We start from the raw sequence: 108,590 nt of genomic DNA, 5'->3' as shown, positions 1-108,590 counted from the left end.
TGAACTTCGGGTCGTACGGCCTGAAGGCGATGGAGCCCGAGCGGATCACCGCCCGCCAGATCGAAGCGGCTCGCCGCGCGATCACGCGTCACATCAAGCGCCAGGGCCGTCTCTGGATCCGCGTGTTTCCGGACGTTCCGGTGTCGAGCAAGCCTGCCGAAGTCCGCATGGGCTCGGGCAAGGGCTCGCCGGAATATTGGGCAGCCCGCGTCAAGCCCGGCCGCATCCTGTTCGAGCTGGACGGCGTTCCCGGCCCGCTCGCAGCGGAGGCGTTCAGCCGCGCGGCGATGAAGCTGCCGATCAAGGTCAAGGTCGTGGCGCGCCTCGGCGACACCTCGCACCTGGAGGGTTGATAGAATGACCAAGGCTACCGATCTTCGTGCGAAGACCGACGACCAGCTCGGCGAAGAGCTGGGCAACCTCAAGCGCGAGGCGTTCAACCTCCGCTTCCAGGCCGCGACCAGCCAGCTCGAGAAGTCGAGCCGGGTCAAGGAAGTCCGTCGCGACATCGCCCGCATCAAGACGCTGCAGTCCGAGCGTACCCGCTCGGCTGCGAAGTAAGGAAACGAGACCATGCCGAAGCGCGTGCTGACCGGGAACATTGTCTCGGACAAGGGCGACAAGACGGTCGTCGTGCTCGTGGAGCGTAAGGTCAAGCACCCGCTCTACGGCAAGATCATCCGTCGTTCGAAGAAGTACCACGCCCATGACGAGGGCAACGAATATCACGCGGGTGAGACCGTGCGCATCGAAGAGACCGCGCCGATCTCGAAGCTGAAGACCTGGAAGGTGATCGAGCGGGTCAACACCCACGCGACCCCCGCCAAGGCCGACGCCGCTTAAGGCCTTCGGGCTCGATTTTAACTGGAACCACCGGGCCAAGGATTAGCTGGGTCCCGGCAGGCCAAACGAGAAGGAACCGGATCGATGATCCAGATGCAGTCCAATCTCGACGTCGCTGACAACAGCGGCGCGAAGCGGGTGCAGTGCATCAAGGTGCTGGGCGGGTCGAAGCGTCGCTTCGCCGGCGTGGGCGACGTCATCGTCGTCAGCATCAAGGAAGCTGCGCCTCGCGGCAAGGTGAAGAAGGGTGACGTGCATCGCGCGGTCATCGTTCGCACCGCAAAGGATGTCCGTCGTGCCGACGGCTCGGTGATCCGCTTCGACGGCAATGCCGCGGTGCTGGTCAACAAGAACGAGGAGCCGATCGGCACTCGTATCTTCGGGCCGGTGGTCCGCGAGCTGCGCTCGAAGGGCTTCATGAAGATCATTTCGCTCGCGCCCGAGGTGCTGTGATGGCTGCTGCCAAGATCAAGAAGGGCGACCAGGTCATCGTCCTGTCCGGCAAGGACAAGGGACGGACCGGCGAAGTCGTCAAGTCGCTGCCCAAGGACGGCAAGGTCGTCGTCTCGGGCATCAATGTCGCCGTGCGCCACGTCAAGCCGAGCCAGGGCGATCCCCAGGGCGGCCTGAAGCGTTCGGAAGCACCGCTCGCCATCTCGAAGGTCGCGCACGTGACCGCCGACGGCAAGCCGACCCGCGTCCGCTTCGAGGACCGCGACGGCAAGAAGGTGCGTGTCGCCGTCAAGACCGGGGAGGTCATCAATGGCTGATTCCTACACGCCGCGGATGCGGAAGCTGTACGACGAGACCATCGCCAAGGCGATGACCGAGAAGTTCGGCTACAAGAACGTCATGGAAGTTCCGCGGATCGAGAAGATCGTGCTGAACATGGGCGTCGGCGAAGCCACCCAGGACAAGAAGAAGGTCGAGCAGGCTGCTTCGGAGATGGAGCTCATCGCCGGCCAGAAGCCCGTCATCGCCAAGGCGAAGAAGTCGATCGCACAGTTCAAGCTGCGCGAAGGCATGCCGATCGGCTGCAAGGTTACCTTGCGCCGCGAGCGGATGTACGAGTTCCTCGACCGCTTCATCACGATCGCGCTGCCGCGCGTTCGCGACTTCCGTGGCCTCAACCCGAAGTCGTTCGACGGCCGTGGCAACTATGCCTGCGGCCTCAAGGAGCAGCTGATCTTCCCGGAGATCAGCTATGACAAGGTCGACAAGATCCGCGGCATGGACGTGATCGTCACCACCACCGCCAAGACCGACGACGAGGCTCGCGAGCTTCTTCGTCTCTTCGGCTTCCCGTTCCCGCAGGAAACTGCGGACGGCGAAGCGAAGCAGGCAGCGTAAGGGAAAGAGAACTTAAGTCATGGCGAAACTGAGTTCCATCAACAAGAACGAGCGTCGCAAGCAGCTGGTGAAGAAGTACGCCGGCAAGTATGCGAAGCTCAAGGCGACGGCGAACGACGAGAGCTTGGACGATACCGAGCGCCTCATCGCGCGGCTGAAGATGGCCGAGATTCCCCGCAACGGGAATCCGACCCGCATCCGCAATCGGTGCGAGCTGACCGGCCGCCCGCGCGCCTATTACCGCAAGTTCCGTCTCGCACGCGTCATGCTGCGCGATCTGGCCAACAAGGGCCTGATCCCCGGCCTCACGAAGTCGAGCTGGTAAGGACTACGAGATGGCTTTGACCGATCCCCTGGGTGATATGCTCACCCGCATCCGCAACGGCCAGCGCGCGCGCAAGGACTCCGTCCTTACGCCTGCGTCGAAGCTGCGGGCACGCGTTCTCGATGTTCTCCAGCGCGAAGGCTACATCCGTGGCTATAGCGAGGAGCAGATGGGCCCTGCCGCCGGCATCCGCATCGAGCTGAAATATTTCGAGGGCCAGCCGGCGATCAAGCACGTCGCGCGCGTCTCGAAGCCCGGCCGCCGCGTCTATTCGGGTTCGCAGGAACTGCCCCGGATCCGCAACGGCCTGGGCATCACGATCGTCTCGACGCCTCGCGGCGTTCTCTCGGACGCCGAAGCGCGCGAGCAGAATGTCGGCGGCGAAGTGCTCGCGGAGGTCTTCTGATATGAGCCGCATCGGCAAGAAGCCGGTCACCGTACCGGCAGGCGTCACTGCCTCGATCGACGATCGCGTGCTGAACGTGAAGGGCCCGAAGGGCACCCTGTCGCTCAACCTGCGCGACGAGATCAGCTACACGCTCGAGGACGGCGGCATTTCGGTGCAGCCGGCCAACGAGACCAAGGCGGCGCGTGCCTTCTGGGGCATGCAGCGCACGCTCGTGCAGAACCTGATCACCGGCGTGACCGAGGGCTTCACCAAGAAGCTGCTCATCACCGGCGTCGGCTATCGCGCTGCATCGCAGGGCAAGGTGCTCAAGCTCCAGCTCGGCTATTCGCATGACGTGAACATCGACGTGCCGGAAGGCATCGAGATCAAGACCCCCGATCAGACCACGGTCGAGATCTCGGGGATCGACAAGCAGAAGGTCGGCCAGATCGCGGCCGAGATTCGCCGCTGGCGTAAGCCTGAGCCTTACAAGGGCAAGGGCATCAAGTACGACGGCGAGTTCATCTTCCGTAAGGAAGGGAAGAAGAAGTAATGACCAAGGGTCTCTCGCTCTTCGCGAAGCGGCGTCGCCGCAATCGCACCGCCCTCAAGGCGCGTGGCGCTGGCCGTCCGCGGCTCTCGATCCATCGCTCGGGCAAGCACATCTATGCCCAGGTGATCGACGATACCCAGGGCAAGACCGTCGCTTCAGCTTCGACGCTCGAGAAGGACGTGCGCGGCACGACCGGCGCGACCGTCGCGGCAGCGCAGGAAGTCGGCAAGCGCGTCGCCGAGGCAGCCAAGGCTGCCGGCGTGACGCAGGTCGTCTTCGATCGCGGCGGCTTCCTCTATCATGGCCGCGTCAAGGCGCTGGCGGATGCCGCTCGTGAGAGCGGACTGGAGTTCTAAACATGGCTGACGAGAACAACACGCCGGAAACCGGCGCTCCCGTCGAGGCCGGCGCTCCCGCGCAGGAGAGCACGGGCTATCAGGGCGGTGGCGGCGGTGGTCGCGGTCGCGGTGGTCCCGGCGGCGGCGGTGGCCGTGGTCGTGGCGGCCCGGGTGGCGGCGGCGGTGGTCGTGGCGGTCGTGACGGTGGTCGCGGCGGTCGTGACAATCGCGGCGGTCCGCGCGGCGCGCAGGACGATGGCGGCGAAGAGCTGATCGAGAAGCTGGTTCACATCAACCGCGTCTCGAAGACGGTGAAGGGCGGCAAGCGCTTCGGCTTCGCGGCACTCGTCGTCGTCGGCGACGGCAAGGGCCGGGTCGGCTTCGGTCATGGCAAGGCACGCGAAGTGCCGGAAGCCATCTCGAAGGCGACGGCAGCCGCCAAGAAGACGATGGTCCGCATTCCGCTCAAGGAAGGCCGCACGCTCCATCACGACGGCAACGGCCACTTCGGTGCCGGTCGCGTGACGGTCCGCACGGCGCCTGCCGGTACCGGCATCATCGCGGGTGGCCCGATGCGCGCCATCTTCGAGTCGCTGGGCGTTGCCGATGTGGTGACCAAGTCGGTCGGCACCTCGAACCCCTACAACATGATCCGCGCCACCTTCGAGGCGCTGAACGAGCAGACTTCGCCGAAGTCGGTCGCTCAGCGGCGCGGCAAGAAGATCGCCGACCTGCTCGGCCGCGGTGGTTCGCAGACCGCCGAGGCAGACGCAGCAGCGATCGCGGAGTAAACGATCATGGCGAAGATCAAGATCAAGCAGATCGGTTCGCCGATCCGCCGCACCAAGGATCAGCGCGCGACGCTGATCGGGCTCGGCCTCAACAAGATGCACAAGGTCTCGGAGCTGGAAGACAGCCCCGAGGTCCGCGGCATGATCCGCAAGCTGCCGCACATGGTGGAAGTGATCGAGGGCTAAGCCTTCGCATCGCGCGAAATAGGGAAGGGGCGGTAGGCGACTACCGCCCCTTTTCGTGTGCGTGCGTCATCGGCGTTTCACGGGCGTGCCGCGCGTCTGACGCATAACCCTGCCATCGGGACCGGACACGCAACGACCCGAGGCGCGCGCGATGATCCGCAAGACCCTGCGATCGAGTTTGACCGGGTTCGTCCTGATGATGTCGAGCCTGCTGGTCGCCGCCGCCCCGGACCGATTGGACCGTCCGATCGAGCACGCGCAACTCCTGGGCGCGCTCGATCTCGAAGGCGAGCTGTATCACGTCCAGGGGCTCGAGCTCGATCGCCGGCGGATCTGGGTCACTTCGGTCGATCACGGCAGTCGCAAGGCCTATATCCACGAGTTCGATCGGGGCACCGGCAAGCTTCTCCGGCGACGCGAGCTCACCGACGGGGCACGCTATCATCCTGGTGGCATATCAATTTCCGACGGTTCGATCTGGGTTCCGGTCGCCGAGATGAAGCCAAACAGCTCGGCAGTGCTGGTCGAGATCGACGCCGACAGCCTCGCGGTGCGCCGGAAGATTCACGTGCCGGATCATCTGGGCTGCGTGGCGGCGTCGGGTAGCACGCTCGTCGCGGGCAATTGGGACAGCAAGCTGCTCTACATCTTCGACCTGAACGACGCTGCGCGAGCGCGGACGGTGCCGAACCCCTCCGCGACACAATATCAGGACATCAAGTTCGTTGGCGACGAACTCGTTGCTGGTGGAACGCGGACGCCGTGGAGCGGCACCGTCGACTGGATCGACTGGCCATCGATGAAGGTCGTACGAACCCTGCAGGCCGGCGCGATCGGCCCGATCCGGCCTTTGGGCCGCGGCGGCCCCTATACCGGTGAAGGCATGGCGATCGAGGGCCGCGACCTCTACGTCGTCCCGGAGGACGGGCCCAGCCGCGTGTTCCACTTCCGGCTAGACGAACCCGCGAACGGCTGACCGAAAGGCGAGGGGAGCAAGGGGCACATTGGGGCGATCGGCCGAGGCCGGCAGACGCCCGCGCTTGCAATGTAGGATTTGCTTTGCTTGGCTCGGATGGCTCTTTGAACCGTCGATACAGCACAGCATCTGCTTGAACGCGTGCGGCGGGTTGTTGCGACGTCGCCTTCGCCTGTGTGGCGGGTATGCGCCGCATCTGTGCCGTGGCCAGTTACTGCCGTGAAGGTGCCGCGTCGCGGGCGGTTTCGCGGAAACCCGCGATATGAGTCAACTTCGTCAACTTCCCGAGTCAACCGCGCCAACATAACGAGTCGACAAAACCCCATCCCGCCGCTATGCGCGCCGCTTCCTTTCCATCAGCGCGACAAAAGCGAAAGCGAGTGCACGACATGAAACTGAACGATCTCCGCGACAACGCAGGTGCCCGTCCCTCCAAGATCCGCGTCGGACGCGGCATCGGTTCGGGCAAGGGCAAGACCGCCGGCCGCGGCCAGAAGGGCCAGAAGAGCCGCGAAGGCGTCTCGATCAACGGCTTCGAGGGCGGCCAGATGCCGCTCCACATGCGGATCCCGAAGCGCGGCTTCAACAACATCTTCGCCAAGGACTATGCCGAGGTGAACCTGGGCGCGATCCAGAAGGCAGTCGATTCGGGCAAGCTGACCGCGACCGACGTCGACCAGGCAGCCCTCGACGCCGCCGGCCTGACCCGCGGCGGCAAGGACGGCGTCCGCCTCCTCGCCAAGGGCGAGCTGACCGCCAAGCTCAACTTCACCGTTGCCGGTGCGTCGAAGAGCGCGAAGGAAGCCGTCGAGAAGGCCGGTGGCTCGGTGACGATCCCCGAGATCGTTCCTGCTGCCGACAAGCACAAGGCCAAGCACCGCTCGGTGCAGAAGGTCATTGCCGCCAAGAAGGCCGGCAAGCAGGGCTGAACGTCTCGGGAGGGTGGGGTCCCAGGATCCTGCCCTCCGTTCGTGCTGAGCTTGTCGAAGCACCGTCTTTTCTTCGGTAGAAAGAACGGCCCTTCGACAAGCTCAGGGCGAACGGGTTTGGGGGCATGCGCCGCATTGCCCTCGGGACCGGAGGACTTATATGAGCGGCGGGGGCGGTCGAACGCTTTCCCGCCGCTTTGGTTTCCAGGATAATCGTGCACATGGCATCCGCAGCCGATCAACTCGCTTCCAGCATCAATCTGTCGAAGTTCAGCAAGGCGACCGAACTCAAGAAGCGCCTGTGGTTCACGCTCGGTGCGCTGATCGTGTTCCGGCTGCTCAGCTATGTGCCGCTGCCTGGCGTCGATCCGACCCAGCTCAACCTGCTCGCGCAGCAGACCACCGGCGGCGTGCTCGATTTCTTCAACAGCTTCACCGGCGGCGCACTGCACCGCATGAGTGTCGTCGCATTGGGCGTGATGCCCTACATCACGGCGTCGATCGTCGTGCAGCTCGCCACCTCGCTGTCGCCGCAGCTCGCCGCGATCAAGAAGGAAGGCGAGAGCGGCCGCAAGCGCCTCAACCAGTATACGCGCTATGGAACCGTCGGCCTGACGGCGGTGCAGGGCTGGTTCATCGCCACCGGGCTCGAAAGCTTCGGCGCGAGCCAGGGCCTCGCGGCCGTGATCGAGCCGGGCCTGCTGTTCCGCGTCGGTGCGGTGATCTCGCTGATCGGCGGCACGCTGTTCCTGATGTGGCTGGGTGAGCAGATCACCAGCCGCGGCGTCGGCAACGGCATCTCGCTGATCATCATGGCGGGCATCGTCGCCGGGCTTCCCGGCACGCTCGTCCAGCTGTTCGAATCGGGCCGCACCGGCTCGATCGATCCGCTGCGCCTGGTACTGATCCTCGCCGCGGTGGCCGGGCTCGTCCTGTTGATCTGCTTCATGGAGCGCGCCCAGCGCCGCATCCTGATCCAGTATCCCAAGCGCCAGACGGCGCGCGGCGTCCAGGCCGAGCGCAGCCACTTGCCGCTCAAGCTCAACACCGCCGGCGTGATCCCGCCGATCTTCGCCTCGTCCCTGCTGCTGCTGCCGCTGACGATCACGCAGTTCGCGGGCACCGCGACCGCGGGCGAGAGCGCGTGGGGCGATTTCGTCATCAACCTCAACACCTGGCTGCGCCACGGCTCGCCGCTGTACATGGCGCTCTATGGGGCCGGCATCATCTTCTTCTCGTTCTTCTACACCGCCGTGGTGTTCAATCCCGAGGAGACGGCCGACAATCTCAAGCGCTATGGCGGGTTCATCCCCGGCATCCGCCCGGGCAAGAACACCGAAGCCTATTTCGATTATGTGCTGACGCGCATCACCGTCATCGGCGCAGCGTATCTGACTTTCATCTGCCTCGTGCCCGAATTCGCGATGACCGCGCTCGGCGCGACGTTCCTGATGGGCGGCACTAGCCTTCTGATCGTGGTCAACGTAACGATGGACACGGTTACGCAGATCCAGTCGCACTTGCTGGCGCACCAGTATGGCGATTTGATCAAGAAGGCGAAGCTGAAGGGCCGCATGCGCTGAACGCGCAGCTTGGGACGGGGATAACCGAGTGAACATCATCCTGTTGGGCCCTCCGGGTGCGGGCAAGGGCACCCAGGCGAGCCGCCTCGAGGCGGAGCGCGGCATGGTCCAGCTCTCCACGGGCGACATGCTCCGCGCCGCGGTCAAGGCCGGCACCCCCACCGGGGTCAAGGCCAAGGCCGTGATGGATTCGGGGCAGCTTGTCTCGGACGAGATCGTCTCCGGGATCATCGGCGAGCGGCTGGACATGGCCGATACCGAGGTGGGCGCGATCTTCGACGGCTATCCGCGCACCGCTGCGCAAGCCGAGTCGCTCGACACGCTGCTCTCGGATCGCGGCCGGAAGCTCGATTACGTCATCGAGATCCAGGTCGACGAGGAGGCGCTGGTCGAGCGGATCACCGGGCGTTTCACCTGTGCCAATTGCGGCGCGGGCTATCACGACAGCTTCAAGCAGCCCAAGGTCGCTGATACCTGTGACGTCTGCGGCCATCACGAGTTCAAGCGCCGTCCCGACGACAATGCCGAGACGGTGCGCACCCGCATGGCCGAGTATCGCGCCAAGACCGCGCCGATCCTGCCCTTCTACGAAGCGCGTGGATTGGTCCGCCGCGTGGACGGAATGGCGGACATGGCCGAGGTCGGGGCCCAGATCGCCGCGATCCTCGACGACAAGGCCTGAGCGCACTAGCCTCCCGGCAGACGGGAGGCCGCAATCGCCCGTCTCCGCGCGTGCCGGCGCTGCTGCTGGCGTTCACCGGCCGTGGCGCGGAAGGCTCGCGAACGATGAGGTACGCATGACCGGCAACAAGCTCGTCCCCAAGGAGCCTTCGGTGCCCTCCGCGCTGTCGCGGCCTCAGCGCGCCGCGGCACGTATCCAGTTCGGCGAGCGCTTCTCGGCGGTCAGCGAAGCCGAGGTGACCCCGGCGGGCTTGCTCGCGGTCGGCGGGATGGTCGGCATGATCCTCCTCGGCAGCGCCGCGGTCGTACTCGCCGCGGGGCGGAGATCCCGGCGCGGATGACAAAATCTTCATGCCCGCGTCACCGCGGCGTGAATCCACTCCGGTTAGGAAGAGGGCAGGGCCGGCAGCACGCCGGTTCCTTCTGCACCGGAGGATTTCGATGAAACTTTCCCGCACCCTGCTTCCCCTCGCCGCAGCCGCGATGGTGGTTGCCCCGACGATCGCAAGCGCCGCTCCCTTCTCGTTCGGCAAGCATCACAAGGCGGCGAAGGCCGACAAGCCCGTAAAGGCCACCAAGACCGTGAAGACCGTCAAGAAGACCAAGTAACTCCGGCCAGGTCCGGTGCTGTGCCCTGCGCCGGCGTGGCGGCCGGCGGAAAGACCCCCTCTTTCCGCCGGCCGATCCACCTTCTAGACCGTGAGGGCAGCCCATGACTCGCAAGATCCTCCTCGTCGAAGACGATGCCGCCGCGGCGGGCTATGTGGCCAAGGGGCTGCAGGAGGCCGGATTCGCCGTCGAGACATGCTGCGATGGCCGCGATGGCCTGTTCCTCGCCTCCGAAGGCATCTTCGATCTGGTGATCGTCGATCGCATGCTGCCCGGTCTCGACGGGCTGTCGATGCTGGGAGCGCTGCGCGCCGCCAAAATCCGCACCCCCGTCCTGGTCCTCTCCGCGCTCGGCACCGTCGACGACCGCGTGAAGGGCCTCCAAGCAGGCGCCGACGATTATCTAACCAAGCCGTTTTCGTTTGCCGAATTGCTCGCCCGCGTGGAGGCGCTGCTCCGCCGCGGAGATGGATCGGGCGCCGAGCCGCAGGTCACGCGGCTTACGGTCGGCGATCTCGAAATCGACTTGCTCGCCCGCAGCGTCGCCCGGCAGGGGCGCGCGCTCTCGATCGGCGGGCGCGAATTCAACCTGCTCGAATTTCTTGCACGCCACGCCGGGCAGGTCGTCACCCGCACGATGATGCTGGAGAAGATCTGGAACTATCATTTCGATCCGGGCTCGAACGTCGTCGACGTCCATATCGGCCGTCTCCGCCGCAAGCTTGAGGACGGGTTCGACGCGCCGATCCTGCATACGGTCCGCGGCGCGGGCTATCGCCTGTCGCTCGACACTTGATGCGGATATCGATCACCGCCCGGCTGACGCTGCTCGCGGTACTGCTGTCGCTGGTGACGAGCCTCGCGCTCGCTGGCCTGATCTGGCAGCAGACACATGACGACGCGATCGAGGCGCTGCGCCGCGACACTGCGCAGCAGACCGATGCCTTCGCCGCGGTGTACCGCTCGGGCGGCGTAGCCGCGCTGGAACAAGCTATTGCCGACGCGCAGGCCGACGATGACGCGCTCGTCGCGGTCCTGGTCGATCGCAACGGCGGCCGCCGGCTCGGCGTGGGCCCCGATCGCCTCGCCTTCGTACCGGCAGCGGAGGCGTTTCGGATCGAGAGGCTCGGCAGGGCGGGCGAATGGGCAGGGCAGGAAGCGGGGATCGCGATCCGCCGGCTCGGGCGCGACTGGCTCGTCAGTGGCCGGCTGCTCGACGATTGGGAGCGCGCCCAGCGCACGATCGAGCGCGCCTTGCTGCTGGCGGTACTGCTTTCGCTGGTGCTCGGGGTCGGCGCTGGCCTGGTCCTCACGCGCTACGTCACTCGTCGGTTGAACCGCATTGCCGGCGCGGTCGATGCCGTGGCGGCCGGCGACCTCACGCGCCGGATCGGGACGGAAGGTGGCGGCGGTGACGCATTCGACCGATTGTCCCGTCGCATCGACGGCATGCTCGATCAGATCGACCGATTGATGGCCGAGCTACGGCTGGTGACCGATTCGATCGCGCATGATTTACGCTCGCCGCTCGCGCGGCTGCGGTCTCGCGCCGAGGTCGCAGCCACCGCCAGCCAGCCCCAGCAGCGTGAAGCCGCGCTTGCAGGATTGTTGGCCGAAACCGATCTGGTGATGCGCATGCTCGCCGTGCTGCTCGAGATCAGCCGGTCCGAGGCCGTCCCTCGTGACACCTTGGTGCCGCTCGATCCCGGCGCGCTGATCGAGGAAGTCGCCGATCTCTATGCGCCGGTCGTCGAGGAGGCGGGGCTCCGCTTCGTGGTGGCGGTGCCTCCGGTGCCCGTGCCGCAAGTCAAATTGCATCGCGAACTGCTGTCGCAGGCGCTGGCCAATCTGATCGAAAATGCCCTCCGCCACGCCGCTGCGGGGGGCGAGATAACCTTCGCGCTCGCGCTCGAACGGGCGGAAATCCGTTTCTCGGTAGCCGATCGGGGGCCCGGCATTCCTGCCGCGGATCGCGCGCAGGCGCTGCGCCGTTTCGGCCGGCTCGATAGCGCGCGTAGCTTGCCCGGTGCCGGACTGGGGCTTGCGCTGGCCGAGTCGGTCGCGCGGCTGCACGGCGGCCGGCTCGATCTGCTGGACAATGCTCCGGGATTGGACGCGACGATCATCATCCCTGCTTAGGCTCGCCGCTTGGCGCCCGCGCAACGTTCGTGTATGCATCCGGTTCCGGCGAAACCAGCCCGCAGCGCTTGACAGCGCCTATGCGGCTGCATATGTCGCCCATCTTCCGAAACACCGGTTGCACGGCTGCGCTCCTTTGCGCACGCTGCGCCACTGCATTTTCGGATCAACGCGACGAGATGGGGTGCAGGCTGCCATGCGGCACTCCGTGGAGCTGGGAGAATAAATCCATGGCACGTATTGCGGGTGTGAATATCCCGACCAACAAGCGCGTCGTTATCGCGCTGCAGTATATCCACGGCATCGGCCAGGCCAAGGCCAAGGAGCTCACCGCGCAGCTCGGCATCGCGCCCGAGCGCCGCGTGCAGGACCTCTCCGACCAGGAAGTGCTGCAGATCCGCGAGGCGATCGACGCCGGCTACACCGTGGAAGGCGACCTTCGCCGCCAAACCGCGATGAACATCAAGCGCCTGATGGACCTGGCCTGCTATCGCGGCCTGCGCCATCGCAAGGGCCTCCCGGTCCGTGGCCAGCGCACGCACACCAATGCGCGCACCCGCAAGGGCAAGGCCAAGCCGATCGCCGGCAAGAAGAAGTAAGGGAGCGCTGACCAATGGCACGTGAACCGCAGCGCATTCGCCGTCGCGAGCGCAAGAACATCACCTCGGGCGTCGCGCATGTGAACGCCAGCTTCAACAACACCATGATCACGATCACCGATGCCCAGGGCAACGCGATCTCGTGGTCGTCGGCCGGCATGATGGGCTTCAAGGGCTCGCGCAAGTCGACGCCGTACGCGGCCCAGGTCGCCGCCGAGGATGCCGGCCGCAAGGCCGCCGAGCACGGCGTGCGCACCCTCGAGGTCGAGGTCAAGGGCCCCGGCTCGGGCCGCGAGAGCGCCCTGCGCGCCCTCCAGGCAGTCGGCTTCCAGATCACGTCGATCCGCGACGTGACCTCGATCCCGCACAACGGCGTCCGCCCGTCCAAGCGCCGCCGCGTCTGATTTGCACTTCCTGTCCGGTTTACGGGCCCCGAGGGCGGGGTCCGGACCGGGCAGCAGATACCCGGCAGGATGGCCCCGTCCTGCCCAACATGAGGAAAGCCCGTGTCGGTGAACCCTAAGAACTGGCAGGAACTCAAGAAGCCCAACGGCCTGGAAAAGAAGGCCGGTGGCGATTCCAAGCGCAAGTCGACCTTCGTCGCCGAGCCGCTCGAGCGGGGCTTCGGCCTGACGCTCGGCAACGCGCTGCGCCGCGTGCTGCTCTCGTCGCTCCAGGGCGCCGCGGTCACCTCGATCAAGATCGAGAACGTCCTCCACGAATTCAGCTCGCTTGCCGGCGTGCGCGAGGACGTGACCGACATCGTGCTCAACGTGAAGCAGATCGCGATCCGCATGCAGGGCGAAGGCCCCAAGCGGCTCCAGCTCAGCGCGACGGGCCCGGCGGAAGTCAAGGCCGGCGACATCGCCGTCTCGGGCGACATCGAAGTGATGAACCCCGAGCTGGTGATCTGCCACCTCGACGACGGCGCGACGCTCAACATGGAGCTGACCGCCGACACGGGTAAGGGCTATGTCCCCGCCCAGTCGAACCGCCCGGCCGACGCGCCGATCGGGCTGATCCCGGTCGATGCGCTGTACTCGCCGGTGCGCCAGGTGAGCTACAAGGTCGAGAACACCCGCGTCGGCCAGGAGCTCGACTACGACAAGCTTACCTTGACCGTCGAGACCGACGGCACGATCACCCCGGAAGACGGCCTCGCTTACGCGGCGCGCATCCTCCAGGACCAGCTCGCGCTGTTCGTCCACTTCGACGATTCGGCGGTCACCCGCTCGGCGCCGATCGGCATGGCGGCTCCGGCCGCTGCCGAGGGTGGCGTCGCCTCGGGCGATACCGCGCAGATCAACCGTTACCTGCTCAAGAAGGTCGACGAGCTCGAACTGTCGGTCCGCTCGGCCAACTGCCTCAAGAACGACAACATCATCTATATCGGCGACCTGGTCCAGAAGACCGAAGCCGAGATGCTGCGCACGCCGAATTTCGGCCGCAAGTCGTTGAACGAGATCAAGGAAGTGCTGTCGTCGATGGGGCTGCGGCTGGGGATGGAAATCCCGGGCTGGCCGCCGGAGAACATCGAAGAGATGGCCAAGAAGCTCGAGCAGGAGATCATGGGCTGAGCTGCACCGGGTTAGCCCCGCTAACCCGGAGACAGCGAAGCCCGGCCGGCGGGCCGCAGGCCCGACCGACGACGCGGCTTTGCCGCGGCGGACTCCGGAAGAAACAAGGGCCGTCCCGCGAGGGGCGGCCCTTTTCTTTTCAGAACGCTGGCATGTGGCGACGGGGTTTGGCAGGAGGGCGACCGGAGGGGCAATGCCGACACTGCACTGGCTGACACGCGACGACGACATCAAGGCCGCGAACCGCGTGCCCTATCGGCTGCTGGAAGCCGACCCGACGCTTTCCGCCGGCGATCCGGCGAGCGGCAACATGCTGATCCACGGCGACAATCTGGAAGCGCTCAAAAGCCTGCTGCCCTACTATGCCGGGCAGGTGAAGTGCATCTATATCGATCCGCCGTACAATACGCGCAGCGCGTTCGAACATTATGACGACAATCTGGAGCACAGCCAGTGGCTGGCGATGATCTGGCCGCGACTGGAGCTGCTGCGCGAATTGCTGGCCGAGGATGGCAGCATCTGGATCTCGATCGACGATAATGAGGGACATTACCTCAAAATTATTATGGACGAGGTGTTCGGACGGCGGAATTTTGTGACAACGGTAATTTGGCACAAGATGTTCTCTGTGAAGAACTCAGCTCAACATTTTTCCGAGGATCACGACTACGTCTCTGTCTACGCGCGCAACAAGGAAATATGGCGGCCACGCGAGCTTCCACGCTCGGAGAAGCAGGACTCGATGTACAAGAATCCTGACAACGATCCGAGGGGGCCTTGGACCTCAGGCGATTTCTCGGCGCGGAACTACTATGGCGCCGGCACCTATCCCATTACAAATCCGAGTGGTCGCGTAATTCCGGGGCCACCGCCAGGAATGTATTGGCGATTCTCAAAGGAGAAGCTCGCTGATCTTGATGAGGATAATCGAATTTGGTGGGGGAAAGACGGCAATGGCGTTCCGCGCCTAAAGCGTTTTCTTTCGGAGGTTAAGGGCGGACGCGTCCCGCAAACGATTTGGCAACACGCTGATGTAGGGCACACTCAAGAAGCGAAGAAGGAAGTTGTCGCATTGAATGCCGACGATGTCTTTACGACGCCCAAACCCGAACGCCTTATCCAGCGCATTCTCCACATCGCCACCAACCCCGGCGACCTCGTCCTCGACTCCTTCCTCGGCTCTGGCACGACAGCAGCCGTCGCGCACAAGATGGGTCGCCGCTATATCGGGATCGAGATGGGCGACCATGCCGTCACCCACTGCGCGCCGCGGCTGAGCAAGGTGATCGTAGGCGAGCAGGGCGGTATTTCGCAGGCGGTCGGCTGGCAGGGCGGGGGCGGGTTCAGCTTCTATCGGCTAGGCGAGGCGGTGTTCGACGAGGACGGCCGCATCCGCGCCGGGATCGGCTTTGCCAGCCTAGCCGCGCATGTGTGGTTTTCGGAGACGGGGACTCCCCTGATCCTCCTCGGCACGGGGAGGGGGACCGCCGAAGGCGGTGGTGGAGGGGGGGCGCCGCGAGGGAAATCCTCCGAGGAGAGCCCCCTCCACCAGCCTGCGGCTGGTCCCCCTCCCCGTGCCGGGGAGGATCTGAAGAGTCCGTTTCTCGGCGTGCACGATGGGCGCGGCTATGCGCTGCTCTATAACGGCGTGCTCGGCGACAAGCGGCCGCAGGGGGGCAATGTGCTGACCAGCGCGACGCTGGCGCTGATCCGGGAGAGCGGCGGGGGCTTTGGCGGGCCGATCACCGTCTATGGCGAGGCAAGCCGGCTGAGCGAGGCGCGGCTGCGCGCCGAGGGCGTGACGTTCAAGCAGACGCCCTATGACGTGAGGGCGCGCTGATGGAACTCAAGGACTATCAGCTGCGCGCGCTCGACCAGCTGCGTTTCTTCCTCGACAAGTGCCGCAGCAGCGACTTCGCGGCGGCGTATCGCGCGACGCTGGCGCGGACCGAGGCGGGGCAGCGCGCCGAAGGCGATAAGGCGGCGGACTATGCACGCGGCGGCTATACGCCGGTGGAGGGGCTGGAGGCCGAAACGCCCTATTGCTGCATCCGCCTGCCCACCGGCGGCGGCAAGACGCTGCTCGCCGCGCATGCGGTGAAGGTCGCGGCAACCGAATGGATGGACCGGGCGCGGGTGCCGGTGCTGTGGCTGGTGCCTTCGGGGGCGATCCTCAACCAGACGGTGGATGCGCTCAAGCAGCCGCGGCATCCGTATCGCCGCGCGCTGGAAGACGCGTTCGGCGCGGTGGCGGTGTTCGATGTGGACGAGCGGCGCCAGATCCGGCCGCGCGACCTGATCGACAAGACGGTGGTGATCGTCGCGACGATGCAGACGTTCCGCGTGCAGAATACCGGCGACCGCAACGTCTATCGTACCGACGAGAATCTGGAGGACCATTTCCGCGAGGCCAGCCCGGCCGAGGGGCTGGAAGTGGAGGAGGAAGGCCCGCGCCGCGGGCAGATCAAGCTGAGCTTCGCCAACCTGCTGTATCGCCAGCGCCCGCTGGTGATCCTGGACGAGGCGCACAACTTCATGACCGGGCTTGCCGGCGCGGTGAAGCAGCGGCTGCGGCCTTCGGCGATCATCGAGCTCACCGCGACGCCGGCGAACCGATCCAACGTCATTTCGGCAGCGACTGCCGCCGAGCTGAAGGCGGCCGAGATGATCAAGATGCCGATCCATCTGAGCCAGCATGGCAGCTGGCAGCAGGCCGTGAACGCCGCGGTGATGAATCGCGCGTGGCTGGAGGAGATCGGCGCGCGCGATCCCGGGCGCATCCGCCCGATCGCGCTGTATCAGGCGCAAGCGGCGACTGAAGGCGCCGAGGCGACGGTCGACAAGCTCAAGCAGCATCTAATCGACGTGGAGCGCGTGCCCGAAACGGCGATCGCGGTGGCGACGGGCGACCAGCGCGAGCTGGACGGGGTGAACCTGTTCGATCCCGATTGCGCCATCGAGCATGTCATCACGGTGCAGGCGCTGAAGGAGGGCTGGGACTGTTCGTTCGCCTATGTTTTCTGCTCGGTGGCGGGGATGCGATCGGCCGGGGCAGTGGAGCAGTTGCTGGGGCGGGTGCTCCGCATGCCGTTCGCCAAGCGGCGGGCCTCGGAAGAGCTGAACCGGGCCTATGCGCATGTTTCCGAGAAGAGCTTCAACGACGCCGCGAACGGGCTGACCGATACGCTGACGCATATGGGATTCGACGAGAGCGAGGCGCGAAAGGCGATCATCCAGACGCAGCAGGACGAACTGGCGCTGGAAGGCGGCGATGCGGGGCCGCTATATGCCCTGCCGCCACAGGCGCCGGTGATGCGACTGAACGAGCGGCCGAGCATCGGCGACTGGTCGCTGGAAGCGCAGGGTGCGGTGCGGATGGCCGAGGACGGCGCTGGCGGGGTGGTGCTGACCGTGAAGGCCGATGCACCCGAAGCGGTGCAGCGCGAAGTGGCGGCGGCGATCGAGCCGATCTCGCCGGGTGCGGTGGAGGCCGTCGAGCGTTTCATCTTGCAAGCGCAGGCAGCGAGATCGCCCGCCGAGCGCGGGGTGCGCTTCGAGGTGCCGCGGCTGCACCTGATGATCCAGGGCGAGCTCGACCTGGCCGAGCCCGAGAGCTTCATCGAGCTGGCGGGCTGGGATCCGAACGACGATCCGGCCAAGGCCGAGCTGCCGGCCTTTACGTTCGAGGAAGTGGCCGAGGGCTATGCTTTCGACATCGATGGGGACCGGATCGTCTATCGCCAGCTGGTCGGGGCGATCGAGCTGGCGCTCGACGAGGATACGCATTGGGACGCGGCGGCGCTGGCGCGCTTCCTCGACCAGACGACGCGCAAGGCGCATACCGCGCAGCCGGTGCATGCCGAATATTGCCGGCGGGTGGTCGATCGGCTGATCGACGGGCGGGGCATGGCGCTCGCGGCGCTGGTGCGCGGCAAATATGCACTGCGGCGCGCGGTGATCGCGCGGGTGCAGCAATTGCGCGATCAGGCGGCGGCGCAAGGCGTGCAGCTGTTCTTGAACGGGTTGGGCGAGCCGCAGGCGCCCGATCTGCATGCGTTTCGCTTCCAGCCCTATCGGTATAGCCCGGACGGACGATATGAAGGGCGGTTCCGGCCGGCGAAGCATTTCTATGCCGCGATGGGGAAGCTCAACGGCTTCGAGGAGGAATGCGCGCGGGCGATCGATGCGCTGGACGCAGTCGAGACCTGGGTGCGCAACGGCGTGACCGCGCCGGATAATTATTCGATCCCCGTGGGCGGCGGGAATTTCTTCCCGGACATGGTCGCCAAGCTGCGGGACGGGCGGCTGCTCGTGCTCGAGCCCAAAGGCCGTGTCGACGAAGGCGATCTCGAGAAGGAGCGGGTGGGGCGCCGGTTCGCCGAGGCGAGCGGGGGGCGGCTATTGTTCGCGATGATCCGGCAGAATGATTCGCAAGGGCGCGATGCCGCGGCACAGATTCGGGCGGCGCTGTCGTAAGCGCGCCTTGCCGTGGCACTCGGCTGCGGTGCTGACGCGTCGCGCAGCGGGTGCGTCGCGAGGTTAACGTCGGAGCCTGTCTCTTCGGCGTGGTGACCCGCTTTTCTGCGCGACGCCGCCCAGCGAAGGCTGCCGTGAAGTTGATGCGAACGTCACATCCCTGCGGCCCGGCCCTAATAGTTCCCGAGAAAGGCAACGCAGTAGGTTGCGGCTAGCAGAATCGTCAGGCGCCTGAGCATACTTGCCTAAGGCGAAGCGATGCGGGGTCAAAAATCCATTGCTTTCCGGCAGATATCGCGGGTTTATGCAAAATCGCGGAGCGATCTTGATCCATTCAAGTGTAGTCCCTGCTTTCGCCTAAGAATATTTGGGCGTACTACTGGTAAATGGAACGCCTCGAGCAACTGGAGTCGGCGGATCTGCAGACCCGTAGAGTTCTTCTGCGAAGGATTTGCATTTTCGCGGCTGCGGCATCGAGTTTGATTTCCACTGCGATATTTTGCGGGTGGCTCAGCTTTTCGATGCCGCTGGCGCGCGCGGTGCCTTTGGCGTTTGAAATGCGGCCCAACGCGGCGTTGGGCTTCGCGGCGTTGGGCCTGGCGCTGCTCGCATTGCAACGCGATCGGATGCGTCTTGGGTTCGCCTGCGCCTTGTTCGCCACGTTCGTTGGCGGCGCGACGATCCTCGAATATTTCGGGGCGCCGTTCTCGATCGACTCGCTTGCCGTCCGCGACTGGTCTGGAACCCACAGCCCCTATCCCGGCCGTGTCGCACCCAACACTGCGACGGTACTGACCCTGCTGGGCGTCGCCCTGGCTATTCTGACGCGTTCGAAGGACCGCCATACACACGTTCTCGTCGCCCAGTTCGTGCCCCTGGCGGCGCTCGCGCTGGTGTTCGAAGCGGTGGCCGGCCACCTCGGCCAATCGTCCTTCGCTGCCAGCTGGTGGGCGCCGCAGGCGATGTCGTTCCCGTCGATCGTGTGCGCGCTCTGCGTCGGCACCGGACTCATCGCCTATAGCTGGCAGTTCGAGACGGCCAAGATATCCCGCGTGCCGCTCTGGGTGCCTCCGATCTATTGCTTCCTCGTCGCATTGGTGGACGTGTACACGCCCCTGGAGGTCAATGCGGGCATCCTGTATATCCCGCTGGTGCTGTTTGCGTGGTGGTTCGAGCGCGCGCAGACGGCGATCCTGCTTGCGGGTTTTGCGAGCATCCTGATTTTGCTGGGGCTCTTCTCGTCGCCCCGCGGGCACATTCCGCTGGAGATCGTCCTGGTCAATCGAGGATTGGCGATAGGCAGCGTCTGGGTCGTCGCCGCGCTGGTCTACGCGCAGCATCGCGTCCGCAAGCGCCTGCGGCAGAGCGAGCATCATTTCGCGGTGGCACAGCAGATCGCGGACGTCGGCAGCTTCGAGCTGCATTTCGCGGACAGAAGGTTGCGAACCAGCGATGCATTCGCTGCGATGCATGGGCTCGCGCCGCAAACGCCCGCCAACTGGGACGATTTTCTCCGTACTGCAGTGCCCCCCGATGAGCGTCCCGCGATCGAGGAGATGCTTGCAACTGCGCAGCAAGGGACGCGGTCGCGCGACCTGGACTATAGCTTCGTGCGGCCCGACGGCACCGTCAGGAACGCATTGATGCATTGCGACCTGCTATATGATGCAGCCGGGCAGCCGGCGGGCATCATCGGCGTGGTGCACGATGTGACGGAGGTCAAAAGGGCGCGCGTTCGCGCCGCCGACCTGGAGGGGCAGCTGCGTCACGCCCAGAAGCTCGAGGCCCTGGGCACGCTGGCCGGCAGCATCGCGCACGATATGAACAACACGCTGGTCCCAATCACTACCCTTGCACCCTTGCTGATGGAGACTGCCGAGCCCTCCGACCGGCATGTGCTGGAGATCATGCTGAAGGCAGCACGGCGCGCGAAGGAGCTCGTGCGCGAGATGCTCGTGTTCAGCCGCAAGGACGAGAGCGAGCCGGAGCGCTTTTGCCTCGATCAACTGGTCGCGGAGGCACTGGTCATCCTTCGCGCGGGCGTGCCGACGAACATCGCGATCGTGGAAGATATGGTTCCGGTTCCGGAGATCCTGGGCAGGAAAGGGCAAATCTACCAGGCGATCCTCAACCTGGTGACCAACGCGGCGCAGGCGATTGGGGACCGTGTGGGCACCATCACCATCGGTGTCGCTGCCGAATTCACGGCTGGTGCCCATCCGAGCGAGGTCCGGCTGTTTGTGGCGGACGATGGACCGGGCATGCCGCCGGAGGTGTCGCAGCGTATTTTCGAGCCCTATTTCAGTACCAAGACGGCCTCCACCGGCACCGGCTTGGGCCTGGCGATCGTCAATGGGATCGTGACTGGTCACGAGGGCGAGATCCTCGTTCGAAGCGTGGTCGGCGAAGGTACCCGGTTCGACCTACTATTCCCGCCACACATACCAGCTGCTGCGTCCCAAGGAGATTGAGCGTGTCCCTGCGCATCCTGGTTATCGACGACGACGAGGCAATCCGGCTGTCCGTTGAAGTTCTGCTGCGAGCAAAGGGGTATGAGGTATTTCTCGGGGCGGACGGGGCGGACGGGTTTGCCAAGTTCGTCGAGAGCCAGCCGCATGTGGTGATCAGCGACATGATCATGCCTGGGCATGCGAGCATCGAGACGATCGGCAAGATTCGCGCGATGAAACCGGACGTCGCGATCATAGCAATGTCCGGGAGCATCAAGGGTGGCCCCGACAGCTATCTCGAGCGCGCGATCGCTGCTGGCGCCGATCACTATCTCGACAAGCCTTTCGAGGCTGCGCAGCTCATGTCGCTGCTGCACGACATCGAAAAAAGCGGCCGGGGCCCATAGAGAAGCAGGCGGGTTTCCGCTGGCGTGGGCGTGAATCCCGCGAAGTCGAAGCTCGGCTGGCGCCGAGCTCGGCCAGCCCGGTGCGTCTATCGCCCAACGCTGCCAACCAAATGCGCACTGAAGGCTTGACATCGTCACGCTGATCTGGTACAAAACAGGAACAATGCCGTCCTGCGCTTCCATTGCGCCGGGCGGTTTTTTCGTTCTCGGGCAGCGGGAGTGGTGGGCGATGGCGAGGAAGGCGAAGCAGGCAGGTGGGGCGGGCGGCACGGCGGCGGCGGGCGAGGGGCGCGCGGTACGCTGGGCGAAGAACCGCAACACCAAGATCATCCGGACGAGCGACGCGCGCTGGTCGGTTAAGGCGGAGGGGGTGTTTCTCGACGAGCTGGCGGCGACCGCCAATGTCAGCGCGGCGGCGGCCGCGGCGGGGTTCTCGACGACCGCCATCTACCGGCGGCGCAAGATGTGGCCCGAATTCGCCGAGAAGTGGCAGGCGTGCCTCGACCAGGGCTATGCGCGGATCGAGACGGCGCTGGTCGAGCTGGCCAGCGACAGTTTGCTCGGAGCCCAGGTGGCGGATGCTGGCGAGGGCGGGGCCGGCGGCGAGGGCGGTGCGGCGGATGCGCCAGCGGCCGGCGCGTCGATCGCGCGGCGGGCGATGACTATTGCCGAGGCGATGAACCTGCTGCGGCTCCACCGCGCCTCGGTCAAGGGCGGTGCGCCGCAGCACTATGATGCGCGCGCCAAGCCGCCCGACATCGAGGCGGTGCGCGCGAGCATTTTGCGGAAAATCGAGGCGATCGAGCGGGGGCGGGCGCAGCGGGCGTTTCGGGAGGCGGCGGAGTAGGGCTTTTCCTGCGCGCGAGCGGGTCGGGTGAACCGAGATTCGCACGGGGCGAGTCCTTTCTCCTCCCGTTGCTGGGGGAGAGGCTTGGCGCTTCCGCGCCTGGCGTAGCTTGGGGGGATAGAGCGGCGCTTTGCGCCGCGCGGCTGCTGCGCAGAGTGAACAGGTAGCGGCTGCTCCGCAGCCGCTAGATCATGCCGGGGGCATGATCGACCTGTCCACTCCCCTCACCCAGCTCCGACCAAGGCTCTTCGAGCCTAAGTCTGCGCAACCCTCTCCCCCTGCGGGGCGAGGGAAGATGAAGCTGAGTGTCGATAGGGCCAAGCCCCTCCCTTGCAGGGAGGAGGGATGGGAGAGCGGGCATGGGCATCGTGTTGCCGCGGCTGGGCGGGCTGGACGGGGCGGAGCGGGCGACGCTGCTGGCGGCGCTGAGCGCAGAGGAGTTGGGGGCGCTCGAGGGCGACTGGGGTGAATGGGCACATGACGGGCAGCGCGCGCCCGACGGGGACTGGCGGACCTGGGTGCTGATGGCCGGGCGCGGCTTCGGCAAGACGCGGGCGGGGTCGCAATGGGTGGACGCTTTGGTGCGCGCGCACGGGGCGGTGCGCGTGGCGCTGGTCGCCGCGACGATCGACGAGGCGCGGCGGGTGATGGTCGAAGGGCCCTCGGGGCTGCTCGCCGTGGCGGCGCACCCGAGCGAGCGGCCGGTGTTCGAGCCGAGCCGGCACCGGCTGGTCTATCCGAACGGGGCCGAGGCAGTGCTGTTCTCGGGCGCCAACCCCGATGCGCTGCGCGGGCCCGAGCATCATTATGCCTGGTGCGACGAACTCGCCAAGTGGCGGCATCCCCAGGAGAGCTGGGACATGCTCCAGCTCGGGCTGCGCGCGGGGACGGCGCCGCGCCTGCTGGTGACGACGACGCCGCGCGGCGGGCTCGCGGCGCTGGCTGCGATCGTGGGCGCCGCGGATACGGTGGTGACCGGCGGTGCTTCGGGGGCGAACCCGCACCTGTCGGCGGCGTGGCTCGACGCGATGGTGGCCGCGTATGGCGGCACGCGGCGTGGGCGCGAGGAGATCGAGGGCGTGCTCGAGGCCGATGCCGAGGGCGCGCTGTGGCCGGGGGCGCTGATCGAGGCGTGCCGCGGGGCGCCGCCGGCGCGCGCGGCGCTGGTGCGCGTGGTAGTCGGCGTCGATCCGCCGGCGAGCGTGAGCGGCACATGCGGGATCGTCGTGTGCGGCGTGGACGATGCGGGCATGGGGTATGTGCTGGCCGACTGGTCGCAAGGCGGGCTGTCGCCCGAGGGCTGGGCGCGGCGGGTGGCGGCGGCGGCCGAGGCGCATGATGCGGACCGAGTGGTGGTCGAGACCAACCAGGGCGGCGAGATGGTGCGCACCGTGCTGCGCGGGGCGAGCGTGGCGCTGCCGCTGCGCACGGTGACGGCGACGCGGGGCAAGGCGGCGCGCGCCGAGCCGGTGGCGGCGCTGTTCGAGAGCGGACGGGTGCGGCTCGCGGGGCGGTTCGACGCGCTCGAGGCGGAATTGCGCGGGCTGTGCGTGGCGGGGGGCTATCAGGGGCCGGGACGCTCGCCCGACCGCGCCGACGCGATGGTGTGGGCGCTGTGGGCGCTGATGCTGCCCCGCCAGGCCGAGCCGCGGGTGTGGGCGACTTGACTTTATGGGCAGAATCGGGTTTGGGGCCGCCTTCGCGCGGAACTGCGCGGGGTTTGGGCAGCGCCCTTTGGCTGCCTGGTCTGGGGTTCCTGATACGGCCCCTTAACGAACGAAGGAATGACCCATGCGCCATCGCGTAGGCGGCCGTAAGCTGCAGCGGACCTCGGCCCACCGCATCGCCCTGTTCCGCAACATGAGCGCCGCGCTGATCAAGCACGAGCAGATCACCACGACGCTCGCCAAGGCGAAGGAGCTTCGCCCGTACATCGAGAAGCTGATCACGCTCGCCAAGAAGGGCGGTCTTTCGAACCGCCGCCTGGCGCATGCGCGCCTTCTCGACGACGCGCAGCTGGTCAAGCTGTTCGACGTGCTCGCGGCGCGCTATGCCGACCGCAACGGGGGCTATACCCGCGTGATCAAGGCCGGCATCCGCGCCTCGGACGCGTCGCCGATGGCGATCATCGAGTTCGTCGATCGCGACGTTTCGGCCAAGGGCCAGGATTCGGGCCCGGTCTATAGCGACGAGGACTTCGAAGACGCCGCCTGATCGGCAGCGACATTCGACGCTTGAGAACGAGGCCGGCCCTTTCTAGGGTCCGGCCTCTTTTCGTTTCGGAGCCCTTGATGCGCCGCGCACTCCTTGTCCTGCCGCTTCTCTTCGCCAGCCCCGCTCTCGCCCAGACCCGTTCGGAGACCCCTGTGACCAAGCCCGCTTATCCCGAGACCCGCCGCGTCGATGTCGTCGAGGAGCAGTTCGGCGTGAAGGTGGCGGATCCGTATCGCTGGCTCGAGAACGACGTCCGCAACGACAAGGAAGTCGCGGGCTGGGTCGCCGCGCAGAACCAGGTGACCGACGCCTATCTGGCGACGCTGCCCGGCCGTGCCTTGTTCGCCGAGCGGATCAAGGCGCTGTTCAACTACGAGCGCTTCGGCGCGCCGCAGAAGAAGGGCGGGCGCTATTTCTACGCGCATAACGAAGGGCTGCAGAACCAGGCGGTGCTGTGGGTGCGCGATACGCTCGAGGGCAAGGGCCGCGTGCTGATCGATCCCAATGGCTGGTCGAAGGACGGCGCGACCGCGCTGGCCGAATGGCTGCCCTCGGAGGACGGCACCAAGCTGGCGTATTCGATCCAGGACGGCGGGACCGACTGGCGGACGATCAAGGTGATCGACACCGCGACCGGCAAGGAGACCGGCGACGAAGTCAGCTGGGCCAAGTACACGATGGGGCTGAGCTGGGCCAAGGACGGCAGCGGTTTCTTCTATTCGCGCTATCCCGAGCCGCCCGCCGAGTCCAAGTTCCAGGCGCTGAGCGACAATCACAAGGTGTTCTTCCACAAGCTCGGCACCCCGCAGACCCAGGACCGCCTGGTCTATGCGACGCCCGACAACCCCAAGCTCAGCCATTATGCCGGGATCACCGACGACGGCCGCTATCTCGTCATCGGCACCAGCGAGGGGACCGACAACAAGAACCTCGTCCACATCGTCGACCTGACCGACCCCAAATGGGAGTCGAAGACGATCATCGGCAAGCTCGAGAACGACTGGTCGGCGATCGGCAACAAGGGCAGCGTGTTCTACTTCTCGACCAATGCCGGCGCGCCGCGCGACCGGATCGTCTCGATCGATATCGCCGACCCCAGGCTGACGCCGAAGGAGATCGTCGGCGAGCAGCAGGAGACGCTGGCGGGCGCCTCGATCGTCGGCGAGCGGCTGATCCTCAACTATATGGTCGACGCCAAGACCGAGGTGCGCCGCTACACGCTGGACGGCAAGGCCGACGGCAAGGTGGCGCTGCCCGGGATCGGCACCGCGAGCGGCTTCGGCGGCGAGATCGACGATCCCGAGACCTTCTTCGCCTTCACCAGCTTCAACTATCCGACGACGATCTTCCGATATGACGTGGCGACCGGCAAGGCGACGCCCTGGGCGCAGCCCAAGGTCGCCTTCGATCCCAGCCAGTACAAGGTCGAGCAGCGCTTCTACGCCTCTAAGGACGGTACCAAGGTGCCGATGTTCGTGGTGCGCAAGGCGACCACCACTGGCCCGGCGCCGACCCTGCTGTGGGGCTATGGCGGGTTCAACGTGCCCTATACGCCGGCCTTCTCGGCGGCGCGGGTGGCGTGGATGGAGCAGGGCGGGGTGTTCGTCCTCGCCAACATCCGCGGCGGCGGCGAATATGGCAAGGCGTGGCACGATGGCGGGCGGCTGGCGAACAAGCAGAACGTGTTCGACGACTTCATCGGCGCGGGCGAGTATCTGATCAGGGAAGGCATCACCGGCAAGGACCAGCTCGCGATCCAGGGCGGATCGAATGGCGGGCTGCTGGTCGGCGCGGTGGTCAACCAGCGTCCCGACCTGTTCGCCGCGGCGCTGCCCGCGGTGGGCGTGATGGACATGCTGCGCTTCGACCGCTGGACCGCGGGGCGCTATTGGGTCGACGATTACGGCTATCCCTCGAAGGAAGCCGACTTCAAGCGGCTCTACGCCTATTCGCCGTATCACAATGTGAAGGGCGGCAAGCCGTATCCGGCGATCCTAGTGACTACCGCCGACACCGACGACCGCGTCGTGCCCGGTCACAGCTTCAAATATACCGCGGCGCTTCAGGCGGCCGACATCGGCGACAAGCCGCACCTCGCCCGGATCGAGACGCGCGCCGGGCACGGATCGGGCAAGCCGACCGACAAGATCATCGAGGAAGCCGCGGACCTCTATGCGTTCGCGGCGAAGTGGACCGGGCTGGAAGTGAAGGCGCGGTAAGACCGGACACGCCGCGGCGATTATCTTGGCGTCGGAAGCGCAGGTCGAATCCGAGCCGGACGCTGGGCGGCCGTAGCAGGGGGGGTCTGGTCGCGGATCAGGAACGGTGGGATCGTCAACTTCCGATTCTTGCCGCCGGCGACCTTCCAAGGTGGCGGTTTATCTTCGCACCCGGCGTGCCGTTTCCTCCAAAATGGAACATTTTCTTCACGATACTGCCAGAACCATGTTGCGATCGTTGTTCGCCGCTAGCTAGTCTTGCGCCATCGGAGCCGCGGGGGCGTCTCCGGAATGGGGGTATTTGGGATGGGGATTGTCCGAAGGACCGCCTTGGCGGTCGGCGTCGTGCTGTTCGCCGCGGCGCCGGCGGCGGCGCAGGAGCGCTCCGCGACTCGCAGCGGGTTCGAGCTGCCGGCCCATAGCGGCAAGCGCATTCTCGTGTTCCGGCCCTCGGTCAGCGTGGGCGCGCAATCGACCGGGGGGATGTTCGAGCCCAATGGCGACTGGACCGAGAAGGCGAAGCGCAACATCCAGCTCTCGCTCGAGCGGTTGCAGGGGCGGCTGGGCAACAGCGTAGTCGTCGCGCCCGAGGCCTATGGCGAGGATGCGCAGCGCGTGCAGGAGCATATGGCGCTGTTCGCCGCGGTCTCGCAGGCGGTGATCGAATACCAGTTCTTCAAGGGCAACCGGCTGCCCACCAAGAAGCGTGACAACAAGAACCAGGTGTTCGACTGGTCGCTCGGCGCGGGGGTGGCGACGCTGCCGGGCGCGCAGGACGCCGATTACGGGCTCTTCGTCTACAATCGCGATGCCTATGGCTCGACCGGGCGGAAGATCCTCCAGGTGCTTGCGCTGCTGGGGCCGGGGATCGCGGTCAAGTCGGGCGAGCATGCGGGCTATGCCGGGCTGGTAGACCTGCGGACCGGCGACCTGCTGTGGCTCAACGCCGACGGGGCGATGGGCGGTGACGTGCGCGACGAGGAGGGCTCCGAAAAGCGCGTCCGCCAGCTCCTCGAGGATTTCCCCGGCGGCGACATCAAGCAGGACTCCTGACCGTGCGGCAGGCCGCGAGGCTGCTCGCGGGGGCGCTGCTGGCGCCGAGCGCGGCGCTGGCGGCTGCGCAGAAGGCCGCCGTGCCGCCGCCTTATGCCGGAGTCTATCAGCCGCAGGGCGTCGACGAGATCGGGTGGTGGCGCGAGGACGACGAAAGCGAGCGGGTGCTCGCCGCGTCGTCGCTGGTGATCCGCGACGAGGCGCTGACGGGCTATATCCGCGGGGTGCTGTGCGCGACCGTGGGAGCCGATCGTTGCCACTCGGTCCGCGTCTATGTGCTGCGCGAGCCGACCTTCAACGCCACCATGTCGCCCAACGGGACGATGCGGGTGTTCAGCGGGCTGCTGCTGCGCGTGCGCAACGAGGCCGAACTGGGCGCGGTGCTGGGGCACGAGTTCGGGCATTTCGAGCGGCGGCACTCGCTCAACCTGTTCCGGACCCGCCGCACCGGCACCGACGTGCTCGCCTGGACCGGGCTGCTCGTCAGCATGGCGCCGAGCTATCGCGCGGCGCGGGCGTATCGCGATCTGCAATGGTCGATCTATGGGCACCTGTTCCGCTATGGGCGCGACCAGGAGCGCGAGGCGGATTCGCTGGGGGTCGGCTATCTCAACCAGAGCAGCCTGCCGCCCCAGGCGGCCGCGGCGATGTGGCAGAACCTGATGGACGAGGCCGCGGCGTCGGCAAGGGCGCGGGGGCTCCGGAAACCCAATTTCAAGGCGATCGCGTTCACGGCATCCCATCCGCCGCTCGCCGAGCGGGCGGACACGCTGGCGGGGCTGGCGCGGATCGATGGGGAAGGGCGCGACAACGGCTCGGCGCGGTACCACGCGGCGCTGGCGCCGTGGCTGCCGCTGCTGCTCGACGACCAGATCAAGCTCAACGATTTCGGGGCGAGCGACTATCTGATCCAGAACCTGGCGCGCGACGGGTGGAGCGCGGACCTGTGGCTGGCGCGGGGCGAACTGTATCGCGCGCGGGGCAATCCGCGCGACGTCGAACATGCCGCGGCCTTCTACGCCAATGCGATCGCGCTGAACGACGCGCTCGCGCCCGCGCATCGCGGGCTGGGACTGGCGCTGCTCAAGAGCGGCAAGCCCGGCGACGGGCACGCCGCGCTGCGACGCTATCTGCAACTGAGTCCCGATGCGCCGGACGCGAAATTGATCGGGATGCTGGTTCCTGGGGGGAATGCACCATGACGAGGATTTGGGCGGCGCTGCTGGCGCTGGTGGCGATGCTGGCGCTCCCGGTGGCGCCGGCGAGCGGGCACAAGCTGCGCGCGAAGGGCGAGGCGGTGACGGTGGCCGATTCGGGGCTCACCGTGACGCCGGGGCGCGACTGGAACCGGGTGAGCGGCAAGCCCGGCAAGAATGCCGAGACCTGGACGCTCGACGGCGGGCAATTGAACGACCTGACCTTCTTCGGCGGGATCGAACCGGGCAAGCCGCTGGTCAAGGAGCGGCACAAGAAGAAGGACCCGCTGCCCAAGTTCGGCAAGGCGACGTTGCTGGTCGAGCTGCCCGAGCTGCTGGAGGGCACCTATCGCGCGTACAAGAAGATCGGCGCGTTCCAGACGCTGTCGACCGCGCCTACCAAGTTCCTCGGCCAGGACGGCGTGGCCTTCACCTATGAATATACCGACGAGGACCAGATCACCCGGAAGGGCGAGGCCGTGGCGGCGATCGTCGGCGGCAAGCTCTACATGGTCAGCTTCGATGCGCCGCGGCTGCACTATTTCGACCGGGCGATCGGCGACGTCCGCGCGCTGGTGGCGACGGCGCGGCTGTAGGCGCCGCGCGCGCAATAACCGCCGCCACGCCCTTCCCATGCCGGCCGCATCTGCTATGCGCGCTGGGCATGGAACATCATGCCGATTCAATCCTGATCGTCGATTTCGGGAGCCAGGTGACCCAGCTGATTGCGCGCCGCGTGCGCGAGGCCGGGGTCTATAGCGAGATCGCCCCCTTCAACGCCGCCGCCGAGGCGTTCGCGCGGATGCAGCCCAAGGGGATCATCCTCTCCGGCTCGCCTGCATCGGTGCTCGACGAAGGCGCGCCGCAGGTGCCGCAGGTGATCTGGGATTCGGGCCTGCCGGTGATGGGCATCTGCTATGGCCAGCAGACGATGATGCAGCAGCTCGGCGGCAATGTCGCATTGGGCGACAGCGGCGAGTTCGGGCTGGCGTTCATCGACATCGCCGAGGAATGCGAGCTGTTCGACGGGCTGTGGAAGCCCGGCGAGAAGCACCAGGTGTGGATGAGCCACGGCGACAAGGTCACCGACCTGGCCGACGGCTTCCGCGTAGTGGCGTCGAGCCCCGGCGCGCCGTTCGCGGTGATCGCCAACGATGCGAAGCGCTATTACGCGATGCAGTTCCACCCCGAAGTGGTCCACACACCCGACGGCGCGCGGCTGCTTGCCAATTTCGTCCGCCACGTCTGCGGGTTGCAGGGCGACTGGACGATGGCCGAGTTCCGCGCGACCAAGATCGCGGAGATCCGCAAGCAGGTTGGCGACGGCCGCGTGATCTGCGGACTTTCGGGTGGAGTCGACAGCGCCGTGGCGGCGGTGCTGATCCACGAGGCGATCGGCAGCCAGCTGACCTGCGTGTTCGTCGATCACGGGCTGATGCGCAGCGGCGAGGCCGACCAGGTCGTGTCGCTGTTCCGCGGGCATTATAACATCCCGCTCGTCCATGTGAACGCCGAGACGCTGTTCATGAGCGGCCTGGCCGGCGTCACCGACCCCGAGGCCAAGCGGAAGTTCATCGGCAAGACCTTCATCGAAGTGTTCGAGGAAGAGGCGAAGAAGATCGGCGGGGCCGATTTCCTGGCGCAGGGCACGCTCTACCCGGACGTGATCGAGAGCGTCAGCTTCACCGGCGGCCCGAGCGTTACGATCAAGAGCCACCACAATGTCGGCGGGCTTCCCGAGCGGATGAACATGAAGCTCGTCGAGCCGCTGCGCGAGCTGTTCAAGGACGAGGTCCGCGCGCTCGGCCGCGAGCTCGGGCTGCCCGACATCTTCGTCGGCCGCCACCCGTTCCCCGGGCCTGGCCTGGCGATCCGCATCCCGGGAGAAGTGACCAAGGAGCGGTGCGACATCCTGCGGAAAGCCGATGCGATCTATCTCGAGGAGATCCGCAACGCCGGGCTCTACGACGCGATCTGGCAGGCGTTCGCCGTGCTGCTGCCGGTGCGCACCGTCGGGGTGATGGGCGATCATCGGACCTACGATTCGGTGCTGGCGCTGCGTGCGGTCACCTCGACCGACGGGATGACCGCAGTGGCGTTCCAGTTCCCCGGCGACTTCCTGCCGCGGGTGGCGACGCGGATCGTCAACGAAGTCCGCGGGATCAACCGGGTGACCTACGACTATACGTCGAAGCCGCCGGGGACGATCGAATGGGAATGATGCGGAAGCAGCGAGGCTGCGGGGCAGCCTCGCCCGCATCGTTCGGCGGCGCGAGGCGTCGCGGCGCGCGTGCCCTGCTTGCCGGCGCAGTCGCGTTGCTTGCCGGCTGCGGCGATTCGGGGGGCGAGCCCGATGCGGCGCCGTCGGTGGTGATGCTGGGCAACGAGAACGAGCTGATCGTTCCGAGGCCCGCGGTCGCGAACGTCGCCGAAGTGGCGGTGTCGGCGCTCAACTTGGCGCCCGACGGGCTGGCGCTGCGGGAGGACGTTGCCACCCGCCCGCTGCGCTTCGGCATGGCGCGCGATGCGGTGACCCAGGCGGTGGCCGGGGCGATCGGCGCTCCGATCGAGCAGGGCGACAGCCAGGAATGCGGCGCGGGTCCGCTCGCCTTTGCGAGCTTCCGCGACGGGCTCGGCCTCTATTTCCAGGACGGCAAGTTCGCGGGCTGGGACCTGGACGGACGCGACGGGGGCGGCCTGGTCACTGCCGAGGGGATCGGCATCGGATCGACGCGCAAACAGCTCGAGGCCGCGCGGAAGGCGACCGTCGAGGATTCGACTTTGGGGATCGAGTTCGCGGCGGGCGGCATCTCCGGGCTGCTCAGCATGCGCGATCCTTCGGGCGAGATCACCAATCTCTGGGCCGGGGCGACGTGCATCGCGCGCTGATCGAGCCGGCGGACGCCGGCGATGCGGCGGCAGTGGTGGCGCTGTGGCGCGCGTGCGGGCTGACGCGGCCGTGGAACGATCCCGAGGCGGATTTCGCGCTGGCGGTGGCGGGCCCGGCCTCGGTCGTGCTGGTGGCGCGCGGGGAGGGGATTTCCGGCAGCGTGATGGTCGGCTTCGATGGGCATCGCGGCTGGGTCTATTATCTCGCGGTCGCCCCCGAGCGCCGCGGCGCGGGGCTTGGGCGGGCGCTGATGGCGGCGGCGGAAGCGTGGCTCCTTGGGAAAGGGGCGCCCAAGCTCCAGCTTATGGTGCGCGACGACAATGAAGCCGCGCTAGGGTTTTACGAGGCGCTGGGGCTGGAGCGGCAGAAAGTCGTGGTTCTGGGGCGGTTTCTGGGGGAGGGTGAGGCCTCTCCCCTTTAGGAATATCGGGTCGGGGGTGGGGCCTGTCCTCGGGCGCTGGGCTCGTGAGACCGACACGCCCCACCCCAACCCCTCCCCTGAAGGGGAGGGGCTTTTTGCGGGAACTCGGTGGAGACCGGCCGGTTGGTTGCGCATGCTTCACCATGTCTCGCTCGGCACTGCGGATCTGGATCGAGCGCGTGCCTTTTATGATCCGGTGATGCGCGAGCTCGGGCTGCGCCGCACGCTCGATGTGGACGAGGCAGTGGGGTACGGCGCGGGGATCACGGTTTTCAGCCTCAACCTGCCGGCGGACGGCGCGCCTGCTTCGCCGGGAAACGGCGTGCACGTGGCGTTCGAAGTCGAGAAGCGCGCGGCGGTCGATGCGTTCTTCCGTGCGGCGCTCGCCAATGGCGGGACCAGCGATGGCGCGCCGGGGCTGCGGCCCGAATATGACGCGAACTATTATGCGGCGTTCGTGCGCGATCCCGACGGCAACAAGATCGAGGCGCTGACCTTCGTCGCGGTGTGATCGGCAAGCGGGTGCGGACGGCCGGTGGTGGTCTGCGGGCGGGCAGGCTATGGTCGGTGCACCTCGTGGGAACCCGCTATGTCGCGCGCGCAGCGCCTCCTCGATCTGATCCAGGTTCTCCGCCGACATCGACGGGCGGTTGCGGGTGCCGTTCTTGCCGAGGAACTCGGCGTGTCGCTGCGCACGCTGTATCGCGATATCGAGACCCTCAAGGCGCAGGGCGCGCACATCGAGGGCGAGGCGGGAGTCGGCTATGTGCTGCGGCCTGGCTTCATGCTGCCGCCGCTGATGTTTTCCGAGGAGGAGATCGAGGCGCTGGTGCTCGGATCGCGATGGGTTTCCGAGCGTGCCGACGGGGCATTGGGCAAGGCCGCGCGCAACGTGCTGGCGAAAATCGGCGCAGTGCTTCCCGACGACCTCAAGCGGGATATCGACACCTCGGGCTTGCTGATCGGTCCCGGCGAGCCGATCGCGGCAGGCGATGCGGAAATCGCTGCGATCCGCCAGGCGATCCGATCCGAGCGCAAGATCCGGATCGACTATGCGGACGGGCAGGGGAGTGTGAGCGCGCGCGTCGTCTGGCCGATCGCGATGGCATTTTACGATCGCGTGCGCGTGATCGTCGCCTGGTGCGAGTTGCGCGGCGACTATCGCCATTTCCGGATCGACCGGATCGCCGCGCTCGACGCGTCCGAAGAACGGTATCCCCGCCGTCGCGCCGTGATGCTCAAGCAATGGCACGCGATCCGCGGCGTCCCCGAGCAGTGACTACTGCCATAAACTGACAGTAGGGCGGCGTATCGCGCTCCTTGCCGGCACGCGATCCTGCGTGCGGCGCCCGAGGAGACTTCCATGCCCGACTTCACCTATCTGCTGCTGCACGTTGCGGACCATGCCGCCAGCGCCGCCTTGTACCACGAGCTTCTCGGCATCCCTATCGTGGCGCAGAAACCCGACATCGCCATCCTGCCGCTGCGCGACGGCGTCATGCTGGGGCTGTGGAAAAGCGACATGGCCGAGCCGCAGGGCACCGGGCAGTCGGGCGCGAGCGAAGTCGCGTTCGCGGTTGCCGATGCAGCAGCGGTCGAGGCGGCGCATCTTGCCTGGCAGCAGCGCGGCCTGCCGATCCTCCAGGCGCCCACCCAGATGAGCTTCGGCACCACCTTCCTCGCGGTGGATCCCGATGGCCACCGTCTGCGCGTGTTCGCGCCGATGCCGGCTTGAACCGCGCGTCCGGGGTGGCCTTGGTGTCGGGCCACCCCGATCGCGACGGCGACCGGCTGCTTTTCGCGTGCGGGATGGCTAAAGCGGGGCGCAACCAACATTGGGGATTCGCATGACCGTCACGATGTACGGCATCAAGAATTGCGACACGATCAAGAAGGCGCGGAGCTGGCTCGACGAGCACGGCATCGCGTATGATTTCCACGACTACAAGGCGGTGGGGATCGACGCCGCGCGGCTGGCGCGGTGGATCGCGGCGGAGGGGTGGGAGACCGTCCTCAACCGCGCCGGGACCACGTTCCGGAAGCTTCCCGATGCCGACAAGGCCGGGCTCGACGCCGACAAGGCGGCCGCGCTGATGCTGGCGCAACCCTCGATGATCAAGCGCCCGGTGCTCGACCATCCCGGCGGGATCCTGATCGGGTTCAAGCCCGATCTCTACGCCCGCGCCTTGCTCTGAAGGCCATAGCCGGGTCGTTCGATTTGCGGTACGTTCCTTCCAACCAATGCAGGCATGGGAGGGATGCGTGGCAACCTATCTTCGGCAGCGGCCGCCGGGCTGGTTCATCGCAGTCGCGGTCGTGCTGGTGCTGTGGGGGTTGCTGGGGTGCGCCGCCTTCTACATGCACGTGACGCTGGGGGCAGCGATGGACCCCGCGGCGACCGACTGGGACCGCGCCTATTACGCCGCGCTGCCGGGCTGGTTCGATCCGGTCTATGCCGCGGCGGTGGGCGGCGGGCTGCTCGGGTCGATCGCTTTGCTGCTCCGCTCGAAATTCGCCTCGCTGCTCTACATCGTCTCGCTCGTCGCGGTGATCGTCCAGTTCGGCTATGTCTTCCTCGGCACCGACATGATCGCGCACAAGGGGGCGGCGATCACGCTGCCGTTCCCGCTGTTCATCGCCGCAGTGGCAGTGTTCCAGCTCTGGCTGACCCAGTTCGCCGGGCGGCGCGGCTGGATCCACTGAGCGCGGCGTCGCTGGCGTAGCGCTTCGCGAGCGACTAGAGACGCGCAATGTCCACCTACACGCTCGACACCGGCACCAGCCGGGCCAATCCCACGCCCGCGCCGATGAAGCGGCTGACCGTCCCCGCGATCCGCAACCGCAAGGGCAAGGATCCGGTGGTGATGCTCACCGCCTACACCACGCGGATGGCGCAGCTGCTCGATCCGCATTGCGACGTGCTGCTGGTCGGCGACAGCCTGGGCCAGGTGATCTACGGGCTGCCCTCGACGCTGCCGGTGACACTCGACATGATGATCGCGCACGGGGCGGCAGTGGTGCGCGGGAGCTGGCATTCGGTGGTGATCGTCGACCTGCCGTTCGGCAGCTATGAGGCGAGCCCCGAGCGCGCGTTCGAATCGGCGGCGCGGGTGATGGCCGAAACCGGCGCGGCGGGGGTGAAGCTCGAGGGCGGCACCGCGATGGCGCCGGTGGTCGAGTTCCTCACCCGGCGCGGCATCCCGGTGATGGGGCATATCGGGCTGACCCCACAGGCAGTGAACGCGCTCGGCGGCTATGGCGCGCGCGGGCGCAGCAATGCCGAACATGCCAGCATCCTCGACGATGCGCGCGCGATCGCCGATGCCGGGGCGTTCGGGATCGTCGCCGAGGGCGTGGTCGAGCAGCTCGCCAACGAAATCACCGCGGCGGTGAGCGTGCCGGTGATCGGCATCGGTGCGTCGGCGCAGTGCGACGGGCAAGTGCTGGTGACCGAGGACATGCTCGGGCTGTTCGAGCGCACCCCGCGCTTCGTCAAGCGCTACGACGATCTGGCTGGCCGCATTTCCGCCGCGGTTGAGACCTATGCCGCGCAAGTCCGGTCGCGGGACTTTCCCAGCGCCGATCAGGTCTATCCCGCGCGCGACTGAGGCAGTAGCAGCAATCTTTCCTTAAGCAGGGCGCGCGGCTAAGGTCCGGCGCCCGCACCCATCCCACGGAGTCACCCTTGGCGCTTCCTCCCGGTACTACTGACGAAGCCTTTCTGCGCGAAGTCGATGAGGAATATCGCCGCGAGCAGGCGACGCAGATCTTCCGCCGCTATGGCCGGTGGATCATCGGCGCGGTCGTCCTCGGCCTCGCCGCGCTCGGCGGCTGGCTCTATTGGCAGCATCACCAGGCGAGCAAGGCCGGCGCGCAGGGTGAGACCTATGACGCCGCGATGCGCGCCGCCGAGCAGGGCCAGGCCGACAAGGCGATCCCCGAGCTCGACAAGGTCGCCAAGGACGGCGGCGAGGGCTATGCCGCGATGGCGCGGATCGCGCAGGGCAATCTGCTGCTCCAGAAGAACGATGCCAAGGGCGCCGCGGCCAAGTTCGCCGAAGTCGCGAACAACGCCAGGTTCGAGCAGCCCTATCGCGACCTCGCGCTCGTCCGCCAGACGGTCGCCGAATATGACGGCCTCAAGCCCCAGGTCGTGATCGATCGGCTGAAGGGCCTGACCAATCCCAATTCGCCCTGGCTGGGCACCGCCGGCGAGCTCGTCGCCGCGGCGTATCTCAAGGCCGGCAACCGCGCCGAGGCCGGAAGGCTCTATGGGCAGATCGCACAGGGTGGCGAGAAGGTGCCCGAATCGATCCGTCAACGCGCGGTTCAGCTGGCGGGCGTACTCGGTGTCGACGCCATCGATCAGTCGAAGGATATCAAGGCCCAATGAACAACAAGCTGAGGGTGACTGCCGCTCTCGCGGCGCTCGCGATGGTGAGCGGCTGCGGAGTCTTCAAAGGCGGCGGCAAGAAGACCCCCGTGCTCGGCGAGCGCGTGCCGATCCTGGTCTCGGAAAGCGACGTCACGGCGGACAAGTCGCTCGCGGCGGTCGACGTGCTGCTGCCCGAGGCGGCGGCGAACGACGGCTGGCGCCAGCCCGGCGGCAACGCGGCCAAGTCGATGGGGCATCTCGCCTTGGGCGCGAGCCTGTCGCGCGCCTGGACCAAGGACATCGCCAAGCCTTCGAAGAAGGAGCGGCTGGCCGCTTCGCCGGTGGTCTCGGAGAACAAGCTGTTCGTGATCGACACCGGCGGCGTGGTCCATGCGCTCTCCGCCGATACCGGCGCCGAGCTGTGGCGTGCCAGCACCGCCGAGGGGACCGACAATAAGGGCGTGCGCTTCGGCGGCGGCGTCAGCGTCGAGGGCGAGCGCGCCTTCGCGACCAATGGCCTGGGCGACGTCGTCGCGCTCAACGTCGCCGACGGCAGCGTGGTGTGGCGCAAGCGTCCCGGCGGGCCGCTGCGCGGTTCGCCGAGCCTTGCCAACGGCAATGTCTATGTCGTGACGCAGGACAACCAGCTCTTCGCGCTCACCCAGGAGACCGGCGAGATCGGCTGGACCGTCTCGGCGAGCCTCGAGACGCAGGGCGTGTTCGGCGTCGCGGCGCCGGCCTCGGCGCAGGGCACCGTGGTCGCGGGCTTCTCGTCGGGCGAGCTCAACGCCTATCGCTACGAGAACGGCCGCTCGCTGTGGGACGTGGTGCTTTCGCGCACGTCGATGTCGACCTCGGTGTCGTCGCTGTCGGACATCGATGCCGAGCCGGTGATCGACCAGGGCCGCGTCTATGCGATCGGGCAGGGCGGCCGGATGGTCGCGATGGACATCGCCAGCGGCAATCCGCTGTGGGAGCAGACCATCGCCGGCATCTCGACGCCGTGGGCGGCGGGCGAGTGGCTGTTCGTCGTCACCGACGATGCGCGCCTGCTCGCGATCGCGCGCGGCACCGGCAAGATCCGCTGGATGTCGCAGCTGCGCCGATTCAAGAACGAGAAGAAGTCTAAGGGCCCGATCGCCTGGGTCGGCCCGGTGCTGGCCGGCGGCAAGCTGGTGCTCGGCAACAGCGAGGGCGAGATCGTCTTCGCCTCGCCGACCGACGGCAGCGTGACTTCGACGATGGACGTCAAGGAGCCGATCACGCTCCCGCTGACGGTGGCCAACAACACGCTCTACGTGCTCGACGACAAGGGCAAGCTGAGCGCGTATCGCTGAGCCGTCATCCCGGCGAACGCCGGGATCTCAGGCGAAGGCGCGATACGGCAGGAGATCCCGGTGTTCGCCGGGATGACGGATACGATCGAAGCGGGCGGGGCTCGATGCCCCGTCCGCTACTTTGTTTCCGGCCGCCATTGAGTCTATGAGGCGCGCAGACGCGCGCACCCACCCCCAGCCCCTCCCTTTCAGGGAGGGGAGTGAGTTTTCCTTATGCCTCTTCCCACCGTCGCGATCATCGGACGTCCGAATGTCGGCAAGTCGACGCTGTTCAACCGGCTGGTGGGCAAGCGGCTCGCGCTGGTCGACGACCAGCCCGGCGTGACGCGCGACCGCCGCGAGGGCGAGGCGAACCTGCTCGGGCTCGAATTCCGGGTGATGGATACCGCCGGATATGAGGACGAGGACGCCGCGACGCTCCCCGGCCGGATGCGCGCGCAGACCGAGGCCGCGGTGCGCGAGGCCGACGTCTCGCTGTTCCTGATCGATTCGCGCGCCGGCGTCACGCCGCTCGACGAGGAGATCGCCCGCTGGCTGCGCAGCACCAACCGCCCGGTGGTGCTGATGGCGAACAAGGCCGAGGGCAAGGCCGGCGAGGCGGGCATCCTCGAGGCGATGGCATTGGGGCTGGGCGATCCGATCCCCTTCTCGGCCGAGCATGGCGAAGGCGTGGTCGATTTGTTCGAGGCGCTGCTCCCGCATGTCGAGCGCGACGAGGAGGACGAAGCCGAGGATGAGGACGAGGACGCGCCCGATGCGCCGCTCAAGCTGGCGATCGTCGGGCGTCCGAACGCAGGCAAGTCCACCCTGGTCAACCGGCTGCTCGGCGAAGACCGGATGATCACCGGCCCCGAGGCCGGTATCACGCGCGATTCGATCTCGGTCGATTGGGAGTGGGAGGATTTCGAGGGCGTGAGCCGGAAAGTCCGGCTGATCGACACCGCTGGGCTGCGGAAGAAGGCGCGCGTCGAGGAGAAGCTCGAAAAGCTCTCGGTGATGGACACGCTGCGCGCGATCGACTTCGCCGAAGTCGTGGTGCTGCTGCTCGATGCGACGCGCGGGCTGGAGGTTCAGGACCTCAAGATCGCCGATCGCTCGCTTCAGGAAGGCCGCGCGCTGATCATCGTGATGAACAAGTGGGACGTCGCCGAAGACGCCTCCAGCCTGTTCAACGGGGTCAAGAAGGCGCTCGACGAGGGGCTCGCGCAGGTCAAGGGCGTGCCGCTGCTCACCGTCTCGGCGGTGACCGGCAAGGGGCTCGACACGATGATGAAGGTCGCGTTCGAGACGCGCGAGGCGTGGTCGCGCCGCGTCTCGACCGGGCAGCTTAACCGCTGGTTCGAGCGTGCGATCGAGGCGAACCCGCCGCCTGCGCCCGGCGGCAAGCGGATCAAGCCGCGCTACATCACCCAGAACAAGTCGCGTCCGCCCAGCTTCGTGCTGTTCGGCACGCGCGTCGACCTGCTGCCGATGAGCTACCAGCGCTATCTGATCAACGGGCTTCGGAAGGAGTTCGATTTCGGCGCGGTACCGGTGCGGTTGAGCCTGCGCGCGCCCAAGAACCCGTTCGACCGCGACAAGAACGGATAGTCGCTACGGCCCTATTCGACTTGCTTGCGTCTAGAATTGCTTCCGGAAACGCCACAGACGCATCTATCAACGCCCTGTTTACGTTCGACGCCTATCATCGCCGGAGTACCTGTGGGGGGTACTTAGTGGGGTGTGCACGTGACGATTGCCAATGATCCGCTGGTCAACTGGGACAGCTTCCAGCAGGCGCGCTCGGAGCTGGGTGCCAATTTCGTCCGCATTCTGGGCTATTTCCGCGAGGACGGGATCAAGTCGGTCGATCGCATTGAGGATGCGATGCGCAGCCAGAATGCGACCGCGATGGTGATCCCCGCACACACGCTCAAGGGCGAGGCGCGCCAGTTCGGCGCCGATCCGCTGTCCGACGTGGCCGAGACGATCGAGATGATCGCGCGCGGCTGCATCGAGCGCCGCGAGACGCCGACCGAGGCGCTCGAGCATGTCGTAAAGCTGCGCCCGCTGTTCGAGACCACGCTCGACATGCTGGAGCGCGAAGCCAACCCGCTGGTGGCGCGCAAGCCCGTCGCTGCGTTCGGGCGGCGGCCGGTCCTTTAAGCGTCATCCGGCGAAAGCCGGAGGGGCTGCACCTCAACCCATTCGTTTCGAGCGAAGTCGAGAAACAGCCGCGAGCGTTGGGCAGCGTTTCTCGACTTCGCTCGAAACGAACGGGGTTTGGTAGCCCCCGTCCTTGCCGTCAGCTCGCTTCTTCGGCCTTGCTGTTGAGCTGGATGTAATTCTCGAGCCCCATCCGCGCGATCATGTCGAACTGGCGCTCGAGCGTGTCGATATGCTCTTCCTCGCTTTCGAGGATCCAGCGGAACAGGTCGCGGCTGACATAGTCGCGCACGGTCTCGCAATGCGCGATCGCGTCGCGCAGCACGGCGACTGCCTCGACTTCGACCGCGAGGTCGGCGCGCAGGATCTCTTCGACGGTCTCGCCGATGCGCAGCCGTCCGAGCAGCTGGAAGTTGGGCAGGCCTTCGAGGAACAGGATGCGCTCCGCCACCTTGTCGGCGTGCTTCATCTCGTCGATCGATTCGTGGCGCTCGTGTTCGGCGAGCTTCTTGACGCCCCAATTGTCGAGCAGGCGATAGTGCAACCAATATTGGTTGATCGCCGTGAGCTCGTTCTTGAGCACCTCGTTCAGATATTCGAGGACTTTTGCGTCGCCCTTCATGACCGTCATTCCCTAATCATTGTCAGGGAGGCCCATAGCGCACAAAACAAGCGCGGAAAACCGCAGAAATCCGCGGTTTTTCAGTTGATAACGTTACGCAGCCGCACGTTCGTTATTGATAATCTCACGCGCGAACGGAACGCACTGGCCGCACTTCGGGCTGCGGCCGAGCGCGCGATAGGCCTGGCAGGCGCTGGTGGCGCCGTCGCGCGCCGCGGCGCGGACATCCTGTTCCCGGATAGCATTGCAAACGCAGACGACCATCGCACCCTCTCGCTTCCAGAGGAGACTTACGGATACTGCGAGCGATTCGCAAGGGTATTGCGAGGCATTCGCACTTATACGGAGGCGGGGCCGCGCAGTGGCTGGAGCCGTCCGCGCGCCAGGCTGCGCCAGAGCCATTCGAACGGGCCGAATCGGAAGCGCGCGAGCCACGGCTTCGACCAGAGCAGCATCGCTGTCCAGAGCGCGGCGACGACGAGGTAGAGCTGCCAGCGGGAAAGGTGCCCGTACCAGCCCAGGCCATAGCCGTAGAATAGCGTCGTACAGACCAGGCTGGTCAGCAGATAGTTGGTGAACGCCATCCGTCCCGCCGCGGAGAGCCGATCGGTCAGCGCGCCGCCGGGCCGGGCGAGCAGCAGGATCACGCAGATCCATCCGGCGATCATCAGCGGACGGACGGGCACCGTGAGCGTCCAGGCGCCCAGCGCGACCGGGAACAGCTCGAACCGGGTGAATATGAGCCACATCGCGATCGCGGCCTCTACGGGCAGCGCGATACCCCAACAGGCGCGGAGCCAGCGGCGGTAGCGCTCGCGCGGCCATTCGCCCCGCAGCATGCCGCTGCGCAGCGCCGCCATGCCGAACAGCATGTAGGCGAGCGTCTCGGGGCCGTAGAGCCACAGCATGGTCAGCGGCATGGTGGCATATTCGGCGAAGCGGGCGCGGAACAGCGCGGCATAGCCGCCGCGATGGAGTGCCAGTTCGCGCGCGATCTCCGCGGCGGAGGGCACGCCGAAGGTTCGGTTGAGTGCCTCGATCGCCTGTCCGTGGAAGACGGCGGCAGGAATCGTGGCCGACAGCACCGTTGTCGCGGCGATCAGCAACCCGCCTAGCACCAGCATTCGCCCGACCGGCAAATCGCGCAGGCCGAATGCCAGCATCCCCACCAGCGCATAATGCGCGAGGATGTCGCCCTTCCATATCAGCCAGAGGTGCGCGAGCCCGAACGCCAGCAGCCATCCCATCCGGCGATAATGGATCGAGGCGGCGTCCTCGCCTTTCGCCTCGGCGCGGTCGATCACCAGCAGCATCGACGCGCCGAACAGGAACGAGAACAGCCCGCGCATCTTGCCGTCGAACAGCACGAAATTGACTGCCCACACCGCAAGATCGGCGCCGCGCCAGCCGCCATAGGCGCGCGGATTGACATAGGCCGCCTCGGGCATGGCGAAGCTGACGATGTTGAGCAGCAGGATGCCGAGCACCGCGACGCCGCGCACCACGTCGAGCGCGGCAAGGCGGGCGTGCGGGGGCGGGGCGGTGTCCATGCGGCTGGCTACAGCCAGCTAGCGGTCTGCTCCAGCGTCTTCTTGTCGAGCGCAGTGGCCGGGATCGTTGCATCGGCGCTCGGATGCCCGGCGACGATCACCATCAGCGGCTTCTCATGCTCGGGGCGACGGCACACCCGGTTGAGGAAACGCATCGGACTGGGGGTGTGGACCAGAGTCGCGACGCCCGCCTGGTGCAGCGTCGCGAGCAGCAGTCCGCAGGCGATGCCGACGCTCTCGGTGACGTAATAATTCTGCTTGAGGTTATCAGGGTCGGGACCGCCGCGGCGCTGGGCGAATACCACGATCAGCCAGGGCGCGACCTCGAGATAGGGCTTGTCGGCGCCGGTGCCGAGCGGCCAGAGCGCGTCGAGCCATTCGCTCCCGGCGCGACCGTTGTAGAAAGCGCGCTCCTCTTCCTCGGCGGCGACGCGGATCGCGCACTTGGCTTCGTCCGACGAAACCACCGCGAAGTGCCACGGCTGGCGATTGGCGCCGCTGGGGGCCGATCCGGCCGCGGCGAGCGCCGCCTCGATCACGTCTCGCGGCACCCGGGCCTCGCTGAACATTCGGCAGCTGCGACGCGAGGACATGGCATCGCTGAACGCGCGCGCGCGCACGACGCGCTCGCCATCGGTCAGGGGCGGATAGGGCCGCCAGGGAAGCGCATCGCGATGCGGCATATTCGATACTATGCACACATCCTGATTAAGGAACAGTCAACTATTTTGCGGAACTGTCCGATTTTCCTTTCGGATCATCAGCTTGAGCGCGGACCATGTCATATCGACCGCGCAAACTTTAATATCGACCAGCCCGCGCGGCAGCGCGACCTCGCGGATGACGTCCTCGGTGATGTCGGTATCGAGCTTGGCCGCCTTTTTGGGCCAGGACACCCAGAGAAAGCCGTTGGGCGCCATCAGCGGCTGCAGTGCGGCGAGCTCGCGCTTGAGCCGGGCACGCTCGGTGACGAAGAGGTGGACGCATTGCAGCCCGTCCGACGCGGTCGGCTGCTCCTCGATCCCCGCGCCCTCGGGATCGATCTGCGCGCGCACGCTCTCGGGCATGTTGTGGAACCAGCAGCGCATGCCGCGCTTGAGCCCCAGCTTGGCGGCGAGCGGCGTGTCGGAATAGCCTGCGGTCATCGAGCACCTCCGGCCGGGCAGCTTAGCTGCTATTGGCGGAGGGGGAAGGGGTTTGCGAAGCGCGGGCTCCCTCCCCCCTTTGGGGAGAGGGCCGGGGAGAGGGGCGGTGTGTCCTGATTCGGAAGCAGAGCGCCGTGACGCTGGCGTCCTGCCCCTCTCCCAACCCTCTCCCCAAGGGGGAGAGGGCTTTTATCTGGCTACGCCAGCGCGGCGTCCGCGCCCATCAGCGTGGGGAAGAAGCCTTCGTGCGCGGTGCGCAGGTCGGCGAGCGACACCGTCCAGTCGCCTTCGTCGAGCTCGAAGATGATGCGGTCCTTGATCGTGCGGCCGAGCGGGTCGGCGGGGACGTCGGCCTTGTGCGCGGCGACCATGAAGTCGGCGAGGCACGAATCGCAGACGGTGACGAGGTAGAGCCCCTGGTCCTCGCCGAACAGCGAGCCGGCGATGCCGAAGGGCTGGGGCTCGTTGACCAGCACGCCGATGTCCGACGCCAACGCCATCTCGGCGAGCGCCACTGCCATGCCGCCGTCGGAGACATCGTGGCATGCGGTGATCGCGCCCGCGGCGATCTGGGCGCGGATGAAGTCGCCGGTGCGGCGCTCGGCGGCGAGGTCGACGGGCGGGGGCGGGCCGTCCTCGCGGCCGTGGAGCTCGCGCAGCCAGATCGACTGGCCGAGATCGCCGCCGCGCTCGCCGATCGCGAGCACGGTGTCGCCGACGCCCTTGAACGCGATCGTGCAACTCTTCGACCAGTCGGCGAGCAGGCCGAGCCCGCCGATCGCGGGGGTGGGAAGGATCGCCGAGCCGCCGCCGGTCGCCTTGGACTCGTTGTAGAGCGAGACGTTGCCCGAGACGATCGGGAAGTCGAGCGCGACGCACGCTTCCGACATGCCTTCGAGGCAGCCGACGATCTGGCCCATGATCTCCGGGCGCTGCGGGTTCGCGAAGTTGAGGCAGTTGGTCACTGCGAGCGGATTGGCGCCGACCGCGGTGAGGTTGCGCCATGCCTCAGCGACGGCCTGGCGGCCGCCTTCGACCGGATCGGCGAAGCAATAGCGCGGGGTGCAATCGGTGGTGATCGCGAGGCCCTTGGCGGTGCCGTGGACGCGGACCACCGCGGCGTCGCCGCCCGGTCGCTGGACGGTGTCGGCGCCGACTTGGGTGTCGTATTGCTCCCAGATCCAGCGGCGGCTGGCGATGTCGGGCGAGCCCATCAGCTTGACGAGGTCGGCGGCGGGATCCTGGCTCTCGGGCACGTCGGTGAGCGGCGCGCGCTTGGGCGTCGGCACATGCGGACGATCGTAGAGCGGCGCTTCGTCGGCGAGCGGGGCGAGCGGAATGTCGGCGACGGTTTCGCCCTTCCACTTGAGCACCATTCGGCCGGTATCGGTGACATGGCCGATCACGGCGAAATCGAGTTCCCACTTCTGGAAGATCGCCTTGGCGAAATCCTCGCGGCCGGGCTTCAAGACCATGAGCATGCGCTCCTGGCTCTCGCTCAGCATCATCTCGTACGGCGTCATCCCGGCTTCGCGCTGGGGGACATCGTCCATGACCAGCTCGATGCCGACGCCGCCCTTCGACGCCATCTCGACCGAGGAGGAAGTGAGGCCCGCGGCGCCCATGTCCTGGATCGCGACGATCGCGTCGCTGGCCATCAGTTCGAGGCACGCTTCGATCAGCAGCTTCTCGGTGAAGGGGTCGCCTACCTGGACGGTAGGGCGCTTCTCTTCCGAATCCTCGCCGAAATCGGCCGAGGCCATCGTCGCACCGTGGATGCCGTCACGGCCGGTCTTCGAGCCGACATAGACGATCGGATTGCCGACGCCCGACGCGGCCGAATAGAAGATCTTGTCGGTCTGCGCGACGCCGACGGTCATCGCGTTGACGAGGATGTTGCCGTCATAGGCCGGGTGGAAATTGACTTCGCCGCCGACCGTGGGGACGCCGACGCAATTGCCGTAGCCGCCGATGCCGTGGACCACGCCGGCGATGAGGTGGCGCATCTTGGGATGGTCGGGGCGGCCGAAGCGCAGCGCGTTGAGGTTGGCGACCGGGCGCGCGCCCATCGTGAACACGTCGCGCAGGATCCCGCCGACGCCGGTCGCGGCACCCTGATACGGCTCGATGTACGACGGATGGTTATGGCTCTCCATCTTGAAGATAGCCGCCTGGCCGTCGCCGATATCGACGACCCCGGCGTTCTCGCCCGGACCGCAGATCACCTGGGGGCCGGTGGTGGGGAGCTTCTTCAAATGGACGCGGCTGGATTTGTAGCTGCAATGCTCGGACCACATCACCGAAAAGATCCCAAGCTCGGTGAGGTTGGGCTCGCGCCCCATCGCGTGGAGGACGCGCTCATATTCCTCGGGGGACAGGCCGTGCTCGGCGACGATCTCGGGCGTGATCTGAGTCATGGGCGCAGCCCTTAGCGGGGGCGCATCGGTTCGTCACCCCGGTGCGTCAGCCCAAATTGCCCCATCAATAACCCGCACCCCTGAAGGAGAGGAGCTTAGAAGGGCTTGCGGATCTTCCTGAACAGCCCGCCGCCGGCCATCGGCTCGAACAGGTCCTCCGGATTTTCGGGATCGAGCACTTCGTTATCGGCGAGCCATTTGGTGACGTCGCCGAGATCGGGAGTCTCGTAGGGGCGTAGCGTGCGGCCCTGGCGGTGGCGGAGCAGCTCGATCGCGGCGATCAGCGAGCCCTTGTCGGCGATCGTCCGGGCGATCTCCTCGGCGTCGCAGCCGAGATGCTCGGCGAGCAGATCGTCGCGGATCGCGGCGATCTGGGTGCACAGTGCGTCGCCGGGCTCGGCGCATTCGATCGTCACGTCGCATTCGGTGTCGAGGCGGAGCGAGCGATTGTTGAAGTTCGACGAGCCGACGCGCAGCACGGTGTCGTCGACCACGAACACCTTGGCGTGGACGTAGATGGCCGCGCCGCCGGCGGTGAATGGGTGGTAGATGCGCAGCCGGCCGTGCGTGTCGCGCTTGCGCAGCGCCTCGACCAGGCGGGCGCGGGCGGTATCCATCGCGACCTGCTCGAGCCAGCCATCGGCCTCTTGCGGATTGACGATGACGATCTCGGGGCCGTCGGGCTCGTCGAGCCGGCGCGCGATCGCCTCGGCGATACGGCGCGAGGCGAAATACTGGCTCTCGGCGTAGATCGTCCGCTTCGCGCGCGCGATCAGATCGAGATAGAGCTGCTCGATCTCGTGGATCGCCGCTTCGCCCTGCATCTCGGGCTGGGTGCGCGAGATTGCGGCGGGGACGTCGGTGAAATGGGGCGTGAGGCAATCCGGCCAGCATGCCTCGACATGGGGCGGCGGTGCGATCGGCTTGCCGCCTGCCAGTGCCCAGCGCTCGCGGCAGAGTTCGCCGAGCGCGCGGGCGATCGGTCCCTGGAGCGCAGTGGTGGCGTCGTGCCACGGCATGTAGCGCGACCCGTCGGGATCGACGCGGCGCGGCTCATCGTCGTGGTGGGCGCGGGTGTCCCAACGGCCGCGGGTCATGTCGATGCCGCCGCAAAAGGCCAGGCAATCGTCGATCACCACGATCTTCTGGTGATGCGACGCGCCGTGGGGGTGATGGCTGTCGAGCTTGGGATGGATGCGCGGGTGGAGCGTCCAGCGCGCGATCGTCGCCAGGGTGCGCGCGTGGAGGATCGACTTGAGCCCGCCAATGTCCCAGCGCAGCAGATGCACGTTGAGCGCCGGATTGCGCCGTGCAAGCCAGGTGATGAATTCGCCGACCTCCTCGGGCGCGTCGGGCGCTTGCTCGGGCGGATCGGCGAGGCGGATGCGCGCATCGAAATCCCAGCCGATCAAAAGGATCTGGTGCTTCGCGGTGAGCATCGCATCACGCGCCGCGCGGAAATAATCTTCCGCATCGACGATGACCGACATGCGTACGGCTTGCTCGACACGCCAGGCGTTGGTGCCCGGCCGGATCAGCCTAGTCACAAGATCTCGCGGACCTTTTCGGGCGGGCGGCCGAGGCGGACGCCCTTTTCGGTCTCGACCAGCGGGCGCTCGATCAGCAGCGGATCGGCGACCATCGCGTCGAGGATCGTATCGTCGTCGGCGGACTTGAGCGGCTTGGCGGCGGCTTCGGCCATCCGGAGCCCCTGGCGGGGCGCCATGCCGGCGCGCGCGTAGAGCTCGGCGAGCTTCGCGCGCGAGGGCGGGGTCTTGAGATATTCGACGATCTCGACCTCGGCGCCGGCATCCTGGAGGATCGCGAGCGCCTCGCGCGACTTCGAGCAGCGGGGATTGTGGTAGATGACGGCCTTCACGCTGTACGCTCCGATCACTTCAAATATTTGTCGAACCACGCCACCGTCCGGGTGAGCGAATCGAGCTGGTTCTCGCGCTTCTGGAAGCCGTGGCCCTCGGCGGGGTAATAGATCGTCTCGACGATATTGCCCTTGGCCTTGAGGATGTCGTGGACTTCCTGCGCCTGGCCCTTGGGGACGCGGATGTCGTTCTCACCCTGGATCGTCAGCAGCGGCGCCTTGGCGTTGCGGATATAGGTGAGCGGCGAGGCGGCGTCATAGACCTTGGGATCGCTCTCGGGCGTGCCGAGCAGCCCGCGCTGATAGGCCTTCAGCAGTTCGTCCTGGTCGCGGTACATCGTCCGCCAATTGATGATGCCATACCATTGCACCGCCGCGGCGAACTCGTCGGGCGCGCGGCCGATCGCCATCAAGGTCATGAACCCGCCATAGCTGCCGCCGAAGATCCCGACGCGCTTGGCATCGACATAGCCGGTGTCGACGAGGAACTTCTTGGCGGCGATCGTGTCCTTGAGGTCGCCGCCGCCCAGATCCTTGAAGTTCGCCTCCTGGAACGCCTTGCCGTAGCCGGTCGAGCCGCGGAAATTGGGCTGGATCACTACGTAGCCGCGGCTGGCGAAGGCCGTGGCGTAGCGGCTGTAGCCGTCCTGGGTCTGGCCGGTGGGGCCGCCGTGCGGGAGGACGATCGCCGGGCTGCTAGCGTCGCGCTTGCGGTTGGCGGGCATCGTGACGACCGCGCTGACCAGCGTGCCGTCGAAGCTCTTGTAGGTGACGACCTGCGACTTGGGCAGTGCCTCGGGCAGCAGGCTGGCGATCGCGAGCTGGGTGGCCGCGCGCGACGTGCCGCTCGTCAGATCGTAGAGGTAGAGGTTGGTCGGCGAGTCGGCGCCCGAATGGCTGACCAGCAGCGTGCGGCCGTCGGGCGAGCGGGGATCGTTGCCGGCGAGGTAGTTGAGCCCGGCGGGGATGGTCAGCGCCGTCTCGGCGCCGCTCGCCAGATCGTAGCGATAAAGCGTGGTGCGCGCGTCGGCGTTGATCGCGAAGATCAGCGCCTTGCCATCGCGGGTGAACGCGCTGACGGTCTGCTCCCAGGGCGTCGGCTTGAGCCATTTCCACGCGTTGCTCGCAGTGTCGTAGAGGCCGGCATGATATTGCCCGGTGCCCTCGTTGGTGCTGACCGCGAGCCATTTGCCGTCCGGGCTGGCGTCGGCCGCGCCATAGACGGTGTCCGCCTTGCCGATCAGCTTGGTCGCGGCACCGGTGGCGACATCGACGCGCCAGACTTCGCCGACCTTCGAATCGATCCGGTCGCGATTGGCGATAAGTGCCTTGCCGCCGTCGATCCAGGCGACCGGGGACCAGCCATATTGGGGGTCGGCTTCCTTGGTGAGCGCGCGCACCTTGCCCGTGGCGTCCATCACCGCGAGGTTGGTCTGGCCCTCGGCGCGCGCCTTGGTCGCCAGCGCTACCAGCCCGCCGCTCGGGCCGACGAGGAGCGATTGCTCGCGCACGTCAGGCGAGTTGGTGAGGTTCTCGACCGCGCCGCCGTTCACCGGCACGCGATAGACGTCATGATACTCGTTGCCGCCGACATCCTGGCGGAAATAGAGATACTTGCCGTCGGCGGAGGGCGCGAGGCCGGTCTGGCTGTCGTCGGACTGAGTGAGCTGGACCGGCCAGCTGCCTGCGGCATCGGTGCGCCAGATGTTGGTGCGGCCAGAGAGGTTGGTCGCGACGAAGATGTGCTTGCCGTCGGTGCTCCAGGCAGTGCTGCCGAGGCTGCGCGACGCGCCGATATCGGTGAGCGGGACGCTGCGCGCCTGTGGGTTGGCGGGAGATTCGACGGTCTTGGGGTCGGTGACCGGGCGGTCGGGGGTCTTGACCTGAGCCGCTGCAGGCAGGGCGAAGACGAGTGCGGTGGTGGCGAGCAGGCGCTTCATGGTGATTCCCCCGGTTGTGGCGCGATCCTGCCAGAGTGGTGGAGGAGGGGGAAGGGCGAGCATAAGCCCCTCCCCTTCAGGGGAGGGGTTGGGGGTGGGGCGTGTAAGTCTCACCGAGTCCGGCGCTTGCGGACAGGCCCCACCCCAACCCCTCCTCTGAAGGGGAGGGGCTAAGAGAGGTCACCCCTCTTGCTTGGCCAGCCACTCCTCGAGCCACTTGATCGTGTAGCTGCCGGCCTGGAATTCGGGATCGTCGAGCAGCGCCTGGTGGAGCGGGATCGTCGTCTTGACACCTTCGACCACGAACTCCTCGAGCGCGCGGCGCAGGCGGCGGATGCAGCCCTCGCGGGTGCGGCCATAGACGATCAGCTTGGCGATCATCGAATCATAATAAGGCGGGATGCGATAGCCGGCGTAGATGCCGCTATCGACGCGGACGTGCATGCCGCCGGGGGCATGGAAGTAGCTGACCGTGCCCGGCGAGGGAGCGAAGGTCTTGGGATCCTCCGCGTTGATCCGGCATTCGATCGCATGGCCCCGGAATTCGATCTCGTCCTGGCGGACCGAGAGCGGATGTCCCTCCGCGACGCGGATCTGCTCGCGGACGAGGTCGAGCCCGGTGATCATCTCGGTCACCGGATGCTCGACCTGGAGCCGGGTGTTCATCTCGATGAAGTAGAACTCGCCGTCTTCCCACAGAAACTCGATCGTCCCCGCGCCGCGATAGCCCATATCGGCCATCGCCTTGGCGACGATGCCGCCCATGCGCGCGCGTTCCTCGGGCGTGATCACGGGCGACAGCGCTTCCTCGAGCACCTTCTGGTGGCGGCGCTGGAGCGAGCAGTCGCGCTCGCCCAGGTGGATCGCATTGCCCTCGCCGTCGCCGAACACCTGGAATTCGATGTGGCGCGGATTGCCGAGATACTTTTCGAGATAGACGGTGGCGTCGCCGAACGCGGCCTTGGCCTCGCTGCCGGCCTGGAGCATCTGCGCTTCGAGCTCGGAAGCGGAGTGGACGACCTTCATGCCGCGCCCGCCGCCGCCCGACGCGGCCTTGATGATCACCGGATAGCCGGCCTTCTCGGCGATGGCCTTTGCCTCGGCGACGTCGCTGATCGCCCCGTCCGAGCCAGGGACGAGCGGCAGCCCCAGCGCGCCCGCGGTGCGCTTGGCCTCGATCTTGTCGCCCATCGTGCGGATGTGCTCGGGCTTGGGCCCGACGAAGAGCAGCCCGTGCGCCTCGACGATCTCGGCGAACTGGGCGTTCTCCGAGAGGAAGCCATAGCCCGGATGGATCGCATCGGCGCCCGATATCTCGGCAGCGGCGATGATGTTGGGGATGTTGAGATAGCTCTCGGCCGCGGCGGGCGGCCCGATGCAGATCGCCTCGTCCGCCAGGCGGACGTGCATTGCGTCGGCGTCGGCGGTCGAATGCACCGCGACGGTCTTGATCCCCATCTCGTGGCAGGCACGATGGATGCGGAGCGCGATCTCGCCGCGATTGGCGATCAGGAGCTTCTTGATCTCGGCCAAGGCGATTTACTCGACGACGACGAGCGGCTGATCGAACTCGACCGGCTGGCCGTTCTCGACGAGGATGGCTTTGACCGTACCGGCGGCGGGTGCCTGGATCGGGTTCATTACCTTCATCGCCTCGATGATCAGCAGCGTGTCGCCCGCGGCGACCTTGTCGCCCACGCCGACGAAGCTTTTCGCCTCGGGATTGGGCTTGAGATATGCGGTGCCGACCATCGGCGACTTGACTGCGTTCGCCGCGGGGGCGGGCGCGGGTGCGCCGACTTCGGCGGGCGCGGCGGCGGCGATCGGTGCCGCTGCGGCCGGGGCGGGAGCATAGTGCACTGCCGGGGCGGCGGTCACGGTGCGCGCGACGCGCACGCGGCGTTCGCCGTCCTCGACTTCGATTTCGGTAAGCTGCGTCTCGTCGAGCACGGCGGCGAGCTGGCGGACCAGCTGAATATCGACGTGCATCGCACCCTGTCTGTTGTCTTCGGTCACAAGCGACCCTTCATTCGATGAAAGCGCGCGCTCATGTCAGAGACGCGCCGCGGCTTCAAGCGCAAGCGTATAGGACAGCGCACCGAAACCGGCGATGGTTCCCTTCGCCGCCATGCCGACATAGCTGTGGTGACGATATTCCTCGCGCGCATGCGGGTTGGAGAGATGGACTTCGATCACCGGCGTCTTGATCGCGCGGATCGCGTCGTAGAGCGCCAGGCTGGTGTGGGTGAACGCACCGGCATTGAGCAGCACCGCCTTGGCGCCGCGGGCCTGCGCCTCGTGCAGCCAGTCGATGAGGTGGCCTTCGTGGTTCGACTGGCGCAGGTCGATCTCGAGGTCGAGGTCGCGCGCACGGTCTTCCAGGTCGCCGGCAATGTCGTCGAGCGTCGCCGAGCCGTAGATCTCCGGCTCGCGCAGCCCCAGCAGATTGAGGTTGGGGCCGTTGAGGACGTAGATCGTATCGGCCAAGCCGGTGCCTTTCGGTTGCGGGTCCGTGCATCGCCTCTATATGAGCCAGCGTCAGCGATCAAATCGGGCCGCTGGCCCTTTCCCGTTCGCCCTGAGCTTGTCGAAGGGCGGCTCAGCCCGAACGGAGGTTACAGCGCGTGCACACCGACGGTACCGTCAGCATTGTCGTCAACGGCGAGCACAAGCGCGTCTCCGCGGGCCTCACCCTCCTGCAACTTGCCGAGCAGCTCGGCATGGTGCCCGAGAAGATCGCGGTCGAGCGCAACCTCGAAGTGGTGCCGCGCTCGACGCTGGGCGAGGTGATCGTCGGCGACGGCGACGAGCTCGAGATCGTTCATTTCGTTGGGGGGGGCGACCATGCCCGGCCGATCGACGAAGACACGTGGAGCGTCGCGGGCAAGACCTTCCGCTCGCGACTGATCGTCGGCACCGGCAAGTACAAGGATTTCGAGCAGAACGCCGCGGCGGTGGCGGCGAGCGGGGCGGAGATCGTCACCGTCGCGGTGCGCCGGGTCAACGTCAGCGACCCCAACGCGCCGATGCTCACCGATTATATCGATCCCAAGAAGATCACCTACCTGCCCAACACCGCGGGCTGCTTCGATGCCGAGAGCGCGATCCGCACGCTGCGGCTGGCGCGCGAGGCGGGGGGCTGGGAGCTGGTCAAGCTCGAAGTGCTCGGCGAGGCGCGGACGCTCTATCCCGACATGGTCGAGACGCTGCGCGCGACCGAGATCCTGGCCAAGGAAGGCTTCAAGCCGATGGTCTATTGCGTAGACGATCCGATCGCGGCGAAGCGGCTCGAGGATGTCGGCGCCGTGGCGATCATGCCGCTCGGCGCGCCGATCGGATCAGGGCTCGGTGTCCAGAACCAGGTGACGATCCGGCTGATCGTCGAGGGCGCCAAGGTGCCGGTGCTGGTCGATGCCGGCGTCGGCGCGGCGAGCGACGCGGCGGTGGCGATGGAACTGGGCTGCGACGGCGTGCTGATGAACACCGCGATCGCCGAGGCCAAGGACCCGGTGCTGATGGCGGCGGCGATGAAGGCGGCGGTGGAGGCGGGAAGGCTGTCGTACCGCGCGGGCCGCATGCCCAAGCGGCGCTATGCCGATCCGAGCAGCCCGCTGGCGGGGCTGATCTAGAACTGCGGCGTCCAGCCGATCGCGCGCCACAACGGATTGGCAGGGTCGGAGAGCAGTTTGATCGTCAACGCGAACGACATTACCACCAGCAGCGGGCGAACGCCCTTGCCGCCAAATCGGATCGCTAGGCGCGCGCCGAGCTGATTGCCCGCCACGTTTGCCCCGGCCATGCCCAGTCCGAGCAGCCACAGCACCTTGCCGCCCGCGACCATCGCGAGCAGTCCCGCAAAGTTGGTGGCGAGATTGAGGAACTTGGTATTCGCGATCGCGCGTACAAGCCCAAGCCCGGCCAGCGCGACCAGCGCAGTCGTAAGGAACGAGCCGGTGCCAGGGCCGAAAAAGCCGTCATAGAAACCGATTGCCGTGACGATCAGCGTCAGCGCCCCGCGGCCGATCCGCGCGTGACGCTCGACATCGCTCATCGGCGGCGCGAGCAGGAAGTACATCCCCATCGCGACCAGCAGGATCGGCACGAACGCCGCCAGGAAGGCGGGATCGATGAACTGGACTGCCGTGGCGCCCGCGATCGAACCCGCGAACGCACCGATTGCGGGCAGGGCGAATTGCCGCAGGTCGACGTGACCGGCGCGCAGGAAGGTCAAGAACGCCGAGGAGGTCCCGATCGTACTCTGCAGCTTGTTGGTGGCGATCGCGGACACGGGCGGGATGCCGGCCGCCATCAGCGCGGGAATCGTCAGTAGGCCGCCGCCGCCGGCAAGCGCGTCCACGGCGCCCGCCAGGAACGCGATGGCAAGCAAGAATGTCAGGACTTCGAAGGACAGCTGCATGCCGCCCGCTAGCCGCGATCTCCCGTCGGCACAAAGGATTCACTGCTGCCTGCGCACCAGCCAGATCGTTCTGCCGCCGGTGGCGTGATCGTCGGGAGCGAAGGCGACTTCGATCATCCCATGCTCGGCGAACAATGCGCGATACTCGGCGGGCGCCAGGCTGGCATGGTAGAGTTCGTCGCCGAACTGGCAGCCGATCGTCACGTCCCGCGCCGAGCCGGTGTTGAACAGCAGGGCGCCGCCGGGCTCCAGCCATTCCGCCGCTTTTGCGATCATTTCCGCCTGCTCCTCCGGGCGGAGATGGAAGAGGCTGTCCCAGGCGATTACGCCGTGGAACGGCCCTTCGACTTCGACCGCGCGTATGTCGCCGCAGATCCAGCGGTGCCGACCGAACCGGGTGCGGGCGAGGGTGATCATCCGCTCGGAGACGTCGACGCCGGTGAGGTGGCGGTCGCGATCGATCAGGTAACGGGCGATCGGTTCGCCGGCGCCGCAGCCAAGATCGAGGATATGTCCGCTTTTGGGTACGGCGAGCAGAAAGCGGTCGAGCCAGGCTTGTTCGACGAGGTCCCTGCTGCGGGCTGCGTCGAACGCGTGGGCGTGGCGCTCATAATGTTCGGCAATCCGATCGGGCATCGCAGGAACCCCGCAGGCCGTGAACCGTTGTTGAGGAGCACGCACATACTGGGCGCAGTCACGCGCCGATTCTGGCTAGGAGTTTGAAATCATGGGCGAACTCGTCGACAAGATCAAGGGCAACGTCAATGAGGCGATTGGCAAGGTCAAGCAGGAGAGCAACAATCCCGAGACCCGCGACGAAGGCGCCGCGCAGGAGCTGAAGGGCAAGGGCCAGCAGTTCGCCGGCAAGGTCAAGGGTGCGCTCGGCGACGACATCTGACGCTGGACGTCTCGCAGGAAGGGGCGGCTCCGCAAGGGGCCGCCCTTTTCGCGTCAGTCGGGGACGTAGAACGACCAGAGCCCGCTCGCCAGCTTGCTCGCGGCGAAGCGGACCGGGCGGCGCACGTTGCCGATCTCGCAGACCATGTACGACTGGGTCTGGCCGGGCTCGAGCGGATTGGGCAGCATCACGGTCTTGCTGCCGAGCCAGCGCCATTGCTCGTGCCATACCTTGACGCCCGAAAGCGCGAACGGGTCGCCTTCCTTGCCGATATGCGCGCTCTTCCAACCCATGCCGATCTCCCTCGCCTCCATTATAGAGGCCGCGTGCCGCTCAGCTCCCGCGAATCGCGCTGATCGTGGTGGCCGGGCTGATGAATTCGACGTCGGTCTTGAGGTGTAGCAGCCGAACCCCGGTCTCGGCCAGCGCGCGGGCGAGCGCGGGGGCGAAATCCTCGGTCCGCTCGACCGTTTCGGACCAGGCGCCATAGGCGCGGCCGAGCGCGGTGAAATCGGGATTGTGCAGCTTGGTCCCCGAGAGGCGCGACGGATATTCACGCTCCTGGTGCATGCGGATCGTGCCGTAGGCGCCGTTGTCGATGACGAGGACGAGGATGTCGGCATGGTGCTGGACCGCAGTGGCGAGCTCCTGGCCGTTCATCAGGAAGTCGCCGTCGCCGGCCAGCGCGACCACGTGTCGTTCGGGCGCGCGCAGCTTGCCGGCGACCGCTGCAGGGACGCCATAGCCCATCGCGCCGGCAGTGGGAGCGAGCTGCGAGGGCTGGGGGCCGTAGCGCCAGTACCGATGCCACCACGCCGAGAAATTGCCCGCGCCATTGCAGATGATGGTGTCGGCCGGCATCGCCTCGCGCATCGCCAGCACGCACTGGCCAAGATCGAGCGTCACGCCTTCGCGCGGGCGGGGCGTCGACCAGTCGAGCCATTCGGCATGCGCCTCGCGCGCCGCGCCGCCGCGCACCGCGCCGATATTCTCGTGGCTCGCCGCTGCCGTGAAGCTCGCCATGTCGGCGCAGATCGCGACATCGGCGCGATAGACGCGGCCGATCTCGTTGGGGTCGGGGTGGACGTGGATCAGCGTCTGTCCCGGATGATCGGGGGTGATCAGCGCATAGCCGTCGGTCGTCGCCTCGCCCAGCCGCGTGCCGACCGCCAGGATCAGGTCGGCACCCCGGATCCGCGAGACGAGCTTGGGATTGGGACCATAGCCGAGATTGCCGGCATAGGCGGTCGACCCCGCAGGGAGCGCGTCCTGGCGGCGGAAGGCGCTGGCGACGGGCAGGCCGATCCGCTCGGCAAAGGTGGCGAAGGCGGCGCCCGCGGCGGGGGTCCAGCCCGCGCCGCCGACGATCGCGATCGGGCGCTCGGCCTGCTGCATCAGCCCCGCCATCGCCTGCATCGCGTGCCGGTCCGGCGCCTGGTTGACTCGCGGCAGCGGCGGACGGTCGAGCGCCTCGACTTCGTCCCGCAGCATGTCCTCGGGGAGTGCGATCACCACCGGGCCGGGGCGTCCTGCCTGGGCGACCTGCCATGCGCGCGCGATATATTCGGGGATCCGCGCGGCGTCCTCGATTCGGGTCGCCCATTTGGCGAGCGGCGCAAACATCGCGGGAAAATCGACTTCCTGGAAACCTTCGCGGTCGCGCATCCCGCGGTCGACGTCGCCGATGAACAGGATCATCGGCTGCGAATCCTGCATCGCGACATGCACGCCGATCGAGGCGTTGGTCGCGCCCGGTCCGCGCGTGACGAAGGCGACCCCCGGGCGTCCGGTCATCGCCCCGTCGGCGCAGGCCATGAAGCCCACCCCGCCCTCCTGCCGGCATGTCACCACGTCGATCTCGGGCGTGTCGTGGAGCGCGTCGAGCACCGCGAGGAAGCTCTCGCCGGGCACATGGAAGATTCGATCGCAGCCTTGTGCGAGCAGGTTGTCGACAAGGATGCGGCCGCCGGTGCGAAGCTTGGTCATGCGCCCTTCCTAACCGGGCGCGCGCCGAACGCAAAAGGGCCGCGCAGGCAATGCCCGCGCGGCCCTTTCCTCAAGGCGTTCGCTTAGAAGCGGATGCCGATGCCGGCGAGCACCTGGTCGCGGTTGAGGTCGAGTTCCTCGTAGCGCGAGTAGCGATACTCGACCTTGCCGTAGAAGCCGCCGAAATCATGCTCGACGCCGCCGCCGAAGCGATAGCCGTCGGTATTGACCCCGCCGAACGTGTCGATGTTGACGCGCGCGTTGGTCAGGCCACCCTTGGCGTAGACCAGGGTGTTCGGCATGGCGACGAAGCCGATGCGGCCGCCGACATAGAGGTCGCGGCCGGCGCTGACGCCGTCACGGTCGGTAGTTGCGCCGGTGACTTCGACTTCGGCGCCGAGCACCGCGCTGCCGAGCTGCGCATCATAGCCGAGCGCGCCACCATAGGTGAAGCCCGAGGCGCCTTCGCCATTGCCGCCGACATGATCCCAGCCGGCGACGACTTCCGCGCGCGGGCCAGTGAAGGTCGATGCTTCCTGAGCGAAAGCGGGGGTGGCAAGAGTCGCGAGGGCGAGCGCCGACACTGCGAACAAACGCATTTTTTATTCCTTCGTATTGGTCTTCGCCGGTCCCAGAACAGGGCCGGGGCGCGCTAGGTAGGGTTTGCTTCCAAGGGGTCAATCACGGCGATGCTGCGTTGCGGCAAACCGTCACAATTATGCAACATTTGCATTTTCCTGAAGGATTCGGGGCTTGTAACCTGCCGCTTCGATCCTATCCCCCAACCGCGAGTTGAGCGTAAGTTCAGGTTCGCTTGACCCGCCGGCAACGCGCGGATTATCGCCCGCGCAAGCCAGGAGAGAATCGTCCATGAAGAAGCTCTACCCCAACGCCGAAGCAGCGCTGGAAGGGCTGCTGTTCGACGGCATGACGCTGTGTGCCGGCGGGTTCGGCCTATGCGGCATCCCGGAGCGGCTGATCGACGCGATCCAGGCTGCAGGGGTCAAGGACCTCACCATCGCCTCGAACAATGCCGGGATCGACAATGAGGGGCTCGGCAAGCTGCTGCGCAGCCGCCAGGTCCGGAAGATGATTTCTTCCTATGTCGGCGAGAACAAGGAGTTCGAGCGGCAATATCTGAGCGGCGAGCTCGAGGTCGAGTTCTGCCCGCAGGGAACGCTCGCCGAGCGCTGCCGGGCGGGCGGGGCGGGCATCCCCGGCTTCTACACCAAGACCGGCGTCGGCACCCAGGTGGCCGAGGGCAAGGAAGTGAAGGTTTTCGACGGCGAGGAATATGTGCTCGAGCGCGGCATCCGCGCCGACCTTTCGATCATCAAGGGCTGGAAGGCCGACGAGGCGGGGAACCTGATCTTTCGGAAGACCGCGCGCAACTTCAACCAGCCGATGGCCACCGCGGGCAAGATCTGCGTCGCCGAGGTCGAGGAAGTCGTGCCCGTCGGCAGCCTCGATCCCGATGCGATCCACTTGCCCGGCATCTATGTGAAGCGGCTGATCGTCGGCGCGCCGTACGACAAGAAGATCGAATTCCGCACCGTGCGCCCGCGCGAGGCGGCGTGATCCCGGCGCGGCTCCCGGCCGGGCTCGCGATCGCGGCCATCGTGGCGACGTCGCTTTCGGGCTGCGCCGCCGCGGTGATCGCGGCGCCGCTCGCTGCGGGAGCCGGTGTCTATAAATCCGCGCAGGACCGCCCGTCGAAGCGCGAGCGCAAGCGCGCGCAACAGGCGGCGCCCAAGCCGGGCCAGGTCTACACGGCGCCCGACGGCAGCAAGGTCCAGGTCACCACGCTGACCACGCTCCCCCCACCCAGCGGCGTATCCGGCGCTCCGGCGGCGCGCGGCAGCACCGCGCCAGCGGGGATCCAGTACCTCTACGGCTCGGGCGAGGCGGCGGCGCTGAGCATCCAGGCCTATCAGGCGCTGTGGAACTACCTCAAGGTCGAGATCGGCTATCGCCGCGACAAGGGCCAGGTCCGCTCGGTCGTCCTCGCGCCCGGCTCGACGCTCGACAATCCGCGGTTCGAGCCCTGCGGCAAGCGCCCGATGGCGGTGGTGCTTGACGTCGACGAGACCGCGTTGCTCAACCTGGGCTATGAGTATGACGAGGCGGTTCGCGGAAGGGCCTATGACCCGGCGCGCTGGGCACGCTGGGAGCAGACTGGCGCCGACAAGATCGCCGCGGTCCCCGGCGCGGCCGAGGCGCTGGCCGCGGCACGGCGCGAAGGCTTCACCATCATCTTCAATTCGAACCGGTCGGTCGCCAGCGCCGCGCAGACCGCCGCCGCGCTCGAGCAGGCCGGTCTCGGGCCGGCGGACCTGTTCGACACGCTCTGGCTGCGCGGCGAAGGCGAGCCGAGCGGCAAGGATGCCCGCCGCGCGAAGATCGCCCAGCGCTACTGCATCGTCGCGATGGCCGGCGACCAGCTCGGCGACTTCAGCGACTTGTTCAACGCCCCCGACGCCCCGGTGCTCGCGCGCCGTAACAGCGTCGAAGGCACGTTGCTCGCGCCGCTTTGGGGCGCGGGCTGGTTCATGCTGCCCAACCCGGTCTACGGCACCGGATTGAAGGGCGGCGTTGACGACATCTTTCCGCCGGACGCGCGCTGGACGGACCCCGAGGAGAAGAAATAATGCCCTGGACCCGTGACGAAATGGCCGCGCGCGCCGCCAAGGAATTGAAGGACGGATTCTACGTCAACCTCGGCATCGGCATCCCGACGCTGGTCGCCAACCATATCCCCGAAGGCGTCGAAGTCACGCTCCAGTCCGAGAACGGCATGCTCGGCATCGGGCCGTTCCCCTATGAGGGCGAGGAGGATCCCGACCTGATCAACGCGGGCAAGCAGACGATCAGCGAGCTCCCCAGCTCGGTCTATTTCTCGTCGTCGGACAGCTTCGCGATGATCCGCGGCGGCCATATCGACCTGACCGTGCTCGGCGCGATGGAAGTCAGCGAAGGCGGCGACATCGCCAACTGGATGATCCCGGGCAAGATGATCAAGGGCATGGGCGGCGCGATGGACCTCGTCGCGGGGGTCAAGAAGATCATCGTGGTGATGGAGCACAACTCCAAAGCCGGCGACCCGAAGTTCATCCCGAGCTGCACGTTGCCGCTCACTGGCAAGAACGTGGTCGATATGGTCATCACCGATCTGGCGGTGTTCGCGCGGCCGGATCACGACAGCCCGTTCGAGCTGATCGAGCTGGCGCCGGAGGTGACTGCCGAGGAAGTGGCGGAGAAGACTACCGCGAACTACCAGGCCTGATGCGGCGCAAGGCCGGGCTGGCGGCGCTGGCATTGGTGGCCGGGCTCGGCATCGCCGCGGCCTTCACGTCGCCCCCGGCGCTGCTTTCGCTGGCCGATGGCGCGCTGGGCGGCGGCAGCGGCGCGAGCCGGCCAGGCAGCGCGATCCCGTTCGGCAATCAGGGCCAGACGCTCGACGTCTGGCGTCCCGCCGGGGATTCCGCGGCGAAGCGGCCGGTGCTGATCTTCTGGTATGGCGGCGGCTGGGTGAAGGGCGATCGCCGCGCTTATGCCTTTGCCGCACGCGCCTTCGCAAAGGCCGGCTTCGTCGTGGTCGTGCCGGATTACCGAAAGGTGCCGGATGTCCGCTTCCCAGCCTTTCTCCAGGATGGCGCGCAGGCGGTCAAATGGACCCGCGACCATGTCGCGGAATTCGGCGGCGACCCCGGGCGGATCGCGCTCGCGGGGCATTCGGCGGGCGCCTATACCGTCGCGATGCTAGCGCTCGACCGGCGCTGGCTCGAGGCCGAGGGTGTCGATCCGGGCATCGTCCGGGCAGGAGTAGGGCTTTCCGGCCCGTACGACTTCTATCCCTTCACGGCGAAGCGGGCGATCGATGCGATGCGCGGCGTCGCCGATCCGGCGATGACCCAGCCGCTCCATTTCGCCCGCGCCGATGCGCCGCCGCTGCTGCTGGTGACCTCGGGTGGCGATACCGTCGTGCGCCCGCACAACGCGATCAATCTCGCCACGCGGCTGCGGGCGCTCGGCGCGCCGGTGACGCTGCGCAATTATCCCGAGCGCACGCACGAGGAAGTGGTGATGGCGTTGTCAGTGCCATTCCGCGGCAAGGCGCCGACGCTCGCCGACAGCATCGCCTTTCTGAACACCGCGCTGGCGCCGCGTTGACGCTATGGCGGGCGAGGCGTAGCCTCGGCGCATGGGCTGGTTCCGCCGCCGCTATCTCGACCTGCTGGGCTCGATCTACATCTATAACGAGCATCGCGGGTACACGAGCATCGATCGGGTATTGGAGGCGGTGCGCGCGCGCGCGCCGGACGATGCCGCGCTGATCGCCGCGATCGAGAAGCACCGCGCCGACGAGCGCAAGCACTATCTCATGTTCAAGCGCTGGTTCGAGCTGCAGGGCAGGATGCCGCTCCGGGTCGGGCGGACCTGCGGGCATATCGATCGCTTCGTCGAGATCGTCTTCCGCCGCACGATCGAGGATCTCGACACGCAGGCGATCATCGCCAGCGACGACGAATTCGAAAAGCTGTGCCGCGTGATATCGCTGACCGAGCAGCGCGGCCATCGCCAGGTCGAGATCCTGCTGCGCCACCCGCTGGTCACGGACGACAAGGTGCTGATGAAGATCTTCCGCATCATCGAGAAGGACGAGCCGAGCCATTGGGCGCCGTATGACGGCTGGCTCAAGGCGAACGGTAAGCGGGATCCGAAATGGTGGGAGCGCGGCATCGACAGCTTCATCCATTCGGAGCTGTTGTTCGTGAAGCTGCCGGTATTGTTCCTCAATCCGTGGCTGGGCCGCCGCACCGACTGGGCCGATGCGCATGATCCAGCTGAGGTGAAGGCGTCGGCGGTGCCGGCGTTGGGCTGACTTCGGTCCTTTCCCTGAATGGGAGGGGCTTTAGCGTTGCCTGCGGCTCGGCTATCCACTGCGCATGCGTATCCTGCTGACAGGCTCGTCCGGCTGGCTCGGCCGCTTCCTCGCGCCGATGCTGCGCGCCCGCGGGGACGAAGTGGTCGGGCTCGACGTCGCGCCCGGCGGGGACACGCAATTGATTGGCAGCGTCGCCGATCGCGTGCTGGTCGATCGCGTGTTTGCCGAGCACGGGATCGAGGCGGTGATCCATGCCGGCGCGCTGCACAAGCCGGACATCGTGCGGTATCCGGCGCAGGCGTTCGTCGACGTCAACGTCACCGGCACGCTCAACCTGCTCGAAGCGGCGACGCAGGCGGGCCACGACCGCTTCGTGTTCACCTCGACCACCTCGCTGATGATCAGCCAGGCGATCCGCAACGAACTTGCAGACCACGCCGTCTGGCTCGACGAGAGGAGCGGCCCGCTCGAGCCGCGCAACATCTACGGCGTCACCAAGCTCGCCGCCGAGCAGCTCTGCCGGCTCGCGCATCTCGAGAACGGCCTCAATTGCGTCGTGCTGCGCACCAGCCGCTTCTTCCCCGAGGACGACGATACGCATCGCGCGCTTTCGGGCGAGAACATGAAGGCGAACGAACTGCTCCACCGTCGGCTGACCGTCGAGGATGCCGCCCGTGCGCACATCGCCGCGCTGGATCGCGCGCCGGCCATCGGCTTCGGTAGCTTCATCGTCTCGGCGCCGACGCCGTTCGCGCGCGATGAATGCGAGCGGCTCAAACACGACGCCGCGGCGACCATCGCGCATCGTTACCCCGACGCGCCGGCGCTGTACGCCGCGAGAGGCTGGGAACTGCCTCGCTCGATCGGCCGCGTCTACGATGCCGCCCTGGCCGAGCGCGTCCTCGGCTTTCGCTGCGAGACCGATTTCCAGGCGGTGCTCGATGCGCTCAAGGGCGGCCGCGCGCTGCCGTTCGTGCACGATTCCGACTATGTTTCGCCCAAGGAAGCCGTTGTCCGATAGCCCAGCTTGCCGACGCAAAATTGCGTAACGGCTTGCTCTCGCGCAAGATTGGCCTAGATCGCCCGCATGGCCAGTCAACCGCGCACGCTGTACGAGAAGATCTGGGCGGACCATGTCGTCGAGCGCCGCGACGACGGGACGTACCTGATCTATATCGATCGGCACCTCGTCCACGAAGTCACCAGCCCCCAGGCATTTGCCGGGCTCCGCGCCGCCGGGCGCCCGGTGCGCCGGCCCGACCTTACCCTCGCGGTGCCTGACCATAATTTGCCGACCACCGCGCGCGTCGATGCCGCGGGCCATGCCCTGCCGATCGCGGACCCCGCGAGCGCGGGCCAGCTCGCCGCGCTGCGCGCCAATGTCGCAGAATTCGGCGTGCCCTATATCGACGCGCTCGATGCGCGGCAGGGGATCGTCCACGTCGTCGGCCCCGAGCAGGGGTTCACGCTGCCCGGCACCACCCTAGTGTGCGGCGACAGCCATACCTCGGCGCATGGGGCGTTGGGCGCATTGGCGTTCGGCATCGGCACCTCCGAGGTCGAGCATGTCCTCGCGACGCAGACGCTGCTGCTCCAGCAGGCCAAGACGCTCGAGATCCGCGTCGACGGATCGCTCGGGTTCGGGGTCAGCCCCAAGGACGTCGTCCTCGCGATCATCGGCAAGATCGGTGCCGCGGGGGGCACGGGCTATGTCATTGAATTCACCGGCGAGGTGATCCGGGCGATGTCGGTCGAGGGACGGCTGACCGTTTCGAACATGTCGATCGAGGGCGGCGCGCGCTCGGGGCTGATCGCCCCCGACGAGACGACGTTCGACTATATCAAGGGCCGCCCGCTCGCGCCGAAGGACGAAGATTGGGACAAGGCAGTCGCATACTGGCGCGCGCTGCCCAGCGATCCCGGCGCGGTCTACGACAAGACCGTCGTGCTCCACGCGACCGATATCGCGCCGTCGCTGACCTGGGGCACCAGCCCCGAGGACGTCGTCCAGATCACCGGCGCGATCCCCGATCCCGAGAGCTTCGCCGATCCGTCGAAGCGCGTCGCCGCGCAGAAGTCGCTCGACTATATGGGCCTCGCCGCGGGCACCGCGATGCAGGACATCGGCATCGAGCATGTCTTCATTGGATCGTGCACCAACAGCCGGATCGAGGATCTCCGCGCCGCCGCCGCGGTGGTGAAGGGCCGCCACGTCGCCGACCGCATCCGCCAGGCGCTGATCGTGCCGGGCTCGGGGCTGGTCAAGCTGCAGGCCGAGAAGGAGGGCCTCGACCGCATCTTCACCGAGGCGGGCTTCGAATGGCGCGAGCCCGGCTGCTCGATGTGCCTCGCGATGAATCCGGACAAGGTTCCCCCCGGCGAACGTTGTGCTTCCACCTCGAATCGAAATTTCGTAGGCAGGCAGGGTCCGGGCGCGCGAACCCATCTGCTTTCCCCCGCAATGGCTGCGGCGGCGGCAGTCACGGGGCGCCTCACCGATGTCAGGGAGCTGATGTCGGCGGATGCGTGAGGGGAGTGAGTATGAAGCGGGCCCTGGTCCTTCTGGTGGTTGGAACCGTGCTGAGCGGCGTGGCGGCAGCCTATGCCTCGGCCTACAGCAAGCCTTCGCCGACGGTGTTGCCGCCCGATCCAAGCTGATTCGTTTCCCCTCCCTGAAAGGGAGGGGATCAAGGGGTGGGTTCAGCGCAGTGCAGGGCTCGATGCCCTGCTCGGCGCTTCGATGCTCGGCGATAGAGTCTTTTGGGCGCGCAGACGCGCGCGCCCACCCCCAGCCCCTCCCTTTCAGGGAGGGGAGTTCTATCTCAGGAGCCCGCTGATGGAACCCGTTCGTCAGGTCGAGGGGCGCGCCTATCCATGGGGCGCCAAGAATATCGACACCGACATCATCATCCCTGCGCACTGGCTCAAGACCACGACGCGCGAGGGCCTCGGCAAGGGCGCGTTCGAAACGGTGCGCGCGCAGCCGGGCAATATCTTCGATGACCCGCGCTATGCAGGGAGCCCGGTGCTGATCGCAGGCGACAATTTCGGCTGCGGATCGAGCCGCGAGCACGCCGCCTGGGCGCTTGCCGACATGGGCATCAAGGCCGTGATCGCGCCGAGCTTCTCGGACATCTTCTCGGGCAACGCATTCAAGAACGGCATCGTCGCGGTGGTGTTGCCGCAGGAGGCGATCGACCGGCTGGTCGAAGTCGCCAAGGACGGCGACGTCACCGTCGACCTCGAGACGATGACCGTCACCACGCGCTATCAGGATCGCTTCCCCTTCGAGCTCGACGCCTTCCGCCGCGAATGCCTGATGCAGGGGCTGGACGAGATCGGCCTGACCCTGTCAAAAGATACCGAGATTTCGAATTACGAATCCGGTGTCGCGACCGCGCGCCCCTGGATCGCAGCGGGAGCGGGCAATGAAAGCACTTTTGTCGCAGGCGCCGGGCGGACCTGAAACTCTAAGCATCGCCGAGCTGCCCGATCCCGTGGCGGGCAAGGGTCAGGTGGTCGTCGCGGTCAAGGCGTGCGCGATCAATTATCCCGACGTGCTGATCATCGAGGACCGATACCAGTTCAAGCCGCCGCGTCCGTTCGCGCCTGGCGGCGAGATCGCCGGGGTGATCGAGGAAGTGGGCGAGGGCGTTTCCGGCTGGGCGGTCGGCGACCGCGTGGTTGCGGTCCCCGGGCATGGCGGGCTGGTCGAGAAGCTGGCGATCGATGCCGCGCGGCTGTTCCGCCTGCCCGAAGGCCGCAGCTTCGAGGAAGGCGCGGCGCTGCTGCTCACCTATGCCACCACGATCCACGCCCTGCTGGACCGCGGGCATCTGAAGGCCGGGCAGACCTTGCTGATCCTCGGCGCCGCGGGCGGCGTCGGCCTCGCCGCGATCGAGCTCGGCAAGGCGTTCGGCGCACGTGTGGTCGCCGCAGTATCGTCGGCGGAGAAGGCGGAGGCGGCCACGGCCGCGGGTGCCGACGAAACCCTCGTCTATCCGCGTGCGCCGTTCGACAAGGAGCAGTCCAAGGCGCTGAGCGAGGCGTTCAAGGCGGCGGTCGGCCCAAAGGGCGCCGATGTGATCTACGATCCCGTAGGCGGCGACTATGCCGAGCCCGCGCTGCGCGCGATCGGCTGGGAAGGACGCTATCTGGTGGTCGGCTTCCCGGCGGGCATTCCGAAGCTGCCGCTCAACCTGACGCTGCTCAAGAGCTGCGACGTCTGCGGCGTCTTCTGGGGCGCCTTCGCTGCGCGCGACCCGCAAGCGAACCAGGCGCATGTCGAGCAGCTGTTCAAGCTGTGGGAAGAGGGGAAGATTTCGCCGCGCGTTACGGAGACCTTTGCGCTGGCGGACGGCGGCCGGGCCATTGCCAAGATGGCGGCGCGGCAAGCGATCGGCAAATTGGTGGTGACCATCTAAATCCTCCCCCGGAGGGGGGGGACCGCGAAGCGGTGGAGGGGTAGTCTCCGCGGGCGATATCGCTTGTGGAGACTACCCCTCCGTCAGCCTTCGGCTGCCACCTCCCCCTCCGGGGGGAGGATCTTGCAGAAGAGTTGCCAGCGCTGCGCTCCCCTCCTATCTCGGCGCAAACGGACACCAGAGGGCAGCAGCACCATGACCACTTTCGACGATCGCGAGCGCGCATTCGAGGCGAAGTACGCCCGCGACGAGGACATGGCGTTCCGCGTCACCGCGCGGCGCAACCGGCTGGTCGGCCAGTGGGCGGCGGCCAAGATGAACCTAACCCCCGAAGAGACCGACGCCTATGCCAAGGCGGTCGTCCAGGCCGATTTCGAGGAAGCCGGCGACGAGGATGTCATCCGCAAGCTGCTCGGCGACCTGCTCGCCGCGGGCGTCGAGGTCGATGACGCGACCGTGCGCCGCGCGCTCCAGGAGCAGAGCGCCGAGGCGCGCCGCCAGCTGATGGAATCCGAGTAACATGGCGATGGCCGCCTCCGAGATCGAGGATCTGATCCGCGCGGGCATCCCCGATGCGCGCGTCGAGATCACCGACCTTGCCGGCGACGGCGACCACTATGCAGCGCGCGTCGTCGCCCCCATGTTCAAGGGGATGCCGCGCGTGCGCCAGCACCAGGCGGTTTATGCAGCGCTCGGCGGGCGCATGGGCGGCGTGCTTCACGCGCTCCAGCTGACCACCGAAGCGCCAGCCGAGGAGTAGAGAAGTGACCGACGATGTGCAGAACCGAATCCAGGGCCTGGTGGATGCCAACCCCGTGCTCCTCTTCATGAAGGGGAGCCCGCTCTTTCCGCAATGCGGCTTTTCCAGCCGCGCGATCGCGATCCTCAACCATCTCGGCGTCGAGTTCGAGAGCGTCGACGTGCTCCAGGACCAGGGCGTCCGCCAGGGCATCAAGGCGTTCTCGGACTGGCCGACGATCCCCCAGCTTTATGTGAAGGGCGAATTCGTCGGCGGATCGGACATCATGATGGAGATGTACGAGAGCGGCGAGCTGGCGCAGCTGCTCGCCGACAAGGGCGTCGCCGCGCAGGGCTGAACGCTTCTTCCCCTTCCTGAAAGGGAGGGGTTTAGGGGTGGGTGTAGGAAAGGTCGGGCTCGATCCCCGGCCTTTTCTTTTTTTACCCACGCATCTCGTTGGGCTCGCTTCGCTCGCACCCACCCCCAGCCCCTTCCTTGCAGGGAGGGGAGTCCAAGCGGATCGCTCCGAGACGCGCATCGATAGGGGGAGCCCGGGTCGGGTGGGTCGACGCGAGACCGGTAAGTTAAGCGGTCGACCCACCCTGGAATGAAGCGTTCAAACGCTCGGGTGCCTGATACTCTGCATCCCGCGTGCCAATTCGTGCCAGTCGCGGTTTTCCGTGCTTTCGATGGTTAACGCGATTGGCGGCCGCCTCTCGCCTGTAAGCGAATCCGACACCTGTGCAGCGCGAGGAACTCTACTCGGAAAGTGGCAACAGGATCAGGGTGATCCGATCATGGCCGACCGCGATGTCGAGCGTTTCACCCGCCGCCACGTCGATCGGCTCGGGAAAGCTGTGCAACACCTGGAGCCAGCCGCCGTCGGTGTAGCGATCGGGATGATTGTCGAACGACACGTCTTGCCACAGATCGATGTGCATCCACTGCACGATGCCGATGGCGCGCCCGTCGGCGGTGACCGGGATGCGCAGCCGTGCGAGCACGGCGTCGTGCTTCTTCTGCGTGAGGTCGAGGCGGACCAGCTCGAGATCGTCCGACAAACGCTCCCACGCGGTCATCGTGCCGTGGATCGGCAGGCGTTGCGGGGCGAAAGCCGTGAAGGCCGAAAGATCGAACCCCGAAACCTCGCCGACAAAGGAATAGTCGGCGAGGTTCTTGCTCGCGACAAGGCACCCCATCGCGCTCGCAGCGCGCGGGATCACGATCGCGTCGGGGGCGAGCAGGCGGCGATGTGCGTCCTCGAACGTGTCGAGCACTTTCTCGGTCAGCAGGTCGCTCGAGAGGATTTCCGAGACCAGGATATCGGCCGGCGCGTCGAGTTCGGTGCCGATGGCGAGTTCGGTCGAAGGCTTGGCGTGGACCGTGATTCGATCGGCATAGCCGTTCTGGGCGACGATCTGCTGGGCCATCTCGGCGATCATCGGCTCCATCTCGCACGCAACCACCTTTTGCGCCCCCGCACGCGCGGCCATCAACGACAACAGGCCGCTGCCCGCGCCGATGTCGAGCACCCTCGCTTGCGCGCCGGCGGTGCTGATCGCGGCCTTGATGGCGGCCTCGAATGCGTCGTTGCGCGGCGCGTCGTTCATCATCGGGATGTGCCAGAAGGGCACCGATCCCGAGCCGTGCCGGCGTACTTGATGGCGCAGGTGCAGATTGTCCGGCTGCAGCGCGAGCGCACGGCGGAAATGCTGGAGCGCTTCGAGATTTCGCCCGGTATCGGCCAGGACGACCGCCAGGTTGCCGATCGCGGTCGGATTGTCGGGATCGAGCATGCAGGCGCGCTCGATCGCCGCGATCGCCTCCGCGGTGCGACCGAGCCAATGCAGCGTCAGTCCCTTTTCGTGCAGCGCCACGGCATGATCGGGCTCGATCGCGAGAAGCTGGTCCCAGGCGGCGAGGGCATCTTCTGCACGCGTGAGGCGCCCGAGCAGACCTGCAAGCAACGGCAGCACCTCGGTAGCGCGATACCCCTGCGCCAGCACGCTACGATAGCCCGTCTCGGCGCCTTCCAGATCGCCTTGTTCGTGCAGCGCCATCGCGTCGGCCAGCGCCGCGCGCGCTTCGCTCAGGCGGTCCGGGGAACCCAGGTCGGTCACGTGATTGTCCTTTAGCGGTGTCGAGGCGCGTCCTGCCGATAGGCCAATCGTCGCCGCAAGGGATAGCCTCCGTTTGAACCTGCCCGCCGACCCGCCGTTCAATATCCGTCGGAATCCATTCATCTGGCATTCAGTCCCTTGACTACAGACGTAATCGCGACGATTACACAAGTAGTCGAAAGAGGGACTCATGACCGAACGGATCAGCGACGCAGAACATGCCGTGATGGAGGTGCTGTGGGAGGAATCGCCGCTCACCGCGCAGGAAGTCGCCGAGCGCGTTCCCGCCGAGCGCGACTGGAGCGCCAACACCGTAAAGACGCTGCTTGGTCGGCTGCTCGCCAAGAGCGTCATCGCGCATGAGGAAGACGGGCGGCGCTATCGCTATCGCCCGCTGGTCGATCGCGCGGACTATGTCGGCGGCGAATCTCGCCGCTTCATGGACCGGCTGTTCGGCGGCAAGCTGACGCCGCTGGTCGCGCACCTTGCCGAGCGCGACGCGATCACGGACCAGGACATCGCCGAGATCGAGGCGCTCTTGAAGGAGCTCAAGTCATGATCGCCCCTGCTTTCATCGGCTTCGCGCTCGAAACCTTCATCGCCACCACGCTGCTGATGCTGCTCGTGCTGGTTGCCCGCGGACCGGTGCGGCAGAGCTTCGGGCCGACCATGGCCTATGCACTGTGGCTGCTGCCCGTCGCGCGGCTGTTGCTGCCGCCGCTGCCCGGCGACTGGCAGCTCAGCCGGCTCTTCGCGCCCGTGACTCGCCAGGTGGCCGAGGCGCCTGGAATGATCGTCGGGCTGATGCCGCCCGCCAGCCTGCCGCCCGAAGCCGCCCAGACCGCGATCGATGCCAGCTTCGACATCGGCAGCCACCATACCAGCCTGGCACTGGTGCCGCCGACCAGCGCGGCGGGGGCGCCAAGCCTGATCGCGCTGCTTGCCGGCCTCTGGCTGATCGGCGCGCTGCTGTTCCTTGGCTATCACCTGATCGCGCACCGCCGCTACACCGCGAACCTGCTGCGCCGCGCGCGCATCGACCGCACGGTCGCGCAGGGCAAGGTGCGCGTGATCGAGACCGACGCCGCGCACGGCCCCTTGGCCTTCGGCGTGTTCCGCAAATATGTCGCGTTCCCGCGCGACTTCTCGGAGCGATACGACGAGCAGGAGCGCGACCTCGCGCTCGCCCACGAGCTCGGCCACCATGTTCGCGGCGACTTGATCGCGAACTGGGTCGCGCTGATCGTCCTCGCGCTCCACTGGTTCAATCCGATCGCGTGGCGGGCCTTCCGTGCCTTCCGCGCCGATCAGGAAATGGCTTGCGACGCCCTCGTGCTCGCCGGCCGCGCCCAGGCACTGCGCCATGCTTATGGCCGTGCGATCGTCAAGTCCGCGCATGGGGGTGCGGTCTCGGCGGCCTGTCACTTGCACACGATCAACGAAGTCAAAGGGAGGTTACGCATGCTTTCGAAGACCCGCCCATTTTCCCCCACCCGCGTCGCCACGGGACTGGTCGGGATCGGCGCCCTTTCGGTTGCCGCGCTCGGGCTCACTGCCTCGGGCACGTCCGCCGCGGAGACCATCAAGAACAAGGTCGAGACCGTCACCGGCGTGACGCTGCGCCAGGAAGTGCCGGCTCCGCCAGCGCCGGCGGAGGCGCCCGAGGCAGCCGAAGCGCCCGAGGCTCCGGAAGCGCCCTCGGCAAACGGCCCGCAGCGCGTTCGGAGCCAGGTCTATCGCTTCTCGAGCGACGACAAGCATGACGGCAAGCGCGTCAAGGAGATGGTCCTCGTCCGCGCCGACGGCAGCAGGGATACGGTGGCAATGCCCGATATGGAGGCGATCCGCCTGTCGATCCCCGAGGTCCGCGAGGGCAAATGCGGCAAGGGGGACGATGCCGCGGTCGAGCATCGCGGGGATGGCGGTCGCAAGATCATGATCATCTGCGCCGATCGCATCGCGGCGATCAGCGAGAACGCCACCCGCATTGCAGTCACCAGCAAGGCCCAGGGGCTGAGCACTGCCCGGATGGGCCTGCGCATGGCACGCCGCTCGGTCGAGAACGAGCCCAATATCAGCGCCGAGGAGCGCGCCAAGGCGCTCAAGGGCATCGACGAGGCCATGGCCGAAGTCGAGAAGGAGTTCCGCGACAACGATTGACGAGAGGGGAGGGGCGTCCGCAATGTCCCGCGGACACCCTTCACGAACGGGGCTGGCTGAACTCCTTCGCAGCCAGCCCCGTTTTTGCTGTGCATCCGTTCGTTTCGAGCGAAGTCGAGAAACGTGATCCGGTCGCTCGCGGCAGTTTCTCGGCTTCGCTCGAAACGAACGGGTTAGTAAGCGCACCATGAGGGGCTGCTTGGCCGTATGAGGAAGCCGGCCTTGTTTAAGTCCGCCCCAACTGCCACATCGCCTGCATGATCGAGGCTCCCACTGGCGTCGCGCTCGCGGTCGATCCGCTGGTCACGCGCGTCCTCGCACCCAATCCGTCGCCCTTCACTTATACCGGCACGCAATCCTATCTCGTCGGCACGAGCGATCTCGCGGTGATCGATCCCGGTCCCGACGATCCTGCACATCTCCAGGCCTTGCTGGACGCGATCGCCGGCCGCCCGGTGACCGCGATCCTCTGCACCCACACCCATCGCGACCACAGCCCCGCCGCCGCGCCGCTCAAGGCGGCGACGGGCGCGCCGGTCATCGGTTGCGCGCCGCTCACCCTAAACGATGCCGGCCTCCGCGCCGATGCCGCGTTCGACACTGCCTATGCGCCCGACCGCGTCCTCGCCGATGGCGAGAGCATCGCCGGCACCGGCTGGACGCTCACTGCGCTCGCCACCCCCGGCCACACTTCGAACCATCTCGCCTTCGCGCTGACCGAGGCGAGAGCCCTGTTCACCGGCGACCATGTCATGGGCTGGTCGACCACCGTGGTCGCACCGCCCGACGGCGACATGGCCGCATACATGGCCAGCCTCGACAAGCTGATGGCGCGCGACGACCGCATCTATTACCCCGCCCATGGCGATCCGATCGAGAACCCGCGCCGCTTCGCCCGCGGGCTGCTCGGGCACCGCAAGCAGCGCGAGGGCCAGATCCTCCGCCTGCTCCGCGAGGAGATCGGCGCAATCCCCGCGATGGTCGCGCGCATGTATGTCGGGCTCGATCCGCGGCTCACCGGCGCTGCCGGCCGCTCGGTGCTCGCGCATTTGCTCGACCTGCGCGCGCGTGGCCTCGTCCAGGCCGAGGGCGACGCATGGAAGCTCGCGGCATGAGGCGCTGGGGCATGCTCCGCTTCGCCACGCTGGTCGCCGCGCTGGTCCTCGCGATCGGCGCGGGCTTCTGGTTCCTCGGCAATGCGGTCAAGAGCGAGTTCCGCGGTCCCGATCCGGTCACCGTCGCCCAGGCGAGCCTCCAGGGGCTGCGCGAGCAGAACCGCCTGTCGACCTTCGCGGCGCGCTATGTCGCGGTGGTCACCTCGAAGCAGAACCGCCTTGGCATGACCGCCGAGAAGACGCTGATCATGCCGGGCATGGTGCGGTATGAAGTCGACCTCGCCAAGCTCCAGCAGAAGAGTTTGTCGTGGGACGCGGCCAACAAGCGCCTCACGATCGTGCTGCCGCCGCTCGAAGTGGTCGGCCCGGACGTCGATCTCGACGGCATCCGCGAATTCAACCCGGGCGGGCTGCTGATGCGTTTCACCGATGTCGAGAAGCAACTCGACGCCGCCAATCGCAAGTCCGGCCAGCAGGAGCTGATCCGCCAGGCGCGCGCGCCGATGCCGGTCAAGCTCGCCAAGGATGCCACCCGCCGCGCGATCGAGCGCAGCTTCGCGATGCCGCTCAAGGCCGCCGGGCTCGACGCCAAGGTCGCGGTATTCTTTCCCGACGAACAGCCGACCGAGGACTGGGACCGCACGCGGGCGCCCGAGGACGTTCTCGCCAACAAATGGTAGCCCGGCGCGCCGAGCTGGGTTAGCTTCCTCCTTCGTGAATGTGAAGGGGATGGCACATGGCGACACTGGCGGGACCGCGCCCGGGATATGGCCGCGACGATCGTTTCTTTCTAACGATGGCGATCGCGATGGCGCTGACCATCGTCGCCGGTTTCTCGGTCCAGCTGGCGATGGGGCGGTCAAGTTTCGCTTCGCCGCCGCGCGTCCATCTCCATGCACTCGTATTCTTCGGCTGGGTGACGCTCTACGTCGTCCAGAATGTGCTGGTCACCCGCGGCTCGATCGCACTCCATCGCCGCCTCGGCTGGATCGGCGCAGGCTGGGCAAGCGCGATGATCGTCATCGGCATCTACACCACGGTGACGATGGTCCAGAACGGCGCCACGCCCTTCTTCTTCCTGCCCGCCTATTTCCTCGTAATGAATTCGCTCAGCATCCTCTGCTTCGGCGGGCTGGTCGCCGCAGCGATCCTCCAGCGCAAGCGCACCGAATGGCATCGCCGGCTGCTGTTTTGCGCGATGGCGGTGCTCACCGGGCCGGCATTCGGGCGGCTACTGCCGATGCCGCTGATGATTCCCTGGGCCGAATGGGGTGTGTTCGCCGCAGTGATGATCTGGCCGACGATCGCGATCCTCGCCGACCGCCGCCGCCGCCGCGGCCATGTCCACCCGGCGCTGTGGTACGGTGCCGCGACGATCGTTGCGGTCCAGGCAGCGATGACGCTGGTCGCGCACAGCGCGCTCGGCCTCGCGCTCTATGCCGGGGTGACCGCGGGCCATCCCGGCGCCGACATCCCGCCGCTCGACTTTCCCCCGCCGCCCGCTGCTCCCTTGATCACGGGGCGTTAGCCCGCCATTTGGGGCCCGTATCGCTTACGAGAAGGCCCAGACACAGATGGACGCACGCAACGGCATCGGCGGAAGCCTGACGGGCCTCGACCTTCGTGCCGAGATCGATCGGCTCCGGAAAGAGCGCAACGCCGTCATCCTCGCGCATTATTATCAGAAGCCCGAGCTTCAGGACCTCGCCGATTTCGTCGGTGACAGCCTCGATCTCAGCAGAAAGGCCGCCGAGACCGATGCCGACGTCATCGCCTTCTGCGGCGTCCGCTTCATGGCCGAGACCGCCAAGATCCTGTCGCCCGACAAGATCGTCGTCCTCCCTGACATGAATGCCGGGTGCAGCCTCGAAGATAGCTGCCCACCCGATCAGTTCGCCGCGTTCCGCGCGCAGCACCCCGATCACATTGCGCTGACGTACATCAACTGCTCGGTCGAAGTGAAAGCGCTGAGCGACATCATCGTCACCAGCTCGAGCGCCGAGAAGATCCTCAGCCAGATCCCGCCCGAGCAGAAGATCATCTTCGGTCCCGACCGCAATCTCGGCGGCTACCTGACGCGCACGTTGGGGCGCGAGATGCTGCTGTGGCCGGGCGTGTGCATCGTCCACGAGGCGTTTTCGGAAACCGAGCTGCTCAAGCTCAAGGCGCAGCACCCCGGCGCGCCGATTGCCGCGCATCCCGAATGCCCGCCGCACATCCTCGATCACGCCGACTATGTAGGCTCGACTCGCGGCATCCTCGATTTCGCCAAGAGCTTCCCCGGCGACACGCTGATCGTCGCCACCGAGCCGCACATCATCCACCAGATGGAAAAGGCGCTTCCGAGCAAGAATTTCATCGGCGCGCCGGGTGCGGACGGCAACTGCAACTGCAACATCTGCCCGTACATGGCGCTGAACAATCTGGAGAAGCTCTACCTCGCGCTGCGCGACCTCAACCCACGCATCGAGATCGAGGAAGGCATGCGATTGAAGGCCAAGCTGAGCCTCGACCGCATGCTCGAAATGGCGAGCGCCAGCGTAGGGCAGGGCGATCTCGGCCCGGTGCCGGCGATTGGCGGGGATCCCAGGAAGGGCGACTGACGATCGCCTGACGCTATTTGCACTTGCCTTGCGCGATCAGCCGGGCGCGATATTCCCGCCCGCGTTGCGCGCGCCAGGCATCGGCGCTCGCCTTGCCCGCGGTTCGCGACCGCCGGGCATATTCGGCTTCCATTGCGCGCCGCTCGGGGCCGGGTCCCGAATCGGCGAGGCAACGGCTCGAAACCGATCGCGATCGCGTCCGCCGATTGGCGATGTCGCCGGATAGCTTGTTTCCCATTACGCTGGTGGCGGTATGGCCGAGCGGGATGGGATCCACGGGTGCATATTGCGCCAGCGCCGGCTCGCTCCATAGCAGAAAGGCAGTGGCGGCAGCGCCCATGGCAATCAGCTGCTTCATATCGGACCCTCTCTTGGTGGGTACGGCATCGCGCGTGTTCCCATCATCCGATGAGATTAACCGCTTGGGACCCGGACCTATCCGGAAATAGCACCCACGGCGCTCCGTTAGCCGCGCAGCCGACCCGGCTGGACGCATGGGGTTCCAGATCCGCCCCAATGTCTCCCGGACAGGCAGCTACCGACCCGCGCGCTCGAAGAGCAGCAACGTCACCCCTTGGCGCGGCACGACCACGTCGAGGCTTGCCCGACCGGACCGAACGGCAAGATCGCGGGCCGGCTCGGGCAGAAGCTGCGACGCCTTTTCGAGCTGCCGGTATTGCTTTTCGTCAGGGGATTGCGGCGAGCCCATCGCCTGCCAGGCCGCATAGGCATTGGCGTGAGTGCGATCGACGCGCCACTCGACGACCTTGCGCCCGCCGCCCCGGCCCAGCCCGGACAAGTTCAGCTTGATCGCCGCGTCGGGTCCGGCGACGTCGTCGTCGTGGTAGTTCCACACCAGCACCGCGACCTTGCCGTCGCGCGTCGTGGTGGCGATCGTGCCCACGTCGGGTGTCCCGCGGACGCCCTCGGCGATGATCGCTTCCAGCGGCAATTGCGCGCTGCTGGTCGCGGCGATGCGAGTCTCGCCCAGCTTGGCGAACATCCGGAAGACGTTGAGTACCGGCAAGTCGAGGCCATTGCTGGCAAGCTGGCGATAGCCCGCGAAATAGGGCTGGTCCTCGAAGGTGAACGCCCAGGTCAGCACGCCTTCCAGATTGACCTTGTGCTTGTCGGCCAGCGCCCAGATCCGCGCGAAGCTCGCCGCGGTGTAGCTCGAATACATCGTGCCGTTGCGATAGCCGTTCGCCGGTCCGGGGCAGGCGGCGCAGCCTTCCGGATCGCTCTCGCCGATCACGATCGGCTTGGTCGCGAGCTCGGGTACCGCGGCGATCTTGCCGAAGGCGGTGTCGACGCGCTTGATATGCGTCGCAATGCCCATCCGGACATGGCCATCGACGAAGCTCGGCTGGCCCTTGGCGTGGAAGGCGAGGAAGTCGGTTGGCGTGCCCTTCTGTCCCGTGACATGGTTGGTGCCGCGCGCGACATGGGCGACGAACTGGTCCATGAACTTGCCGCCGCCGCTTGCCGCGTCGGGCCCGCCGACCCGCGCCGTCGGCAATGCGCGGCGCACCGCGTCGATCGCATAGTCGTGGAGCTTGTTGAATTCCTCCGGCGTGCCCTTCCAATACGAAGGCCCGTCGGGCTCGTTCCACACTTCGAAATACCAGCTCTCGACTTCGGCCTTGCCATATTTCTCGACGTTATGCCGGGTCCATTGATAGATCAGCTCGGCCCATTTCCTGTAGTCCTTGGGCGGATAGTTCCACGCCCCCTCGATCAGGTTGTACGCGAAGCCTGGGCGCCAGCTGTGCTGATAGGGCGTGCCCGCTGGCGCCGAAGACAAGGCCTCGGGCATGAAGCCGAGCTGGAGATACGGCCGCACGCCACGCGCCAGATAGGTGTCGATCATGTGATCGACGATCGTCCAGTCATAGACCGGGTTGCCGTCCTTGTCCTCGGTGTAGAGGTTGGTGCTGCCCCATTTGAACGCCGGCGTGCCGTCGCCGGTGTTCATCAGCTGGTGGGCGCGGAAATAGACCGCCTTGGGCTTGAGCTCCCCCAGATGCGCCAGAAGTTCGCGACCGTCCTTCATCGTCGCGTAATTCGGCTCGTCGGTGCCGAAGAAGCGCCACACCGGCTTGAGCTCGCCCTGCGGCCTGGATGCATCCACGTCGATCGTGACGGCGACGCTCGGCTCGGCGGGTTGCGCGCCGGCGGGCTGGGCAAGCGACAGGAGCGCGCAACAGGTGGAGACCGCCGCCCACCGCGACGCACCGGAAAAACTTCTGCGCATTGGCCTGTATCCCCTTCGAATCCACTGCGATGCGACGATCGTGGCATGCTTGAGCGGCGCGCGATAGGCGGCTGTGCGTCACGCGGCCTCGCCGGGGCCGAACAGCGGCAGCGCCTCGCCATGCTCGGTCCCTGGCTCGAAGTTCGAAACCGTGACGCCCACCAGGCGGATACCCTTTTCGGGGGGCAGCACCAGCGCGATCAGTTCGCGGCTCGCCGCGCGTAGGGCCTCCTGCGTGCGCACCGCGCTCGGAAAACTCTTGCTGCGGGTGATCTGCTTGAAGTCGGCGAACTTGACCTTCACCGTCACCGTCCGGCCGAACGCCTGCGCCTTGTCGCACCAGCTCCAGACGTCGTCGGCCATGCGCAGCACGCCCGCCTCGATTTCGGCGGGTTCGGTCAGGTCGCGGTCGAACGTGGTTTCCGATCCGGAAGACTTGCGTTCGCGCGACGGATTGACCGGGCGGTCGTCCTCGCCGCGCGCGATCGCGTGATACCATTCCGCCGAACTGCCGAAATGCTGGCGCAGGAAGTCGAGCGGCTTGGCGCGCAGGTCGGCGCCGGTCTCGATCCCGAGCCGCGCCATCTTGGCTGCGGTCACCGGCCCCACCCCGTGGAAGCGCTTGACCGGCAGCGTCTCGACCCAGGCCGCGCCCATTTCGGGCGTCACGGCGAACTGGCCGTTGGGCTTGCGATGGTCCGAGGCGAGCTTGGCGAGGAACTTGTTGTACGAAATGCCCGCCGACGCGGTCAGCCCGGTCTCCTCCAGGATGCGCGCACGGATCGCCTTGGCGGTCGCCCAGGCCGTGCCGAGTCCCTGGCGATCGGCGGTGACGTCGAGATAGGCCTCGTCGAGCGACAGCGGCTGGATCAGCTCGGTATAGTCGGCGAAGATCGCGTGGATCTGCCTCGACACCGCCTTGTAGACCTCGAAGCGCGGCGGCACGAAGACGAGCTCGGGGCAGCGCCGCAACGCGGTCACCGAGGGCAGCGCCGATCGCACGCCGAAGGTCCGCGCCTCGTAGCTTGCCGCGGCGACCACGCCGCGCGCCGCGCCATGACCCACCGCGACGGGCCTGCCGCGCAGCTCGGGCGCGTCGCGCTGCTCGACCGACGCATAGAAGGCGTCCATGTCGATATGGATGATCTTGCGGACCGAGGGCACCTGGGCGGTTTAGCGTCGTTCGAACAATAGGGGAACAGCCTATCCCCGTCCAGCACGAAGGGGGTGGGGCGGCTTCCGTCCCGCCTCTGTCGGCTGTAGAGCCACCCCATGCCCTTCACCCTCGACCGCTTCGACCTCGCCGCCTTCGTCCGCGCCACGCTCGCCGAGGATCTCGGCGATGCCGGCGACATCACCTCCGCCGCGGTGATCCCCGCCGACGCGATTTTCGAAGGCGTGATGGACAGCCGCGACGCGATCACCGTTGCCGGGCTGCCGATCGCCGAAGCGTTCTTCCGCGCGCTCGATCCCGACGTGGCAATCGAGCGGCTGGTCGAGGATGGCGACGCGGTTGCGCCAGACACCGACCTGCTCCGCCTGCGCGGCAAGGCGCGCGCGATGCTCACTGCCGAGCGTTCGGCGCTCAACACCGTCCAGCACCTCTCAGGGATCGCGACGCTGACGCGGTCCTATGTCGATGCGATCGCCGGCACCGGCGCCACTTTGCTCGACACGCGGAAAACCATCCCCGGCCTGCGCGTGCTTGAGAAATACGCCACGCGCATGGGCGGCGCGCGGAACCATCGCATGGGGCTGTGGGACGCGGCGATGATCAAGGACAATCATGTCGGTGTCGCCGGCTCGATCGGCGAGGCGGTGCGCCGCGCCGTCGCCGCAGGGATCGCCAGCATCATCGTCGAGGTCGACCGGATCGACCAGATCGCCCCCGCGCTCGACGCCGGCGCGACCCACCTGCTGCTCGACAATATGGCCCCGGAGACGCTGCGCGAGGCCGTCGCGCTGGTCGCGGGCAGGGTGCCGACCGAGGCCTCGGGCGGCGTTCGCCTCGACACGATCGGCGCGATTGCCGCTACTGGCGTGACCTATGTGAGCGTCGGACGACTCACCCAATCGGCACCGGCGGCCGATATCGGGCTTGATTTCACTGCCGCCTGAGCCGCGGCGTATTGGATCCGGCGGGCTTAACTTCGCACTTTGCGCATTTATTCATTCCAGAAGTTGCGCGAAGCCGTACTATAATTGCGCTGTTGGAGGGGGCAGGTTCACGCGTTCAAAGAGCCGGGGACGGGCGCGGCGAGCACCGCCTGCGGGCAGCACATCAGACGAAATCCTACATTGCAAGCTTACGGTAAGGGCTCATATTTCTTCGTCCCCCCGGCCTTGCGCCGAGGGCCCGCTGCCTTGCTCCACAGAAGAAGCGGGATCCCGGCTCGAGGCCGGGATGACGTACTTTGTCAGTCGCTTGCTGGAGTCCTCAACCTAGGGGTGCTCGACCGTCACGCTTGCCGGATGATGCTTGTCGAGGTGCTTCCGGATGATGCGCAGGTTCCGCGTGTTCGATCGGAAGAACAGGTCCGGGATCGCGCCGACCCAGGGGATCATCCCCAGCATCCAGTCGAACCCGATATTGCCCGCCATCCGCGCCACCTGGGTCTTGGACATGCCGAGGTTGCGCGCTTCCCACGCCATATAGGCGCCCATCGCCGCGGCGATGGTGGTGCCGATCCCGGGCACGAGGTCGAGCACGACGTCGAGCCCCACGGGAAAGCGCGTGCCGGGAATCGTGAAGCTGCGCTCGAGCAGCTTCTCCATCGCCTCGATCCGACGGCGGATATGTGCGGGATCCTTGCTCAGCGGCAAGTCCTTCGCCGCCGCGCTCCAGCCCGTAGCCATGCGTTCCGGCCTCGCCACCTTCATCACTCCTTCGCGTCGCGCAGATGGTTCAACGGGTGCCAGCCGCGCGCGTTCCCCTGCCACGCCCCCAGCCGTAACGCGACCAGCGACCAGCGCAGCGGCTGGGCAAGCGGGATATAGGCGGCGTCCGCGGTCAGCACCGCATCGGCCTCGGCGATCCGCTGCGCGCGCGAGGGCAGATCGACGGCTTCGCGGCCCGCGAGGACCAGCGCCTTTGCATCGTCCGAGCAGACCACGCACGCGGTCTGCACGAACCAGCGCCCGCTGTCATAGGGCGCGATCGCGTCGATCAGGCGCAGCTCGGCGGGATCGTCCGGGCCGACGCGCTCGGGCGCCGCGCCGATCCGGAGCATCGCCTCGGCAAGGTGTCCCCAGACCAGGGTCGCGCCGGGGCCGGCGGGAAGTGCGATCCGCAGCCGCAGCGGCTCGGGATGGTCGCGGCGCCACGCCTGGACGCGTTCGCGGGCCGATTGCCGCCGCGCGTCAAGCGCCAGCGTCGCCCAGCCCGGCCGGGCGGGAGGCATCGCCGAATCGAGCTGGCCGGGCAGCAGCGTCTCGATCGGCGCCCATTCGGGGCGGACTGCCTGGACCAGCGCAATGCGGTCGATCGCCATTGCGATCGCGCCGCGGTTGGCGGGATCGGCGAGGAAGCCTTCGCGATTGGCGACTACGAGGCCGAACAGCCCGAGCGGCTGCTCGACGCGGATATTGGCCGGCGCCAGTTCGGCAGGCGCGAGCAGCGGCCAGTCGACGAAGCTCCCGCCGAGCACCAGGTCGGATTTCCGGGCCTTGAAGCGCGCCACCGCCACTGCGGCGCGCTCGGCGAGCAGCTGGACCATTTCCTCGGGCTCGGGTTCGCCCGGGTCGCTCCCGCGCGCCGGGTCGCGCGCGGGGCGCAGCAGCACGCCGCGCGCCAAAGGGCGGGCGAGGAACGGCCCGCTGCCGTCTAGGCTGCCGGTGCGGAACACCGCGAGCTCAGGCTGGGCGAACAGCTTGAGCAGGTCGGGTCGCGGGCGCTTGAGCCGGACCTCGATCACCGTCGGGGTCATCTCGACGATCTCGTCGATGACCGCGAGGAAGGGGGCTAGCGCGTTGCGGCTGCCCGGCGCGGCGGCGCGGCGCAGCACGCGGACGACCTGCGCCGCGGACACCGGCTCGCCATCGGGCCAATAGGCCTCGCGCAGGCGGAAAATGTAGCTGCGGCCGTCGTCGATGACGATCCAGCGCTCGGCCAGCGCCGGCTCGATCTGGCCGGCGGCATCGAAGCGGACAAGGCCCTGCGCGGTCGCGCCCATCAGCACGCGCTCGCCGGCGCCGAGCGGCGCGGTGCTGGGATCGGCCGGCTTGGCCTCGCCGCCGACCGCGCTGACCACCACCGGCGTGTTGTCCTTGCGCTGCCCGCCGCTGCCGCATCCTCCCGTCGCCAGCGCCAGGCCGAGCAGCAGGGGAAGGGAGATACGCAGCATCAGGGCTTCCGTTGGTGGGTGATGGGGCGGGTGTATGGCCCGCATCGCGCGCTGCCAACCCCCGTAGCGCGCGCAACCGTCGATCTGCCGCACCGCACAAGGCTTTGGGGAACCTGCTCGACTGCGAAGGGTTCGAACCATGAATGATGGCGAGGAGTAATGGTATGAAGCGTATCTTGGGAACAGGCGCGGCGGCGCTGGCCGCCTTGTCGCTGGTGGCGACGCCGGCAATCGCCGCGCAGGGTTCGGCGTCGAAGTTGTCGCTCCGCGGTTCGACGACGGCTGAAAAGGAATCGGACATTGCAGGTGCGCCGATCATCGCGATCATCGGCGTGGCTGCGATCATCGCCGGCGGCGTGATCATCGCCACCGACGACGACGATCCCGACAGCAACTAAGGATTGGTGCGGACGGCGGGACTCGAACCCGCACGCCCCGAGGGGCAGAAGATTTTAAGTCTCCGGCGTCTACCGGTTCCGCCACGTCCGCATGAATACCGCCAAACGCGAAGAGGCCGGAACCGTCAAGCGGTTCCGGCCTCTTCCACGTTCGCAAGCGGCAGCGGATCAGACGTTCAGGCGAACGCGCATTTCCTTGCCGGGCTTGAAATAGGGGACGCGCTTGGCGGCGACGTCGACGGTCTCGCCGGTGCGCGGGTTGCGGCCGGTGCGGCCGTCGCGGGCCCGGGTCGAGAAGGCGCCGAAGCCGCGCAGCTCGACACGGCCATCCTCGGTCAGGCGGCCGACGATCTCGTCGAAGAAGACCGAGACGATCTTTTCCACCTCGCGTGCCGACAGACCGGGATTGTCATCCACCAGCAGTTGCACGAGCTCAGAACGGATCATCCGCACCCTCCCTTGGCAGGCGCGGACTGCGGTGTGTCCGGCGCTGCATAATCCCCAACGGCGTTTGCTCTAGCGCCCTTATGCAACCTGCATCAAGGCGAAGATGAACAGTTTGCGGGATTAATTTACGTCAAGGAAGGGGGAGGCGGCCGAAACCGCCCCCCCGAACCTCATCAGTTCTTCTCGTTGCGGGCCTTGAGGGCTTCGCCGAGGATGTCGCCCAGCGACGCGCCCGAATCGGACGAGCCGTACTGCTGAACCGCCTGCTTCTCTTCGGCGATCTGCATCGCCTTGACCGAGAAGGTCGGCTTCTTCGAACGATCGAAGCCGGTGACCATCGCATCGAACTTCTGGCCGACCTGGAAACGCTCCGGACGCTGCTCGTCGCGGTCGCGGCCGAGATCGGTGCGCTTGATGAAGCCGGTCGCGCCGTCTTCGCCGACCTGGACTTCGAGGCCCGCGTCGCGGACTTCGAGCACCGAGACGGTGACGATGGCGTTCTTGTTGAGCTTGTCGCCGCCGCCTGCAGCAACCGCTGCCGACGGGCCGCCGCGCTCGAGCTGCTTCATGCCGAGGCTGATGCGCTCCTTGTCGGGCTCGATCGCGAGCACGATCGCCTTAACGGTCTCGCCCTTGCGATGCAGGTTGAGCGCGTCCTCGCCCGAGATGCCCCAGGCGATGTCCGACATGTGGACCATGCCGTCGACGTCGTTGTCGAGGCCGATGAACAGGCCGAACTCGGTGGCGTTCTTGACTTCGCCTTCGACTTCGGTGCCGACCGGATGGGCAGCCGCGAAGGCCTCCCACGGGTTGTTCTGCGCCTGCTTGAGGCCCAGCGAGATGCGACGCTTCTCGGCATCGACCTCAAGCACCACGACTTCGACTTCCTGCGAGGTCGAGACGATCTTGCCCGGATGGACGTTCTTCTTGGTCCAGCTCATCTCCGAGACGTGGACCAGGCCTTCGATGCCGGCCTCGAGCTCGACGAACGCACCATATTCGGTGATGTTCGTGACGCGGCCCGAAAGCTTCGCGCCGACCGGATACTTGGCCGCGGCGCCATCCCACGGATCGCTCTCGAGCTGCTTCATGCCGAGGCTGATGCGCTGGGTGTCGCGGTTGATGCGGATGATCTGCACCTTCACCGTGTCACCGATGTTGAGCACTTCGCTCGGATGGTTGACGCGCTTGTAGCTGAGGTCGGTGACGTGGAGCAGGCCGTCGATGCCGCCGAGATCCACGAACGCACCGTAATCGGTGATGTTCTTGACGACGCCGTCGATCACCTGGCCCTCGGCCAGCGACTGGATCAGGCCCGAGCGCTGCTCGGCGCGGGTTTCCTCGAGCACCGCGCGACGCGACACCACGATGTTGCCGCGCTTGCGGTCCATCTTGAGGATCTGGAACGGCTGGGGGATGTCCATCAGCGGGGTGACATCGCGCACCGGGCGGATGTCGACCTGCGAGCCGGGGAGGAAGGCCACTGCGCCCGAAAGGTCGACAGTGAAGCCGCCCTTGACGCGGCCGAAGATGACGCCCTCGACGCGCGCGGTCTTGGCGAATTCGGTTTCGAGATTGTCCCAGGCGGCTTCGCGGCGGGCGCGGTCGCGGCTGAGCATCGCTTCGCCGTTGGCGTTCTCGACGCGGTCGACATAGACCTGCACTTCGTCGCCGACCTTGAGCTCGGCCTTCTGGCCCGGCGCTGCGAATTCGCGCAGCGGCACGCGGCCTTCGGACTTGAGGCCCACGTCGATCACGGCGAGATCGTTCTCGATGCCGGTGACGGTGCCGATGACGACGCGGCCTTCAAAGCTTTCTGCGCCGCCGAGAGTCTGCTCGAGGAGCGCCGCGAAATCGTCGCGGCTGGGGTTTGCCGTAGTGGCCATAGAGGTTCAGTTCCTAGTTCACGTTTTTTCCGGCCGGCTGGTTGAATCCAGCGGTCTTGGAGGCCGAAATTGCCGCGGCAGCCGAATGCCGGTCGCGGCATCCAGCGGGCAGGAACAAGCGGAGGACCAGACGCCATTGCGTGTGAAAACGGCGCGCGGGACTCGTCTCGATGCGCCATACCTCCGCGAGCATCGCTCGCAGGACGCGCGGCCCTTACCCGAACCGCGGCCTGGAGGCAAGGTGGGGCGCCGCGCCATTGCGGAGCAACGGCGTGGCGTGCAAGGGCAGCTGCCAGGCAAAGCGGAAAGACCCATGCACCACGAGAATCACGTTTTCGAAGCCGGTACGCTCGCGCTGGACGGCGACAGCTTCACCAACTGCACCTTCCAGGACATCGTCCTCCAATATTCGGGCGGGCCCGTGACGATGGTGAACTGCAACTTCAATCGCTTTTCGTTCCAGTTCGGCGGCGACCTCGCGCAGGGGCTGCATATCCTCCATCAGCTCTTTGGCACCGAAGGCATGTTCACGATCCTGCGCGGCCATATCGAGCCGGGTATCGGCGGCGAAGTACCGCTTCCACCGAAGAACTAGGCGCCGGCCTGCCATTGCGCGGGTGAAGAGGCGCTAGCCGTCGTGGCTGCGTTCCTCGACCAGCGCGACCGCGCGCTGGATCGCGGCGTCGATCGACAGGAAGCTGGTGTCGAGCACTGCGGCATCCTCGGCCTGGCGCATCGGCGCGGTGCTGCGCTGCGAATCGCGCTCGTCGCGGGCGCGGATGTCGGCGAGCACCTTGTCGAGGCTGACATTGGCGCCCTGTTTGCGCAGCTCGAGATGGCGGCGCTGCGCGCGGATCGTCGGCGTTGCCTTGACGAACAGCTTCACCTGCGCGTCGGGCGCGATCACCGTGCCGATGTCGCGGCCATCGAGCACCGCGCCGCCGGGCTGCTGCGCGAACCTGCGCTGGCGCTGGAGCAGCGCGGCGCGGACCAGCGGGTGCGCCGAGACCACCGAGGCGGCCTTGCCGACCTCGTCGGTGCGCAACGAGGGGTCGTCGAGCAGCGCGTCGGGGAAGCCGCAGGCAGCGACTGCGTCGGCCTCGACCGCCGGGTCGAGCCCTTCGCGCAGCACCGTTGCGGCGACGGCGCGGTAGAGCAGCCCGGTGTCGAGGTGCGGCAGCCCGTAATGCCGCGCGAGCGCGCGGGCGATCGTGCCCTTGCCCGAGGCCGCAGGTCCATCGACGGCGATAATCATGTCAGTCACTTACTGTCCAAGCGCCTCAAGGGTCTGGAAGAAATCGGGATAGCTGGTCGCGACCGGGGCGACGTCGTCGATCGTGATCGGCCCCTGCGCGCCGAGCGCTGCGATCGCCATGCTCATCGCGATGCGGTGGTCGAGCCTGGAGGCGACCTGCGCGTTGCCGGGAAGCAAGGCGCCGCCCGAGCCCTGGATCGCGAGGCCGTCCTCATATTCCTCGGTTGCCACGCCCGCGGCCTCGAGCGCGGTGCGCATCGTCGCGATGCGGTCCGATTCCTTGACGCGCAGCTCGTGCGCGCCGCGCGCGACGGTGCGGCCCTGTGCGAATGCCGCGGCGACGAACAGGATCGGATATTCGTCGATCATGCTAGGCGCGAGGTCGGGTGGGACTTCGATCGCCCTGAGCGGGGCATGACGCACGCGCAGGTCGGCGACATCCTCGCCGCCAACCTCGCGTGCGCCTTCTTTGGTGATGTCGGCTCCCATCAGCTTGAGCGCGGCGATCAGCCCGGTGCGCGTCGGGTTCATGCAGACGTTGCGGATCACGATCTCGGAACCCGGGACGATCGACGCGGCGACCATCCAGAACCCGGCCGAGGAGGGGTCGCCGGGGACGATCAGATGCTGCGGCTTGAGCTCGGCCTCGCCAGTGATCGAGATGATCTTGCCACTCGGCCCCTCCTCGACGGTCAGTTCGGCGCCGAAGCCGCGCAGCATCCGCTCGCTATGATCGCGGGTCGGCACCGGCTCGATCACCCGGGTGATCCCCGGCGTGTTGAGCCCGGCAAGCAGCACCGCCGATTTGACCTGCGCCGAGGCGACCGGAAGCGTGTATTCGATCGGCACCGCGGGATTGATCCCGCGCACCATCAAGGGGAGCCGGCCGCCGGGGCTGGCAGTGATCTCGGCGCCCATCTTCGACAGCGGCTCGATCACCCGGCCCATCGGCCGGCTGGATAGCGATGCGTCGCCGGTGAACGTCGCAGTGATCGGATGGCTCGCGACCAGCCCCATCAGCAGCCGGGTCGAAGTGCCCGAATTGCCCATGTCGAGCGCCGCTTCGGGTTGAAGCAGCCCGCCCACCCCGACGCCGTGTACGCGCCACACGCCGTCATCGCCGCGCTCGATCGTCGCGCCCATCGCGCGCATCGCGGCGGCGGTGGCGAGCACATCCTCTCCTTCGAGCAGCCCCTCGATCCGGCTTTCGCCCACCGCCAGGGCCGAGAACATCAGCGAACGATGGCTGATCGATTTGTCCCCCGGAACGGTGAGCGTGCCGCGCAAGGGACCGCGGGCGGAGAGGGTGAGGGGGCGGGGCTTTGGGTGCGACATCGCGCGCGGCTTTGACAGCCGCCTTGCGTCATGGCAAGGCGCCCACCACTTTCCGGGTCACACCCGAAATCACGATATCTTTGAAAGGCAAGAGGCAACACATGGTGAAGCCGGAATGGGGCACCAAGCGCGCGTGCCCGAAGTGCGGGACCCGCTTTTACGATCTGACCAAGGACGAGCCGGTCACCTGCATCAGCTGCGCCTTCTCCTGGGATCCGGAGCCGATCCTCAAGTCGAAGCAGCCGCTGCCGTTCGAGGCAGTCAAGGCCAATGCCGACAAGCCGGAGGCGGCCGATTCCGATCTCGGTGACGAAGATCTGGACATCGCCGAGGACGAAGAGCCGTCGCCCGACGACGACGTCGATCTCGGCGGCGACGACGATCTCGGGGTCGAGACGGCGAGCGACGAGGACGAGCAGTAAGAAAAATCGGCGGGCAGGGGCGCTATGTGAAAAAGCGTCCTTGCCAAGCCCGCGGAGCCCTTCTAAAGGGCCCGTCTTCCCGGGGTTTGGGGCCGTAGCTCAGCTGGGAGAGCGCTGCAATGGCATTGCAGAGGTCAGGGGTTCGATCCCCCTCGGCTCCACCATTCCCCCCGCGTTAGCGTAGTACGCAACGTGATCGTCCACCCCGGCGGGCGGGCCAGATTCCAGACGGATCAGTATCCTTAACCAGGGTGGTGCGGCATTGGGCATGGCCGACGGCGGCGCACTCGGATAGGCCCGCGCGATGAATCCCGCAGAACTCTATGGCCGTCTCATCCTATGGATCGGCGACGGAACCGGCGCGCCCGACACCGTCCTTCACATCCATGCCGGGATGGCGGTGCTGCTGTTGGCACGTGTGGTGAGTGGACGGTCGCTGGCGACGCCGTGGCCGCTACTCGCGGTCTATCTCGCCGAACTGGCCAATGAGGTGATGGACTATTTCGTCCATGGCAGCGTGATGCCCGATACGCTGAGCGACGTGCTCAATACGGTGTTCTGGCCGACCGTGCTGTTCATCGGACTGCGGATCCGGCGCGCGCGCCAGGATCGCCCGCCCTACGCATGACAATCAGGGCCGCGCAGCCTCGCCGCGCGGCCCCCTATACCCTCAGGCGGACTTGCCGCGGCCCCGCGCTGCCGGTGCGGCGGCAGGCGCGGTCTGCGAACGCGCGGCGCGGCCCTTGGCGCCGAGGCCGATCTTCTTGGCCATCGCGCGGCGCTGCTCCGAATAGCTCTCGGCGACCATCGGATAATCGGCCTTGAGGTTGTAGCGGCGGCGATAATCCTCGGGCGTCAGGCCGTGCGTCGAGAGATGGCGGCGCAGCGTGCGATACGGCTTGCCGTCGATCATCGAAAGGATGTGATCCTTCGAAGCCAGCGACTTGCGGACCGAAACCGCGGGCGCAAATTCCTGCGCCGGCGCAGCGTCATCGCCTTCGCTGTTGACCGTGCTGCCAGTGCCCAGCTCAGTTACGGTGGTGTGCATGGTGCGCAGGAATGCCGGTACATCCTCGGCGGCGACGCGGTTGTTCTGATTGCTGAGCCAAGCAATCGTCAGCTCGGTGGCAAGCTCGACTGCATTGAGGCTGTCTTGATCGGCCATGGCGACTCCTTTTCCTTTTGGGACGGCATTCTTTGGTGCCGAATGCTTCCCATAGGCGATGTTGCGAAGTTGTCGAGAAGCAAGTTGGCGTTCTTCACGAATTAAACATCCCGAGATGGTCGGAAGTATTTGCATTGGATTAGAGATGACTGAACCAATGCGATATCGGGCGGGAAGGATCGGTGCACCGCCGGCAACAGGCCGGGTATGTGATCGTGCTGATCTGACAGCGGCTTGGTCGGCACTCATGCGCATATAAATCCAACATATGTTTGTTTAATTATGCTAATGCAATTGACTAGCAATAAGCGCCCACTTATTGCCGCGGCGATCCGTGGGGGAGCAATGACGACAATGCCGGTTCCGCGCGCGGCGAGCGATTCGAAGTCGCAACGCCAGGGCTGGCGCTATCGCGCGAACATCGCGATACGCGCGGTGACGGCGTGCCTTGGCACCTATGCGGTCGCTGCGCTGCTCGCGGCGGCATTGGCGCGGACGCTGCCGATGCCGCGCGTCGAGGCGGTGTCGCTATCGACCCTGCTCGCCTTTCTCCTCGCGCCCGTGGTGCCGATCTGGGCCTTCCTGGCCGCTGGGCCGTGGCGGGCGTTGGCGGGCGTCGTCGCGCTGTCGCTGCTGCTCTATGGCGTGTTCTGGGTGGCGGGGCCGCCGGCATGAGCGCGGTTCGCGACGGCGTGCGGCAGGTCATGGCGTGGCTGCACGGCTGGACGGGGCTGCTGCTCGGCTGGGTGTTGTTCGTGATGTGCCTCGCCGGCACGCTCAGTGTGTTCAAGCCCGAGATCGGCCAGTGGATGCGTCCCGAAGCGACCGCCAAGGCCGATCCCGTCGAGGCGCTCGCCACCGCGGGCCGTTGGCTGGCCGCCAATACCAAGGACACCACCGGCTGGTATCTGACCGCGCCCGACGACCGGACCAATACGATCGAGGCGGCGTACGACAGCGGCGGCACGTTCCTGTACCGTGCGCTCGATCCGGTCAGCGGTGCATCGGTCGCGCGCGAGACGATGGGCGGCGAATTCTTCTACCGCCTCCATTTCGAGCTCGAGCTTCCCTATCCCTGGGGGCGGATGCTCGCTTCGCTCGCCGCCGCGGTGATGCTGACTGCGCTGATCACCGGGATCATCGCGCACCGGCGGATCTTCAGGGATTACTTCACCTTCCGCACCGGCAAGGGCCAGCGCTCGTGGCTAGACGGACACAATGCGCTCGGCGTGCTGGCGCTGCCCTTCCACCTGATGATCACCTTTACCGGGCTGATCACGCTTGCCTCGGTCAGCCTGCCCTGGGGTGTCGACGCGGCCTATGGCGAGAATGTCGCGGCGATGTATGCCGAGATTGCCCCGGGCGTGGCGCAGCGCGCCCCCACCGGCACCAAGGCACCGCTCGCCCCGCTGGCGCCGATGCTGCACGAGGCGCAGCGGCGCTTCGGCGGCGCGCCGATCGGGCGGGTCTATGTGCTCAATCCCGGCGATTCGGGCGCGGTGGTGAGCGTGTTCCGCGCCGATGCGAGCGTGGTCGGCTATATGCCTGCCGAAGTGAGCTTCGACGGCGCGACCGGGCGGATGCTCGCCGAATGGACCGAGAACCGGCCGGCGATCCAGACCTACAACACTGTCTACGGCCTCCATATGGGCCGGTTCGCACCGGCGCTGACGCGCTGGCTCTATTTCCTGGGCGGCGCGATGCTGACGCTGACGATCGCCTCGGGGCTGGTGCTGTGGATCGTCAAGCGCCGCGAGCGCGCGCCGCTGTCCCTCGCCAACCGTATTCTCGAGCGGCTGAACGTCGGCGTGATCGCTGGGGTCCCGCTCGGCTGCGTGGCCTTCCTGCTGGCCAATCGCGTGCTGCCGCTCGGCATTGCCGGCCGCGCCGAGGCCGAAGTCTCGATCGCCTTGTGGACCGCGGCGGCGGCGCTGGTCGCCGGTGCGGTGCTGCCGCCCCGGCTGGCCTGGCCGTTGCTGTTCGGACTGACGGGCGCGGGCTGCCTGGTAGCGGCGCTGTCCGTGCCGCTGGGCGGCACCGTCCTCATCCTGGGCAACCTGATGCTGCTCGTCACCGCGGCCGCGTTCGCCGCGCTGGTCGGGCGGCAGTTGCTCCCGCGACGCGCGACGCCGGTGCGCCGAGCGAGGGCGGCGGCATGATCGCGGCGGGGCTCCTTTATCTCGGACTGTTCGCGATCGCCGCGAGCATGTCGCGGCACGCGGCGGCTTTGCTCGGCGGGTGGAGCAAGCACGCGCTTGCCCCGCGCCTGCCGGCCGTCGGCTGGACGATGGTCGCGCTGTCGCTCGTCGCCTCGCTGCTGACCCCGGATTGGCCGCGCGCGCTGGTCGCCTGGTTCGGATTGGCGCCGCTCACCGGCGGGGTCGTGCTGCTCGGGCTCACCTTCGCCCCGCAGGCGGCGCGGGCAAGCGTGGTACTCGCGCTCGGCCTGGTGGTGGTGGGGCTGGCGGGACTCGGCGTCTCCGCCTGACGGCTGTCGCATATAGTTTGACTTGCGCGGTGGCAGCGCTGTCAAATATGCCCTTCCCGAGGGCCGCCGCATTCGCGGGACGGCCTTGGGGGTTCCACGATGTCCAGCCGTCCGACGATCAAGGAAGTCTCGAAGATTGCGGGCGTGTCGTTCAAGACCGTCAGCCGCGTGCTCAACAACGAGAAGCATGTCAGCGAAGAGACGCGCCGCCGCGTCGAGGAAGTCGTCGCGCGGCTGAACTTCCGTCCCAGCCATGCCGCGCGCACGCTCGCCGGGCGGCGCTCGTTCCAGGTCGCGCTGCTCTACGACAATCCCAGTCCCTATTATGTCTATCACGTCCAATTGGGCGCGCAGCAGCGCTGCACCGAACTCGGCTATCGGCTGCTGCTCCAGCCGGTCGACAGCCAGGCGCCCGACCTCGTGTCGAACGTGATGGCGCTGATCGACGAGGCGCATCTCGACGGGGTGATCCTGTCGCCGCCGGTGACCGAGATGCCGGCCTTGCTCGACGAGCTCGACCGGCGCGGGCTCCCGTATGTCCGGATCGCGCCGGGCGCGCGCAAGGCTAGCGGCATGGCCGCGGCGATCGACGACGTGGCAGCCGCACGCGAAGTCACCGAGCATCTGATCGGGCTGGGTCACCGCGAGATCGGCTTCATCCGCGGGCTTGAGAGCCACGTTTCCACGTGGGAGCGGCTACAGGGCTATCGCGAGGCGCTGGAGGCGCATGGCATCGCTTTCGACGAGGGGCTCGTGGCAGCCGGCGAGAACAGCTTCGCCTCGGGCAGCGAGGCGGCGCGCAAGCTGCTGGACCGCAATCCACGCCCCACTGCGATCTTCGCCGGCAATGACGACATGGCCGCGGGCGTGATCGCGGCGGCGCACGAGGCGGAAATCGACATCCCGGGGGAACTCTCGATCGCGGGTTTCGACGATTCGGACCTGGCGCGAGCCGTGTGGCCGCCGCTCACGACGATGCGCCAGCCGGTGCGCGAGCTCGCTTATGCCGCGGCCGACCTCATGCTATCGCCCGAGGCCGAGCCGCGGGTGACGCTCGAGCACAAGCTGATGGTGCGATCGACCACCGGCCCGGCGCCGCGTTAACCAGCGCGTACGGTTCGGTTCCACGCGAAATCTGTCCCGCACGGAGACGTGCGTTAACCCTCTTCTTCGCTGGCGCAAAAAGTAAACAAGTCGTTAACTTCGGCGCATGCAGACTCGTCTCGTCGCCGAGGGCCATGCCCGCCGCCATCCGTTCCGGTCGCAGATGCGCCGCGTCGTGGCGATCGAGCGCAAGGCGGCCGACGACAGCGACTGGAAGCTCCTCGTGATGAGCTTCAGCGCGTTCTTCGTCTGCTTCTATACCTTCATCGTGTGAGCGACGCGCGTTAGGGGATCGGATCGATCCCGTGGGGCACGTCCTCGGCCTTGTAGAGCCGCCATGCGCAATAGGCCGAGGCGAGGCACAGCAGGAAGACGATCCAGATCGCGTGGACCACTTCCACGCCCGGGATGTGGGTAAAGCCGAGGATGCCCACCGATCCGGCGACCATTGCGCCCGAATTGACGATGTTGTTCGCCGCCACCGTGCGCGACGTCTGCGACTTGTCCACCGTCGTGGTCAGGAACGCATAGAGCGGCACGACGAACATCCCGCCGGTGATCGCGATCATCCCCAGATCGACCAGCACGCGCCATGCCTGGGGCAGCGCGAGGAAGTCGGCGGTCTTGAGAAGCGCACCGTCGCCCGCCGGGAAGAAGGTCGCAGCGAAGAAGAAATCGACCACGAACACCGACATCGCCAGCACCGAGGCAGGGGCGTATTTGGCCGAGACGTGGCCCTTGAGCATCCGGTTGATGATCACCGATCCGATCGCGATGCCCACCGAGAAGATCGCCAGGAACACGCTCGCCACGTCCTTCTGGGCATGGAACACGTTCTTGACCAGCGGCGGGAACAGCACGCCCAGGATCGCCGCGATCGTCCAGAACACGCTGATCGACACGATCGCGAGATAGAGCCGCGGGATGTGCATCGTCGCGCCGATCAGCCGGGCGGAGGCGCGGAAGATGTTGTAGTCGAGCTTGAGCTTCACCAGCGGCGGCGCCGGGGGAATTCGCAGCGACGCGAACCAGCCGGTCAGCGCGACTCCGACTACCGCGAATGCCGCGACGGTGGGGCTGATCAGCCCGCCCGCGATCGTGCCGCAGAGGATCGCGATATAGGTGCCCGCCTCGACCATGCCGGTGCCGCCGAGCACTTCGTCCTCGTCGAGGTGCTGCGGCAGCACGGCATATTTGATCGGGCCGAAGAAGGTCGAGTGAATGCCCATCCCGACCAGGGCGACCAGCATCAGCGGCAGGCTCTTCACGAAGATGCCCAGTGCGCCGACCAGCATGATCAGCACCTCGGCTGCCTTGATGATCCGCATGATCTTCGCCTTGTCGTAGCTGTCGGCGATCTGGCCGGCGAGCGCGGAGAACAGGAAGAAGGGAAGGATGAACAGCCCGGTGGCGACGGCGCTGAACTGCGTCTCCGCCTCGACCGAATTGTAGATCTGGTAGGTCGCGAAGAAGATCATCGCGTTCTTGAAGAGGTTGTCGTTGAACGCGCCGAGAAACTGCGTGACGAACAATGGCAGGAAGCGGCGCTCCTTCATCAACCCGAGCGCACCGATCATATCGTACCATGTCCTTGAAGCGCGGAGGCAATCCTCCGCCAAACGACGGGCCCGCATAGCCGAGGGGCACGGAACGTATCAACCGCCATGTGCGTCCCACCTGCATGACGAAGATGGTTTCGGTCTCCGCACGAGCGGTGCTAGGGGAGCGGCGATGCTGACGTTGCCCAACATCCTGACACTGTCGCGGATCGTCACGGTGCCGCTGCTCGCGGCGTTCCTGTGGTGGCCCGAATGGCGCACCGGATACGCCATCGCCTTCGCGATCTACTGTCTGATGGGCATTACCGATTATTTCGACGGCTATCTGGCGCGCGCGCAGGGCACCGTCTCGAAGCTCGGCGTGTTCCTCGATCCGATCGCCGACAAGATCATGATCGCTGCGGTGATCCTGATGCTGGTCGGCAAGGGGGTGGTCGCGGACTATCACCTGATCGCGGCGCTGATCATCCTGCTCCGCGAGATCACCGTCTCGGGCCTGCGCGAGTTTCTGGCGCAGCTCCAGGTCTCGGTACCCGTGTCGCAACTCGCCAAGTGGAAGACGACGCTCCAGCTCGTCGCCTTCGGCGCGCTGATCCTGGGGCAGGCGGTGCCGCAATATCCCTGGGTCGCGCTGGTCGGGCTGGCGACCTTGTGGGGCGCGGCGGTGCTGACTGCGATCACCGGCTGGGATTATCTCCGCGTCGGCCTCAAGCACATGGACACCTGATGGACCTGCTCTACTTCGCCTGGGTGCGCGAACGCATCGGGACAGGCCAGGAGCAGCGCGACCCGCCCGAGGCGGTGGTCAATGTCGCCGATCTCATCGACTGGCTGGCGACGCTCAGCCCCGGCCATGCCGAGGCGATGGCCGAGCCGGCGCGGCTGCGCGCGGCGATCGACCAGAAGTTCGTCGCGCTCGATGCGCCGCTTGGGTCCGCGCGCGAAGTGGCGATCTTCCCCCCGGTGACCGGCGGATGATCCGCGTCTCGGTCGATCCCGCGCCGATCGAGCTGGCGGTCGAAGTCGCCGCGCTCGAGGAGCGCGGCGCGGGCGGGATCGCCACCTTCACCGGGGTGGTGCGCGGCGACGATGGCGTGACGGCGCTCGAACTCGAACATTATCCCGGCATGACCGAGCAGGCGCTGATCGCGATCGCCGAGGCGGCGACCGAGCGCTGGTCGCTGCTCGGCGTGACGATGGTCCACCGCGTCGGGGTGATGCTCCCCGGCGAGCGCATCGTCTTCATCGGCACCGCCGCGCACCACCGCCGCGAGGCGCTCGACGCCTGCGCCTATCTGATCGACCGGCTCAAGACCGATGCGCCGTTCTGGAAGCGCGAGCAGACCGGAGAGGATGCACGCTGGGTGGAGGCGCGCGCGGGAGACGTAGAGGCTTCGGGGCGGTGGAACGAGGCAGAAAACCAGCCTTTCTCAGACTGACCCAACGCCGTTCACCCTGAGCTTGTCGAAGGGCCGTTCTTTCGGTGCTGGGAGAAAGAAGGACGGTGCTTCGACAAGCCCAGCACGAACGGGGAGGGCTGGTCCTGCTATCCCTTTGCCATCAACACCTTGCCAAGCTGCGCCGCCATCCGCCGCGCCTGGGCGGGCGTCACGCCGCCGAGCACCCCGCGGCTTGCCACGGGCAGGTGCGCCACCGGATCGCCGTTCGCCTGAAACACGAAATGCTCGAACATCGCCCGCCACGCCGCGCGCTGCTCCTCAGGCAGGTCGCGCAGCGCGAGCAGGCCGTGGATGAAGGCGTCGAGCGGCGCTAGCGCCGCATCGGCCGCGTCGTTCCACCAGTAATTGACCAGCAGATTGACCGCATCGAGCGCGCGGACATGGTGCCACCACATATAGGGAATGTAGAGCGCATCGCCCGGCGCCATCTCGGCGACCTGCGCCGCGGCCATCGCATGGGGGAAATCGGGAAAGCGATCGAGGTCGGGCGCGTCGAAATCGACCAGGCTGATCGGCGTTCCCGCGGGCGTCGATTCGAACGGCCCGACATAAAGGTTGCGCACCTGGTCGGGCGGGAACAGCGTGAAAATCCTTCGCCCGGCCACCAGGCAGGCGAGGTTGCGCATCGTATCGTAATGGCAGGCGACGATCGCGCGGTTGCCGATCCACATCCGCGGCGGCACGGCGCTATCGACCAGCGCCAGCCGGTTCTCCGCCGCGAAGCCGGGCAATATCTGCGGCACGGCCAGCGCCTGTGCCGCCAGCGTCGGCGGTTGTGCCTCGCCCGCCGCCGCTTCGAGCCGGTCGAGCAGCGCCGCGAGCGTCGCGCCGCGCTGCTGGAAGTTCATCGCCCCGAAATCGTCGCCATAGAAGAAGCGCCCGCCGCTCGCCGGCGAACCGACCAGCACGTCGCACTCGCGGTTCAGGTCGAACCCGCGCAGATAGCCCGCGATCGACTGCGCCTGCACCGCCGGCCAGCCGACGACGAGGCCGCGCAGCAGCGCCGGCTGGCCGAGCGGCACGATCTCCGCCTCGAACCGCGTCCGGTCGACATCGTGCCATTCGCGGACGGGTCGCGGCGTGGGGAGCGTCATGCCGCGACAATAGGGACGCTCAGGCGGCGTCGGCCAGCACTTTCGCGAGCAGCCGGAAGTCGCGTTCGCGTGGGGATGCCTTGCGCCAGACCAGCGCGATGTGCCGTGACGCATTCTCGGCATCGAGCGGGCGCGCGGTCACGCGGGTATGATCGAGGATGCCGGCATCGACCGCCATCTGCGGCAGCATAGTCACGCCCAGGCCGTTATCGACCATCTGGACCATCGTATGCAGCGACGTGCCGAGCATCGTCGCCTCGGCGCGCAGCTCGGGCCGGTTGCACGCGGCGAGGGCGTGGTCCTTCAGGCAGTGGCCGTCCTCAAGCATCAGCAGCCGGTTGGCATCGATATCGGCAGGGCGGATCGTCGGGGTTGGGTCCATCTCGCCCTCGGGAAAAGCGACGAACAGCCGGTCCTCGAACAGCGGCGCCGCCTCGACCTCGCCGCACGCGAAGGGGAGGGCGAGCAGCACGCAATCGGTGCGGCCATGGTTGAGCTGCTCGCAGGCCTGGCCGCTGGTCTCCTCGCGCAGGAACAGCTTCAACTCGGGATATTCACGCCGCAGCCGCGGCAGGATGCGCGGCAGCAGGAACGGGGCGATCGTCGGGATCACGCTCATCCGCATCTCGCCCGACAGCGGCCGTCCGGCGGCACGCGCGAGATCGCCCAGCTCATCGGCCTCGCGCAGCACGCGCCGCGCCTTGTCGACGATCCGCTCGCCCAACGGCGTGAAGCGGACGACGCGGCGGGTGCGCTCGACCAGCACCACCCCGATCAGCGTCTCGAGTTCGCGGATGCCCGCGGACAGCGTCGACTGGGTGACGAAGCACGCCTCCGCCGCTCGCCCGAAATGGCCTGCATCGTTGAGCGCGACGAGGTATTGGAGCTGCTTGAGCGTTGGGAGGTAGGTTGCGGCCACTGATCGCCTCTGTCGATTGATTTTCCGATATGGAGTGGCAGAAGCGATCAGGCAATTCCTCCCCCAGCTTGCTGGGGGAGGGGGACCAGCGAAGCTGGTGGAAGGGTCGCGCCGAAGGCGCGGTCTCCGTGTGCCGACAGTGCCACCGCCGTCTTCGCGGCGGCCCCTCCACCATGCTGCGCATGGTCCTCCTCCCCGAGCGAAGCTCGGGGAGGAATTGGGGTTACGCCGCCGCTTCGACCAATTCCTCGGCCGGCAGCCGGATCAGGTAATCGAACGCCGACAGCGCCGCGGTCGAGCCTGCGCCCATTGCGATGACGATCTGCTTGTACGGCACCGTCGTCGCGTCGCCCGCGGCGAAGATGCCGCGCTGCGAGGTCTCGCCGCGCGCGTCGATCTCGATCTCGCCGCGCGGGCTGAGCGCGACCGAATCCTTGAGCCACTCGGTGTTCGGCACCAGACCGATCTGGACGAAGATGCCTTCGAGCGCGATCTCATGCGCGGTGCCGTGGTTGCGGTCCTTGTAGACGAGGCCCGACACCTTCTCGCCGTCGCCCTGCACTTCGGTGGTCAGCGCCGACGTGATGACCTGGACGTTGGGCAGCGTCGCCAGCTTGCGCTGGAGCACCGCGTCGGCGCGCAGGTCGCTGTCATATTCGATCAGCGTGACGTGCGCGACGATCCCGGCGAGGTCGATTGCCGCCTCGACCCCTGAATTGCCGCCGCCGATCACCGCGACGCGCTTGCCCTTGAACAGCGGACCGTCGCAATGCGGGCAGTACGCCACGCCCTTGTTGCGATACTGGTCCTCGCCCGGCACGCCCATCTGCCGCCAGCGTGCGCCGGTCGACAGGATCACCGTCCGCGCCCTGAGCGACGCCCCGTTCGCCAGCCGCACTTCGTGCAGCCCGCCCTGGGTCGGCGCCGGGATCAGCTTCTCGGCGCGCTGGAGGTTCATCACGTCGACGTCATAGTCCTTGACGTGCTGCTCCAGATGCGCGGCGAGCTTGGGCCCCTCGGTGTGCGGCACCGAGATGAAATTCTCGATCGCCATCGTATCGAGCACCTGCCCGCCGAAGCGCTCGGCCGCGATGCCGGTGCGGATGCCCTTGCGGGCGGCGTAGATCGCCGCCGCGGCGCCCGCGGGGCCGCCGCCGACCACCAGCACGTCGAACGCGTCCTTGGTCTTGATCTTCTCGGCCGCGCGCGCCTCGGCGCCGCTGTCGATCCTGGCGACGATCTGCTCGAGCTCCATCCGGCCCTGGCCGAACGGTTCGCCGTTGAGGAACACCGTCGGCACCGCCATCACTTTCCGGGAGTCGACTTCGTCCTTGAACAGCGCGCCGTCGATCGCGACGTGCTTGATGCGCGGGTTGAGCACCGCCATCAGATTGAGCGCCTGGACCACATCGGGGCAATTCTGGCAGCTCAGCGAGAAATAGGTCTCGAATTCGTAGTTGCCGTCGAGGTCCTTGACCTGGTCGATCAGCTCCTGCGCCGCGCGCGACGGATGCCCGCCGACCTGGAGCAAGGCGAGCACCAGCGAGGTGAATTCGTGGCCCATCGGCAGCCCGGCGAAGCGCACCCCGATATCGGTGCCCGCGCGGCGGATCATGAAGCTGGGCTTCCGCGCATCGTCCTTGCGGACGACGGTGATGTCGTCGGAGAGCGCGGCAATGTCGTTCAGCAGCCGCTCGAGCTCGCCCGACTTGGCATCTTCGCCCAGGCTGGCGACCAGCTCGATCGGCTGCTTGATGTTGACCAGATAGGTCTTGAGCTGCTGCGTCAGGTTGGCGTCGAGCATGGCGAAACTCCGATAGGCTTACATGAAAACGGCCCGGGATGACTGGTCACCCCGGGCCGAATCGGCGCCTCCCACAGGGGGAGGGGAGGAGGCGCCTTAGAGGTTAGATCTTGCCGACGAGGTCGAGCGACGGGGCCAGGGTCTCTTCGCCCTCTTCCCACTTCGCGGGGCAGACTTCGCCCGGATGCGCGGCGACATACTGCGCTGCCTTGATTTTCCGGAGCAGCTCCTGCGCGTTGCGGCCGACGCCCTCGCTGGTGATCTCGACCAGCTGGATCACGCCCTCGGGATCGACGACGAAGGTGCCGCGGTCCGCCAGGCCCTGACCCTCACGCAGCACGTCGAAATTGGTGCTGAGGACATGGTTCTGGTCGCCGAGCATATAGTAGCTGATCTTGCCGATCGCCGGCGAGGTGTCGTGCCATGCCTTGTGGCTGAAATGCGTGTCGGTCGACACCGAATAGACCTCGACGCCCATCTTCTGGAGCGTGGGGTAGATGTCGGCCAGGTCCTCGAGCTCGGTCGGGCACACGAAGGTGAAGTCGGCCGGATAGAAGAAGAACACCGCCCACTTGCCGCGGGTGTCGGCATCGGTGACCTGCACGAACTTGCCTTCCTTGAAAGCCTGTGCGGTGAACGGCTTGATCGTGCTTCCGATGAGCGCCATGCGAAAATTTCCTCCAAAGGCGTTGTGTTGCAATGCGGGATATAGGGGCGTTGCGGCGCAATGCTAATGGGAAGGCTCACTCGCTTTGATCGAGTGAGGCGATCAATCGCGGCGAATTGATCGAGCGCGTATCGCAGCGGGTTAGTCCGCGAACCTCACAGAAACGACAATGGCCCCGAACGCCTTGCTAAGCGCCCGGGGCCATTCTGCGTCGCAGTGTGAAAATCTATCGCAGCGCGATGTAGAGTCCGTAGACGCTGGTGAGCGTCAGCACGACGCCGACGAACAGCATCAGCGTCTTGGCCTCGATCCGCTTGGCGAGCAGCGCGCCCAGCGGCGCCGCCAGCACGCCGCCGATCAGCAGCCCGATCGTCGCGACGGTGAACGCTTCCCAGCCGAGATGCGCGATGAACGTCGCCGAGATCGTCGTGGTGACGAAAAACTCCGCGGTGTTGACCGTGCCGATCGTGGTGCGCGGGCTCGATCCCTGGACGAGCAGGTTGCTCGTCACCACCGGTCCCCAGCCGCCGCCGCCGGCCGCGTCCAGGAAGCCGCCGACCAGGCCGAGCGGCTCGACCACCTTGGGCGATTTCTCGACCGGCGGGTAATGCCGGCTGCGCCACAGCAGATACAGGCCGATCGCAGCCAGATAGGCGAGGATGAACGGCTTTGCGATCGCCGCGTCGATGTTCGAGAGCACATAAGCGCCCAGCGCACCGCCGATCATCCCGGGCACGGCGATACGCAGGAACAGCTTCCAGTTGACGTTCTTGTGGATCGTGTGGCTGATCCCCGAGACCGCGGTGGTGAAGGTCTCCACGGTGTGCACGCCCGCCGATGCCATTGCCGGCGGCACGCCCAGGCTGAGCAGCAGCGTGTTCGAGATCACCCCGAACGCCATGCCCAGCGCGCCATCGACCATCTGCGCGGCGAAGCCCACGGCGATGAAGGGAAGCAGCGCCGTGAGGTCAATTCCAAAAATCATCCGCGCCCTTGCTCAAGCTGTTGGACAGGCAGGATGCCGTGCCCGCCGAATTCCCACAAGATACATCGTGTTTAGACCGGACAAGCCGGAAGGGGGCCCGTTCTGGAAATCGGGGCCCGCTTGCATTAAATGAAGGGCACAAAGGGAAGACCGGCCATGTTCCTTCGATTGAAGGCCTATCTCGATTCGATCCGCGCGCGCGATCCCGCGCCGCGCAGCCGTGCGGAAATCCTGCTCTATCCGGGCGTGTGGGCGGTCTTCTATCACCGTATCGCGCACCGGCTGTTCAAGGGCCGCTGGTTCTTCCTCGCCCGCGCGGTCAATCACTGGTCGCGCTGGATGACGGCGATCGACATCCATCCCGGCGCGACGATCGGCCGCAATTTCTTCATCGACCACGGCTTCGTCGTGATCGGCGAGACTGCGCAGATCGGCGACGACGTCACGATCTACCAGTGCGTCACGCTGGGCGGCACTGCGCCCGACAACGGCGTCGCGGGCAAGCGCCACCCGACGATCCTGAGCGGCGTGATCATCGGATCGGGCGCGCAGGTGCTCGGGCCGATCACGGTGGGCGAGCGCGCACGGATCGGCGCCAATGCCGTGGTCACCAAGGACGTGCCCGAGGGCGCGGTGATGGTCGGCATCCCCGCCAAGCCGACCCTGGTCGAGGCGAAGACCTGGCAGAAGGACTTCGTCCCCTATGGCACGCCGTGCAGCGAAGTGTTTGATCCGGCGACCCAGAAGCTCGAAAGCATGCGCTGCGAGCTCGAGACGCTGCGCAAGCGCCTCGACGCGATGATCGAGGCCGGCGAAGCCGCCGAAGCCGGGCGCCGCGACCGTGCGTAGTTTTCGGGCCTGATGGGAACGGTAACCCCGCTGCCGGTCGGCCGCGCGTCGCAGGTCGGCTTCGAGCGCCTCGAGCTGACGCGGATCCTCGATCTCTACGGCCGGATGGTCGCGGCGGGGCATTGGAAGGACTATGCGATCCAGTTCGACGGCGACGCCGCAATCTTCGCCGCGTTCCGCCGCGCCGCCGAGCGCCCCGAATATCGGATCGAGAAGCGCCCCAGCCTGCGCAACCGCCAGGGCATGTGGGCGCTGGTCGGCGAGGCCGGCATGATCCTCAAGCGCGGACACGAGCTGGGCCCGGTGCTGGCCCCGGTCGAACGCCGGCTGATGAAGCTGGTGGGGGAGTAACTTCCCAAAAAGCCCCTCCCCTTTAGGGGAGGGGTTGGGGTGGGGCAGTGCCCCAAGCGCAGGCTCGGTGAGACGGACAGGCCCCACCCCCCAACCCCTCCCCTGAAGGGGGGCTTCGTGTTACTTCGCCGCCACTTTCGGCCGCTCGGGCGTGTACTGCGCCGAGGCGAGCTTCCATGTCCCGCCCACCTTCACCGCCAGGAACCCCGCCCGGATCGACACGGTCCGCGGCTGTCCGTCCGGCCCCGGCCGCGCGAACGACAGGCTGGTGAGGATCGACGCCGCGTCGCCATAGCGGCGGACCAGCGTCTCGCCGATGGTCATCGCCGGTGCGGGCTGCTTCTTGTCGGCGGCGTAGAAGCCCAGGAACGCATCATGCAGGTCGAGTTCGCCCAGCGGCGACACCTCGGCATAATCGTCGGTGATCAGCGCGGCGAGGCGCTTCTGGTCGAAATCATGCTCGGCCGCGGCGAAATCCTGGACCAGATTCGTAAGCTGCGCGTCGGCGCGGTCCTGCGCGCGGGCCGGCGCCGCCGCGAGCGCAAGCGGAATGGCGAAGGTGATTGCAGTACGCAGCATGGATCGTTTCCTTGGGTCAAGGCGAAGGCCCGGGAGTCGCCTCCCGGGCCTCGCGCAGCTTAGCCGAGTTTCAGGCGATCGCCAGTTGCTGGGTCGGCGGCAGCCGGCCCCCAATCCCGCTACCGAGCAGCCCCACCACCTGGCGCCGCATCGGTTGCCAGAAGGCGGAGAGGGTGAGCAGCGCCGATCCGATCACCAAAGCGGTCAGCGCCGCCGCGAGCTCCACTGCGCCGCTCTGCTCGAACAGCGCGTACATCGCCCACAGCACATAGACGAGGCTGGAGACGAGCAGCGCGCGGCGGTCCACCGCCAGCGCCACCCCGGCGAAGAACACATAGAGCGCGATCACCACCCCGGCGACGGGGCCGCTGACCGGTCCTTCGAACACGCCGAGCATGTGGAACACCGGATGCGCGATCAGCGGCGCCGCGGCGAGGTGGAGCCAGAAGGCGACGTCCGAGCGGCGCGTCCGGCGCTCGCGGTCCGACATGTCCCAGCGCATCGCGAACACGAAGACGAGCGCGCCGGCGATCAGCAGCATCGGATTGAGCGCCTCCTGCGAGGCGGGAACGAACGCGGTGACCGCGCCGACCGCGACGGCGACCAGCGCGAGCGCGCCCACCGCGACGGTGATCGGCACCATGAAGCGCCGCCAATGGAGCCAGGTCACCCCGGCCGTCACGATGCCGGTCACCACGCCGATCCCGCCGGCGAGCTGGCGGTGCTGCAGTTCGTTGGTGAGGCCCAGCTGTTCGGAGATCCACGGCGCATTGGCGCCCCAGATCGCGCCGAAGCCGACGAAGAACCCCCCGGCAAAGCCGAGCAGCAGCAGGATGCTCGGCAGCGCCATCCGGCGCTGGCGTGTGAAATATTCGGCGAGCAGCCAGCTCGTGATCGACACCCCGAACCCGCCGAACGCAACGGCGACGCCGACCTGACGCGGCCCTTCACTGGCATCGAGGCCGATGATCTTGCCGCCGATATAGAAGCCGATCCAGCCGACCGCGACGAGGATCAGGATCGATGCGATCCCGACGAAGATGTCATTGAAGCCGCTGAGCAGCCGGAAGCTCTCTTCGTCGACGGTGGGCGTCGATCGGCTCGCGGCAACATGGTTTCGCAGGGCCGCTGCGGCGTCGGGGGAGATCGCTCCCGCTTCCACTGCGCCTGCCAGGTCGCTTTCGCTGTACATGGGCTATCCTCCTGTTGTGAAGAAGGGTCTACCACATGTGTATTAGTGCATCAATACAGTGTGGCGGTGGCGGTACTATTGCAGCCGCGCCATGATCGACATGGTCTGCTCGGCGCCCGAATTGGGAACGATCTCGCCTTTGCGGTCGACGATCTCGGCCCATTGCGCGGCGACCGCCTCGGGGGTCGGCTCGGTCAGCCGCGCGCCGGGCGTGAGCGTGACATAGGCGGCCTGGACCACGCCCGCGCCCGCGCCGATGATCATGTTGGTCGGTGCGTCTTCGGAGACGAGGAACAGCGCGGCCGGGGCGACATTCTCGGGGGCGAACGCCTGGAACGCGGCTTCGGGGAAGATGTCCTCGGTCATCCGGGTTCCCGCGACCGGGGCGATCGTGTTGACCTTGATCCCGTATTTGGCGCCTTCGAGATGCAGCGTCTTGGCGAGCCCCGCGAGCCCCAGCTTGGCCGCGCCGTAATTCGCCTGGCCGAAATTCCCGAACAGCCCGGTCGACGAGGCGGTCATCAGGATGCGACCGTAATTCTGCTCGCGCATGATGTCCCACACCGCGCGCGTCGCATTGGCAGATCCGTTGAGATGGACGTCGACGACGAAGGCGAAATCCTCGGGCGTCATCTTGGCGAAGCTCTTGTCGCGCAGCACCCCGGCATTGTTGATCAGGATGTCGATCCGGCCCCAGCGTGTCTTCGCCGCCTCGACCATCGCGACCATCTGGCCATAGTCGGTGACGCTGCCGCCATTGGAGAAAGCCTCGCCGCCTGCCGCCTCGATCTCGGCGACCACCTGGAGCGCCGCATCCGAATGCCCAGTGCCGTCGCGCGCGGCGCCCAGATCGTTGACCACCACCTTTGCCCCGCGCTTCGCCAGCTCGAGTGCATAGGCGCGGCCGATACCGCCGCCCGCACCGGTGACGATGGCGACGCGATTGTCGAAACGGACGGTCATTAAGGCGCTCCTGCGATCAGTACGCTTTCCTAGACCTCGAAGCGCGGTGTGTCAGCGGTGTCTCCAAAAACGAAGGCAGCGCCCCATCCCGAAGAATGGAGCGCTGCATCGCCGCTGTCGTCAGCAGGTAGGTCTTAACGACCGCCGCGCTGACGGCACTGATCGGTAACCGTCTTCGAACAGAGCGGATATTCGGCTGCCGGCGCAGGGGCGGGCGCTGCAGTCATCGGCGCGGGCGCCGCTGCAGCAGGCGCCGGCGTAGCCATCGGTGCCGCGGGCGGCGTGGCGGGCATCGCCGAATCCGCTGCGGGCGGTGCCGGCGGCGCGGGCGGGGTCATCGACGCATCGGGCGCAGGCGGGGTTGCGGGCGGCGGCATGGTCGTGGTGCCAGCGCCCGTGGTGCCCGCGTTCGGATCGGCCGGCGGCGTGTTGGCGTCGGGCGTGGTGGTCGTGGGCGACTGCTCGCTGGTGGCGGGCGGAGTCTGCGGGGTGTCCTGAGCGACGGCGGTGCCGCCGATTGCGGCAAGCGCGGCCGCTAATGCGATAAGCTTCATCGAGCTTCTCCTGAATGCTTCAAGGGCGCAATCTGCGCTCTCGTGCAGTCAAACTCGGCTTCGCGCGAAAAGCTCCCTCGGACCCTTCAGTTCCCCGCATCGAGCGCATAGCCCGCCGAGCGGACCGTGCGGATGATGTCCGGACGGTCGCCATGGTTGATCGCCTTCCGGAGTCGCCGGATGTGCACGTCGACGGTGCGGCTCTCGATATCGCTGTCATGCCCCCAAACCGCGTCGAGCAGCCGCTCGCGCGAGAACACCCAGCCGGGATGCTCGAGGAAATGCTTGAGCAGCCGGAACTCGGTGGGCCCCAGCGAGACGACTTGGCCGCCGCGGCGCACCTTGTGCCCCACGGTGTCCATCTCGATGTCCGAATAGTTGAGCGCCTCGCCCGCCAGCGCCGGGCGCACGCGGCGCAGCACCGCGCCGACGCGGGCGACGAGCTCGCGCGGGGAAAACGGCTTGGTGACGTAATCGTCGGCACCGGTCTCGAGCCCGCGGACGCGATCCTCTTCCTCGCCGCGGGCCGTCAGCATGATGATCGGGATGTTCGCGGTCTCGGGCATGCGGCGCAGGCGACGGCACACTTCGATGCCGCTCAGCCCCTCGACCATCCAGTCGAGCAGAACGATGTCGGGGGTCGCTTCCTTGGCGAGCAGCAGCGCTTCCTCGCCGTCGGGGGTGTGCTTGACCTCGTAGTCCTCGCGCTTGAAGTGCCACGTCACCAGCTCGGCGATCGCGGCGTCGTCCTCGACGAGAAGCATCTTTACCCGGGCCATATACGCGTCCTCAAGCCGTTGCCGCTTCGTCCGCAAGATAGCGGCCGGTAGCAGCGAAATACACCATCTCGGCGACGTTAGTGGCGTGATCGCCGATCCGCTCGATATTCTTGGCGACGAACAGCAGGTGCGCGACCTGGCTCACCGTCCGCGGATTCTCGACCATGAAGGTCACCAGCGTGCGGAAGATCGAATCGTAGAAATCGTCGAGCGCGCTGTCGCGTTCGACGACCTGCGCCGCCGCCGCTGCGTCGCGCGAGGCGAAGGCGTCGAGCACGTCATGCACCATGTCGCTCGCCATCCGCGCCATTGCCGGGAGCAGCGACAGCGCCTCGATGCGCTCCTCGCCCGCAGCGTGGATCATGGGCACGCGCTTGGCGACGTTCTTGGCATAGTCGCCGATCCGCTCGACCACCGCGGCGATCTTCAATGCCGCGATGACTTCGCGCAGGTCGTCGGCCATCGGCGCGCGCAGGGCGATCACCCGGACGACGAGCTTCTCGACCTCGCTCTCGATCGCGTCGATCGCCTTGTCCTTCTTGCGGACCTCGTCGGCGAGCGCGGTGTCGCCGCGCTGGAGCGCCTTCATCGCATCGTGGATCGCCTGCTCGGCCAATCCGCCCATCTGGCTGATCAGCGCGCGGAGCTGCTTGATGTCCTGGTCGAACGCCTTGACCGTATGTTCCTGACCGGTCCCCATTAGCCGTACCTTCCGGTGATATAGTCCTTGGTCCGCTCCTCATGGGGCGTCGTGAAGATCTGGTCGGTATCGCCATATTCCACCAGCGTGCCGAGGTGGAAAAACGCCGTGCGCTGGCTGACCCGCGCGGCCTGCTGCATGTTGTGCGTGACGATCGCGATGGCGTAGCGCCCGCGCAGCTCGTGGATCAGCTCCTCGATCTTGGCGGTCGCGATCGGATCGAGCGCCGAGGCGGGCTCGTCCATCAGGATGACCTCGGGGTCGACTGCGATCGCGCGTGCGATGCACAGCCGCTGCTGCTGGCCGCCCGACAGCGCCGTGCCGCTGTCCTGCAGGCGGTCCCGGACTTCTTCCCACAGCCCGGCGCGCTTGAGCGAGCGCTCGACGATGCCGTCGAGATCGGTCTTGCTCGGCGCCAGCCCGTGGATGCGCGGGCCGTAGGCGACATTCTCGTAGATCGACTTGGGGAAGGGATTGGGTTTCTGGAACACCATGCCCACCCGCGCGCGGAGCTGCACCACATCCATCGCCGACGAATAGATGTTCTCGCCGTCGAGCATGATCTCGCCGGTGACGCGCGCCGAGGCGATCGTGTCGTTCATCCGGTTGAGCGTGCGCAGGAAGGTCGACTTGCCGCAGCCCGACGGGCCGATGAACGCCGTCACCTTGTCCATGTCGATGTCGATCGACACGTCCTTCACGGCCTGTTTGTCGCCGTAGAAGACGCTCACGCCGCGGGCGGACATTTTATGCGGAACGTCGGTCATCACCAGCGGGTCTCGAATTTGTTGCGAAGATAGATGGCCAAGCCGTTCATGGCGAGCAGGAACACCAGCAGCACGATGATCGCGGCGCTGGTCTTCTCGACGAAGCCGCGGCTGACTTCGTCGGACCACAGGAAGATCTGCACCGGCAGTACCGTCGCGGGATCGGTGAACCCGCCGGGCGGAGTCACGATGAACGCGCGCATCCCGATCAGCAGCAGCGGCGCGGTCTCGCCCAGCGCGCGCGCCATGCCGATGATCGTGCCGGTAAGGATGCCGGGCATCGCCAGGGGCAGGACGTGGTGGAACACCACCTGGATCGGGCTCGCGCCGATGCCGAGCGCGGCGTCGCGGATCGACGGCGGCACTGCCTTGATCGCGTTGCGGCTGGCGATCACGATCACCGGCATGATCATCAGCGCGAGCGTAAGCCCGCCGACCAAAGCCGCCGAGCGCGGCAGCAGCGGGCCGAACTGATAGCCGAACAAACTCCAACTGCCGAGGAACACCGCAAGCCCGAGCAGGCCGAAGATGATCGAGGGAACGGCAGCGAGGTTGTTGATCGAGACTTCGATCAGGTCGGTCCAGCGGTTCCGCGGGGCATATTCCTCGAGATAGATTGCCGAGAGCACGCCCACCGGGAAGGCGATCAGGAAGGTGATCGCCATCGTGAGCAGCGAGCCTTTGAGCGCCCCCCAGATGCCGACCGCGACCGGATCGGTCGAATCGGACTTGTGCAGGAAATCCGCGTTGAAGTGCCGCGACAGCACCCCGGCCTGCTCGAGCTTGGCGGCAGCCGCCTTGGCTTCGGCGTTGCCGTCGCCCTGCACCGCCTGGTCGATCGCCGTCGAGGCGGGCAGGTCGATCGTCAGCTTGCGGTCGAGGATCGTCGGATCGGCCTTGATCGCCTCGCGCACGCGCAGCCAGCCGCTGTCCGAGATTACGCTTTCGTCGCCGAACGCAGTCGCCGCGGCGCCCTTGACCAAATTTTCCAGCCCCGCACCCGCCAGCGCAAGATCGGCAGCCGGCGTCTTGAGCTGCGCACGCTCGACTTCGATCCCGGTGGCCGGGAAGTCGATCACTAGCGCCACGTCGGTGCGGGTGAATCCGCGCCAGCCATTGGCGACCATCGTGACGAGCAGGAAGGCGAGGAACGCCGCCGACAGCGTCACCGCCGCCAGCCCGAAGAAGCGGAAGCGCCGCTCGCGGGCATAGCGGCGGCGGATGCGCTTCTGCATCGCCGGGGCGTTCCAGTCGGTGGGTGCGCGCTCGTTACTCATACGCTTCCCGGTATTTCTTCACCACGCGCAGCGCGACGATGTTGAGCAGCAGCGTGATCACGAACAGCGTGAGGCCGAGCGCGAACGCCGCGAGCGTCTTGGGGCTGTCGAACTCGCTCTCGCCGGTGAGCAGGTCGACGATCTGCTTGGTGACCGTCGTTGCGCTCTCGAACGGGTTGAGGGTGATGTTGGCCGCG

125 protein-coding genes and 2 tRNA genes (2 of these 127 running past the window's edge) are annotated in these 108,590 nt (G+C 66.9%); 83 read left to right on the top strand and 44 right to left on the bottom strand.

All coding sequences use genetic code 11. The features are described from left to right. The 47 genes from rplP to RZN05_RS11380 form a co-directional block, all read left to right on the top strand. Nucleotides 1-353, top strand: the 3' portion of a protein-coding gene (rplP, locus tag RZN05_RS11610) for a 50S ribosomal protein L16 (protein WP_317226769.1). Its footprint begins 79 nt before the window's first position; the window shows 353 of its 432 coding nt (coding positions 80-432); the start codon falls outside the window, past its left edge; the stop codon is at nt 351-353. 4 nt (nt 354-357) lie between these two features. Continuing rightward, nucleotides 358-561 carry a 50S ribosomal protein L29 gene (gene rpmC / locus RZN05_RS11605; protein WP_317226768.1) on the top strand — a complete coding sequence of 68 codons (204 nt, stop codon included), beginning with the start codon at nt 358-360 and terminating at the stop codon, nt 559-561. 12 nt (nt 562-573) lie between these two features. Next, nucleotides 574-843 carry a 30S ribosomal protein S17 gene (gene rpsQ / locus RZN05_RS11600; RefSeq protein ID WP_317226767.1) on the top strand — a complete coding sequence of 90 codons (270 nt, stop codon included), beginning with the start codon at nt 574-576 and terminating at the stop codon, nt 841-843. An 84-nt stretch (nt 844-927) separates the two neighbouring features. After that, complete coding sequence (gene rplN, locus RZN05_RS11595) at nt 928-1,296, top strand: 50S ribosomal protein L14 (RefSeq protein WP_077511501.1); 369 nt, start codon at nt 928-930, stop codon at nt 1,294-1,296. After that, nucleotides 1,296-1,613, top strand: a complete 318-nt coding sequence (gene rplX, locus RZN05_RS11590; RefSeq protein WP_317226766.1) for a 50S ribosomal protein L24 — start codon at nt 1,296-1,298, stop codon at nt 1,611-1,613. The genes rplN and rplX overlap by 1 nt, the downstream gene beginning before the upstream one ends. After that, nucleotides 1,606-2,193: a 50S ribosomal protein L5 gene (gene rplE, locus RZN05_RS11585; protein ID WP_317226765.1), complete on the top strand. Its 588-nt coding sequence runs from the start codon at nt 1,606-1,608 to the stop codon at nt 2,191-2,193. Before rplX ends, rplE begins: the two co-directional genes overlap by 8 nt. Nucleotides 2,194-2,212: 19 nt before the next feature. Next, on the top strand, nt 2,213-2,518 hold the full coding sequence (gene rpsN, locus RZN05_RS11580) for a 30S ribosomal protein S14 (protein WP_025560979.1): 306 nt from the start codon (nt 2,213-2,215) through the stop codon (nt 2,516-2,518). A gap of 10 nt (nt 2,519-2,528) precedes the next feature. Then, nucleotides 2,529-2,924, top strand: coding sequence for a 30S ribosomal protein S8 (gene rpsH / locus RZN05_RS11575; RefSeq protein ID WP_025560980.1), 396 nt, complete (start codon nt 2,529-2,531; stop codon nt 2,922-2,924). A 1-nt stretch (nt 2,925) separates the two neighbouring features. Next, nucleotides 2,926-3,459 carry a 50S ribosomal protein L6 gene (gene rplF, locus RZN05_RS11570; protein WP_317226764.1) on the top strand — a complete coding sequence of 178 codons (534 nt, stop codon included), beginning with the start codon at nt 2,926-2,928 and terminating at the stop codon, nt 3,457-3,459. After that, entirely contained in the window at nt 3,459-3,815 is a 357-nt protein-coding gene (rplR, locus tag RZN05_RS11565) for a 50S ribosomal protein L18 (protein ID WP_317226763.1), read from the top strand. Before rplF ends, rplR begins: the two co-directional genes overlap by 1 nt. A 2-nt stretch (nt 3,816-3,817) precedes the next feature. Next, complete coding sequence (gene rpsE, locus RZN05_RS11560; RefSeq protein ID WP_317226762.1) at nt 3,818-4,588, top strand: 30S ribosomal protein S5; 771 nt, start codon at nt 3,818-3,820, stop codon at nt 4,586-4,588. Between the two features lie 6 nt (nt 4,589-4,594). Then, entirely contained in the window at nt 4,595-4,774 is a 180-nt protein-coding gene (gene rpmD, locus RZN05_RS11555) for a 50S ribosomal protein L30 (RefSeq protein ID WP_019369689.1), read from the top strand. Nucleotides 4,775-4,925: 151 nt separating this feature from the next. After that, nucleotides 4,926-5,750, top strand: a complete 825-nt coding sequence (locus RZN05_RS11550; protein WP_317226761.1) for a DUF6454 family protein — start codon at nt 4,926-4,928, stop codon at nt 5,748-5,750. A 389-nt stretch (nt 5,751-6,139) separates the two neighbouring features. Continuing rightward, complete coding sequence (rplO, locus tag RZN05_RS11545; protein WP_317226760.1) at nt 6,140-6,679, top strand: 50S ribosomal protein L15; 540 nt, start codon at nt 6,140-6,142, stop codon at nt 6,677-6,679. A 221-nt stretch (nt 6,680-6,900) separates the two neighbouring features. After that, nucleotides 6,901-8,262 carry a preprotein translocase subunit SecY gene (secY, locus tag RZN05_RS11540; protein ID WP_317226759.1) on the top strand — a complete coding sequence of 454 codons (1,362 nt, stop codon included), beginning with the start codon at nt 6,901-6,903 and terminating at the stop codon, nt 8,260-8,262. A gap of 28 nt (nt 8,263-8,290) precedes the next feature. Then, the gene (locus tag RZN05_RS11535) at nt 8,291-8,944 is read left to right on the top strand and encodes an adenylate kinase (RefSeq protein ID WP_317226758.1); all 654 of its coding nucleotides are present in this window, start codon (nt 8,291-8,293) and stop codon (nt 8,942-8,944) included. A 115-nt stretch (nt 8,945-9,059) separates the two neighbouring features. Beyond that, nucleotides 9,060-9,284: a hypothetical protein gene (locus tag RZN05_RS11530; protein WP_317226757.1), complete on the top strand. Its 225-nt coding sequence runs from the start codon at nt 9,060-9,062 to the stop codon at nt 9,282-9,284. Between the two features lie 100 nt (nt 9,285-9,384). Continuing rightward, nucleotides 9,385-9,552, top strand: coding sequence for a hypothetical protein (locus RZN05_RS11525; protein WP_317226756.1), 168 nt, complete (start codon nt 9,385-9,387; stop codon nt 9,550-9,552). Nucleotides 9,553-9,655: 103 nt separating this feature from the next. After that, nucleotides 9,656-10,348 (top strand): response regulator transcription factor, encoded by a 693-nt coding sequence (locus RZN05_RS11520; protein WP_317226755.1) that lies wholly within the window; start codon nt 9,656-9,658, stop codon nt 10,346-10,348. Next, nucleotides 10,348-11,691, top strand: coding sequence for a sensor histidine kinase (locus RZN05_RS11515; protein WP_317226754.1), 1,344 nt, complete (start codon nt 10,348-10,350; stop codon nt 11,689-11,691). Before RZN05_RS11520 ends, RZN05_RS11515 begins: the two co-directional genes overlap by 1 nt. Nucleotides 11,692-11,921: 230 nt before the next feature. After that, the gene (rpsM, locus tag RZN05_RS11510) at nt 11,922-12,290 is read left to right on the top strand and encodes a 30S ribosomal protein S13 (protein ID WP_317226753.1); all 369 of its coding nucleotides are present in this window, start codon (nt 11,922-11,924) and stop codon (nt 12,288-12,290) included. A 14-nt stretch (nt 12,291-12,304) separates the two neighbouring features. Further along, entirely contained in the window at nt 12,305-12,694 is a 390-nt protein-coding gene (gene rpsK, locus RZN05_RS11505; RefSeq protein WP_066652168.1) for a 30S ribosomal protein S11, read from the top strand. A 102-nt stretch (nt 12,695-12,796) separates the two neighbouring features. Then, nucleotides 12,797-13,867 (top strand): DNA-directed RNA polymerase subunit alpha, encoded by a 1,071-nt coding sequence (locus RZN05_RS11500; RefSeq protein ID WP_317226752.1) that lies wholly within the window; start codon nt 12,797-12,799, stop codon nt 13,865-13,867. 193 nt (nt 13,868-14,060) lie between these two features. Further along, complete coding sequence (locus tag RZN05_RS11495) at nt 14,061-15,707, top strand: site-specific DNA-methyltransferase (RefSeq protein WP_317226751.1); 1,647 nt, start codon at nt 14,061-14,063, stop codon at nt 15,705-15,707. Continuing rightward, nucleotides 15,707-18,343 carry a DEAD/DEAH box helicase gene (locus RZN05_RS11490; RefSeq protein ID WP_317226750.1) on the top strand — a complete coding sequence of 879 codons (2,637 nt, stop codon included), beginning with the start codon at nt 15,707-15,709 and terminating at the stop codon, nt 18,341-18,343. The genes RZN05_RS11495 and RZN05_RS11490 overlap by 1 nt, the downstream gene beginning before the upstream one ends. Before the next feature lie 386 nt (nt 18,344-18,729). After that, entirely contained in the window at nt 18,730-20,814 is a 2,085-nt protein-coding gene (locus RZN05_RS11485) for an ATP-binding protein (RefSeq protein WP_317226749.1), read from the top strand. 2 nt (nt 20,815-20,816) lie between these two features. Beyond that, the gene (locus RZN05_RS11480; protein WP_317226748.1) at nt 20,817-21,200 is read left to right on the top strand and encodes a response regulator; all 384 of its coding nucleotides are present in this window, start codon (nt 20,817-20,819) and stop codon (nt 21,198-21,200) included. Between the two features lie 229 nt (nt 21,201-21,429). Beyond that, a complete protein-coding gene (locus RZN05_RS11475; RefSeq protein WP_317226747.1) occupies nt 21,430-22,047 on the top strand; it encodes a hypothetical protein in 618 nt (205 codons plus the stop codon). 359 nt (nt 22,048-22,406) lie between these two features. Next, nucleotides 22,407-23,714 carry a DNA-packaging protein gene (locus tag RZN05_RS11470; RefSeq protein ID WP_317226746.1) on the top strand — a complete coding sequence of 436 codons (1,308 nt, stop codon included), beginning with the start codon at nt 22,407-22,409 and terminating at the stop codon, nt 23,712-23,714. Nucleotides 23,715-23,838: 124 nt separating this feature from the next. Then, complete coding sequence (rplQ, locus tag RZN05_RS11465; protein ID WP_317226745.1) at nt 23,839-24,261, top strand: 50S ribosomal protein L17; 423 nt, start codon at nt 23,839-23,841, stop codon at nt 24,259-24,261. Between the two features lie 77 nt (nt 24,262-24,338). Beyond that, nucleotides 24,339-26,480 carry a prolyl oligopeptidase family serine peptidase gene (locus RZN05_RS11460; RefSeq protein WP_317226744.1) on the top strand — a complete coding sequence of 714 codons (2,142 nt, stop codon included), beginning with the start codon at nt 24,339-24,341 and terminating at the stop codon, nt 26,478-26,480. Between the two features lie 306 nt (nt 26,481-26,786). Then, nucleotides 26,787-27,533 carry a hypothetical protein gene (locus RZN05_RS11455; RefSeq protein WP_317226743.1) on the top strand — a complete coding sequence of 249 codons (747 nt, stop codon included), beginning with the start codon at nt 26,787-26,789 and terminating at the stop codon, nt 27,531-27,533. Nucleotides 27,534-27,535: 2 nt separating this feature from the next. Then, nucleotides 27,536-28,735 carry a M48 family metallopeptidase gene (locus tag RZN05_RS11450; RefSeq protein ID WP_317226742.1) on the top strand — a complete coding sequence of 400 codons (1,200 nt, stop codon included), beginning with the start codon at nt 27,536-27,538 and terminating at the stop codon, nt 28,733-28,735. Further along, the gene (locus tag RZN05_RS11445) at nt 28,732-29,325 is read left to right on the top strand and encodes a hypothetical protein (protein WP_317226741.1); all 594 of its coding nucleotides are present in this window, start codon (nt 28,732-28,734) and stop codon (nt 29,323-29,325) included. Before RZN05_RS11450 ends, RZN05_RS11445 begins: the two co-directional genes overlap by 4 nt. Nucleotides 29,326-29,393: 68 nt before the next feature. Further along, nucleotides 29,394-30,950 (top strand): glutamine-hydrolyzing GMP synthase, encoded by a 1,557-nt coding sequence (guaA, locus tag RZN05_RS11440; RefSeq protein ID WP_317226740.1) that lies wholly within the window; start codon nt 29,394-29,396, stop codon nt 30,948-30,950. Next, nucleotides 30,950-31,618: a hypothetical protein gene (locus RZN05_RS11435; protein WP_317226739.1), complete on the top strand. Its 669-nt coding sequence runs from the start codon at nt 30,950-30,952 to the stop codon at nt 31,616-31,618. Before guaA ends, RZN05_RS11435 begins: the two co-directional genes overlap by 1 nt. Further along, nucleotides 31,603-32,040, top strand: a complete 438-nt coding sequence (locus RZN05_RS11430; protein WP_317226738.1) for a GNAT family acetyltransferase — start codon at nt 31,603-31,605, stop codon at nt 32,038-32,040. Before RZN05_RS11435 ends, RZN05_RS11430 begins: the two co-directional genes overlap by 16 nt. A 133-nt stretch (nt 32,041-32,173) precedes the next feature. Continuing rightward, nucleotides 32,174-32,551: a VOC family protein gene (locus RZN05_RS11425; protein ID WP_317226737.1), complete on the top strand. Its 378-nt coding sequence runs from the start codon at nt 32,174-32,176 to the stop codon at nt 32,549-32,551. Nucleotides 32,552-32,629: 78 nt separating this feature from the next. Next, nucleotides 32,630-33,319: a helix-turn-helix transcriptional regulator gene (locus RZN05_RS11420; RefSeq protein WP_317226736.1), complete on the top strand. Its 690-nt coding sequence runs from the start codon at nt 32,630-32,632 to the stop codon at nt 33,317-33,319. Between the two features lie 84 nt (nt 33,320-33,403). After that, complete coding sequence (locus RZN05_RS11415) at nt 33,404-33,775, top strand: VOC family protein (protein WP_317226735.1); 372 nt, start codon at nt 33,404-33,406, stop codon at nt 33,773-33,775. A 112-nt stretch (nt 33,776-33,887) separates the two neighbouring features. Next, on the top strand, nt 33,888-34,235 hold the full coding sequence (locus RZN05_RS11410; protein ID WP_317226734.1) for an ArsC family reductase: 348 nt from the start codon (nt 33,888-33,890) through the stop codon (nt 34,233-34,235). A gap of 67 nt (nt 34,236-34,302) precedes the next feature. Beyond that, complete coding sequence (locus tag RZN05_RS11405; RefSeq protein ID WP_317226733.1) at nt 34,303-34,743, top strand: hypothetical protein; 441 nt, start codon at nt 34,303-34,305, stop codon at nt 34,741-34,743. Between the two features lie 47 nt (nt 34,744-34,790). Beyond that, nucleotides 34,791-35,648, top strand: a complete 858-nt coding sequence (gene panB, locus RZN05_RS11400; protein WP_317226732.1) for a 3-methyl-2-oxobutanoate hydroxymethyltransferase — start codon at nt 34,791-34,793, stop codon at nt 35,646-35,648. Nucleotides 35,649-35,725: 77 nt separating this feature from the next. Then, nucleotides 35,726-36,433 (top strand): tetratricopeptide repeat protein, encoded by a 708-nt coding sequence (locus RZN05_RS11395; RefSeq protein ID WP_317226731.1) that lies wholly within the window; start codon nt 35,726-35,728, stop codon nt 36,431-36,433. Further along, on the top strand, nt 36,430-37,752 hold the full coding sequence (locus RZN05_RS11390) for an outer membrane protein assembly factor BamB family protein (RefSeq protein ID WP_317226730.1): 1,323 nt from the start codon (nt 36,430-36,432) through the stop codon (nt 37,750-37,752). Before RZN05_RS11395 ends, RZN05_RS11390 begins: the two co-directional genes overlap by 4 nt. A gap of 213 nt (nt 37,753-37,965) precedes the next feature. Continuing rightward, entirely contained in the window at nt 37,966-39,342 is a 1,377-nt protein-coding gene (der, locus tag RZN05_RS11385; protein ID WP_317226729.1) for a ribosome biogenesis GTPase Der, read from the top strand. A gap of 138 nt (nt 39,343-39,480) precedes the next feature. Then, nucleotides 39,481-39,897, top strand: coding sequence for an Hpt domain-containing protein (locus RZN05_RS11380; protein WP_394804802.1), 417 nt, complete (start codon nt 39,481-39,483; stop codon nt 39,895-39,897). A gap of 139 nt (nt 39,898-40,036) precedes the next feature. Here the strand turns inward: RZN05_RS11380 and bfr are convergent, their stop codons facing one another. The 12 genes from bfr to aroQ all read right to left on the bottom strand — a co-directional run bounded on the left by bfr (nt 40,037) and on the right by aroQ (nt 51,937). Then, a complete protein-coding gene (bfr, locus tag RZN05_RS11375) occupies nt 40,037-40,519 on the bottom strand; it encodes a bacterioferritin (protein ID WP_317226727.1) in 483 nt (160 codons plus the stop codon). A 93-nt stretch (nt 40,520-40,612) separates the two neighbouring features. Further along, on the bottom strand, nt 40,613-40,783 hold the full coding sequence (locus tag RZN05_RS11370) for a (2Fe-2S)-binding protein (RefSeq protein ID WP_317226726.1): 171 nt from the start codon (nt 40,781-40,783) through the stop codon (nt 40,613-40,615). 74 nt (nt 40,784-40,857) lie between these two features. Beyond that, nucleotides 40,858-42,069 carry a DUF418 domain-containing protein gene (locus RZN05_RS11365; RefSeq protein WP_317226725.1) on the bottom strand — a complete coding sequence of 404 codons (1,212 nt, stop codon included), beginning with the start codon at nt 42,067-42,069 and terminating at the stop codon, nt 40,858-40,860. A gap of 8 nt (nt 42,070-42,077) precedes the next feature. Continuing rightward, entirely contained in the window at nt 42,078-42,752 is a 675-nt protein-coding gene (locus RZN05_RS11360) for a nitroreductase family protein (RefSeq protein ID WP_317226724.1), read from the bottom strand. Between the two features lie 36 nt (nt 42,753-42,788). Beyond that, nucleotides 42,789-43,214: a hypothetical protein gene (locus tag RZN05_RS11355; RefSeq protein ID WP_317226723.1), complete on the bottom strand. Its 426-nt coding sequence runs from the start codon at nt 43,212-43,214 to the stop codon at nt 42,789-42,791. Nucleotides 43,215-43,411: 197 nt separating this feature from the next. After that, entirely contained in the window at nt 43,412-45,631 is a 2,220-nt protein-coding gene (gene purL, locus RZN05_RS11350; protein WP_317226722.1) for a phosphoribosylformylglycinamidine synthase subunit PurL, read from the bottom strand. A gap of 95 nt (nt 45,632-45,726) precedes the next feature. Then, nucleotides 45,727-47,121, bottom strand: a complete 1,395-nt coding sequence (locus tag RZN05_RS11345; protein ID WP_317227611.1) for a phospholipase D-like domain-containing protein — start codon at nt 47,119-47,121, stop codon at nt 45,727-45,729. A gap of 53 nt (nt 47,122-47,174) precedes the next feature. Beyond that, a complete protein-coding gene (gene arsC / locus RZN05_RS11340; RefSeq protein ID WP_317226721.1) occupies nt 47,175-47,510 on the bottom strand; it encodes an arsenate reductase (glutaredoxin) in 336 nt (111 codons plus the stop codon). Between the two features lie 14 nt (nt 47,511-47,524). Then, nucleotides 47,525-49,450, bottom strand: coding sequence for a S9 family peptidase (locus RZN05_RS11335; protein WP_317226720.1), 1,926 nt, complete (start codon nt 49,448-49,450; stop codon nt 47,525-47,527). A gap of 180 nt (nt 49,451-49,630) precedes the next feature. Next, entirely contained in the window at nt 49,631-50,983 is a 1,353-nt protein-coding gene (gene accC / locus RZN05_RS11330; protein ID WP_317226719.1) for an acetyl-CoA carboxylase biotin carboxylase subunit, read from the bottom strand. A gap of 6 nt (nt 50,984-50,989) precedes the next feature. Beyond that, nucleotides 50,990-51,439, bottom strand: a complete 450-nt coding sequence (gene accB / locus RZN05_RS11325; RefSeq protein ID WP_317227610.1) for an acetyl-CoA carboxylase biotin carboxyl carrier protein — start codon at nt 51,437-51,439, stop codon at nt 50,990-50,992. 63 nt (nt 51,440-51,502) lie between these two features. Then, nucleotides 51,503-51,937, bottom strand: a complete 435-nt coding sequence (gene aroQ, locus RZN05_RS11320) for a type II 3-dehydroquinate dehydratase (RefSeq protein WP_317226718.1) — start codon at nt 51,935-51,937, stop codon at nt 51,503-51,505. Nucleotides 51,938-52,074: 137 nt separating this feature from the next. Here aroQ and thiS point away from each other — a divergent pair, with 137 nt between their 5' ends. After that, nucleotides 52,075-53,079: a sulfur carrier protein ThiS gene (gene thiS, locus RZN05_RS11315; RefSeq protein ID WP_317226717.1), complete on the top strand. Its 1,005-nt coding sequence runs from the start codon at nt 52,075-52,077 to the stop codon at nt 53,077-53,079. Here the strand turns inward: thiS and RZN05_RS11310 are convergent. Both RZN05_RS11310 and RZN05_RS11305 read right to left on the bottom strand, forming a co-directional pair. Next, complete coding sequence (locus RZN05_RS11310) at nt 53,076-53,867, bottom strand: TSUP family transporter (RefSeq protein WP_317226716.1); 792 nt, start codon at nt 53,865-53,867, stop codon at nt 53,076-53,078. The two genes, thiS and RZN05_RS11310, sit on opposite strands and share 4 nt — an antisense overlap. 39 nt (nt 53,868-53,906) lie before the next feature. Then, nucleotides 53,907-54,503 carry a class I SAM-dependent DNA methyltransferase gene (locus RZN05_RS11305; RefSeq protein WP_317226715.1) on the bottom strand — a complete coding sequence of 199 codons (597 nt, stop codon included), beginning with the start codon at nt 54,501-54,503 and terminating at the stop codon, nt 53,907-53,909. A gap of 91 nt (nt 54,504-54,594) precedes the next feature. Here RZN05_RS11305 and RZN05_RS11300 point away from each other — a divergent pair, with 91 nt between their 5' ends. Further along, the gene (locus RZN05_RS11300) at nt 54,595-54,765 is read left to right on the top strand and encodes a CsbD family protein (protein ID WP_317226714.1); all 171 of its coding nucleotides are present in this window, start codon (nt 54,595-54,597) and stop codon (nt 54,763-54,765) included. A gap of 53 nt (nt 54,766-54,818) precedes the next feature. Here RZN05_RS11300 and RZN05_RS11295 read toward each other — a convergent pair whose 3' ends face one another. The 3 genes from RZN05_RS11295 to RZN05_RS11285 all read right to left on the bottom strand — a co-directional run bounded on the left by RZN05_RS11295 (nt 54,819) and on the right by RZN05_RS11285 (nt 57,350). After that, nucleotides 54,819-55,058, bottom strand: coding sequence for a hypothetical protein (locus RZN05_RS11295; protein WP_317226713.1), 240 nt, complete (start codon nt 55,056-55,058; stop codon nt 54,819-54,821). A gap of 40 nt (nt 55,059-55,098) precedes the next feature. Further along, nucleotides 55,099-56,751 (bottom strand): thiamine pyrophosphate-binding protein, encoded by a 1,653-nt coding sequence (locus tag RZN05_RS11290; protein WP_317226712.1) that lies wholly within the window; start codon nt 56,749-56,751, stop codon nt 55,099-55,101. Between the two features lie 83 nt (nt 56,752-56,834). Beyond that, nucleotides 56,835-57,350, bottom strand: coding sequence for an outer membrane beta-barrel protein (locus RZN05_RS11285; RefSeq protein WP_317226711.1), 516 nt, complete (start codon nt 57,348-57,350; stop codon nt 56,835-56,837). Between the two features lie 271 nt (nt 57,351-57,621). Here RZN05_RS11285 and RZN05_RS11280 point away from each other — a divergent pair, with 271 nt between their 5' ends. The 12 genes from RZN05_RS11280 (at nt 57,622) to grxD (ending at nt 67,157) form a co-directional block, all read left to right on the top strand. Then, nucleotides 57,622-58,329, top strand: a complete 708-nt coding sequence (locus RZN05_RS11280) for a CoA transferase subunit A (RefSeq protein ID WP_317226710.1) — start codon at nt 57,622-57,624, stop codon at nt 58,327-58,329. Continuing rightward, a complete protein-coding gene (locus tag RZN05_RS11275; RefSeq protein ID WP_317226709.1) occupies nt 58,326-59,399 on the top strand; it encodes an HAD family acid phosphatase in 1,074 nt (357 codons plus the stop codon). Before RZN05_RS11280 ends, RZN05_RS11275 begins: the two co-directional genes overlap by 4 nt. After that, nucleotides 59,399-60,034: a 3-oxoacid CoA-transferase subunit B gene (locus tag RZN05_RS11270; protein ID WP_317226708.1), complete on the top strand. Its 636-nt coding sequence runs from the start codon at nt 59,399-59,401 to the stop codon at nt 60,032-60,034. The genes RZN05_RS11275 and RZN05_RS11270 overlap by 1 nt, the downstream gene beginning before the upstream one ends. Beyond that, entirely contained in the window at nt 60,034-60,921 is an 888-nt protein-coding gene (locus RZN05_RS11265) for an alpha/beta hydrolase (RefSeq protein ID WP_317226707.1), read from the top strand. Before RZN05_RS11270 ends, RZN05_RS11265 begins: the two co-directional genes overlap by 1 nt. A 31-nt stretch (nt 60,922-60,952) precedes the next feature. Beyond that, entirely contained in the window at nt 60,953-61,633 is a 681-nt protein-coding gene (locus RZN05_RS11260) for a ferritin-like domain-containing protein (protein WP_317226706.1), read from the top strand. A gap of 64 nt (nt 61,634-61,697) precedes the next feature. Beyond that, on the top strand, nt 61,698-62,657 hold the full coding sequence (locus RZN05_RS11255) for an NAD-dependent epimerase/dehydratase family protein (RefSeq protein WP_317226705.1): 960 nt from the start codon (nt 61,698-61,700) through the stop codon (nt 62,655-62,657). A 66-nt stretch (nt 62,658-62,723) separates the two neighbouring features. Beyond that, nucleotides 62,724-64,166: a 3-isopropylmalate dehydratase large subunit gene (leuC, locus tag RZN05_RS11250; RefSeq protein WP_317226704.1), complete on the top strand. Its 1,443-nt coding sequence runs from the start codon at nt 62,724-62,726 to the stop codon at nt 64,164-64,166. Between the two features lie 306 nt (nt 64,167-64,472). Further along, a complete protein-coding gene (gene leuD, locus RZN05_RS11245; RefSeq protein ID WP_317226703.1) occupies nt 64,473-65,102 on the top strand; it encodes a 3-isopropylmalate dehydratase small subunit in 630 nt (209 codons plus the stop codon). Next, nucleotides 65,065-66,060, top strand: a complete 996-nt coding sequence (locus tag RZN05_RS11240; RefSeq protein WP_317226702.1) for an NADPH:quinone oxidoreductase family protein — start codon at nt 65,065-65,067, stop codon at nt 66,058-66,060. Before leuD ends, RZN05_RS11240 begins: the two co-directional genes overlap by 38 nt. Nucleotides 66,061-66,255: 195 nt before the next feature. After that, nucleotides 66,256-66,579 carry a DUF1476 domain-containing protein gene (locus RZN05_RS11235; protein ID WP_317226701.1) on the top strand — a complete coding sequence of 108 codons (324 nt, stop codon included), beginning with the start codon at nt 66,256-66,258 and terminating at the stop codon, nt 66,577-66,579. 1 nt (nt 66,580) lies between these two features. Continuing rightward, nucleotides 66,581-66,820: a BolA family protein gene (locus tag RZN05_RS11230; RefSeq protein WP_317226700.1), complete on the top strand. Its 240-nt coding sequence runs from the start codon at nt 66,581-66,583 to the stop codon at nt 66,818-66,820. Between the two features lie 4 nt (nt 66,821-66,824). Further along, nucleotides 66,825-67,157, top strand: a complete 333-nt coding sequence (gene grxD / locus RZN05_RS11225; RefSeq protein WP_317226699.1) for a Grx4 family monothiol glutaredoxin — start codon at nt 66,825-66,827, stop codon at nt 67,155-67,157. 400 nt (nt 67,158-67,557) lie between these two features. Here the strand turns inward: grxD and RZN05_RS11220 are convergent, their stop codons facing one another. Beyond that, entirely contained in the window at nt 67,558-68,919 is a 1,362-nt protein-coding gene (locus RZN05_RS11220; RefSeq protein ID WP_317226698.1) for a 50S ribosomal protein L11 methyltransferase, read from the bottom strand. Nucleotides 68,920-69,109: 190 nt separating this feature from the next. Here RZN05_RS11220 and RZN05_RS11215 point away from each other — a divergent pair, with 190 nt between their 5' ends. From RZN05_RS11215 to nadA, 6 genes are all read left to right on the top strand, one after another. After that, nucleotides 69,110-69,478, top strand: coding sequence for a BlaI/MecI/CopY family transcriptional regulator (locus RZN05_RS11215; RefSeq protein ID WP_135986770.1), 369 nt, complete (start codon nt 69,110-69,112; stop codon nt 69,476-69,478). Beyond that, on the top strand, nt 69,475-71,079 hold the full coding sequence (locus RZN05_RS11210; RefSeq protein ID WP_317226697.1) for a M56 family metallopeptidase: 1,605 nt from the start codon (nt 69,475-69,477) through the stop codon (nt 71,077-71,079). Before RZN05_RS11215 ends, RZN05_RS11210 begins: the two co-directional genes overlap by 4 nt. Before the next feature lie 257 nt (nt 71,080-71,336). After that, nucleotides 71,337-72,194, top strand: coding sequence for an MBL fold metallo-hydrolase (locus tag RZN05_RS11205; protein WP_317226696.1), 858 nt, complete (start codon nt 71,337-71,339; stop codon nt 72,192-72,194). Then, entirely contained in the window at nt 72,191-72,874 is a 684-nt protein-coding gene (locus RZN05_RS11200; RefSeq protein WP_317226695.1) for a DUF4230 domain-containing protein, read from the top strand. Before RZN05_RS11205 ends, RZN05_RS11200 begins: the two co-directional genes overlap by 4 nt. Before the next feature lie 56 nt (nt 72,875-72,930). Continuing rightward, nucleotides 72,931-73,722, top strand: a complete 792-nt coding sequence (locus RZN05_RS11195; RefSeq protein ID WP_317226694.1) for a hypothetical protein — start codon at nt 72,931-72,933, stop codon at nt 73,720-73,722. Nucleotides 73,723-73,768: 46 nt separating this feature from the next. Then, nucleotides 73,769-74,797 carry a quinolinate synthase NadA gene (nadA, locus tag RZN05_RS11190; RefSeq protein WP_317226693.1) on the top strand — a complete coding sequence of 343 codons (1,029 nt, stop codon included), beginning with the start codon at nt 73,769-73,771 and terminating at the stop codon, nt 74,795-74,797. A 13-nt stretch (nt 74,798-74,810) separates the two neighbouring features. Here the strand turns inward: nadA and RZN05_RS11185 are convergent, their stop codons facing one another. The 3 genes from RZN05_RS11185 to dinB form a co-directional block, all read right to left on the bottom strand. Continuing rightward, a complete protein-coding gene (locus RZN05_RS11185; RefSeq protein WP_317226692.1) occupies nt 74,811-75,155 on the bottom strand; it encodes a hypothetical protein in 345 nt (114 codons plus the stop codon). 177 nt (nt 75,156-75,332) lie between these two features. Beyond that, the gene (locus RZN05_RS11180) at nt 75,333-77,051 is read right to left on the bottom strand and encodes a GH39 family glycosyl hydrolase (RefSeq protein ID WP_317226691.1); all 1,719 of its coding nucleotides are present in this window, start codon (nt 77,049-77,051) and stop codon (nt 75,333-75,335) included. Between the two features lie 78 nt (nt 77,052-77,129). Further along, nucleotides 77,130-78,215, bottom strand: a complete 1,086-nt coding sequence (gene dinB, locus RZN05_RS11175) for a DNA polymerase IV (RefSeq protein ID WP_317226690.1) — start codon at nt 78,213-78,215, stop codon at nt 77,130-77,132. Nucleotides 78,216-78,323: 108 nt separating this feature from the next. Here dinB and nadC point away from each other — a divergent pair, with 108 nt between their 5' ends. Beyond that, entirely contained in the window at nt 78,324-79,169 is an 846-nt protein-coding gene (gene nadC, locus RZN05_RS11170; protein WP_317226689.1) for a carboxylating nicotinate-nucleotide diphosphorylase, read from the top strand. A gap of 324 nt (nt 79,170-79,493) precedes the next feature. Here the strand turns inward: nadC and RZN05_RS11165 are convergent, their stop codons facing one another. Both RZN05_RS11165 and RZN05_RS11160 read right to left on the bottom strand, forming a co-directional pair. Further along, nucleotides 79,494-79,907, bottom strand: a complete 414-nt coding sequence (locus RZN05_RS11165) for a DUF4112 domain-containing protein (protein WP_317227609.1) — start codon at nt 79,905-79,907, stop codon at nt 79,494-79,496. A 23-nt stretch (nt 79,908-79,930) separates the two neighbouring features. Further along, nucleotides 79,931-81,394 carry an ABC transporter substrate-binding protein gene (locus RZN05_RS11160; RefSeq protein ID WP_317226688.1) on the bottom strand — a complete coding sequence of 488 codons (1,464 nt, stop codon included), beginning with the start codon at nt 81,392-81,394 and terminating at the stop codon, nt 79,931-79,933. Nucleotides 81,395-81,558: 164 nt separating this feature from the next. Here RZN05_RS11160 and RZN05_RS11155 point away from each other — a divergent pair, with 164 nt between their 5' ends. After that, nucleotides 81,559-81,792, top strand: coding sequence for a hypothetical protein (locus RZN05_RS11155; RefSeq protein WP_317226687.1), 234 nt, complete (start codon nt 81,559-81,561; stop codon nt 81,790-81,792). A 4-nt stretch (nt 81,793-81,796) separates the two neighbouring features. Here the strand turns inward: RZN05_RS11155 and RZN05_RS11150 are convergent. The 3 genes from RZN05_RS11150 to rpsA all read right to left on the bottom strand — a co-directional run bounded on the left by RZN05_RS11150 (nt 81,797) and on the right by rpsA (nt 84,125). After that, nucleotides 81,797-81,883: transfer RNA gene (locus RZN05_RS11150), tRNA-Leu, on the bottom strand. Nucleotides 81,884-81,960: 77 nt separating this feature from the next. Beyond that, nucleotides 81,961-82,239: an HU family DNA-binding protein gene (locus RZN05_RS11145; protein WP_317226686.1), complete on the bottom strand. Its 279-nt coding sequence runs from the start codon at nt 82,237-82,239 to the stop codon at nt 81,961-81,963. 173 nt (nt 82,240-82,412) lie between these two features. Next, complete coding sequence (gene rpsA, locus RZN05_RS11140) at nt 82,413-84,125, bottom strand: 30S ribosomal protein S1 (protein WP_317226685.1); 1,713 nt, start codon at nt 84,123-84,125, stop codon at nt 82,413-82,415. 313 nt (nt 84,126-84,438) lie between these two features. On the opposite strand from rpsA, the gene RZN05_RS11135 reads away from it, so the two are divergent. Further along, entirely contained in the window at nt 84,439-84,720 is a 282-nt protein-coding gene (locus tag RZN05_RS11135; protein ID WP_317226684.1) for a hypothetical protein, read from the top strand. A 33-nt stretch (nt 84,721-84,753) separates the two neighbouring features. Here the strand turns inward: RZN05_RS11135 and RZN05_RS11130 are convergent, their stop codons facing one another. Together RZN05_RS11130 and aroA are read right to left on the bottom strand one after the other, a co-directional pair. Then, nucleotides 84,754-85,380, bottom strand: coding sequence for a (d)CMP kinase (locus RZN05_RS11130; RefSeq protein ID WP_317227608.1), 627 nt, complete (start codon nt 85,378-85,380; stop codon nt 84,754-84,756). Between the two features lie 9 nt (nt 85,381-85,389). Next, on the bottom strand, nt 85,390-86,715 hold the full coding sequence (gene aroA / locus RZN05_RS11125; protein ID WP_317226683.1) for a 3-phosphoshikimate 1-carboxyvinyltransferase: 1,326 nt from the start codon (nt 86,713-86,715) through the stop codon (nt 85,390-85,392). A gap of 101 nt (nt 86,716-86,816) precedes the next feature. Between aroA and RZN05_RS11120 the strand changes: the two genes are divergently transcribed. From RZN05_RS11120 to RZN05_RS11110, 3 genes are all read left to right on the top strand, one after another. Next, complete coding sequence (locus RZN05_RS11120; RefSeq protein WP_317226682.1) at nt 86,817-87,137, top strand: TIGR02300 family protein; 321 nt, start codon at nt 86,817-86,819, stop codon at nt 87,135-87,137. An 88-nt stretch (nt 87,138-87,225) separates the two neighbouring features. Further along, a tRNA-Ala gene (locus RZN05_RS11115) sits at nt 87,226-87,301 on the top strand. Nucleotides 87,302-87,441: 140 nt separating this feature from the next. Next, nucleotides 87,442-87,765 carry a hypothetical protein gene (locus RZN05_RS11110; RefSeq protein WP_317226681.1) on the top strand — a complete coding sequence of 108 codons (324 nt, stop codon included), beginning with the start codon at nt 87,442-87,444 and terminating at the stop codon, nt 87,763-87,765. Between the two features lie 42 nt (nt 87,766-87,807). Here the strand turns inward: RZN05_RS11110 and RZN05_RS11105 are convergent, their stop codons facing one another. After that, nucleotides 87,808-88,302, bottom strand: coding sequence for a MucR family transcriptional regulator (locus RZN05_RS11105; RefSeq protein ID WP_317226680.1), 495 nt, complete (start codon nt 88,300-88,302; stop codon nt 87,808-87,810). 354 nt (nt 88,303-88,656) lie between these two features. On the opposite strand from RZN05_RS11105, the gene RZN05_RS11100 reads away from it, so the two are divergent. The 5 genes from RZN05_RS11100 to RZN05_RS11080 all read left to right on the top strand — a co-directional run bounded on the left by RZN05_RS11100 (nt 88,657) and on the right by RZN05_RS11080 (nt 92,168). Next, nucleotides 88,657-88,977, top strand: a complete 321-nt coding sequence (locus tag RZN05_RS11100; RefSeq protein WP_317226679.1) for a ketohydroxyglutarate aldolase — start codon at nt 88,657-88,659, stop codon at nt 88,975-88,977. Further along, entirely contained in the window at nt 88,974-90,461 is a 1,488-nt protein-coding gene (locus tag RZN05_RS11095) for a PepSY-associated TM helix domain-containing protein (RefSeq protein ID WP_317226678.1), read from the top strand. Before RZN05_RS11100 ends, RZN05_RS11095 begins: the two co-directional genes overlap by 4 nt. Next, entirely contained in the window at nt 90,458-90,790 is a 333-nt protein-coding gene (locus tag RZN05_RS11090) for a DUF3325 domain-containing protein (RefSeq protein ID WP_317226677.1), read from the top strand. Before RZN05_RS11095 ends, RZN05_RS11090 begins: the two co-directional genes overlap by 4 nt. Nucleotides 90,791-90,889: 99 nt before the next feature. Then, the gene (locus tag RZN05_RS11085) at nt 90,890-91,894 is read left to right on the top strand and encodes a LacI family DNA-binding transcriptional regulator (RefSeq protein WP_317226676.1); all 1,005 of its coding nucleotides are present in this window, start codon (nt 90,890-90,892) and stop codon (nt 91,892-91,894) included. Nucleotides 91,895-92,000: 106 nt separating this feature from the next. Next, entirely contained in the window at nt 92,001-92,168 is a 168-nt protein-coding gene (locus tag RZN05_RS11080; RefSeq protein WP_317226675.1) for a hypothetical protein, read from the top strand. 10 nt (nt 92,169-92,178) lie between these two features. Here RZN05_RS11080 and RZN05_RS11075 read toward each other — a convergent pair whose 3' ends face one another. Then, on the bottom strand, nt 92,179-93,471 hold the full coding sequence (locus RZN05_RS11075; RefSeq protein WP_317226674.1) for an MFS transporter: 1,293 nt from the start codon (nt 93,469-93,471) through the stop codon (nt 92,179-92,181). Between the two features lie 154 nt (nt 93,472-93,625). Here RZN05_RS11075 and pgsA point away from each other — a divergent pair, with 154 nt between their 5' ends. The 3 genes from pgsA to RZN05_RS11060 are packed head-to-tail and all read left to right on the top strand — an operon-like array spanning nt 93,626 to nt 94,892. After that, complete coding sequence (gene pgsA / locus RZN05_RS11070; RefSeq protein ID WP_317226673.1) at nt 93,626-94,180, top strand: CDP-diacylglycerol--glycerol-3-phosphate 3-phosphatidyltransferase; 555 nt, start codon at nt 93,626-93,628, stop codon at nt 94,178-94,180. Then, nucleotides 94,180-94,431 carry a molybdopterin converting factor subunit 1 gene (gene moaD, locus RZN05_RS11065; RefSeq protein WP_317226672.1) on the top strand — a complete coding sequence of 84 codons (252 nt, stop codon included), beginning with the start codon at nt 94,180-94,182 and terminating at the stop codon, nt 94,429-94,431. The genes pgsA and moaD overlap by 1 nt, the downstream gene beginning before the upstream one ends. Then, on the top strand, nt 94,428-94,892 hold the full coding sequence (locus tag RZN05_RS11060) for a molybdenum cofactor biosynthesis protein MoaE (RefSeq protein ID WP_317226671.1): 465 nt from the start codon (nt 94,428-94,430) through the stop codon (nt 94,890-94,892). Before moaD ends, RZN05_RS11060 begins: the two co-directional genes overlap by 4 nt. 107 nt (nt 94,893-94,999) lie before the next feature. Here RZN05_RS11060 and RZN05_RS11055 read toward each other — a convergent pair whose 3' ends face one another. The 5 genes from RZN05_RS11055 to RZN05_RS11035 form a co-directional block, all read right to left on the bottom strand. After that, complete coding sequence (locus RZN05_RS11055; RefSeq protein WP_317226670.1) at nt 95,000-96,007, bottom strand: cupin-like domain-containing protein; 1,008 nt, start codon at nt 96,005-96,007, stop codon at nt 95,000-95,002. Between the two features lie 19 nt (nt 96,008-96,026). Further along, entirely contained in the window at nt 96,027-96,926 is a 900-nt protein-coding gene (locus tag RZN05_RS11050; RefSeq protein WP_317226669.1) for a hydrogen peroxide-inducible genes activator, read from the bottom strand. 223 nt (nt 96,927-97,149) lie between these two features. Then, nucleotides 97,150-98,730: an alkyl hydroperoxide reductase subunit F gene (ahpF, locus tag RZN05_RS11045; RefSeq protein ID WP_317226668.1), complete on the bottom strand. Its 1,581-nt coding sequence runs from the start codon at nt 98,728-98,730 to the stop codon at nt 97,150-97,152. 103 nt (nt 98,731-98,833) lie between these two features. Continuing rightward, complete coding sequence (gene ahpC, locus RZN05_RS11040) at nt 98,834-99,397, bottom strand: alkyl hydroperoxide reductase subunit C (RefSeq protein ID WP_317226667.1); 564 nt, start codon at nt 99,395-99,397, stop codon at nt 98,834-98,836. Nucleotides 99,398-99,623: 226 nt separating this feature from the next. Further along, the gene (locus RZN05_RS11035) at nt 99,624-100,382 is read right to left on the bottom strand and encodes a sulfite exporter TauE/SafE family protein (protein WP_317226666.1); all 759 of its coding nucleotides are present in this window, start codon (nt 100,380-100,382) and stop codon (nt 99,624-99,626) included. Nucleotides 100,383-100,538: 156 nt separating this feature from the next. Between RZN05_RS11035 and epsC the strand changes: the two genes are divergently transcribed. Together epsC and RZN05_RS11025 are read left to right on the top strand one after the other, a co-directional pair. Beyond that, nucleotides 100,539-101,231 (top strand): serine O-acetyltransferase EpsC, encoded by a 693-nt coding sequence (gene epsC / locus RZN05_RS11030; protein ID WP_317226665.1) that lies wholly within the window; start codon nt 100,539-100,541, stop codon nt 101,229-101,231. Between the two features lie 12 nt (nt 101,232-101,243). Beyond that, nucleotides 101,244-101,582, top strand: a complete 339-nt coding sequence (locus RZN05_RS11025) for a DUF2794 domain-containing protein (protein ID WP_317226664.1) — start codon at nt 101,244-101,246, stop codon at nt 101,580-101,582. A gap of 120 nt (nt 101,583-101,702) precedes the next feature. Here the strand turns inward: RZN05_RS11025 and RZN05_RS11020 are convergent, their stop codons facing one another. The 9 genes from RZN05_RS11020 to pstC form a co-directional block, all read right to left on the bottom strand. After that, nucleotides 101,703-102,161: a nuclear transport factor 2 family protein gene (locus RZN05_RS11020; RefSeq protein ID WP_317226663.1), complete on the bottom strand. Its 459-nt coding sequence runs from the start codon at nt 102,159-102,161 to the stop codon at nt 101,703-101,705. A gap of 70 nt (nt 102,162-102,231) precedes the next feature. Beyond that, nucleotides 102,232-103,353, bottom strand: coding sequence for a hypothetical protein (locus tag RZN05_RS11015; protein WP_317226662.1), 1,122 nt, complete (start codon nt 103,351-103,353; stop codon nt 102,232-102,234). A 75-nt stretch (nt 103,354-103,428) separates the two neighbouring features. Continuing rightward, nucleotides 103,429-104,316, bottom strand: coding sequence for an SDR family NAD(P)-dependent oxidoreductase (locus tag RZN05_RS11010; protein ID WP_317226661.1), 888 nt, complete (start codon nt 104,314-104,316; stop codon nt 103,429-103,431). 134 nt (nt 104,317-104,450) lie between these two features. Beyond that, nucleotides 104,451-104,870 carry a Fe-S oxidoreductase gene (locus tag RZN05_RS11005; protein WP_317226660.1) on the bottom strand — a complete coding sequence of 140 codons (420 nt, stop codon included), beginning with the start codon at nt 104,868-104,870 and terminating at the stop codon, nt 104,451-104,453. Between the two features lie 86 nt (nt 104,871-104,956). Next, the gene (gene phoB / locus RZN05_RS11000) at nt 104,957-105,649 is read right to left on the bottom strand and encodes a phosphate regulon transcriptional regulator PhoB (protein ID WP_077511688.1); all 693 of its coding nucleotides are present in this window, start codon (nt 105,647-105,649) and stop codon (nt 104,957-104,959) included. A 10-nt stretch (nt 105,650-105,659) separates the two neighbouring features. Next, entirely contained in the window at nt 105,660-106,349 is a 690-nt protein-coding gene (gene phoU / locus RZN05_RS10995; protein ID WP_317226659.1) for a phosphate signaling complex protein PhoU, read from the bottom strand. Then, a complete protein-coding gene (gene pstB / locus RZN05_RS10990; protein WP_317227607.1) occupies nt 106,349-107,116 on the bottom strand; it encodes a phosphate ABC transporter ATP-binding protein PstB in 768 nt (255 codons plus the stop codon). The genes phoU and pstB overlap by 1 nt, the downstream gene beginning before the upstream one ends. Further along, nucleotides 107,116-108,393 (bottom strand): phosphate ABC transporter permease PstA, encoded by a 1,278-nt coding sequence (gene pstA / locus RZN05_RS10985; protein WP_317226658.1) that lies wholly within the window; start codon nt 108,391-108,393, stop codon nt 107,116-107,118. The genes pstB and pstA overlap by 1 nt, the downstream gene beginning before the upstream one ends. Then, nucleotides 108,386-108,590, bottom strand: partial view of a phosphate ABC transporter permease subunit PstC gene (gene pstC / locus RZN05_RS10980; protein ID WP_317226657.1) — the 3' portion only. 1,172 nt of this gene lie beyond the right edge of the window; only the last 205 of its 1,377 coding nucleotides appear in the window; its start codon lies off the right edge, out of view; its stop codon occupies nt 108,386-108,388. The genes pstA and pstC overlap by 8 nt, the downstream gene beginning before the upstream one ends.

Source organism: Sphingomonas sp. HF-S4 (genome assembly GCF_032911445.1).
Taxonomy (GTDB): Bacteria; Pseudomonadota; Alphaproteobacteria; order Sphingomonadales; family Sphingomonadaceae; genus Sphingomonas; species Sphingomonas agrestis.
Note: the sequence above shows the minus strand (reverse complement) of the source record. Positions and strands in the feature narration are given on the sequence as shown.

Bases quoted from the DNA above. Each gene is read 5' to 3' on its own strand.
- rpmC (WP_317226768.1), top strand. From the start codon at position 358: ATGACCAAGGCTACCGATCTTCGTGCGAAGACCGACGACCAGCTCGGC.
- rpsQ (WP_317226767.1), top strand. From the start codon at position 574: ATGCCGAAGCGCGTGCTGACCGGGAACATTGTCTCGGACAAGGGCGAC.
- rplN (WP_077511501.1), top strand. From the start codon at position 928: ATGATCCAGATGCAGTCCAATCTCGACGTCGCTGACAACAGCGGCGCG.
- rplX (WP_317226766.1), top strand. From the start codon at position 1,296: ATGGCTGCTGCCAAGATCAAGAAGGGCGACCAGGTCATCGTCCTGTCC.
- rplE (WP_317226765.1), top strand. From the start codon at position 1,606: ATGGCTGATTCCTACACGCCGCGGATGCGGAAGCTGTACGACGAGACC.
- rpsN (WP_025560979.1), top strand. From the start codon at position 2,213: ATGGCGAAACTGAGTTCCATCAACAAGAACGAGCGTCGCAAGCAGCTG.
- rpsH (WP_025560980.1), top strand. From the start codon at position 2,529: ATGGCTTTGACCGATCCCCTGGGTGATATGCTCACCCGCATCCGCAAC.
- rplF (WP_317226764.1), top strand. From the start codon at position 2,926: ATGAGCCGCATCGGCAAGAAGCCGGTCACCGTACCGGCAGGCGTCACT.
- rplR (WP_317226763.1), top strand. From the start codon at position 3,459: ATGACCAAGGGTCTCTCGCTCTTCGCGAAGCGGCGTCGCCGCAATCGC.
- rpsE (WP_317226762.1), top strand. From the start codon at position 3,818: ATGGCTGACGAGAACAACACGCCGGAAACCGGCGCTCCCGTCGAGGCC.
- rpmD (WP_019369689.1), top strand. From the start codon at position 4,595: ATGGCGAAGATCAAGATCAAGCAGATCGGTTCGCCGATCCGCCGCACC.
- RZN05_RS11550 (WP_317226761.1), top strand. From the start codon at position 4,926: ATGATCCGCAAGACCCTGCGATCGAGTTTGACCGGGTTCGTCCTGATG.
- rplO (WP_317226760.1), top strand. From the start codon at position 6,140: ATGAAACTGAACGATCTCCGCGACAACGCAGGTGCCCGTCCCTCCAAG.
- secY (WP_317226759.1), top strand. From the start codon at position 6,901: ATGGCATCCGCAGCCGATCAACTCGCTTCCAGCATCAATCTGTCGAAG.
- RZN05_RS11530 (WP_317226757.1), top strand. From the start codon at position 9,060: ATGACCGGCAACAAGCTCGTCCCCAAGGAGCCTTCGGTGCCCTCCGCG.
- RZN05_RS11525 (WP_317226756.1), top strand. From the start codon at position 9,385: ATGAAACTTTCCCGCACCCTGCTTCCCCTCGCCGCAGCCGCGATGGTG.
- RZN05_RS11520 (WP_317226755.1), top strand. From the start codon at position 9,656: ATGACTCGCAAGATCCTCCTCGTCGAAGACGATGCCGCCGCGGCGGGC.
- RZN05_RS11515 (WP_317226754.1), top strand. From the start codon at position 10,348: ATGCGGATATCGATCACCGCCCGGCTGACGCTGCTCGCGGTACTGCTG.
- rpsM (WP_317226753.1), top strand. From the start codon at position 11,922: ATGGCACGTATTGCGGGTGTGAATATCCCGACCAACAAGCGCGTCGTT.
- rpsK (WP_066652168.1), top strand. From the start codon at position 12,305: ATGGCACGTGAACCGCAGCGCATTCGCCGTCGCGAGCGCAAGAACATC.
- RZN05_RS11495 (WP_317226751.1), top strand. From the start codon at position 14,061: ATGCCGACACTGCACTGGCTGACACGCGACGACGACATCAAGGCCGCG.
- RZN05_RS11490 (WP_317226750.1), top strand. From the start codon at position 15,707: ATGGAACTCAAGGACTATCAGCTGCGCGCGCTCGACCAGCTGCGTTTC.
- RZN05_RS11485 (WP_317226749.1), top strand. From the start codon at position 18,730: ATGGAACGCCTCGAGCAACTGGAGTCGGCGGATCTGCAGACCCGTAGA.
- RZN05_RS11475 (WP_317226747.1), top strand. From the start codon at position 21,430: ATGGCGAGGAAGGCGAAGCAGGCAGGTGGGGCGGGCGGCACGGCGGCG.
- RZN05_RS11470 (WP_317226746.1), top strand. From the start codon at position 22,407: ATGGGCATCGTGTTGCCGCGGCTGGGCGGGCTGGACGGGGCGGAGCGG.
- rplQ (WP_317226745.1), top strand. From the start codon at position 23,839: ATGCGCCATCGCGTAGGCGGCCGTAAGCTGCAGCGGACCTCGGCCCAC.
- RZN05_RS11460 (WP_317226744.1), top strand. From the start codon at position 24,339: ATGCGCCGCGCACTCCTTGTCCTGCCGCTTCTCTTCGCCAGCCCCGCT.
- RZN05_RS11455 (WP_317226743.1), top strand. From the start codon at position 26,787: ATGGGGATTGTCCGAAGGACCGCCTTGGCGGTCGGCGTCGTGCTGTTC.
- RZN05_RS11445 (WP_317226741.1), top strand. From the start codon at position 28,732: ATGACGAGGATTTGGGCGGCGCTGCTGGCGCTGGTGGCGATGCTGGCG.
- guaA (WP_317226740.1), top strand. From the start codon at position 29,394: ATGGAACATCATGCCGATTCAATCCTGATCGTCGATTTCGGGAGCCAG.
- RZN05_RS11435 (WP_317226739.1), top strand. From the start codon at position 30,950: ATGCGGAAGCAGCGAGGCTGCGGGGCAGCCTCGCCCGCATCGTTCGGC.
- RZN05_RS11425 (WP_317226737.1), top strand. From the start codon at position 32,174: ATGCTTCACCATGTCTCGCTCGGCACTGCGGATCTGGATCGAGCGCGT.
- RZN05_RS11420 (WP_317226736.1), top strand. From the start codon at position 32,630: ATGTCGCGCGCGCAGCGCCTCCTCGATCTGATCCAGGTTCTCCGCCGA.
- RZN05_RS11415 (WP_317226735.1), top strand. From the start codon at position 33,404: ATGCCCGACTTCACCTATCTGCTGCTGCACGTTGCGGACCATGCCGCC.
- RZN05_RS11410 (WP_317226734.1), top strand. From the start codon at position 33,888: ATGACCGTCACGATGTACGGCATCAAGAATTGCGACACGATCAAGAAG.
- panB (WP_317226732.1), top strand. From the start codon at position 34,791: ATGTCCACCTACACGCTCGACACCGGCACCAGCCGGGCCAATCCCACG.
- RZN05_RS11390 (WP_317226730.1), top strand. From the start codon at position 36,430: ATGAACAACAAGCTGAGGGTGACTGCCGCTCTCGCGGCGCTCGCGATG.
- der (WP_317226729.1), top strand. From the start codon at position 37,966: ATGCCTCTTCCCACCGTCGCGATCATCGGACGTCCGAATGTCGGCAAG.
- bfr (WP_317226727.1), bottom strand. From the start codon at position 40,519: ATGAAGGGCGACGCAAAAGTCCTCGAATATCTGAACGAGGTGCTCAAG.
- RZN05_RS11370 (WP_317226726.1), bottom strand. From the start codon at position 40,783: ATGGTCGTCTGCGTTTGCAATGCTATCCGGGAACAGGATGTCCGCGCC.
- RZN05_RS11365 (WP_317226725.1), bottom strand. From the start codon at position 42,069: ATGGACACCGCCCCGCCCCCGCACGCCCGCCTTGCCGCGCTCGACGTG.
- RZN05_RS11360 (WP_317226724.1), bottom strand. From the start codon at position 42,752: ATGCCGCATCGCGATGCGCTTCCCTGGCGGCCCTATCCGCCCCTGACC.
- RZN05_RS11355 (WP_317226723.1), bottom strand. From the start codon at position 43,214: ATGACCGCAGGCTATTCCGACACGCCGCTCGCCGCCAAGCTGGGGCTC.
- purL (WP_317226722.1), bottom strand. From the start codon at position 45,631: ATGACTCAGATCACGCCCGAGATCGTCGCCGAGCACGGCCTGTCCCCC.
- RZN05_RS11345 (WP_317227611.1), bottom strand. From the start codon at position 47,121: ATGTCGGTCATCGTCGATGCGGAAGATTATTTCCGCGCGGCGCGTGAT.
- RZN05_RS11335 (WP_317226720.1), bottom strand. From the start codon at position 49,450: ATGAAGCGCCTGCTCGCCACCACCGCACTCGTCTTCGCCCTGCCTGCA.
- accB (WP_317227610.1), bottom strand. From the start codon at position 51,439: ATGCACGTCGATATTCAGCTGGTCCGCCAGCTCGCCGCCGTGCTCGAC.
- RZN05_RS11310 (WP_317226716.1), bottom strand. From the start codon at position 53,867: ATGCAGCTGTCCTTCGAAGTCCTGACATTCTTGCTTGCCATCGCGTTC.
- RZN05_RS11305 (WP_317226715.1), bottom strand. From the start codon at position 54,503: ATGCCCGATCGGATTGCCGAACATTATGAGCGCCACGCCCACGCGTTC.
- RZN05_RS11300 (WP_317226714.1), top strand. From the start codon at position 54,595: ATGGGCGAACTCGTCGACAAGATCAAGGGCAACGTCAATGAGGCGATT.
- RZN05_RS11295 (WP_317226713.1), bottom strand. From the start codon at position 55,058: ATGGGTTGGAAGAGCGCGCATATCGGCAAGGAAGGCGACCCGTTCGCG.
- RZN05_RS11290 (WP_317226712.1), bottom strand. From the start codon at position 56,751: ATGACCAAGCTTCGCACCGGCGGCCGCATCCTTGTCGACAACCTGCTC.
- RZN05_RS11285 (WP_317226711.1), bottom strand. From the start codon at position 57,350: ATGCGTTTGTTCGCAGTGTCGGCGCTCGCCCTCGCGACTCTTGCCACC.
- RZN05_RS11280 (WP_317226710.1), top strand. From the start codon at position 57,622: ATGAAGAAGCTCTACCCCAACGCCGAAGCAGCGCTGGAAGGGCTGCTG.
- RZN05_RS11270 (WP_317226708.1), top strand. From the start codon at position 59,399: ATGCCCTGGACCCGTGACGAAATGGCCGCGCGCGCCGCCAAGGAATTG.
- RZN05_RS11265 (WP_317226707.1), top strand. From the start codon at position 60,034: ATGCGGCGCAAGGCCGGGCTGGCGGCGCTGGCATTGGTGGCCGGGCTC.
- RZN05_RS11260 (WP_317226706.1), top strand. From the start codon at position 60,953: ATGGGCTGGTTCCGCCGCCGCTATCTCGACCTGCTGGGCTCGATCTAC.
- RZN05_RS11255 (WP_317226705.1), top strand. From the start codon at position 61,698: ATGCGTATCCTGCTGACAGGCTCGTCCGGCTGGCTCGGCCGCTTCCTC.
- leuC (WP_317226704.1), top strand. From the start codon at position 62,724: ATGGCCAGTCAACCGCGCACGCTGTACGAGAAGATCTGGGCGGACCAT.
- leuD (WP_317226703.1), top strand. From the start codon at position 64,473: ATGGAACCCGTTCGTCAGGTCGAGGGGCGCGCCTATCCATGGGGCGCC.
- RZN05_RS11240 (WP_317226702.1), top strand. From the start codon at position 65,065: ATGAAAGCACTTTTGTCGCAGGCGCCGGGCGGACCTGAAACTCTAAGC.
- RZN05_RS11235 (WP_317226701.1), top strand. From the start codon at position 66,256: ATGACCACTTTCGACGATCGCGAGCGCGCATTCGAGGCGAAGTACGCC.
- RZN05_RS11230 (WP_317226700.1), top strand. From the start codon at position 66,581: ATGGCGATGGCCGCCTCCGAGATCGAGGATCTGATCCGCGCGGGCATC.
- RZN05_RS11215 (WP_135986770.1), top strand. From the start codon at position 69,110: ATGACCGAACGGATCAGCGACGCAGAACATGCCGTGATGGAGGTGCTG.
- RZN05_RS11210 (WP_317226697.1), top strand. From the start codon at position 69,475: ATGATCGCCCCTGCTTTCATCGGCTTCGCGCTCGAAACCTTCATCGCC.
- RZN05_RS11205 (WP_317226696.1), top strand. From the start codon at position 71,337: ATGATCGAGGCTCCCACTGGCGTCGCGCTCGCGGTCGATCCGCTGGTC.
- RZN05_RS11200 (WP_317226695.1), top strand. From the start codon at position 72,191: ATGAGGCGCTGGGGCATGCTCCGCTTCGCCACGCTGGTCGCCGCGCTG.
- RZN05_RS11195 (WP_317226694.1), top strand. From the start codon at position 72,931: ATGGCGACACTGGCGGGACCGCGCCCGGGATATGGCCGCGACGATCGT.
- nadA (WP_317226693.1), top strand. From the start codon at position 73,769: ATGGACGCACGCAACGGCATCGGCGGAAGCCTGACGGGCCTCGACCTT.
- RZN05_RS11185 (WP_317226692.1), bottom strand. From the start codon at position 75,155: ATGAAGCAGCTGATTGCCATGGGCGCTGCCGCCACTGCCTTTCTGCTA.
- RZN05_RS11180 (WP_317226691.1), bottom strand. From the start codon at position 77,051: ATGCGCAGAAGTTTTTCCGGTGCGTCGCGGTGGGCGGCGGTCTCCACC.
- nadC (WP_317226689.1), top strand. From the start codon at position 78,324: ATGCCCTTCACCCTCGACCGCTTCGACCTCGCCGCCTTCGTCCGCGCC.
- RZN05_RS11165 (WP_317227609.1), bottom strand. From the start codon at position 79,907: ATGGCTACGGGCTGGAGCGCGGCGGCGAAGGACTTGCCGCTGAGCAAG.
- RZN05_RS11160 (WP_317226688.1), bottom strand. From the start codon at position 81,394: ATGCTGCGTATCTCCCTTCCCCTGCTGCTCGGCCTGGCGCTGGCGACG.
- RZN05_RS11155 (WP_317226687.1), top strand. From the start codon at position 81,559: ATGAAGCGTATCTTGGGAACAGGCGCGGCGGCGCTGGCCGCCTTGTCG.
- RZN05_RS11145 (WP_317226686.1), bottom strand. From the start codon at position 82,239: ATGATCCGTTCTGAGCTCGTGCAACTGCTGGTGGATGACAATCCCGGT.
- rpsA (WP_317226685.1), bottom strand. From the start codon at position 84,125: ATGGCCACTACGGCAAACCCCAGCCGCGACGATTTCGCGGCGCTCCTC.
- RZN05_RS11135 (WP_317226684.1), top strand. From the start codon at position 84,439: ATGCACCACGAGAATCACGTTTTCGAAGCCGGTACGCTCGCGCTGGAC.
- RZN05_RS11130 (WP_317227608.1), bottom strand. From the start codon at position 85,380: ATGATTATCGCCGTCGATGGACCTGCGGCCTCGGGCAAGGGCACGATC.
- aroA (WP_317226683.1), bottom strand. From the start codon at position 86,715: ATGTCGCACCCAAAGCCCCGCCCCCTCACCCTCTCCGCCCGCGGTCCC.
- RZN05_RS11120 (WP_317226682.1), top strand. From the start codon at position 86,817: ATGGTGAAGCCGGAATGGGGCACCAAGCGCGCGTGCCCGAAGTGCGGG.
- RZN05_RS11110 (WP_317226681.1), top strand. From the start codon at position 87,442: ATGAATCCCGCAGAACTCTATGGCCGTCTCATCCTATGGATCGGCGAC.
- RZN05_RS11105 (WP_317226680.1), bottom strand. From the start codon at position 88,302: ATGGCCGATCAAGACAGCCTCAATGCAGTCGAGCTTGCCACCGAGCTG.
- RZN05_RS11100 (WP_317226679.1), top strand. From the start codon at position 88,657: ATGCCGGTTCCGCGCGCGGCGAGCGATTCGAAGTCGCAACGCCAGGGC.
- RZN05_RS11095 (WP_317226678.1), top strand. From the start codon at position 88,974: ATGAGCGCGGTTCGCGACGGCGTGCGGCAGGTCATGGCGTGGCTGCAC.
- RZN05_RS11090 (WP_317226677.1), top strand. From the start codon at position 90,458: ATGATCGCGGCGGGGCTCCTTTATCTCGGACTGTTCGCGATCGCCGCG.
- RZN05_RS11085 (WP_317226676.1), top strand. From the start codon at position 90,890: ATGTCCAGCCGTCCGACGATCAAGGAAGTCTCGAAGATTGCGGGCGTG.
- RZN05_RS11080 (WP_317226675.1), top strand. From the start codon at position 92,001: ATGCAGACTCGTCTCGTCGCCGAGGGCCATGCCCGCCGCCATCCGTTC.
- RZN05_RS11075 (WP_317226674.1), bottom strand. From the start codon at position 93,471: ATGATCGGTGCGCTCGGGTTGATGAAGGAGCGCCGCTTCCTGCCATTG.
- pgsA (WP_317226673.1), top strand. From the start codon at position 93,626: ATGCTGACGTTGCCCAACATCCTGACACTGTCGCGGATCGTCACGGTG.
- moaD (WP_317226672.1), top strand. From the start codon at position 94,180: ATGGACCTGCTCTACTTCGCCTGGGTGCGCGAACGCATCGGGACAGGC.
- RZN05_RS11060 (WP_317226671.1), top strand. From the start codon at position 94,428: ATGATCCGCGTCTCGGTCGATCCCGCGCCGATCGAGCTGGCGGTCGAA.
- RZN05_RS11055 (WP_317226670.1), bottom strand. From the start codon at position 96,007: ATGACGCTCCCCACGCCGCGACCCGTCCGCGAATGGCACGATGTCGAC.
- ahpF (WP_317226668.1), bottom strand. From the start codon at position 98,730: ATGCTCGACGCCAACCTGACGCAGCAGCTCAAGACCTATCTGGTCAAC.
- ahpC (WP_317226667.1), bottom strand. From the start codon at position 99,397: ATGGCGCTCATCGGAAGCACGATCAAGCCGTTCACCGCACAGGCTTTC.
- RZN05_RS11035 (WP_317226666.1), bottom strand. From the start codon at position 100,382: ATGATTTTTGGAATTGACCTCACGGCGCTGCTTCCCTTCATCGCCGTG.
- epsC (WP_317226665.1), top strand. From the start codon at position 100,539: ATGTTCCTTCGATTGAAGGCCTATCTCGATTCGATCCGCGCGCGCGAT.
- RZN05_RS11025 (WP_317226664.1), top strand. From the start codon at position 101,244: ATGGGAACGGTAACCCCGCTGCCGGTCGGCCGCGCGTCGCAGGTCGGC.
- RZN05_RS11020 (WP_317226663.1), bottom strand. From the start codon at position 102,161: ATGCTGCGTACTGCAATCACCTTCGCCATTCCGCTTGCGCTCGCGGCG.
- RZN05_RS11015 (WP_317226662.1), bottom strand. From the start codon at position 103,353: ATGTACAGCGAAAGCGACCTGGCAGGCGCAGTGGAAGCGGGAGCGATC.
- RZN05_RS11010 (WP_317226661.1), bottom strand. From the start codon at position 104,316: ATGACCGTCCGTTTCGACAATCGCGTCGCCATCGTCACCGGTGCGGGC.
- RZN05_RS11005 (WP_317226660.1), bottom strand. From the start codon at position 104,870: ATGAAGCTTATCGCATTAGCGGCCGCGCTTGCCGCAATCGGCGGCACC.
- phoB (WP_077511688.1), bottom strand. From the start codon at position 105,649: ATGGCCCGGGTAAAGATGCTTCTCGTCGAGGACGACGCCGCGATCGCC.
- phoU (WP_317226659.1), bottom strand. From the start codon at position 106,349: ATGGGGACCGGTCAGGAACATACGGTCAAGGCGTTCGACCAGGACATC.
- pstB (WP_317227607.1), bottom strand. From the start codon at position 107,116: ATGACCGACGTTCCGCATAAAATGTCCGCCCGCGGCGTGAGCGTCTTC.
- pstA (WP_317226658.1), bottom strand. From the start codon at position 108,393: ATGAGTAACGAGCGCGCACCCACCGACTGGAACGCCCCGGCGATGCAG.